The 115,343-nt window shown below is 36.9% G+C and carries 104 protein-coding genes and 2 pseudogenes (2 of these 106 cut by a window edge); 23 read left to right on the top strand and 83 right to left on the bottom strand.

From position 1 onward, the window contains the following. From HZF24_RS06630 to HZF24_RS06605, 6 genes are all read right to left on the bottom strand, one after another. Window positions 1–799: the 5' portion of a hypothetical protein gene (locus HZF24_RS06630; protein ID WP_179237503.1), read on the bottom strand. The gene continues 1,067 nt to the left of window position 1, outside the view; 799 of the gene's 1,866 nt are visible here — the first part of the coding sequence; its start codon is at window positions 797–799; its stop codon lies beyond the left edge, outside the window. A gap of 1 nt (window position 800) precedes the next feature. Then, on the bottom strand, window positions 801–2,864 hold the full coding sequence (locus HZF24_RS06625; protein WP_179237502.1) for a glycosyltransferase family 2 protein: 2,064 nt from the start codon (window positions 2,862–2,864) through the stop codon (window positions 801–803). Next, window positions 2,861–3,955 (bottom strand): bifunctional glycosyltransferase family 2/GtrA family protein, encoded by a 1,095-nt coding sequence (locus HZF24_RS06620; RefSeq protein ID WP_179237501.1) that lies wholly within the window; start codon window positions 3,953–3,955, stop codon window positions 2,861–2,863. The genes HZF24_RS06625 and HZF24_RS06620 overlap by 4 nt, the downstream gene beginning before the upstream one ends. Before the next feature lie 223 nt (window positions 3,956–4,178). Next, on the bottom strand, window positions 4,179–5,318 hold the full coding sequence (locus tag HZF24_RS06615) for a collagen-like protein (protein WP_179237500.1): 1,140 nt from the start codon (window positions 5,316–5,318) through the stop codon (window positions 4,179–4,181). 157 nt (window positions 5,319–5,475) lie between these two features. Beyond that, on the bottom strand, window positions 5,476–6,978 hold the full coding sequence (locus HZF24_RS06610; protein WP_179237499.1) for a histidine kinase N-terminal 7TM domain-containing diguanylate cyclase: 1,503 nt from the start codon (window positions 6,976–6,978) through the stop codon (window positions 5,476–5,478). Window positions 6,979–7,105: 127 nt separating this feature from the next. Further along, window positions 7,106–9,091, bottom strand: a complete 1,986-nt coding sequence (locus HZF24_RS06605) for a sensor domain-containing diguanylate cyclase (protein WP_179237498.1) — start codon at window positions 9,089–9,091, stop codon at window positions 7,106–7,108. Between the two features lie 182 nt (window positions 9,092–9,273). On the opposite strand from HZF24_RS06605, the gene HZF24_RS06600 reads away from it, so the two are divergent. Beyond that, window positions 9,274–10,632, top strand: coding sequence for a catalase (locus HZF24_RS06600; protein ID WP_179237497.1), 1,359 nt, complete (start codon window positions 9,274–9,276; stop codon window positions 10,630–10,632). Window positions 10,633–10,968: 336 nt separating this feature from the next. Here HZF24_RS06600 and HZF24_RS06595 read toward each other — a convergent pair whose 3' ends face one another. From HZF24_RS06595 to HZF24_RS06530, 14 genes and pseudogenes are all read right to left on the bottom strand, one after another. Then, window positions 10,969–11,385, bottom strand: a complete 417-nt coding sequence (locus HZF24_RS06595; protein ID WP_179237496.1) for a hypothetical protein — start codon at window positions 11,383–11,385, stop codon at window positions 10,969–10,971. Beyond that, window positions 11,382–12,905: a Y-family DNA polymerase gene (locus HZF24_RS06590; RefSeq protein ID WP_179237495.1), complete on the bottom strand. Its 1,524-nt coding sequence runs from the start codon at window positions 12,903–12,905 to the stop codon at window positions 11,382–11,384. The genes HZF24_RS06595 and HZF24_RS06590 overlap by 4 nt, the downstream gene beginning before the upstream one ends. Before the next feature lie 224 nt (window positions 12,906–13,129). Continuing rightward, window positions 13,130–14,080 carry an NAD(P)-dependent oxidoreductase gene (locus HZF24_RS06585; protein ID WP_179237494.1) on the bottom strand — a complete coding sequence of 317 codons (951 nt, stop codon included), beginning with the start codon at window positions 14,078–14,080 and terminating at the stop codon, window positions 13,130–13,132. A gap of 72 nt (window positions 14,081–14,152) precedes the next feature. Continuing rightward, on the bottom strand, window positions 14,153–14,461 hold the full coding sequence (locus HZF24_RS06580) for an MGMT family protein (RefSeq protein WP_179237493.1): 309 nt from the start codon (window positions 14,459–14,461) through the stop codon (window positions 14,153–14,155). Window positions 14,462–15,427: 966 nt separating this feature from the next. Continuing rightward, window positions 15,428–15,841, bottom strand: a complete 414-nt coding sequence (locus HZF24_RS06570; protein WP_179237492.1) for a RidA family protein — start codon at window positions 15,839–15,841, stop codon at window positions 15,428–15,430. Between the two features lie 133 nt (window positions 15,842–15,974). Then, a complete protein-coding gene (locus tag HZF24_RS18815; RefSeq protein WP_407695749.1) occupies window positions 15,975–16,151 on the bottom strand; it encodes a helix-turn-helix domain-containing protein in 177 nt (58 codons plus the stop codon). 16 nt (window positions 16,152–16,167) lie between these two features. Then, window positions 16,168–16,617 (bottom strand): chemotaxis protein CheX, encoded by a 450-nt coding sequence (locus HZF24_RS06560; protein ID WP_179237491.1) that lies wholly within the window; start codon window positions 16,615–16,617, stop codon window positions 16,168–16,170. After that, entirely contained in the window at window positions 16,617–17,033 is a 417-nt protein-coding gene (locus HZF24_RS06555) for a bacteriohemerythrin (protein ID WP_179237529.1), read from the bottom strand. The genes HZF24_RS06560 and HZF24_RS06555 overlap by 1 nt, the downstream gene beginning before the upstream one ends. Before the next feature lie 177 nt (window positions 17,034–17,210). After that, the gene (locus tag HZF24_RS19215) at window positions 17,211–17,855 is read right to left on the bottom strand and encodes a serine hydrolase (protein ID WP_281372260.1); all 645 of its coding nucleotides are present in this window, start codon (window positions 17,853–17,855) and stop codon (window positions 17,211–17,213) included. Between the two features lie 2 nt (window positions 17,856–17,857). After that, window positions 17,858–18,289 (bottom strand): serine hydrolase, encoded by a 432-nt coding sequence (locus tag HZF24_RS19210; RefSeq protein ID WP_281372259.1) that lies wholly within the window; start codon window positions 18,287–18,289, stop codon window positions 17,858–17,860. A 218-nt stretch (window positions 18,290–18,507) separates the two neighbouring features. After that, window positions 18,508–20,848 (bottom strand): annotated as a pseudogene (locus tag HZF24_RS06545) (AAA domain-containing protein). A 466-nt stretch (window positions 20,849–21,314) separates the two neighbouring features. Then, complete coding sequence (locus HZF24_RS06540; RefSeq protein WP_179237490.1) at window positions 21,315–22,211, bottom strand: Fic family protein; 897 nt, start codon at window positions 22,209–22,211, stop codon at window positions 21,315–21,317. Window positions 22,212–22,440: 229 nt separating this feature from the next. Next, on the bottom strand, window positions 22,441–23,001 hold the full coding sequence (locus HZF24_RS06535; protein WP_179237489.1) for a YdeI/OmpD-associated family protein: 561 nt from the start codon (window positions 22,999–23,001) through the stop codon (window positions 22,441–22,443). 166 nt (window positions 23,002–23,167) lie between these two features. Beyond that, a complete protein-coding gene (locus tag HZF24_RS06530) occupies window positions 23,168–23,359 on the bottom strand; it encodes an NUDIX hydrolase (protein ID WP_179237488.1) in 192 nt (63 codons plus the stop codon). A gap of 387 nt (window positions 23,360–23,746) precedes the next feature. On the opposite strand from HZF24_RS06530, the gene HZF24_RS06525 reads away from it, so the two are divergent. Continuing rightward, complete coding sequence (locus HZF24_RS06525) at window positions 23,747–25,486, top strand: ABC-F family ATP-binding cassette domain-containing protein (RefSeq protein WP_179237487.1); 1,740 nt, start codon at window positions 23,747–23,749, stop codon at window positions 25,484–25,486. 162 nt (window positions 25,487–25,648) lie between these two features. Here HZF24_RS06525 and HZF24_RS06520 read toward each other — a convergent pair whose 3' ends face one another. The 3 genes from HZF24_RS06520 to ytaF all read right to left on the bottom strand — a co-directional run bounded on the left by HZF24_RS06520 (window position 25,649) and on the right by ytaF (window position 30,207). Beyond that, complete coding sequence (locus HZF24_RS06520; protein WP_179237486.1) at window positions 25,649–26,500, bottom strand: DegV family protein; 852 nt, start codon at window positions 26,498–26,500, stop codon at window positions 25,649–25,651. Window positions 26,501–26,606: 106 nt separating this feature from the next. Continuing rightward, window positions 26,607–28,850, bottom strand: a complete 2,244-nt coding sequence (locus tag HZF24_RS06515) for a U32 family peptidase (protein WP_179237485.1) — start codon at window positions 28,848–28,850, stop codon at window positions 26,607–26,609. A 625-nt stretch (window positions 28,851–29,475) separates the two neighbouring features. Beyond that, the gene (gene ytaF / locus HZF24_RS06510) at window positions 29,476–30,207 is read right to left on the bottom strand and encodes a sporulation membrane protein YtaF (RefSeq protein ID WP_246345974.1); all 732 of its coding nucleotides are present in this window, start codon (window positions 30,205–30,207) and stop codon (window positions 29,476–29,478) included. Window positions 30,208–30,284: 77 nt separating this feature from the next. Between ytaF and HZF24_RS06505 the strand changes: the two genes are divergently transcribed. Beyond that, window positions 30,285–30,965, top strand: coding sequence for a DUF1232 domain-containing protein (locus HZF24_RS06505; protein ID WP_179237484.1), 681 nt, complete (start codon window positions 30,285–30,287; stop codon window positions 30,963–30,965). Between the two features lie 372 nt (window positions 30,966–31,337). Here the strand turns inward: HZF24_RS06505 and HZF24_RS06500 are convergent, their stop codons facing one another. The 3 genes from HZF24_RS06500 to HZF24_RS06490 form a co-directional block, all read right to left on the bottom strand. After that, window positions 31,338–31,811: an NUDIX hydrolase gene (locus HZF24_RS06500; RefSeq protein ID WP_246345973.1), complete on the bottom strand. Its 474-nt coding sequence runs from the start codon at window positions 31,809–31,811 to the stop codon at window positions 31,338–31,340. Between the two features lie 220 nt (window positions 31,812–32,031). Beyond that, window positions 32,032–33,117 (bottom strand): virulence RhuM family protein, encoded by a 1,086-nt coding sequence (locus HZF24_RS06495; RefSeq protein WP_179237483.1) that lies wholly within the window; start codon window positions 33,115–33,117, stop codon window positions 32,032–32,034. A 606-nt stretch (window positions 33,118–33,723) separates the two neighbouring features. After that, the gene (locus HZF24_RS06490; RefSeq protein WP_179237482.1) at window positions 33,724–33,882 is read right to left on the bottom strand and encodes a hypothetical protein; all 159 of its coding nucleotides are present in this window, start codon (window positions 33,880–33,882) and stop codon (window positions 33,724–33,726) included. A 245-nt stretch (window positions 33,883–34,127) separates the two neighbouring features. Between HZF24_RS06490 and HZF24_RS06485 the strand changes: the two genes are divergently transcribed. Continuing rightward, window positions 34,128–34,472, top strand: a complete 345-nt coding sequence (locus HZF24_RS06485; RefSeq protein ID WP_179237481.1) for a hypothetical protein — start codon at window positions 34,128–34,130, stop codon at window positions 34,470–34,472. A gap of 488 nt (window positions 34,473–34,960) precedes the next feature. Here the strand turns inward: HZF24_RS06485 and HZF24_RS06480 are convergent, their stop codons facing one another. Then, a complete protein-coding gene (locus tag HZF24_RS06480; RefSeq protein WP_179237480.1) occupies window positions 34,961–35,953 on the bottom strand; it encodes an NAD(P)H-dependent flavin oxidoreductase in 993 nt (330 codons plus the stop codon). A gap of 40 nt (window positions 35,954–35,993) precedes the next feature. Beyond that, a complete protein-coding gene (locus HZF24_RS06475; protein WP_179237479.1) occupies window positions 35,994–36,662 on the bottom strand; it encodes an NIPSNAP family protein in 669 nt (222 codons plus the stop codon). Window positions 36,663–36,851: 189 nt separating this feature from the next. Between HZF24_RS06475 and HZF24_RS06470 the strand changes: the two genes are divergently transcribed. Continuing rightward, window positions 36,852–38,336 carry a PucR family transcriptional regulator gene (locus HZF24_RS06470; RefSeq protein WP_179237478.1) on the top strand — a complete coding sequence of 495 codons (1,485 nt, stop codon included), beginning with the start codon at window positions 36,852–36,854 and terminating at the stop codon, window positions 38,334–38,336. A gap of 370 nt (window positions 38,337–38,706) precedes the next feature. On the opposite strand, the gene HZF24_RS06465 is transcribed toward HZF24_RS06470, so the two are convergent. After that, the gene (locus tag HZF24_RS06465; protein ID WP_246345972.1) at window positions 38,707–39,621 is read right to left on the bottom strand and encodes an AraC family transcriptional regulator; all 915 of its coding nucleotides are present in this window, start codon (window positions 39,619–39,621) and stop codon (window positions 38,707–38,709) included. A 171-nt stretch (window positions 39,622–39,792) separates the two neighbouring features. Here HZF24_RS06465 and HZF24_RS06460 point away from each other — a divergent pair, with 171 nt between their 5' ends. Further along, entirely contained in the window at window positions 39,793–40,428 is a 636-nt protein-coding gene (locus HZF24_RS06460) for an NAD(P)-dependent oxidoreductase (RefSeq protein ID WP_179237477.1), read from the top strand. Further along, window positions 40,421–41,641, top strand: coding sequence for an aldo/keto reductase (locus HZF24_RS06455; RefSeq protein ID WP_322790726.1), 1,221 nt, complete (start codon window positions 40,421–40,423; stop codon window positions 41,639–41,641). The genes HZF24_RS06460 and HZF24_RS06455 overlap by 8 nt, the downstream gene beginning before the upstream one ends. 97 nt (window positions 41,642–41,738) lie before the next feature. Here HZF24_RS06455 and HZF24_RS06450 read toward each other — a convergent pair whose 3' ends face one another. From HZF24_RS06450 to HZF24_RS06385, 14 genes and pseudogenes are all read right to left on the bottom strand, one after another. Then, window positions 41,739–41,885: a hypothetical protein gene (locus tag HZF24_RS06450; RefSeq protein WP_179237476.1), complete on the bottom strand. Its 147-nt coding sequence runs from the start codon at window positions 41,883–41,885 to the stop codon at window positions 41,739–41,741. 7 nt (window positions 41,886–41,892) lie between these two features. Next, a pseudogene (locus tag HZF24_RS06445) lies at window positions 41,893–42,696 on the bottom strand (PDDEXK nuclease domain-containing protein); the annotation flags it as partial. A 93-nt stretch (window positions 42,697–42,789) separates the two neighbouring features. Next, complete coding sequence (locus HZF24_RS06440; protein ID WP_179237474.1) at window positions 42,790–44,475, bottom strand: recombinase family protein; 1,686 nt, start codon at window positions 44,473–44,475, stop codon at window positions 42,790–42,792. Between the two features lie 123 nt (window positions 44,476–44,598). Then, entirely contained in the window at window positions 44,599–44,742 is a 144-nt protein-coding gene (locus HZF24_RS06435) for a hypothetical protein (protein WP_179237354.1), read from the bottom strand. 216 nt (window positions 44,743–44,958) lie between these two features. Then, complete coding sequence (locus HZF24_RS06430) at window positions 44,959–45,540, bottom strand: tyrosine-type recombinase/integrase (RefSeq protein ID WP_179237473.1); 582 nt, start codon at window positions 45,538–45,540, stop codon at window positions 44,959–44,961. 134 nt (window positions 45,541–45,674) lie between these two features. Continuing rightward, complete coding sequence (locus tag HZF24_RS06425) at window positions 45,675–46,139, bottom strand: hypothetical protein (RefSeq protein WP_179237472.1); 465 nt, start codon at window positions 46,137–46,139, stop codon at window positions 45,675–45,677. 26 nt (window positions 46,140–46,165) lie between these two features. Then, window positions 46,166–46,702: a helix-turn-helix domain-containing protein gene (locus HZF24_RS06420; RefSeq protein WP_179237471.1), complete on the bottom strand. Its 537-nt coding sequence runs from the start codon at window positions 46,700–46,702 to the stop codon at window positions 46,166–46,168. A 360-nt stretch (window positions 46,703–47,062) separates the two neighbouring features. Beyond that, window positions 47,063–47,383 carry a hypothetical protein gene (locus HZF24_RS06415; protein ID WP_179237470.1) on the bottom strand — a complete coding sequence of 107 codons (321 nt, stop codon included), beginning with the start codon at window positions 47,381–47,383 and terminating at the stop codon, window positions 47,063–47,065. A gap of 14 nt (window positions 47,384–47,397) precedes the next feature. Further along, window positions 47,398–47,691, bottom strand: coding sequence for a hypothetical protein (locus HZF24_RS06410; RefSeq protein ID WP_179237469.1), 294 nt, complete (start codon window positions 47,689–47,691; stop codon window positions 47,398–47,400). Window positions 47,692–47,998: 307 nt separating this feature from the next. After that, window positions 47,999–48,280: a hypothetical protein gene (locus HZF24_RS06405; protein ID WP_179237468.1), complete on the bottom strand. Its 282-nt coding sequence runs from the start codon at window positions 48,278–48,280 to the stop codon at window positions 47,999–48,001. A gap of 117 nt (window positions 48,281–48,397) precedes the next feature. Continuing rightward, window positions 48,398–48,871 carry a hypothetical protein gene (locus tag HZF24_RS06400; RefSeq protein ID WP_179237467.1) on the bottom strand — a complete coding sequence of 158 codons (474 nt, stop codon included), beginning with the start codon at window positions 48,869–48,871 and terminating at the stop codon, window positions 48,398–48,400. A 619-nt stretch (window positions 48,872–49,490) separates the two neighbouring features. Then, window positions 49,491–51,899, bottom strand: coding sequence for a Dam family site-specific DNA-(adenine-N6)-methyltransferase (locus tag HZF24_RS06395; RefSeq protein WP_179237466.1), 2,409 nt, complete (start codon window positions 51,897–51,899; stop codon window positions 49,491–49,493). 321 nt (window positions 51,900–52,220) lie between these two features. Beyond that, window positions 52,221–52,856 (bottom strand): SprT-like domain-containing protein, encoded by a 636-nt coding sequence (locus HZF24_RS06390; RefSeq protein ID WP_179237465.1) that lies wholly within the window; start codon window positions 52,854–52,856, stop codon window positions 52,221–52,223. 130 nt (window positions 52,857–52,986) lie between these two features. Further along, the gene (locus tag HZF24_RS06385; protein ID WP_179237464.1) at window positions 52,987–54,708 is read right to left on the bottom strand and encodes a leucine-rich repeat protein; all 1,722 of its coding nucleotides are present in this window, start codon (window positions 54,706–54,708) and stop codon (window positions 52,987–52,989) included. A gap of 138 nt (window positions 54,709–54,846) precedes the next feature. Here HZF24_RS06385 and HZF24_RS06380 point away from each other — a divergent pair, with 138 nt between their 5' ends. Then, window positions 54,847–55,095, top strand: coding sequence for a helix-turn-helix domain-containing protein (locus HZF24_RS06380; protein WP_179237463.1), 249 nt, complete (start codon window positions 54,847–54,849; stop codon window positions 55,093–55,095). 77 nt (window positions 55,096–55,172) lie between these two features. Here HZF24_RS06380 and HZF24_RS06375 read toward each other — a convergent pair whose 3' ends face one another. From HZF24_RS06375 to HZF24_RS06320, 12 genes are all read right to left on the bottom strand, one after another. Then, window positions 55,173–55,439 carry a DUF6809 family protein gene (locus HZF24_RS06375; protein ID WP_179237462.1) on the bottom strand — a complete coding sequence of 89 codons (267 nt, stop codon included), beginning with the start codon at window positions 55,437–55,439 and terminating at the stop codon, window positions 55,173–55,175. 361 nt (window positions 55,440–55,800) lie between these two features. Beyond that, the gene (rlmD, locus tag HZF24_RS06370; RefSeq protein ID WP_179237461.1) at window positions 55,801–57,432 is read right to left on the bottom strand and encodes a 23S rRNA (uracil(1939)-C(5))-methyltransferase RlmD; all 1,632 of its coding nucleotides are present in this window, start codon (window positions 57,430–57,432) and stop codon (window positions 55,801–55,803) included. Between the two features lie 174 nt (window positions 57,433–57,606). Then, a complete protein-coding gene (gene larE, locus HZF24_RS06365; RefSeq protein WP_179237460.1) occupies window positions 57,607–58,437 on the bottom strand; it encodes an ATP-dependent sacrificial sulfur transferase LarE in 831 nt (276 codons plus the stop codon). Next, window positions 58,422–59,714, bottom strand: coding sequence for a nickel pincer cofactor biosynthesis protein LarC (gene larC / locus HZF24_RS06360; RefSeq protein ID WP_179237459.1), 1,293 nt, complete (start codon window positions 59,712–59,714; stop codon window positions 58,422–58,424). The genes larE and larC overlap by 16 nt, the downstream gene beginning before the upstream one ends. A gap of 1 nt (window position 59,715) precedes the next feature. Next, window positions 59,716–60,459, bottom strand: coding sequence for a nickel pincer cofactor biosynthesis protein LarB (larB, locus tag HZF24_RS06355; RefSeq protein ID WP_179237458.1), 744 nt, complete (start codon window positions 60,457–60,459; stop codon window positions 59,716–59,718). Beyond that, on the bottom strand, window positions 60,456–61,076 hold the full coding sequence (locus tag HZF24_RS06350; RefSeq protein WP_179237457.1) for an ABC transporter ATP-binding protein: 621 nt from the start codon (window positions 61,074–61,076) through the stop codon (window positions 60,456–60,458). The genes larB and HZF24_RS06350 overlap by 4 nt, the downstream gene beginning before the upstream one ends. Then, window positions 61,073–62,017 carry an ABC transporter ATP-binding protein gene (locus tag HZF24_RS06345; protein WP_179237456.1) on the bottom strand — a complete coding sequence of 315 codons (945 nt, stop codon included), beginning with the start codon at window positions 62,015–62,017 and terminating at the stop codon, window positions 61,073–61,075. The genes HZF24_RS06350 and HZF24_RS06345 overlap by 4 nt, the downstream gene beginning before the upstream one ends. A 43-nt stretch (window positions 62,018–62,060) precedes the next feature. Beyond that, the gene (locus tag HZF24_RS06340; protein WP_179237455.1) at window positions 62,061–62,885 is read right to left on the bottom strand and encodes an ABC transporter permease; all 825 of its coding nucleotides are present in this window, start codon (window positions 62,883–62,885) and stop codon (window positions 62,061–62,063) included. Further along, on the bottom strand, window positions 62,882–63,874 hold the full coding sequence (locus HZF24_RS06335) for an ABC transporter permease (protein ID WP_407695748.1): 993 nt from the start codon (window positions 63,872–63,874) through the stop codon (window positions 62,882–62,884). Before HZF24_RS06335 ends, HZF24_RS06340 begins: the two co-directional genes overlap by 4 nt. Continuing rightward, window positions 63,871–65,478 carry an ABC transporter substrate-binding protein gene (locus HZF24_RS06330; protein WP_179237453.1) on the bottom strand — a complete coding sequence of 536 codons (1,608 nt, stop codon included), beginning with the start codon at window positions 65,476–65,478 and terminating at the stop codon, window positions 63,871–63,873. The genes HZF24_RS06335 and HZF24_RS06330 overlap by 4 nt, the downstream gene beginning before the upstream one ends. 360 nt (window positions 65,479–65,838) lie before the next feature. After that, the gene (locus tag HZF24_RS06325; protein WP_179237452.1) at window positions 65,839–67,041 is read right to left on the bottom strand and encodes an EAL and HDOD domain-containing protein; all 1,203 of its coding nucleotides are present in this window, start codon (window positions 67,039–67,041) and stop codon (window positions 65,839–65,841) included. 71 nt (window positions 67,042–67,112) lie between these two features. After that, on the bottom strand, window positions 67,113–69,275 hold the full coding sequence (locus HZF24_RS06320) for a helix-turn-helix domain-containing protein (RefSeq protein ID WP_179237451.1): 2,163 nt from the start codon (window positions 69,273–69,275) through the stop codon (window positions 67,113–67,115). A gap of 207 nt (window positions 69,276–69,482) precedes the next feature. Here HZF24_RS06320 and HZF24_RS06315 point away from each other — a divergent pair, with 207 nt between their 5' ends. Next, window positions 69,483–71,192, top strand: a complete 1,710-nt coding sequence (locus tag HZF24_RS06315) for a methyl-accepting chemotaxis protein (RefSeq protein WP_179237450.1) — start codon at window positions 69,483–69,485, stop codon at window positions 71,190–71,192. A 55-nt stretch (window positions 71,193–71,247) separates the two neighbouring features. Here HZF24_RS06315 and HZF24_RS06310 read toward each other — a convergent pair whose 3' ends face one another. Continuing rightward, window positions 71,248–72,252 carry an NADH:flavin oxidoreductase gene (locus tag HZF24_RS06310; protein WP_179237449.1) on the bottom strand — a complete coding sequence of 335 codons (1,005 nt, stop codon included), beginning with the start codon at window positions 72,250–72,252 and terminating at the stop codon, window positions 71,248–71,250. Between the two features lie 72 nt (window positions 72,253–72,324). Next, complete coding sequence (locus HZF24_RS06305; protein ID WP_179237448.1) at window positions 72,325–73,212, bottom strand: LysR family transcriptional regulator; 888 nt, start codon at window positions 73,210–73,212, stop codon at window positions 72,325–72,327. A gap of 121 nt (window positions 73,213–73,333) precedes the next feature. Between HZF24_RS06305 and HZF24_RS06300 the strand changes: the two genes are divergently transcribed. Then, the gene (locus HZF24_RS06300; protein ID WP_179237447.1) at window positions 73,334–73,912 is read left to right on the top strand and encodes a chromate transporter; all 579 of its coding nucleotides are present in this window, start codon (window positions 73,334–73,336) and stop codon (window positions 73,910–73,912) included. Then, window positions 73,905–74,465 (top strand): chromate transporter, encoded by a 561-nt coding sequence (locus HZF24_RS06295; RefSeq protein WP_179237446.1) that lies wholly within the window; start codon window positions 73,905–73,907, stop codon window positions 74,463–74,465. Before HZF24_RS06300 ends, HZF24_RS06295 begins: the two co-directional genes overlap by 8 nt. A 98-nt stretch (window positions 74,466–74,563) precedes the next feature. Here the strand turns inward: HZF24_RS06295 and HZF24_RS06290 are convergent, their stop codons facing one another. The 7 genes from HZF24_RS06290 to HZF24_RS06260 all read right to left on the bottom strand — a co-directional run bounded on the left by HZF24_RS06290 (window position 74,564) and on the right by HZF24_RS06260 (window position 82,461). Beyond that, a complete protein-coding gene (locus HZF24_RS06290) occupies window positions 74,564–74,929 on the bottom strand; it encodes a RidA family protein (RefSeq protein WP_179237445.1) in 366 nt (121 codons plus the stop codon). Window positions 74,930–75,035: 106 nt separating this feature from the next. Continuing rightward, window positions 75,036–76,136: an ABC transporter ATP-binding protein gene (locus tag HZF24_RS06285; RefSeq protein ID WP_179237444.1), complete on the bottom strand. Its 1,101-nt coding sequence runs from the start codon at window positions 76,134–76,136 to the stop codon at window positions 75,036–75,038. Beyond that, the gene (locus tag HZF24_RS06280) at window positions 76,124–77,338 is read right to left on the bottom strand and encodes a hypothetical protein (RefSeq protein WP_179237443.1); all 1,215 of its coding nucleotides are present in this window, start codon (window positions 77,336–77,338) and stop codon (window positions 76,124–76,126) included. The genes HZF24_RS06285 and HZF24_RS06280 overlap by 13 nt, the downstream gene beginning before the upstream one ends. Further along, window positions 77,335–78,561: an efflux RND transporter periplasmic adaptor subunit gene (locus tag HZF24_RS06275; RefSeq protein ID WP_179237442.1), complete on the bottom strand. Its 1,227-nt coding sequence runs from the start codon at window positions 78,559–78,561 to the stop codon at window positions 77,335–77,337. The genes HZF24_RS06280 and HZF24_RS06275 overlap by 4 nt, the downstream gene beginning before the upstream one ends. An 8-nt stretch (window positions 78,562–78,569) precedes the next feature. After that, the gene (locus HZF24_RS06270; RefSeq protein ID WP_179237441.1) at window positions 78,570–79,421 is read right to left on the bottom strand and encodes a carbohydrate ABC transporter permease; all 852 of its coding nucleotides are present in this window, start codon (window positions 79,419–79,421) and stop codon (window positions 78,570–78,572) included. Beyond that, window positions 79,422–80,309, bottom strand: coding sequence for a carbohydrate ABC transporter permease (locus tag HZF24_RS06265; RefSeq protein WP_179237440.1), 888 nt, complete (start codon window positions 80,307–80,309; stop codon window positions 79,422–79,424). Further along, window positions 80,260–82,461: an ABC transporter substrate-binding protein gene (locus HZF24_RS06260; protein WP_179237439.1), complete on the bottom strand. Its 2,202-nt coding sequence runs from the start codon at window positions 82,459–82,461 to the stop codon at window positions 80,260–80,262. Before HZF24_RS06260 ends, HZF24_RS06265 begins: the two co-directional genes overlap by 50 nt. A 145-nt stretch (window positions 82,462–82,606) precedes the next feature. Between HZF24_RS06260 and HZF24_RS06255 the strand changes: the two genes are divergently transcribed. From HZF24_RS06255 to HZF24_RS06240, 4 genes are all read left to right on the top strand, one after another. Then, entirely contained in the window at window positions 82,607–83,284 is a 678-nt protein-coding gene (locus tag HZF24_RS06255; protein WP_179237438.1) for a response regulator transcription factor, read from the top strand. Further along, window positions 83,281–84,582: a sensor histidine kinase gene (locus tag HZF24_RS06250; RefSeq protein WP_179237437.1), complete on the top strand. Its 1,302-nt coding sequence runs from the start codon at window positions 83,281–83,283 to the stop codon at window positions 84,580–84,582. Before HZF24_RS06255 ends, HZF24_RS06250 begins: the two co-directional genes overlap by 4 nt. A gap of 150 nt (window positions 84,583–84,732) precedes the next feature. After that, a complete protein-coding gene (locus HZF24_RS06245; RefSeq protein ID WP_179237436.1) occupies window positions 84,733–84,993 on the top strand; it encodes a hypothetical protein in 261 nt (86 codons plus the stop codon). Beyond that, entirely contained in the window at window positions 84,962–85,147 is a 186-nt protein-coding gene (locus HZF24_RS06240; RefSeq protein WP_179237435.1) for a hypothetical protein, read from the top strand. Before HZF24_RS06245 ends, HZF24_RS06240 begins: the two co-directional genes overlap by 32 nt. A gap of 42 nt (window positions 85,148–85,189) precedes the next feature. Here the strand turns inward: HZF24_RS06240 and HZF24_RS06235 are convergent, their stop codons facing one another. The 4 genes from HZF24_RS06235 to HZF24_RS06220 are packed head-to-tail and all read right to left on the bottom strand — an operon-like array spanning window position 85,190 to window position 88,416. Then, a complete protein-coding gene (locus HZF24_RS06235; protein ID WP_179237434.1) occupies window positions 85,190–86,392 on the bottom strand; it encodes an ABC transporter permease family protein in 1,203 nt (400 codons plus the stop codon). Beyond that, entirely contained in the window at window positions 86,376–87,254 is an 879-nt protein-coding gene (locus HZF24_RS06230; RefSeq protein ID WP_179237433.1) for an ABC transporter ATP-binding protein, read from the bottom strand. The genes HZF24_RS06235 and HZF24_RS06230 overlap by 17 nt, the downstream gene beginning before the upstream one ends. Further along, the gene (locus HZF24_RS06225) at window positions 87,230–87,961 is read right to left on the bottom strand and encodes a hypothetical protein (protein WP_179237432.1); all 732 of its coding nucleotides are present in this window, start codon (window positions 87,959–87,961) and stop codon (window positions 87,230–87,232) included. Before HZF24_RS06225 ends, HZF24_RS06230 begins: the two co-directional genes overlap by 25 nt. Window positions 87,962–87,963: 2 nt before the next feature. Continuing rightward, complete coding sequence (locus tag HZF24_RS06220; protein ID WP_179237431.1) at window positions 87,964–88,416, bottom strand: RNA polymerase sigma factor; 453 nt, start codon at window positions 88,414–88,416, stop codon at window positions 87,964–87,966. Window positions 88,417–88,634: 218 nt separating this feature from the next. Between HZF24_RS06220 and HZF24_RS06215 the strand changes: the two genes are divergently transcribed. Further along, window positions 88,635–89,924, top strand: coding sequence for an ATP-binding protein (locus tag HZF24_RS06215; RefSeq protein ID WP_179237430.1), 1,290 nt, complete (start codon window positions 88,635–88,637; stop codon window positions 89,922–89,924). A 66-nt stretch (window positions 89,925–89,990) separates the two neighbouring features. Here the strand turns inward: HZF24_RS06215 and HZF24_RS06210 are convergent, their stop codons facing one another. The 3 genes from HZF24_RS06210 to HZF24_RS18930 form a co-directional block, all read right to left on the bottom strand. Continuing rightward, on the bottom strand, window positions 89,991–92,129 hold the full coding sequence (locus tag HZF24_RS06210; RefSeq protein WP_179237429.1) for a M56 family metallopeptidase: 2,139 nt from the start codon (window positions 92,127–92,129) through the stop codon (window positions 89,991–89,993). 2 nt (window positions 92,130–92,131) lie between these two features. Beyond that, complete coding sequence (locus HZF24_RS06205) at window positions 92,132–92,488, bottom strand: BlaI/MecI/CopY family transcriptional regulator (RefSeq protein WP_179237428.1); 357 nt, start codon at window positions 92,486–92,488, stop codon at window positions 92,132–92,134. A 202-nt stretch (window positions 92,489–92,690) separates the two neighbouring features. Beyond that, complete coding sequence (locus HZF24_RS18930) at window positions 92,691–93,857, bottom strand: GNAT family N-acetyltransferase (protein ID WP_246345971.1); 1,167 nt, start codon at window positions 93,855–93,857, stop codon at window positions 92,691–92,693. 200 nt (window positions 93,858–94,057) lie between these two features. Here HZF24_RS18930 and HZF24_RS06190 point away from each other — a divergent pair, with 200 nt between their 5' ends. From HZF24_RS06190 to HZF24_RS06180, 3 genes are read left to right on the top strand one after another with little or no spacing between them, the layout of a single operon-like run. Next, the gene (locus tag HZF24_RS06190; RefSeq protein ID WP_179237427.1) at window positions 94,058–94,435 is read left to right on the top strand and encodes a GntR family transcriptional regulator; all 378 of its coding nucleotides are present in this window, start codon (window positions 94,058–94,060) and stop codon (window positions 94,433–94,435) included. After that, window positions 94,432–95,319 carry an ATP-binding cassette domain-containing protein gene (locus tag HZF24_RS06185; protein ID WP_179237426.1) on the top strand — a complete coding sequence of 296 codons (888 nt, stop codon included), beginning with the start codon at window positions 94,432–94,434 and terminating at the stop codon, window positions 95,317–95,319. The genes HZF24_RS06190 and HZF24_RS06185 overlap by 4 nt, the downstream gene beginning before the upstream one ends. Beyond that, entirely contained in the window at window positions 95,306–96,007 is a 702-nt protein-coding gene (locus tag HZF24_RS06180; RefSeq protein WP_179237425.1) for a hypothetical protein, read from the top strand. Before HZF24_RS06185 ends, HZF24_RS06180 begins: the two co-directional genes overlap by 14 nt. 252 nt (window positions 96,008–96,259) lie before the next feature. On the opposite strand, the gene HZF24_RS06175 is transcribed toward HZF24_RS06180, so the two are convergent. Both HZF24_RS06175 and HZF24_RS06170 read right to left on the bottom strand, forming a co-directional pair. Further along, complete coding sequence (locus HZF24_RS06175) at window positions 96,260–97,222, bottom strand: hypothetical protein (protein WP_179237424.1); 963 nt, start codon at window positions 97,220–97,222, stop codon at window positions 96,260–96,262. A 75-nt stretch (window positions 97,223–97,297) separates the two neighbouring features. Further along, window positions 97,298–97,657, bottom strand: coding sequence for a BlaI/MecI/CopY family transcriptional regulator (locus HZF24_RS06170; protein WP_179237423.1), 360 nt, complete (start codon window positions 97,655–97,657; stop codon window positions 97,298–97,300). A gap of 238 nt (window positions 97,658–97,895) precedes the next feature. Here HZF24_RS06170 and HZF24_RS06165 point away from each other — a divergent pair, with 238 nt between their 5' ends. Together HZF24_RS06165 and HZF24_RS06160 are read left to right on the top strand one after the other, a co-directional pair. Then, on the top strand, window positions 97,896–98,279 hold the full coding sequence (locus HZF24_RS06165) for a DUF2089 domain-containing protein (RefSeq protein WP_179237422.1): 384 nt from the start codon (window positions 97,896–97,898) through the stop codon (window positions 98,277–98,279). Window positions 98,280–98,297: 18 nt separating this feature from the next. Then, window positions 98,298–98,744 (top strand): SHOCT-like domain-containing protein, encoded by a 447-nt coding sequence (locus HZF24_RS06160; RefSeq protein WP_179237421.1) that lies wholly within the window; start codon window positions 98,298–98,300, stop codon window positions 98,742–98,744. Window positions 98,745–98,764: 20 nt separating this feature from the next. On the opposite strand, the gene HZF24_RS06155 is transcribed toward HZF24_RS06160, so the two are convergent. Genes HZF24_RS06155 through HZF24_RS06145 form a run of 3 tightly spaced genes read right to left on the bottom strand, consistent with a single transcriptional unit; the run spans window position 98,765 to window position 103,457 of the window. Then, window positions 98,765–99,478 carry a LytR/AlgR family response regulator transcription factor gene (locus HZF24_RS06155; RefSeq protein WP_179237420.1) on the bottom strand — a complete coding sequence of 238 codons (714 nt, stop codon included), beginning with the start codon at window positions 99,476–99,478 and terminating at the stop codon, window positions 98,765–98,767. Continuing rightward, window positions 99,475–101,361, bottom strand: a complete 1,887-nt coding sequence (locus HZF24_RS06150) for a GHKL domain-containing protein (protein WP_179237419.1) — start codon at window positions 101,359–101,361, stop codon at window positions 99,475–99,477. Before HZF24_RS06150 ends, HZF24_RS06155 begins: the two co-directional genes overlap by 4 nt. After that, window positions 101,358–103,457, bottom strand: a complete 2,100-nt coding sequence (locus HZF24_RS06145) for a hypothetical protein (protein ID WP_179237418.1) — start codon at window positions 103,455–103,457, stop codon at window positions 101,358–101,360. The genes HZF24_RS06150 and HZF24_RS06145 overlap by 4 nt, the downstream gene beginning before the upstream one ends. A gap of 165 nt (window positions 103,458–103,622) precedes the next feature. Between HZF24_RS06145 and HZF24_RS06140 the strand changes: the two genes are divergently transcribed. Continuing rightward, a complete protein-coding gene (locus HZF24_RS06140) occupies window positions 103,623–107,696 on the top strand; it encodes an S-layer homology domain-containing protein (RefSeq protein WP_179237417.1) in 4,074 nt (1,357 codons plus the stop codon). A 119-nt stretch (window positions 107,697–107,815) separates the two neighbouring features. On the opposite strand, the gene HZF24_RS06135 is transcribed toward HZF24_RS06140, so the two are convergent. The 6 genes from HZF24_RS06135 to HZF24_RS06110 all read right to left on the bottom strand — a co-directional run bounded on the left by HZF24_RS06135 (window position 107,816) and on the right by HZF24_RS06110 (window position 114,063). Continuing rightward, complete coding sequence (locus HZF24_RS06135) at window positions 107,816–108,610, bottom strand: M55 family metallopeptidase (protein WP_179237416.1); 795 nt, start codon at window positions 108,608–108,610, stop codon at window positions 107,816–107,818. A 17-nt stretch (window positions 108,611–108,627) separates the two neighbouring features. Next, window positions 108,628–109,809 (bottom strand): M20 metallopeptidase family protein, encoded by a 1,182-nt coding sequence (locus tag HZF24_RS06130; RefSeq protein WP_179237415.1) that lies wholly within the window; start codon window positions 109,807–109,809, stop codon window positions 108,628–108,630. A 6-nt stretch (window positions 109,810–109,815) separates the two neighbouring features. Then, window positions 109,816–110,964, bottom strand: coding sequence for an alanine racemase (alr, locus tag HZF24_RS06125; RefSeq protein ID WP_179237414.1), 1,149 nt, complete (start codon window positions 110,962–110,964; stop codon window positions 109,816–109,818). A gap of 52 nt (window positions 110,965–111,016) precedes the next feature. Beyond that, window positions 111,017–111,976, bottom strand: coding sequence for a S66 peptidase family protein (locus HZF24_RS06120; RefSeq protein WP_179237413.1), 960 nt, complete (start codon window positions 111,974–111,976; stop codon window positions 111,017–111,019). 79 nt (window positions 111,977–112,055) lie between these two features. After that, window positions 112,056–113,075 carry an LCP family protein gene (locus tag HZF24_RS06115; RefSeq protein WP_179237412.1) on the bottom strand — a complete coding sequence of 340 codons (1,020 nt, stop codon included), beginning with the start codon at window positions 113,073–113,075 and terminating at the stop codon, window positions 112,056–112,058. Window positions 113,076–113,094: 19 nt separating this feature from the next. Beyond that, window positions 113,095–114,063, bottom strand: coding sequence for an LCP family protein (locus HZF24_RS06110; RefSeq protein ID WP_179237411.1), 969 nt, complete (start codon window positions 114,061–114,063; stop codon window positions 113,095–113,097). A 430-nt stretch (window positions 114,064–114,493) separates the two neighbouring features. On the opposite strand from HZF24_RS06110, the gene HZF24_RS06105 reads away from it, so the two are divergent. Beyond that, window positions 114,494–114,694 carry a cold-shock protein gene (locus HZF24_RS06105; RefSeq protein ID WP_179237410.1) on the top strand — a complete coding sequence of 67 codons (201 nt, stop codon included), beginning with the start codon at window positions 114,494–114,496 and terminating at the stop codon, window positions 114,692–114,694. Window positions 114,695–114,842: 148 nt separating this feature from the next. On the opposite strand, the gene rbsK is transcribed toward HZF24_RS06105, so the two are convergent. Beyond that, window positions 114,843–115,343 carry the 3' portion of a ribokinase gene (gene rbsK / locus HZF24_RS06100; protein WP_179237409.1) on the bottom strand. It continues 369 nt past the right edge of the window, so only the last 501 of its 870 coding nucleotides appear in the window; its start codon lies off the right edge, out of view; its stop codon occupies window positions 114,843–114,845.

Raw genomic sequence — 115,343 nt, 5'->3', positions numbered from 1 at the left:
AGATTATTCCTGTACTCTTTGTAATTGCCAACAGAGCCGCTATGGGTAAAGCACCGGTAAAAGCACGCTTATGGTCTCCGCTATACCGATATGCCACTGCAAAAATTGCTAATGTGTAAATTGGCAGCAAAAAATCCACTAATAAATTATTGATGCGAATTGTAATATTGAAAAAGGAAAGTGAAGAACAACCCAATCCTAAAAATGCATACAGCAAAAATCTTTTTTTCTCGGTTATAATACCAAATATGGCATAAAAACAAGAAAAAATCAATATCCCCTGGGCTAAAATCATAACCTGCTGATAATTACCGGCAAAACGGCAGACGTAATATATGAAGGACGAAATGCCGAGAGGGTAATTTTTAAAGTCGATAAGATTGGAGCTTGAGGCAGGAAAAGCGTCAGTACTAAGCATCTGCTTTACTACAATTGCCCAATGAGAAAAATTATCGTAATGAGTCAATTCACTTCTAAGCAGGAGTGAAAAGAAAAACAAATTTCCTGCTAACCAAAAAAATCCGAATAAAGAAAGCTGAATCCTGAAATGTGACTCATTACGCAATCTCTTTGCCAAAAGAATGCCAAATGCAATCAGCCCTCCCACCATAACTGTAACGGAACCTGCAAAGAGTATTCCTGCTAAACCACAGAAATATACAATACACGCAACGGATGAAAAGACAAACACAGGCACAAACTCCTGTCTTATCCCGGTTATTTTTTGAGTCAGAAGCATATAGCCAAGGAAAGAGCATATTAACAGAATTGTTGAAAAAAATGCAAGTATAGCCGTCATTTCAATTCCCTCCTGTCACTTTTCTCGTATGATTTACAGGTTTATTTCGTACTAAACGCACCCTGTTTTCTATATTGCGAAATATATCATCATAGACAGTTACCCAAGGGTCAATTTGCTTTGGCAGAGAATGGAGACGGTCATATATAATCTGCATGTATTGGCGTTTATCCGTTTCATCTACAGGTTTAACAACGGCAGAATAACGCCAACCATCACCTTCTTTTCTTATATATACTACAGAGCCTTCAAGCCGTGCTTCATATCGGCAGGTTTGAATAGTCAGATTAATACCTGATTTCTCCGGCAAATCTATTGGAGACGGAACGTAGAACGATAGTCCGTGATCAGATACATCTATTGTCACTGCTTTATATTCTTTGTCCTTATACTTAACATATACTGTCTCCGATGCCTGAATGCGTTCAGATGCACGGTAAGAACGGCGACCGAGCATAAAGAACAGGGCATAGAACAGCGCTACAATATTATATGCAAGCCAAAAAATAATAATGCTGCCATAAAAAAGTGCCCAGCCGTATTTACCATACGCAAAGCGGATAATAGCCATAATAGAGAGCACTAATAAAAAAATATGCGGAATAGCATACCAGAAATTATAAAATTTGTCCTTTGATGATAGTTTACTTTTATTTGTGACTTTAAACTTCCTCTCATGTATATGGAGCGTTTCAAGCAGCACCGGAATAATCAGATAAGGCATAAAAATTGTATCCACGACCTGACTCCACCGCTGTGTCCTGATGTTACCGGAAAGATAGCGCATTGCCGTGCTGTAAAAGAAATAAGACGGCAGCCAAAAAATAACTATATCCCAAAATCCTGTATTTACAATTTGAAAATCAAATAGCGCAAATAAAATGGGCGACAAAATAAAAATCATCCGGTTAAAAAAAGACCACCAATACAGAAAACTGTTTAAATATGTAATTCTTGCAGGTAGAGAAAGCTTTTTGGAAAAGATGGCACGGGTATTCTGCAAGCTTTGCAAAACGCCTCTTGCCCACCTGACTCTTTGCTTAATCATGCCTGAAACAGTTGTGGTAGTAAGACCGGCTGCCTGAACTTCATCTGTTGCATACGTAATATATCCTGCCTGTTGCATACGTATACTCGTCTCAAAATCTTCAGTGATGGTTCTCAAAGGAAAACCGTTAATATCCTCCATTGCTTTTCGAGAAATCACTGTGTTGCTGCCGGTGTAAGCCACTGCGTTGGATGTGTTACGAAGAATGTTAATTTCTCTTGAAAAGAAATCCTGCTCGTTAGGTATACTTCGTTCCGCAAAAAGATTAAACTGAAACAGGTCCGGATTATAAAAACTCTGAGGAGTCTGCACCAACCCCAGTTTCCAACCGTCATCTTTCTCATTCTTTCTGCGAAGCAGCCATACATCATCCTCCTTCTGACGTGGACATTCCTCCTTACCACAAAGACTTTCTGTGAAAAGGAGGTGTGTCCCCCTTCCTTTAAATTCTGAAAGCAGGAAGTAAGGAACAGTCTTCATCAAAAATGTATGCTGAGGAATCATATCTGCATCAAAGGTAGCAATCAGAGGGGATGACGTTTTAGACAAAGCATTGTTTAAGTTGCCGGATTTGGCATGTTTGTTATCAGCAAGACCCAGGTATCCTATTCCAAACTGTTTTGCAAGCTCTGCCACTTCGGGACGGCTGCTGTCGTCACAGAGATAAATATGTACCTTTTGCTTATCCGGATAATCCATGAAGGTACAAGCATTAACTGTTTTGTATAATAAGTCAACCGACTCATTGTGAGTGGCAATAAAAACATCCACATCAGGATAATATTCTGATGGAATAACCGGACATTCCAAATATCCTCTTTTCTTTTTTATTTTTTGAATAAAAAGCTCAAATGTTGTCAATACAGTCACCGTTTCAGCCACAATCAGCAGGATTCCAAAAATCATGTTCAAAACACCCTGACCGAAAGGCAATGTAAAAAAGAGTCTCCACAAAAGGTATACAGTCATAAGAATTATGGTAAGTATTAAGAAAACACTTCTTTGCTTTTCGTTCATTGCGGTTCATCTCCCATATATTTGAAAACCCATCTTTGCTGTACTTGATAGCTTAGGAAATACAATAAAGTATCACAGATAACTTTTCCGATTTTTTCATTGATTCCAAAGCCTTTGTAAAGCACGTAGACACCTGTCGTTGAAAATATAATAATCACAGCACACAACATCAAGTAACGAATCAAGCTTCGTCCGCCTGCACTCTTCTCTCTGAACACAAAGTTTCGATTCAACAGGTAATTTACCCCTGTCGAAATAACTCTCGCAACAAATGTTGCCATTAAAATTTTCAGATATTCCGATTTAAAATATACGTGAAGAAAATCCAAAAGAAGCCACGCAATTCCAAGATCAACTGCTGCACTAACAATAGATGAAACAGAAAACCGGAGAAAATCAGAGAGAATTGTTCCGACAACTCTAATGCTGTCAAGAATAGGTTTAAAGTGAGTCCTTTCATTAGAATCTATATAAATTACCTGAATCGGAATCATCGTAATAGAAATTCCGGCTTGCACACAGGCAATAAGCATTTTCATCTCATATTCAAACCTTTCTCCTTTTACATCAATCATAAATTCAAGCAGCGGTATACCGAATGCCCTGAGCCCTGTTTGAGTATCGGAAATATACCTCCCGTATAATAAGGCGAACACAAAGGAAACAAACCTGTTTCCCAGCAAGGACTTGACAGGTATTCCGGGCATACTAAAATCGCGAACACCCAAGCTTAATGTGTCAGGATTCTTTTTTGATGTTTCCAAAATTCTCAAAACATCCTTAACTGCATGTTGTCCGTCCGAATCTGCCGTTACAACACAGCTAAACCAATCATAATTTTCTTGTATATACTTAAATCCGGTCTTTAGTGCACAACCCTTTCCATAATTCTCCGAATGGTGCAATACTACACAGCCAATAGTAATAAGCTCGCAAAAAATAGGTTGATAATCTTCTCCGGAACCATCATCAATAATAATAACATCCGTAAGACCATGTTCCTTTAACTCATTCACATATGCTAAAAGTTTTCTGTCGGGCTCAAGGGATGGAATAAGAATAATGGCTTTTTCATTGTTATGATTCTTCATATTATTCTCGCTTTATCTTCAGTTATTATTTTTTATTTTCAAAATAATATATTCATTAAAAAATATGATAACCATTTTATATGTTATTATTTAAGGAAGGATTTATCTCCAATAAAAAAAGCATATTTTCATAGACTAACCATAGTCCGGAATCTACGCTTTTTTATTACTTTAACAATTTATTTTATTTTCTACTCATTAATACATTAATTTTGATAATAGTTTAATTGCTTAACTGAATAATGGTTAAAGAGCGATTCATATAACCCAAAATAGGAAAAGCCGTACTGATACTTGTTCCTACTTCATCTCCCGCCGTTAAAGAGGCTTGAACAACAAACGTCGAACTGCTTCGGTTAGATATCTTAAAGAAAGTAGTAGTATCGCCAAAAATCGGTGTACCATTGACAGTAATAATAGCATTTAGATACGGTTGATCGGGATCAGGATCAGTAGTAGCTTCAGCATTAATGGATATCGTTATTTGATAAATTCCGCTTTCTCCCACCACTAATTCATTGCCTGACATACTGACTGTAATATTACTTGACAAAGGACCTACCACATTAAATGGTACAGGTACAAATGTTTCTCCAGGTACTTCTACAGTACTTCCTCTTAAAGATCCATAAGCCAACACGACTTCTCCGGTTGGACCCTGCGGGCCTTCCGGACCTGTTTCTCCCTGAGGACCTGCCGGGCCTGCTGCTCCTTGTGGGCCTTGTGGACCTGCCGGACCTGCTTCTCCCTGAGGACCTGCCGGACCTGCTTCTCCCTGTGGGCCTTCCGGACCTGCTTCTCCCTGTGGACCTTGTGGCCCTGCCGGGCCTGCCGGGCCTTGCGGACCTGCCGGACCTGCCACTCCCTGAGGGCCTGCCGGGCCTGCTGCTCCTTGTGGACCTTGTGGACCTGCCGGACCTGCTTCTCCCTGAGGACCTGCCGGACCTGCTGCTCCCTGAGGACCTGCCGGACCTGCTGCTCCCTGAGGACCTGTCGAACCTGTTTCTCCCTGTGGGCCTTGTGGACCTACTGCTCCCTGCGCACCTACCGGACCTGTTGCTCCTTGCGGACCCGCCGGACCTGTTGCTCCTTGCGGACCTGCCGGACCTGTTGCTCCTTGAGGTCCTTGTGGGCCTGCCACACCTTGTGGCCCTTGTGGACCTGCCGCTCCCTGTGGACCTGCCGGGCCTGTTGCTCCCTGCGGACCTGGAGGTCCGGGAGGACACAATGAGCAAGGCGGTATACACGGATTACAGCCCCAATTCCATGCATTATTAAAATTATCTTCTGTCGTCTTAATTTTATTGAAATCGTCATTATTAATAAATGAAACTAAATCAGAAAAGTTTTCATTCTTATTCATACAAAAAACCCCTTTTTATTAAACAGGATTTTTATAATCCATACTTTATATTTATGACATTATTTCAATTTTGTGCATCAAAAAAGGTTGTTTTATGTATTATTTTAGCATTATTTGTCAAATAATGCGGCACATACCTCAAACAACTCGCAAATATTTATTCTGCAACAGTACGGTTACGTCCGCTGTTTTTAGCTTCGTACATTGCAGCATCTGCCCTGTCCAGCATATTCTCAAACGAATGACCCTCTCCGGCCGGAGAGTGAGCGACACCGATGCTGATAGTAATGTTAATTGTATGATTTTGATAAGAAATAGGTGTGTTCTCAATAATTTTTCTCAATTCTTCAGCAATACGAAAAGTCTGTTCTACTGAAATGTTTTCCAGTAAAACAACAATTTCTTCACCTCCATAACGACCAATGATATCATCCTTGCGAAAAGTCTTCTTTATAATAGAAACGACAGTTTTTAGTACAAGGTCTCCTGCGAAATGTCCGTAAGTATCGTTGACAATCTTAAAAAAATCAAGGTCTATCATCAGCAGTGCATAGGAAAGCTGTTTAGCTTTTTCGGAATTCAGCATCAGCTTTGCAGCTTCAAATAAAGTCCCCCTGTTGTAGATGTTCATCAAAGGATCAAAAGAGGCCTGTATGCGCAGCTTTTTAAGCAGTTTTTCATTTTCAGTGACATCGTGAAGCACAATACAAATACCTTTAACCATTCTATCCTGCAGGATACAGGTTTGAGTCGACTTATAAAATCGTGTTTCATTTCCTCTTTGAATGCTCAGTTCAGTTGTATCCTTGAAACGCTCCACCCCTTCTATAGCATCCCCCGGTATTAAATTTTTAAGTTCAGGAAACAATTGCTTTGCTGCTTCATTTGCGTCCAGAAAATTAAAATCCTTATCGCAGACAATAAAAGCGTCATCCATTGATTCAATTACCTGTGCTCTTGCTAATGGTACTACATTGATCAGATTGTGGTAGCGTATTGCATAAAGCAGCAGTATCATAGAGATGGCATTTGCAATCGGAGTCGGATCGTATCGCAGCTTGGCTGTGGACAGAACATATGGTATGCTGCAAAGCGTAGGAATCAGACATGCTACCAAAAGAATCAGGCTTTGCTGCTTTTTCAGTTTGCTGCTCCCCTTTAGTTTGATAATAATCAAACGAATAATCAATAAAAAAATGAGATAGCTAAAACCGGTATACAGGTGGTAAAATGGTCCGGGATACACTCGGCAGTTGGCTATGTACCCGTTGGAGATATATTCAATATTTGAATAGAAAATTTTCATAAGCGGATATAACTGCATAGTGATTACGGTAAGAACAGGAACTGAAAACAGAAAAAACAGCTTTAGTTTGCTTAGATGCTTTTCACCGTAAATATCCCTCACAAACAGATAGCTGATGGGCAGAATGAAAGGCAAACCCGTGTACTGCATACGAACTGTGCAAAAAGCTGTTTCTAATGTAGATGAGGTTATTTCTAAAAGATAGCCAAAAGTATATAAATAAGTAGCGGCAGAAAGAAAAATTAAAAAATATGATTTATCGACATTGCGATGCTTAATAGTATACAGTATAAGAATAACCGAGCAAATAGTTGCCATAAATACAAGTATTACAAATATATTAAAATACTGCACGTTTTTCCCTCCTTTGCAGCACCTCTTATTAATAGTATATTATACCATTTTTTATAAGAAATCAATAATTATCGGAAAAGAATAAAGCTACTTACCATAACATTATCCGGAAAACTCCCTTAGATTTTTATAAAAATCTAACCTGATTTCTACCTGCATTTTTTGCTTGATATAAAGCCTTGTCAGCCATATTGAACAAATCCTGATAGGAAGAATTCAAATTCGGAATCATAGAAGTACATCCTATACTTACAGTTACATAATCACTCACAGGTGATTTTTCATGGAGAATCGCAAGATCCTCAATTTTCTGCCTCAACATGTTGGCAGTCTTTATTGACTCTTCTTTACCTGCACCGGCTAACAACACGATAAACTCTTCTCCACCGTAACGTGCTAAGATGTCGGTTGAGCGCGATAAAGATTTCTTGAGGGCATGTCCGACTTTAATAAGACACTTATCTCCTTCCATATGTCCATAAAAATCATTAAATCTTTTAAAATGATCAATATCCAGGAGCAATAAAGCTATGGGTTTTTGCTCTCTTAAACATCGGCGCCATTCACTTTTTATCATTTGAGCATATTTTCGTCTGTTCCACACACCTGTCAAAGGATCTTTAAAAGAAAATCTCTGCAAAACTTGATTTTTTCTTTCTAATTCAATGTTCTGATATTCTATTTTTTGATTGGACTCTTCCAGGTCTTTGGTTCGTTGAAATACCAATTCATCTAAATGTGCATTCATTTCAGTCAGCTTTGCAGTCATCAATTCTTCTTGTTCCAAGGCATCAGAAAATCTCTTTGCTATCAGCAAAGAATTTGTACAGGCAAAAATGAACAGTCCCAGAGGAGTAATATTTCCGGTTCTAACCAAAGCCCTTAGAAATACGAGCTCATTGTCATGCATCCATGGAGTGAAAAAAATGATATCATTTATACTACTCATCAATAGGGCTGTCGCACCTAATCCGATCAGCAAGCTATCTTTTTCTCTGTGGATGAATATTTTGATAAACACACTTATGATATAGAAAATTACACCAAAACTCCATATCTGGTATACAATGTTAGTAACTGTAAAAATCTTCGCAGGAGTAAAAAGAACAATTAATACAAAAACACCCCCCATCATTTGAGCTGCTTTGATCATTCGTATATTGAAATATTCCGGAAAAATTGCTATAAAAAACATCAGTGCAATGGGCACCCCTAAATAGTAGGTCAATGTCAGTATTTTATGGGCGATTTCCCAGCTGAATTCAGGAAATAAATAGAAAAGAAAGCATTCTCCGCTCAGCATAATTCTTATTCCGATTAAAATACAAAACAACCCAAAATACATTGGAGAGCTATCTTTTTTTCTTCTGAAAAAAAACAGAGTAAGGTGATAGGTTCCGATACACATCAAGCTTCCAAACAAAATAAATTCCATAGCCATACTTTTTAGTTTCAGCTCAAATATCTGATCTTCACTACCAAGCTTTAAACTCTCCAATATGCCGCCACTGCGATGATAAAAATTAGAAACCTGAATTAAAATCTCATTTTCTCCTTGTTGTGCCTCAAAAAAAGAAATTTGAGGCAGATATTGAGGTTTCATGGCCTCTCTGGCTTTACCCACTGTTCCGGCAGAGGCAATCAATTCTCCATTGACCCAAAGCTTGTATGCCGTACGCAGTCTTGGAATCTTTAAAGCTAATCTCTGCTCCTCCTCAGTTATGAAAATCAATCTGTAGGTTGCATAACCGTCTCCGTAATAAGTACTCTTATTGGACACATATTTGTTCCATGAACTTGGAATATCAACATACTCAATTACTATGTCGGTTTTTAATTCACCGGGATTCAGGAGCCGGTTCCAAAAAAATTCCCACTGTCCATCTAAAGAGACCACATCATTTTCAAATTCCAGTTGTGTTAAGTCCATGATTCCTGTCTCCGCCTTCGGATAAGGCTCGAAATTCCGTCCGGTTCCTAACCAAAAAATGGTGAGCATGCCTACGATTATCACTGCGATTAACTGTTTTAAATGCCGCTGCAGGCTCCCTGTTTTTGTTCCTTCTTCTTTTCTTATGATTCCACTGTTTCCTTTTGCCTTCTTGAGAATCATTTCACGTCTCCTTTCAAAACACACTGCTGCTCATGTCACTCATTATAATAAGCTTCAGACATCTGACGTGCCGTATGCGTAAAGTTGAAGCATACAGACACAAAATGGTATAATTTATGAAAACCTAGAATACACTTTATTATATTATTTTCGTGTTTTTAACACGGTTGGAGGGATTATAAATGTACAATAATCACAATCAATCTCAATCGCCTTTATCAAATGCATCTCATTCCCAAACGGTGGGTGTTCGCGGTCCCGTCCTTGTGCAGGATACCGTTCTGCATGAAACCTTGGAAGACTTTGTATTCTCCACCACACTGCCAAGACGTATCCATACAAAAGGGTATGGTGCTTTTGGATATTTTTACACCACTCACTCAATGAAGCAGTATACAAAAGCCGGGTTTTTGCAAACCCCTAATAAACAGGTGCCGGTAGCGGTGCGTTTCTCTCTGGCTTCAAGCAATAAGGGAACACCGGACACCTTAAGAAATGTGAGGGGCTTCAGCACCAGATTTTATACCGAGGAAGGAATTTTTGATTTACTCTGTAATCATCTCCCTGTCTTTTTTGTGCGGGACGCCATTCGTGTACCGGATATAATCAGCCACCTTTCGCCCTCACCGGTGAATAATCTTCCTGACCCCGAGAGACTTTGGAGCATGTTTGCCGAGTATCCCGAGTCAACGAATATGCTGATATGGTTTTTCTCGGATTTAGGAACGGTAAAGAGTCTTCGCCATATCAAGGGATATAGTGTAAGCACTTATGTCTGGCGAAATGCACAGGGTGTTCGCAACTATGTAAAATATCACTGGTTCCCTATGGCAGGTGTGCAATACATTGACCAGCAGGAGGCTCAACGACTGGCATGCGAAGACCCTGATATTGCCGGACGTGACCTGTATGACAGTATAGCAAAAGGAAATGCCGTGGAATACGAGATGCGTGTACAGCTGATGAATCCTGAAGATGCAAAGCTTCTTCCCTTTGACCCTTTGGATGATACTAAGGTATGGGATGAAGCCGTATATCCTCTCTTGCCTGTCGGACGGATGGTTTTGAACTGCAATCCTGAAAATTATGCCGATCAAGTAGACAAATTAGCATTTAATCCGGCGAATTTGCTTCCCGGTCTGGAATTTTCAGATGACAAGGTGCTGCAAGGACGTACCTTTATTTATTCGGATGCACAGCGTCACAGACTGGGTCCTGATTATCGTAATATACCCGTCAACAAACAGCTAAACTGGTCTCCTGCATCTATGGTATCCAGCGGAAACGGCAGATATGTCGCAGGTGAAATCATGCGTGCCGAAATCCCTAATCCTGACGATTTTACACAAGCAAGCCAGAGATATGAGTCCTTTTCTGCAACAGAGAAAAAGAACCTTGCAAATAATATTGCGTCGGGACTTGTGGATGCCCAGCCTAATACACAACGAACCGTCTTACGGCACTTGGAGCGGGTTTCTCCTGCACTTGCAGATATGGTCAGAAATCAAATGCTTTTGTATTCAGGTACAGTGAGAAAATAAATCCTATTGCTTCAATAGCAGATTTGATTTTCTATGATAATGGAACAAGAAATGAAGCATAATCCATGCGAAAACATAAAAAGAATCATGCTGACAAGCACGAGTCCTTTTATGTTTTCGTACTCGCTATTTGATTAACCCATTTTCAAATAACCGAACTCTCTTCCAATTCTGAATCCGTAAAAATCTTTAATCCCTTTTATTTGCTATTCCTATTGATCTCCTATAACTCTCTTATATATGCATAGGAGTAATTATTCATAATATTCTTATTACTATAATTATCCTTAAGTTTATATCAATATTATATCCGATATTGATATCTGGGACAAGTGTTTATAAATCGTATATCTGCCCATCTATTCTAATTATTTCACCTATGGGGATTACTGTTCCATCCGTCATAACTACAATACGTTCATATGCGTCTATCTTTTTAACTGTGCAGGCAGCAGTAACGTAAGCACCGCCATCCTTCTCAGCATCCGGCTGAAAGTAGGTGATTGCAATTTCAGGATGCTCTTTAAGGCGTTCTGATACGATCTGTAGCTTGTCGCTCAAGGCGCCTTTCGTATATTCGTCCAATTCTACTCTCTCATCAGTCAACCTTGCGGTTTCTTTGATGGCAGCATTATATCCGGTCAGTGCGGCAAAGGGAGAAAATTGAGCCGCCCGGTCAATAGCTGCCATATGAGGATGTGTAGTAGAAACATGGTGCGGTAGATGGATGATATCGTCATATGTCTTTGTCATGCCTTATGCCCTCCAATCTGCTTGTTCCGATCTAATGTAGTAGCACCTTCCTCCAGATTCATACCCTTTAGAACAGCGTTCTTTCCGTATTTCTTTTTTATCTCCACCATTGCTTTCTGCATCTTTTTTTCTTTTTCAAGCTCGGCTTCTTCTTTCTCTTTTTTCGACCGTTCAGCCACATAATCTGTGAAAAGGTCAAGCTGGTCAAAACTGTCCGTCTTTTGAACGGTTCCCTCGTCAACAACATGATTCGCTGTGATGTTGACTCTCCTGATCAGGAGATTTTCGTCAACAATGCGCTCAAACAACTTTGTGACGGCATCCATAATCAGTTTTGCGGAGGAGGTTTGTCTGCCAAGATTTGTCGTACCATGGGCTGATTTCGGAACGGCACGTCCGTAGTGATCAATGGTAATCGCCCCGTGATATGATTTCTTTATCTTTGGATTTATCAGATTTTCAATATCATATCCAATCGTCAAAACAAGCTGGTCGGTCACAAGCCTTTTATCCACCAGATCAAGTACCAGCAAATCGGTCATTTCACGAACAATCAGCTTCGCTTTATCAAAGGTATAGGCACATTGCAGTACCTGACCCGATCCAATACTGTTTGTGCTTGGCTTATATGCTTTGATATCGGCAATCGTACATGGCTCCCAGCCCCATGCATGGTCTATCAATAACTCCGCATTTATGCCGAACAACCTGTATAGCAATTCCTCGTTGTAGTAATCGTTGGGCTTACCGAGAGAGCACCTTGCAATATCTCCCATGGTAAAGATACCTTGTTCCTCCAGCTTCTTGGCATATCCTTTGCCAATGCGCCAAAAATCTGTCAGAGGACGGTGTGACCACAGCAAGCGACGGTAGCTCATTTCATCCAATTCAGCAATCTGTACGCCATTCTGATCCGTCGGAACATGCTTTGCCTGAATATCCATAGCGATTTTGCAAAGATACAAGTTTGTGCCGATTCCAGCCGATGCTGTAATGCCGGTCGTTTTAAGTACATCAAGAACCATTTTCGTAACAAGCTCACGGGCCGAAATGTTGTAGGTGTGCAGATAATCGGTAGCATCAACGAATACCTCATCGATGGAATAGACATGGATATCCTCCGGCGCGATGTATTTCAAGTAAATATTGTAAATACGTGTGCTGTACTCTATATAATGTGCCATTCTCGGCGGAGCAATAATATAGTCCAACGAAATACCCGGTGAAGCTTTCAATTCAGTATCGCTGAAGGAAACACCTGAAAAAGTACGCTCCGGTGCTTTGCGCAGACGTTCTGCATTTAATTCCCTGACCTTTTGCACGACCTCAAACAGCCTCGCTCTCCCGGAAATACCGTATGCTTTGAGGGAGGGGGAGACGGCGAGACAAATGGTTTTTTCGGTACGGCTTGCATCAGCGACAACAAGATTAGTGGTCATCGGGTCGAGCCCTCGTTCCACGCACTCAACCGAAGCGTAGAATGATTTTAAATCGATTGCAAAATAGGTTCTGTTCTTCATGTTTATTCTCCGGTCGCCTCCTTAAAAATTCATCTGTTTAAGATTATTTCTTTATTATTATAGTATATACAACCTCAGCTAATGACAATTGGTCTTTATGCCCTCCGTCGTAATATAGTATATTCTCGAATGTACGTTCTGGTTTCATTGTACTATAATTTCTAAACTTATGCAAGGAAAGTTAAAAAAGCAAGATAAGAAATATAATCTTATCTTGCCCTATTTTAGTCTACTCTGTTAATCGGCTGTCCTTTAGAAAAAGCTTTGATATTATCTTGGATTAATGAAACTAAGCGTTGTCTTGTTTCTAATCCCCGCCATCCCATGTGCGGAGTAATGATAACATTATCCATTGTATACAATGGACTTGCATCATCTAACGGCTCTACTTCCTGCACATCTAATCCCGCACCGGCAATTACATTATTTTGCAATGCATCAATCAATGCTTTTTCATCAACCAATCCTCCTCGCGCAGTATTGATTAAATATGCTGTCGGTTTCATCATTGCTAAAGTATCTTTATTGATCATATGCCTTGTTGATTCATTTAAAGGACAATTAAGAGAAATGAAATCACTTTGCATGAAAACTTCTTCCTTTGTTGTAAAGCTAATTTGTCCTACATTTTCTCTTGGAGTTCTGACCGATACCAAAACTTTCATTCCCAACGCTTGCGCTACTTTGATTATTTCTTTTGCAATATTTCCATAACCGATAACCCCCAATGTTTTGCCATTTAATTCAACATGGTCTACCATTAAGTGCTTATGGAAATTATCATGATTACCTTCTGAAAGCATACGAATCTGTTTTTGCATTGAGCTTGCCAGATTTAAAATCAAAAGAATTGCTGTATGCGCCACTCGTTCGCTGCTATACGCAGGGATGTTGCATAATATGATTCCTTTTTCGCGTACAGCATCCAAATCTATATTGTTATATCCGGTTCCGGCTTCACAAATCATCTTTACGCTATCAGGGAATTTTCTGATAATGTCCCCTCTGACTTTCATTTCTTTTGTTACAACGACTGCGAAACCGTCAACTCGTTCCAAAATTTTATCTTCGGGCGTTTCATCATAGATTACCACTTCAGATGCAATTTGTGAGTAATCAACATTCCCATCATAATTTACCACGCCGGCATTTAGTACCACAGTTTTATCATTCATAATTTTGTCTCCTTTATAATTATTCAAGTGCATTCAGAAAACCAGCAGCAATAACTCTCTGTAAGTTTACTGTCAGCATTCCCATTGATACTTCTTTAAATCAACATGTGTTTCGTCTTTCAGCGTAATGCCCTCATTGCGAAGCAAGTCACCTTGTTCAATCCATCCCGGTGCCAGTCTGCCGGCGTGATTAACTACTCTATGGCAGGGATATTCTCCATAATACTCTGCCTTGCTGAGGACTTTTCCAACAAGTCTTGCGTTTTTATCTCTGCCGATTAACTTTGCAATTTGTCCATATGTAGAGACACAACCCTCCGGAATTTCCTCTACAACAGAAAGAATTTCATAAATTAAATCTTCTTCTAAAACTCGCTTCATAGAACCTTTATATATTCCTTTCTTTTTACAAATTAGCTGTATTAATTATAGCATGACAACTTTTATTTTTCGACACCTAATTTTATAAAGATAAAAGATAAAGCTAAAATCCTCAGCGTACTGAAGGTTAGCTTTATCTGCTTTTCAAATTGCAATTACATTATCACTTTTGAAAATCATGCGCTTGGCGATTTTTCCCTTGGGCTCATGAAAATAATCATTGAAAACAAACTTGTTCATAGATAAATCCTCCTTTAACTTAAGTTAAACTTTAATATACCCCAATTTGGGCATATAATAACTAATTTATTTTCTGCAAAATATTCAAAAAATACCGCCTGAAGCTGGTGAGTGCTAGGTTTGATATTCTTTCTTTAGCCTTTGCTTTTCTTCATACATCATTTTATCTGCCTTTTCAATTAATGTGCCCTAAATCTATATCCATGCCGGTGCAGAAATAAAATAATCCGTGGCTTGCCATAATATTATAAGGAAACTCTTCTTGTATATTACTGTTGATAGAAGAAGCTGCCCCAAAAAGAATGTACAAAAATACATATAGCTGAAACGACTACACTAACCGTATGCATACTAACAAGTGTTACACTGTATATGTGATCTGCACCATTATTTATAATTGTCCAATCCATATACACCCAAAAAATTGACAAAAAAATATTAGCTAAAGAGATTAAACGGATTCTGCCTAGAACAAGCATATTGTTATACTTCTCAAACTCATTTTGTTCTATGTCTGAGCGACTTATTAATAATTTTAATCCTTCCTTCATGCATTCCATAGGTTTGTTCCTTTTATTGTTAACATAACTTCTTCTCAAGATGTAATAAACAGCATTACAAACCTACAGAAATGCTGTTAAAGCAAAATATATTATAACAAATAACAGTCGAGAAACAAGATATTTTGCTTAGGACGCATCGAATTAGTTCAACTTTATACTTCAATCATTTTGTATTATTATCTACTGCTGCTACTGCTTCAATTTCCACCAATTGATTTGTATATCCTAATACTGTAACTCCGGACAAGGTACTTGGAACATCATGATTACCAAACTCTTTTCTTATTGTTTCCCATGCAGTTACCAAATCTGACTGATCGTGAGATGCCACAAGAACTCTGGTATATACTACGTCTTCCAAGGCAGCCCCACAGTCCTTCAGTGCTTCCTTCAAATTCTCTACACAAAGTTTTGCCTGAAGCTCATAATCACTCAAACTGGGTACTTCTCCGCTTTTATCAATGGGACATGCCCCCGCCAAAAATAATAAGTCCATTCCGGAGGGTATACGTCCGGCATAAGCATAGTCTACCGTAGCTAAATTTTTAGAATGAATTAATGATATTTTTTTCTTCACTTTGATTCTCTCCTTTTTTTGTTATAATATCTTTTACCCCCGTACCTCTTTTACCTCCGTTAAGTCATTGATTGCCGCAACAATTCTACGCAGACCTTCTTCCAACATTATTGTACTCTGATTCTGTACATTCTCAACAATTAGTTCTGGATATAACTATATCCCTATATGCACCCGGCGAAATACCAATAAAGGCAGTAAAGAAGTTAGTGAAATGACTCTGGTCGGAGAAACCAGTTCTAAATGCAGCATAGCACGTAGTGTTTTGGGCGTATATAATTAAAAAACGATCCTTATTAAGAACCGTCACATTAATTTGTTGTTATTTACTTGCTTTTATCCAGCTTTATACTTAAACAAACATTTCCTACAGATGTAACTATACAAATATCCTTATCTACGTGGTATTCTTTGTCATCCTCAGCAGTTGCCACATATGGAGGAAGTATGTCACAAATAATATTAGTTTCTGCCAGCATGCTAAAAACATTTCCGCTTATTATATTTGCAATTTCTGAAATAGCCGATGTAACAAAATCATCTATACTGTCTATTTCCATTCCACTGATAATATTCACCACGTTGAGAGATGTTTTGTCATCAAACTTATATACAACCTTACCTGTTAAGTCACCGGTTACTCCTATGCAAATATTTAAACACTTATTATGGTCGAAATTTTCTGCCGATGTTTCTGAAACATCCTGAAGATCCAGCATAAGGTTAAATACATTTTTTGTTGCTTCGAAAAAAGGATTTTGGATATTTTCTATCATTATATTCCCTCCCTCTTAGCAGCATAGTCTGCAATTTTTTGATCTTCTGCAGCTACATGGTTAATAAGCCATGTTAATAGTCTTCCTGCAAATTTTTGTATTAAAGCATCGTTATAGCCGCTTTTTTCGTATTCCTCCGAAACCTCCAATACAAAGCTTACCATATTGTCATGGATTTGTTTGTGCTTTTCATAATCAGGATAGCCTATTTTCAGCTGATATTCTTCTTCATCCCTAAAATGCTCTACCACATATGCCTTCATAAATTCCAATGTTTCATTAACCTTTTGAGCCTTTTTCTCTCCTAATGTAGTAGAACGAATAACTTTCAGAAAATCTTCCACACGATTGAATAACTCTTTGTGTTGATTATCTATTAATTCCACTCCTACTTCATACTTGTCCTTCCAAAACATAAAAATCCCGCCTTTCTCTTTCATATAATAAAATTAAAATATCATTGATTATATATCGTCATTAACATTAAAAAATAAACCTTTAATTCTTCAATAACCGCTTTAACAGGTATATTTCCTTTTTACCACAAGTATCCCAAACATTGAAGGGTCCTTACTGTTTTGAGTGAAACAGTATTAGCAATATGTCGACATCGAATTTTTTATAATTGGAGTACTATACCCATAATTACTGAAAATAAATTTTATTTCTTCTTCATCTACACAGCATTTTGGTCCAATGATAATTTCTTTAATTACAGATTTATTTTTAAGTTCTCCAAAATTCAGATCAACAAAAGGAATTAGTGTAGATCTCGTACTTCTATATTTAAAAAGACTGATAACTCCATTTAAAGGGATTTGCATATATCCTCCTCCATAATAAATCGGTCCCATAGAAATCTGCAGTTTATTATAGGTTGATAAGCTATTAAATATATTTTTATTAAATAATTTTCCTCCAAAGAACGCTTTTATAAATATCATTAATTCATGAGCATTAGTAATACATCCCCCACTTGCACCACAGCTAATCACAAGCTTAGGACGGTAAATGATTTGATTCATATAATAGATTTGAGGTATCAGATCATTTTCATTTTCCGGAAGATATGTATGGGATAGCTCAAGGGGGTCAAAAATATATTTTTTATATGCTTCGGATAGTTTGAAGCTACTTACATTTTCTATTAATTTACCTAGTAAATCAAAATTAATATCTGCATAATAAGCTTTTCTTTCCTTTCTTGGTGCAAATCGAGGTTTTAAATTCTTAACCATATCTAGCATATCAATAAAAGTGATATAAAATCCTCTAAAATAACTCGATTCCTCACACTGTCTTTTCCTTCTAAATACACATCTGGCAGTCCGCTTGTCTGAAACAGTAAGTCAGATATTGTTAATTCCAAAGAATAATCCTTACCATTATAAATATGAATTCCTTTTATAATATTTTCATCAAAATACTCAGATATTTTATCATTTAAGGATAATTTCCTCTGTTCCAATAATATTAAAATACAAGTAGTAGTAAATAGCTTCGTGATACTTGCCATAAGAAATGGTGAATTTAATCCCTTGCCACCATATCCTTTGGAAAGTGAGAACTCTCCATTTTTGCTTTCTATCAGTAAAATCCCTTCATTGATTTTCTTTGAGTTTGTAAATTTATTGAAAACTTTTTCAAATTTCTCGCTTCCAATATCCACCATAGCTACTTCCCCCTTATATTTAATAAAAACTCCTGCTTTCCAATCAAACCTATCTTTCGATTCAATTCTTTAAGCGGATGGCTGTGATTCTGATGACCATTGGACCTGATACCCCTTGGCGGCATGGTATCTTTACTTATTTTCCAAGTCTCAACCTTTTTTAATAAATAGCTATACTAATTATTGTTGAATCTAATATCCTCTTCCTATTGATTTCCCTACACCAATTCTTCTAACTTCAACTCTATTATTTCTTTCTCGCCGCTTCTGTTAGTACTAAATCTCAAAATCGGGATATTATATAAATTTAATATACGGTCTTTTAATTGATCTCTTTCAGCCTGAACCGTTCCTTCCTTATGAAAATCATACCCATCTACTTCTACAGCCAGGACAGGTCGCTTGCTCAATCTGTTATAAATAAGAAAATCTAAATGAGTTGCCGGATTCATAGCATATTCACATTCTCTGTCATTTAATAAATCGGGATTACGTATTAGCATATTTAAAGGGAAATGACACACTACATCCAAGCTTGCATAATTATTTGCACTTAAAATATCAGAAATAAGTGCATACATCAGATTTTCAGAATCATATTCTGAAATCTGCTTATGTGTACTTAAATACTTTTGTCTCGCTGCCGTATATTGTTTATATAAATAATCAAATATAGAATATATTTTGCTATCGCGCACCTCAAAATTATTATATTTGATATAGGCAATTAAATCACTAATGTTTTTTTCCGGAGATTGCTCATTCCCAGACACAACCACAACCAATTTTTTCTTAGCTCTTGAAACGGCTACGTTCAATAGATACGGATCATCAGCAAAATCTGAAATTTCATCATCAACCGTTGAAATAATAATAACATCCTTTTCTCTGCCTTGAAATTTATGGACAGTTGCAGCATCTATTTCTCCCAACTGCTTGTCTATAGCTTTCACCTGATTTCTATATGGCGCAATTATACTAATTTTACTCATTTCTGTTTGTAAGCTTGGTAAAATTTCTTTCACTATTACATCAATCTGCCTCTGACTATAGTGGTCTCTCTCATGATTACCCTTTACTGTCTTCATTGCAGCAAGCACATTTTCCTCACCATTATCATCTGTCATAATAATAAGCTCGCCCCTGTAAAACTTTTGATTACAGAAATTAATTATTTTAGGATGACACCGATAATGTTCCCGTAATAACACTTGTCTTACATCAGGCATAATATCTAAAACAGACTGCAGAAAACTATTGGTAAATTGATACCCTTTATTAATATTAAAATCCTTAAATATCGCTTCTGACTGCTTCTTCATTTCTTCTTCAACCACATTAGGTAATTGCTTGATATCTCCAACTATAACTGAGTTTTTTGCAGATGAAAGAGATAATGCACCTGTTGCAATATCAACCTGTGATGCTTCATCCATAATTAAATAGTCATACACCACATCACTATTCAGGCTCGCTCTCGACGAAAATGTAGTGCTTAATATTACCGGATACTCCGCTAATACTCTTTGAGGATCTTTCCATAAAATTTGTCTCATTTAAGTATTCATCAAAGTATTTTTGTTCCAGTTCCAACTGTGCCAGTTCCTGTTTAAGACATGCTAATCTTTCCTGTCTATCAAAAACAACACTTAATTGTCCTGATTTTCTTTTCACCTCGTCCAGAGAATTTAACGTTGTATCCTGAACCATCCAATCTGAAAACTGTGGATATGTTCTTTCCTGACTTCTTATAAATTCTTTTTTATTCTCCACATTACCCAGAGATGCTACTATAAAACCTAAATTGTATTTTGATGACGAGAGCTTTTCATATACATTTTCAATTGCAGCATTATTATTTGAAACTACTTGTACAGTTTTTCTCTGAAGCAAAATATTGGAAATAATATTTAAAATCGTTTGTGTTTTTCCGGTTCCCGGAGGTCCCTGAATAACACTTACTTGATTCTCCAATGCATTTTTTACAGCTTTGTACTGACTCTTGTTGCACCCAAAGGGAAATATAGGGATTGTCTCTTTTTCCATTATACTATCTTTCTTTGCAGGATTTAAGTATTTAGCCAAAGATGTTTTTTCAACATGCAGTATTTTTTCATATCGCTTTTCTAATATTTTTTCATCTGTGTCCTTATTCCTTAAATTATTTAACCGGGAAATCTGTTTTAAGTATTCAAATACATTTTTTGACTTATCATCTATGAGACATGACTTGCTGATGTTTAGTTCATCTCTCCTGTAATCTCTTTCACTGCCGTTACCAAAACAAATATGCCAGTATTCCGTTCCTTTTCCACGAAAAACGCAAATTGCCTGCACATCAAAAAATTCTTTTCCCTCTCTGCTTATGCGATATGAATTCGGATTTAATACTTCAGGATCTTTTAACCATTCTACACTTAAGTAGGCATAGCTGAACACTTTCCCGGAGCCAATGAAAATTACATCCCATTTTTTAGAGTTTGGGTTATATCTGCAAGAGGATATGTTTTTAGTTTTTATTTCGCCTTTAATAATAATCATATGTTTTTTTGTATTCATTTGCTATATCTCACTAGCAGTATGTGCAAAAATTGCACATACTGAATCTTCCTCTAATTCATCATCCAAAAATACCCTTTTTAATTGTTTATTTCTTTTGCAAGCATGACAATTCTTGATCAAACCATATTTTAATGTCATCTCATATATCTAAAACAGAATCATCTAACGATATGGGAAGTCCACGGCAACCGCCATCACAATGACCTATTTCTCTTTTTCTGCCACATCCATATCCCTTTTCAGTTCCTGCAAAATTGGATGAAATGTTTTGATAGTGTCAGTGCACTCCTTTTCGTAATAGTATAAAAATAAATGCTTATTCCATTTGATAAACTTGAAAACAAACTGACCGGCTGAATTACGGTGTAATATATAAACTCAAAATGTGTTTTTTACTTTCAATTTCAAAACTAAATATCTCATCGTAGCATCCCATTGCTCTGGGAGTTATTTCGTCTGTAAACTAATCTTCATAGGGGATTTTAAAATAATCCAGATACTTTTTAAATTTATCCTGTGCACTAAGGCAGGTATCAAGAAGATATCCTCTTTCATTTTTCCATTCTCTCAGACCTCGATAATAGAACATTTTGAGATTATCATCAATAATAAAGGGAACGATATTGTTTTTTAAGCACTCTTTAAATGCAATAAGCCTGCCCACACGACCATTACCGTCTTGAAAGGGGTGAATAGATTCAAAGTGGTAATGAAAATCAATAATCTCCTCCAAGGTTTTTTCTTTTTTTGTGTTGTACTTGCTTAAGAGTTCTTTTATACTTATCGAAACTCCCTCCGGTAATGTAGTTTCCTGTCCTCCCACTTCATTTGGAAGCTTTTTATAATCACCTACCACGAACCAATCTTTTCGACTGTCGGATGTGCCGCTTTTCAAAACAGCGTGTAACTGTTTTATAAATGTTTCGTTCAAAACATGCCCTGCACTATCAATCACCATATCAATGCACTTAAAATGATTTACTGTTTCTACGATATCATCCACATTCACGGCACCTTCATCAAAACCGATAGTATTTGTTTCAAAAATATACCGTGTCTGATCATGCGTTAATTTACTTCCCTCAATGCGGTTAGAATTATAAGTGAATTCAATTTGAACTTTATGATAAATTCCTCCCGGTATTTTAGAAGCTTTTTCTGCTCTTAAAAATTCACACAATGTGGCAGGCACATTTGAGCGTTTATTTACTCTCTCCGGTTTTTTAGCAGTTTCAGGAATATTCCATGTCTTTCCTGATAAGAATGCACCGGGGATTTTTCCATCGGCACAATAACCACGTACACTGCGCTGTGACACTCCCCAACGATTCGCTGCCTCAGAAACTGAAATATATCTCATTGGCTTTCCTCCCCTTGGTATATGAATATAGTATACCAAATTATCGGCAAAATATCAACTTAAATAAAAGTAATTTTTCTTGTTTTTTTGCCGATAATGATTTTATCTGATTCCTCCCGGGATAGTGGAACAGGGAAGAAATCCAAATTGTCATGGCTCGCAGAGAGTGCTTGGACTTCGTAGTAAAAACTTGCACCAAAACTCATTGTCAAATAAAAATATAAAGGCGCTACATTGGCTTTAAATTTTTATTGAGTCTTTCTACCATCCAGGAAAAGCGCTTGGCACGCCCTGCGTCTGTCTTCGCATCAAAATATGCCCGTGTATAAGTTTTCTGGACAGATGGAGACATCGACATAAAATTGGAGTAGGCAGCGTCAAAGTCTTTTAACATGAATGTTATCAACGCAATCTGTTCTTCCGTAATTTCAGCTGGTTTTACAATGTTCCACTGTCCATTTTTCTTGGCTTCTTCAATTTTTTGCCTGCCGTTATCCGTCATGATTCCTTGCTGATCCAACAGCTTTACCAATCCCTTGTTTTTCTCTGACCACTTACTGTTATTTCTGCGTAAAGAAAAATATTTTTTATAAGTCTTGTTGTCAATGCTTTTCATTTGTCCGTCAATCCATCCGAAGCAAAGTGCTTCTTCAAGCGCTTCGCTTGCGGTTATTGTTTCCGGGCCGCCTGCCTTGCCAAATAGCAGCCAAATACCGTCGCTGGATAGGCAATTCGCTGACAGCCACTTTCTAAATTCTTCCCGATTGGGAAATTGCAAGATTGTACTCACAGGGTTTCCTCCTTTAAACAAATTCCTATTTACCTACATATTGCATAAATCATTAATAGGGATCATATCTACTAAATCTTATTTCATTTCCAAATTTCTTCTATTCCCGCTCATGGTGAAGAGACAGAATAAATGGTAACACTCAAGTGCATAAAATACTTGTTCGTTACTCCAACCATGTGTTAACTCTGTTTATGAGTTTTGAATAGAGATATACATCTCGGTCTGTAAATAATTCTTCATTTATTTTTTCAATCAGAAACCACTTAACACCGCTATTTTCATCAGGATTTACGACTAAAGAGTCTTCTTCGTTTGCCGTAAACAGATATGCTATTAATTCCCATAATCTTACCATAAATATAACGAAAAGGATAGAAAAATTACTAAGTATATTGAACGTTTTCTATTCTTTAAATTCACTTGTTTTCTATTTTCAAAGGTTCTACTATAAATTTCTTTTAGGCATTTTGTCCTAAAAACACAATATATTGTGGTCAATCTCTAACTTTTCTCATCAAAACCACAATTCTGCATCAGAGTCACGCACTCAACGTTCCTTGTGGCTTTGATGTCAGGGTACATTTCTAAAAATTTTTAATATGAAATGATTGAATTTTGTCATAAAAAATGTTATGCTACCCGAGGTAAACAAAAATGAATTACATAATTACAATTGGAAAGATTATATATTGAAGAACTTAGTTTTATAAGCTCTTTTTAAGTGATAAAGAAAGGTAATAATATGATAAAAGTTGAAAACTTGTCCTACTCATTTCCACAAAAAAATCTATATAATAAGATTTCATTTACATTAGAAGATGGTCAGCATTGCGCTTTTATAGGCACAAGTGGAAGTGGAAAAAGCACACTGATAGATATAATTATGGATCCAGAGAAATATATGTTTGATGGTAAATTAGAGATAGACCCAAATTGTAGGATTGGGTATGTAAGTCAGTTCTCACAACTGGACAAACCAAAAGAAACTACTGTTTTTGAATATATAGGCGAAAGGTATATTAAGCTGCAAAATGAAATAACATCCATTTGTGCCGAAATGGAAACATCTTCGGATATAGATACCTTGCTGGAAAAGTACCAGCAAGCACAAGACGCGTTTGATGCAATTAACGGAGATGAATTTGAAAGCAACATTAATAAAAAACTCAATCTTGCAGACTTAAGTAATCATAAGGATTTAATGATATCTGAGCTTAGCGGCGGCGAATTTAAACTTGTTCAGGTTATTAAGGAAATGCTTAATCGTCCTGACTTAATAATTATGGATGAACCGGATGTGTTTTTAGACTTTGAAAATATCAATTCTCTTAAAAATCTGATTAATTCTCATAAAGAAACAATTTTAGTTATTACTCACAACAGATATCTGTTGAATCATTGCTTTAATAAAATTTTACACCTTGAAAACATGGAACTCCAGGAATTTGACGGAACATATATTGATTATAACTTTTCATTACTGCAGGCTAAAATTGAGTTACAGGAGCTTGCTGCTGCCGATGATGAAGAAATAAAGAGAAACCATATTTTAATCAATAAATTAAGATTTCTTGCAACTGAAGTTTCTGATGCATCTAAAGGAAGAGCCTTGAAAGCCAGGGTTAAAATTCAGCAAAGATTAATGGAACGCAGGATTAAGACACCATTCGTAGATATTAAACAGCCGGATATCAGTCTAGCTACTGATAATAAAATCGAAGAAACCATTGCTTTAAAAGTTAATGATTATAGTGTTGCCTTTGATGAAATACTTTTAGAGAATGTTAATTTTGAGATTAAATCTACTGATAAAGTAGCTCTTATCGGTCCAAACGGTACAGGAAAAACAACTTTATTGAAGGATATCTATAAAAATGAGCATGCTTCCATTGAAATAAACGGTGATGTTAAAGTTGCTTATTTATCTCAAAATCAAGGAGAAATACTAAACGAAAGCAATACAATACTTGAAGAGTTTGCAGATGTTGGATTTGAAACTTATCAGGAAATTAAATCATATCTTTCGAGTTATTGTTTTAATGAAAAACTCGTTAATCAAAAGATAGGCTCTTTATCTGGTGGAGAAAAAAACATACTGCAATTGGCTAAAGTTTCAGCTACTAACGCCAGCATGTTGCTGCTCGATGAACCTACAAGCCATTTGGACACCTATTCACAAATAGCACTTGAAAAGGCCATAGAAAACTATAACGGTGCAATTTTAATGATTTCTCATGATTATTATTTTATAGTAAATTGTATGGATTATGTTTTAATCATTGAAGATAAGACAATCAGAAAAATGAGTATGCGAAAATTCAGACAGATGATTTATGCCAAACATTTTGACAAAGACTATTTAGAAATTGAACAAAAGAAAAAATTCGTTGAAACAGAAATAGCATTAGCCTTAAAAAATACTGATTTTGAGCTTGCGAAAACCTTATCTAAAAAATTAGAGGACCTGATTAAGTTACTTTAAAACTTGTATTGATGTAATTTATAAGAAAATTACAGTTTTTTAAATGACAAGTAAATATTCAAATTATATACTGTGAGCACAGTAAAATATTTTAATTTGAAATAAAAAAGAGGCAAAGTCTATCGATCATAAGTTGACCGCAGACTTTGCCTTTTTAATCATCTATTTTTCAATCCCTGTAATTCCAATTGCCCCTGGTCCGCCATGACTGGAAATCACAGAACCCGCATTCATCCATCCAGATGTTTGAATGCCGTTTTCTCTTAGCAGATTATTAATCATCTCTTTCTGATTGTCTTCAACACCCGGAGCACCTACTACCATAACGGTTTCAGGGTTAATATTATAACTTTCAAAAAAATTATTAACCATCTTTTTTAGACAGCTATCAAAAGGACCACGATATTTTTTCCCGGAGACTAAGTATCCATTTTCTAATATAATAGTCGGATGAATTTTCAACAGATTTGCCCCATAAAAAGCTAAATTTGAAACTCGGCCGCCAGCTTTTAGATAAAGGAGTGTTTTAGGCAGAAAAACCATATGTGTGCGCTCTCTGATATCTTCCACAAAAGCAATAATTTCTTCAGGACTTGTATCAGGATTATCTTCAATAAATTGCGCTGTTGCTTTAACAACAGCAGCTGCTCCAATAGAAACATGCTTGGAATCTACAAGGTAAACATTTTTAAAATCTTGAGCTGCAATATTTGCCGCATTGAATGAAACAGTTGTTACTGCAGAATATCCAATATGAATTATATATGCATCTGGATGTTTGTCAAAAATCTGCTTAAAAACCTCGGCATTATCTTGAAGTGTGGAACCGGATGTTTTAGGTAGATTTCCTGTTTCTTCATAATAATCAAAAACTCTCTGAACATCAAAACTACCATCATCATACGTTTGATTTTCCATTGTTACATGCATCGGAACGACTTGTATATTATAGCGATCTATTATTTCCTTAGATAGATCCGAACCACTTTCAGTTGTAATAATATATTTTTTCACACATACCTCCATTATTTGGGCAGATTATAATTCTATATGATTAGTATCTTATCATAAAAGCGATTAGAAAAATACAAGTTTTAAGTATTTATTTTAATGAATTTTCCTACAAAATCTCTTTATTAAAATGTCCTCTTGTGTCTGTTTGCTGATCAAAGGCAGCTTTATCCACTCCGCCATTTAGTTTGCTTAAGGCCTTATTAATGATTTTCACAACCTGCTCTTTTGATTCAATTGTGAAGTTTAATCTGAATGCCTCGATTCCTTTTATGCTTTGCAGCTCATCTAAAAGATTAAGCGTCTTCCCATTAAGGATAGTCGTTGTACAATCATCATGAGAAATGACAGGGAACGTTCCTTGCTCATCCTTTAACTCATAGCTCGACCTTTTGCAAACACTGCATTGATTCATTTTTTTCATCGGACAATATTTTGTAAACATCAAAGGAGCCCTGCCATATACAATCATTTCCAACGCGGGATAACCGTCATTTTCTTCATAATAGGCATTGATTAAATCTTCAATTTGTTTCTTATTCAATTCATAAGATAAAGTTACCCGTTTCGCACCTAATCTATATAATTCATAGCAGCTAACAGAATTAACAACATTAAGAGAATAGTCCGCAACAAAAGGATTGGTTTTTCTGTAATGATAAATTCCCCCATATCCTCCGATTAACAGCTGCCCTTCTTTTTTCTTGTAATCATTCTGGTTTCTTCTAATAATGTTTTCAAAATAGATTTCCTTAATTCCACAGCTCACGCAAGCATCATACTGTTCCTTAGTCGTTACAGAGGCCGTAAGATATGGTTTTTCAGGAGCAAAGCTTATTTTTTCTTTTGCTGTCAATGTCTTGGTTCTTTTCTTTTGGCTGTTAAGCTTTAAGTCATATAAGCCCTGTACAATATCTCTTCTTGCTGCATTTAACAGTTTAGCCGGAATAAATGCATTGCTTTCCTCAAAATCTACATTGCCAAGTTCGAATATAGTATCATTTAATCTTGAAAACTGCTTTATTACCTGCTCTTTTGTTGTTGGATTATTAATTGCCTCACCCAGTATTTCCTCGCTTTCATATAAATAATTAAAGCCTAATCCCTCTGCATCTATGATAAGCTTTGAATCCGGAAATGCATACACTTTAAGATTCAGGTTGAAACGCTTAAATTCTTTTTCCAGTGATGAATCTAATTCTTTGTAATATAAATAATCCTTCGTTATATATACTAAATCACCCTTGGACAACTTTTCTTTGATTTTGATATAACATACATCATCTGCTTTGTTGATTAAATTGCCGTCTTTATCGTACAGCTTTACAACAGTTAAATTAACATCTTCATTGTTATGACTTATTCTGATTATATCGTTTTGATTTAAAGTACGTGTAAGTGTTATTTCATACATGTCCTTAACAATCCTGCTGATTCTTCCGATTTCATAACCAAAGTTATTAGGTCTTAAGATGTTTGTAATATCTTTCTTATCCTCATGAAACATATATCCTTTAGTAAATGTTCTGTTGAATGTTTTGTTCAGATTTTCCTTATCTTCTTTGTTTACTTTATTATCTAAGGCCATGCGGTATTTTGATACAGTATTGGCAACATACGCAGGCTCTTTCATTCGACCTTCTATTTTTAAAGAATCAATTTCTTTTAAATCATTGATATAATCGATTGTGTTTAAGTCCTTAGTAGATAGAATATAGCTTTTACCTAAAGACGTATCTGTTGTCTTATCAATCAGTTCATACTCCTTACGACATGACCCGACACATCTGCCGCGATTTCCGCTTCGATAGCCGATTAACCCGGACATCAGACAGTTTCCGGAATATGATACACATAAAGCACCGTGAACAAAAATTTCTAAAGGCATTTTAGATATTCTTCTTATCTCTTTTACTTTTTCAATCTCAACCTCACGTGACAGAACAACTCTTTTTGCACCAAGTTCTTTAAATAATAAAGTCCCGTCTAAATCGTCTATTCCCATTTGAGTTGAGCAATGTGCTTCCATATCAATAAAGTTTTTAACTAAATAATCAAAAGCAGCCAAGTCCTGGACGATAATTCCGTCAACACAGATTTCATTTAATTCGTCCATCTGTTCTTTCATCTCTTCAACTTCGTTTTCGAAAACGATAGTATTCATTGTTACATAGATTTTAACATTCCTCAGGTGCGCATACGTAACAGCCTCTTTTAACGATTCTAAATCAAAATTAGATGAGTATGCACGTGCACCAAATTTTTGCATTCCTAAGTATATTGCATCACAACCATTAGAAATTGCAGCTTTTAAAGCTTCAATATTTCCTGACGGTGCTAATAATTCAGTCATTTTTTCCTCCATACTACCGCTATTCTGCGCTAAGCGCTTCTAACCGGTTGTAAAATTTTCTATAGTTAACAGCTGTTTTTGGGATTAAAAAGCGCACATAAAAATGCTGTGCTAATTATATCATGGTAATTCTCATTTTGCGATATATAATTCTGCAAAAGGAGCTGTAACAACTGATATGTTTAAGACGCATTTAATATAAAGGGCGGGCTGAGAGCAAAATTCTCCGCCGAAATTATAACTATTACGAAGAAAATCTTAATTTAAAATAACTTTAAAGTTCACAGTGAGCGGACAATCCCCCTGTGAACTTATTTTGATTATGGACACATTCATCTATGTATGTCATCACAAAATTGGCTGAATAAATTGAATCAAAGCTGCAACTGCTGCAGAAAATTCTACCGTTCCTTTTATAGTTTTTAGTCCTGATATTGCTGTTTTGAGGAAGTTCCTCCTTGGAGTCGGGGAACTAACCTCTTCTCTAATAACATCCAAACTACTGGCTATAATAAAGATTAATTATGTTTTCAGATAAACCCTTTGTTCACTTTTCATTTATTATACCTGTTTCAACAAAACATTTCCATTATATTACCTTTTAGCTGGTTCTTGTAAAGAATTTCTATAGTTTTAAAAATGCAAGTATAATTAATACAATACCACTTAACCATGATAGGTTGAAGTATAGTTTCCTTGCAATTTTGTTTCCCAAATACACCCCTAATACAACTGCAACCATATCAGTAATTAAAGAGCTTAAAAATACTGCTAATCCATTTATATTTCCAAGGGCAGCACCAAATCCAACTGTGAAACCATCCAGGGATAGTGCAATTGCTAAAGAAGCAGCTTCCATTGGTGAAATTGTTCTTGAGGCATCAATATCTGCATCTTCTGGGTTAGCGTAAAGATTTAAAATAAATTTAAGATTAAACATGGAGAAACTTATCTCCTTATTAAAGTTATTATACTTTTTAATAAAAGATTTTATAATACTATCTAATAATTTTGTAACACCTAGTACAAATAAAATAGTAAAACAAATTGCTATAGTTAGCCAATCAGGAATATACTGTTTTATTAATGTTCCTGCTACAATAGATATTCCCAAAATACAACTGCATACAAGATTAATTATTTGAATGGATAACATAGGCACCTTTATTTTATTACTTCCATAAGCAAAACTTGCTATAAAGGCATCTATGGATAATGCTGAGGCAAGAGAAGCTGCCTCTAAAAGAGTAATCAATGAAAGTTTCAAATGCATACACCTCTTTAATAATGTTTTTATTTTATTATATTCCCTCCCATAGTATTCGTTACAAGAAAGGCACAGCATTGCTTTTATCAAAACAACTGATGCTATTTAAGCAACAATTGTAGTTTGGATGCATATATTATAGGAAATAAGTTTATTGGGGTGATATTATGCAAAACGATAAAGAGTATAAGGAATGGTATCCTAAAGACGCAAATGATTTAGGCTTATATCAGTTAGGTGATATAATTAAATCCTCAATGTTTGAACAATCAATAACCATGAGAAAGTTAAGTAAACTTACTGGAATATGTACCTCAAGTATATCTAGAATTGTCAATGGTAAACAACTACCTGCTATAAATCACCTACAAAAATTTTCTAGGCATCTAAATATACCTATTGAGGAATTACTGTTATCTATAGGGATTGGTAGCAAGGAAAGATTTAATAAAGACTCTTATTTTATGCTAAATATGATACAAGATATACTTCAACTCCATAATATGGATATATCTAACGTTATTTGTGATATAAAAAAAGAGTTAACTAAATATGAGGCTTATTCTAAAACAGAAGAAGGTCAAAAAATAATACTAGATGAATATATTTCCAAGGTTGCAAAAATAAATGGCTCAGGTATAATCATAGAACAATTGAATTCACTTTATGATTTATTTTACTCTGAAGATATTGAGCCTAATGAAAAAACAATTATAGGTGGTGCCTTACTTTATTTCATTCTCTCTGCCGATATAATTCCAGACTATGTCTTTCCCATTGGCTATTTAGATGATGCAATTGCTATAAATATAGTTGTACAACAACTACCTAAATATTTTAATTTTTAATTTCATAAATAAAATAGGATATATAAAGTATACATGGAGTTTTATTTATCCATTTAACCTTTACTATTCTATTTTGATGATTTTTTAAAAATTCTGTAATCTCTTCATATGTTTTTTGATCCATCGTTTAACAACTTCTGGAGAAGTCATACATATGTGACTAACCCTATAAATATAAGTGTTGTTATCATAAAGTTAACTCTTGACATCTGTGTTTATATGAAAAAATAACTACATGATATAATGTGAAAATTAGTGTACAGGGTGAGTTGACATGATAGAAGCCAATTTCCAGCCCGATAAAATGCTTATACTGTGTGCAATCCATCAATCCATATTAATTTTCTCAAACAATTCGTCAATGTATGTATATTATTCCCATGTTGTGAATGTTCCCTCGTCAATCATACGGTTAATTTCATCACGGCTTGCCCACATTGCATTGCAGGTTTCATCAGGAGCAAGAATTACGGTTGATATGTCTACATTTTGCCGAAATAACCAAACATCAGCCAAACCGTGACATTCAATGTCGCTACACGGTAAGAGATGTTTAATCATTCGTCCGTTCTGCGGCTCAAGAATAATGCCTAATTCTTCTTTTGTTTCTTTCAATGCCGTAGTCAAGCTATCATCACCCACAACCGCATTTCCGCCTGTACATTCCCACATATTGGGGCGCGTCTTGTTCGGCGTTCTTTGCGATATAAGGTATTCTCCGTTGTCGTTCTCAATCCAAACGTAAACCTCAAGGTGATATTCGCCTTTGTTCATGGGCTTGCCACGCTTGTGAACACGTCCTGTTACATTACCGTTTTTATCTAATATATCCCAAAGTTCAACCAAGTTTATTCCTCCATTCGTGTACTTTATACGTACAGAATATAAATCTTCTTCATTGTAACTTACTTATTCCTTGACATCAAACAGACACTCTCCACATGCCCTGTTGCTGTGATTCTGATGACTGTTTAGTCTGATACCCCCTTGGTGTCAGTGTATATTTTCAGCCTTATACCAAATGTAATTATCTTAAATTTCCTCAAAGCATACTTTCTAAGCAGATTTACTCATCGTAACTTTCCAAAAACAGATCAAAATCACTCTTGAACAATTGGTCTTGCATAATGCGATATTTTTCAAATTGTGTTTCAGCATGGAGTTTTGCCTGTTCTGCTGATATTTTCCCTGCATCCATCAATAAATCTCTTCCGTTGAACTCTATAAAACCATCCACGCGATTTGCCCAATCTTCCATTGTCATCGGAATGTTGTTCTCTGCTTGTACTTCTGCATAATCCAGATACATTGATACTAAGCGATTTAAAAAATCAATTTCTTTTTCCGTCAGATAGTTTTTTGCAATAGAAACATCAAATTTTTGAATTTTTCCTCCCGGTGCGGCTTTCCAAGTGGTCAATCCCATATTCTTTAGATCTGAATCTGCTCTATCCATAATTATTTCTGCTGCGGTGTGTCGATGAACGGCATAATGTAGTTTGTTCTGCACTTTTTTAAAAAAATCCTTTGTCGTCTTGGATGATTTGTCATAATCGATGGCTGTTGAATAAATATCTGTAACTTTTTGATAGAACATACGCTCAGATTCACGAATTTCACGAATTCTTACAAGCTGTTCTTCAAAATATTGATTCGTTAATTTGTGACCGAGTTTAAACCGTTCATCATCCATGACAAAACCTTTTATTGTGTAATCTTTTGCAATTGTGATAATCCATTTGCGAAATTGTACGGCTCTTTGATTATCAATCTTGAATCCAACAGCAATGACTGCCTGTAATGCATAGAATTTCACTTTATATGTTTTTCCGTCACTCGCAGTTGTTTCCAAAATGGAAACAACTGAATTCTCCTCCAATTCGTCATCTTCAAATACTTTTTTGAGATGTTTTGATATCGCTGCTTTTCCGATCCCGTATAACTCTGCCATCATTTTTTGTGTCAACCATATATTTTCATCTTGGTAGCGGACTTCAACAAAACTTTCACCACTTCCTGCAATAAATGTCAAATATTCTGCAGCTGCGGAAACAGGCAGATTACTTTCCTTATAGTCTGTCAAACTTTTAATCGCTTTATTTCTTTGCTCTTCCAGTTTTTTTATTTTTGATTCTCTATCATCAGATTTCATAATTAATTGTCTCCAATTCTTGACATTTATGCTTTTATTATAAATTCATCAAACATAAATGTCATTTTTCTTATATTGTATTAGTATGACTCTACTTTCCGAAAAATCTAATCATCCTGTTTCTCATCGGTTATATCCTTGAACCCTCAACCGAAAAAACCGGCCGTTGGATTCTATAAAATTAATGAATATATCATAAGACTGGTTGCACAATATAACGGGATGAATCTCGACAACTCCGTTAATCTCCACCCACCGAAAGTCAGGATTTGTTTCAGCATGAGGTAAAACATCTGAAATTCGGTCAGCATCCAGTTTATATTTATCGTATTCTTAAATTTAAGCCATACACCCTTCTTTCAATAGCCTTATATGCATACCAACCCCAGCTCTCAAAATCATTCAACTTACCCATCAACGTATGGTTTGTTCGCCATGGAATTTGTTCAACAATCTGTTACACAAATTTATTCTCTTTAAATATTTTTACTTTGTAATTTCCTCTGAATTAGACTTCCATATCAATCGAATGTATGTTCTTGTATTATTGTACTACAATTTGTAAACTTTTGCAAGAAAAATAAAGGATATAAAAGTCTTTAACTCTCATATCCTCAATTTCAGTATATTTATAAAATAATTGACCGCGAAGTCGAGGAATACTAAAAACACCACAATAACCCAAATAGTAAATCCTTTTTCTATACTTGGGTTAGCAACCATGTCTATCGGTGGAGTCGCACCATTACTCTTAAATTGTATCATACTAAATCCTCCTTTTTTATTGAATACAACAATTTATTTATACTACATATTTATAATTATATTCGTTCGCCAAACTAAATCAATGGTCAAAATATGATTCATATGTCCCAAAGGTATCGTTTATCGGTAAAAATGATTGCATTAAGTTATTAAATGAATCAGATGGGATGGAAAGTAGTGGATAATACAGCAAAAAATCCAGCCAAGCTTGATAAAAGAGTAAGAAAAACAAAAAAACTATTAGAATGACTTTTATGACTTTGGCGGCTAAAAAAAATTCAAATGAAATAACGGTAACTGAAATCTCTGATATTGCGGATATTAACAGAAAAACTTTTTATGTGTATTATAAAGGTGCCAATGGCATTATTAATGAAATCGAAGACGATATTATTAAAGAGTTTGTTTGTATCATAAATAAACAAGATATTATAAAAATAATTTTGGAACCGAATTTAATGTTTAATATCTTTACGGAGATTATCAATAAAGATATTAATTTTTTTACTCTTCTTATCAACTCCTCATTGATTGATACTATGTTCGAGAAAATTAAAAATGTAATCAGAGAAGTGCTCTCATCACTTTAGAAAGTAAAACCACAGTCAGCCCTGAAATGCTTAAATATATTCTTGAATATGTGGCAGGAGGACTGATTACAGCGTATAAGGAGTGGTTCAAAACGGATTAGAAAATTTTACTAGAGGATTTATCTAAGCATATTGCCATGATCGTATCAGCAGGAATTAAGACAATAATAAAATAGTTTAATAAAGCCTTCATTAAATAGCAAATTGCTTGCCGCCTAACTCATGACTAAAGTCACGAGTTAGGCGGCAATTTGTTCAAAGGCCGTTACGCGGAATATTTGTAGTCCCGGCCCATGATTGTGACCCTGTCGCCGTCGTGGAACCGGTGCCCATCCTGCTTTAACGTGAAACTTTTATAATTCTTTCGTTTGCAGAACTGGAGCGGAGACTTCCGCCCACGACATTTTGCCTTGACATGGGCATCGTCCAGTGAGATAGCGTTCCACAAGCCGCCGTGGAACGCCTTGCACGGCGATTGCTGCCTACAATTAATATCCCATACCTTTGGCGATGTCGTCCAAAATCGCCTTGGTAGATCTTATCTCCTTGATGGCTCCGCAGGCTCCGCTTAAGGTAACACAGCCATGCTCAACATCACCTTGCATCATAGCCTTGATGAAGTGATCGCCTGTATAATGCTGAGCAATTTCATAAGGCGAAGCGCCACCTGCCGCAAGGGCTGAGCACACTCTGCCCAAGTAATTGTTTGTGGTATTCATACGGGCAGTGGATGCTCTCCATGTGACGATATCCTCACCCTGAGCATCTATGATTGCTTGCTTGAAATTCGGGTGCATACGCGCTTCTTCCGCCACCATGATTGCTGTGCCGATATACACACCATCTGCGCCCATGGCTACCGCAGCTCTTGCAGACTTTTCGCCTACGATGCCGCCTGCGGCTATGATGGGAACATCTGTCAACACGTCTGTTACCTGAGGCAGTATGCAGGCAAGGCTCATATTGTATTTGCTGTTGTGTCCGCCCGCTTCACAGCCTGTGACTATAATGGCATCAGCCCCCGCTTTTACCGCATCTACACAGGTCTGCACCGTGCAGCACGCCTCACGGTAAACAACTGTCACACCTGCGTTTTTGAAGTCCTCGATTTCAGGCGCTATCATGCCGTCGTTAAAATCGCCGACTATGACGACTACGGGCACCTTTTCCTCAATGATGAGCTGCTTAAAGGGTCCCGAATAATTGCTTTTCGGATCTGTGCCCTTCATGGGAGGAATGTAATTTACTGCAAATGGCTTGTCCGTCATGCTGCGGAGCTTGCGAATCTCACCCCGCATATTCTCTGCATTTTTTATGGGATCGTATTCGTTTTTGTCCACTATTGTGCAGTTCATGCCCAGCAGACCGAGGCCGCCGGCATCGCAGAAGGCCTTTGCCAATTTCGCGTCGCAGGCGTATGCCATTGCTCCTTCAAGTATTGGTCTTTCAATCTTAAAAAGTTCTGTTACTCTGTTACCCATGTGTTTTACCTCTCTTTATTTTAATTTTAACCGCTGTGCGTTATTTCAATGGAGAATACGGAAGGGGATACATGTAGAGAATCTTCTCGTCGTATGTTACGGCCCGCAGCTGATTGCGCATATAGTCGTGACCTTCAACGGGATATGGAGCGTATCCATCTCTTTCTCTGCCAAGGTGACCGTACCACAGGTCGAGCATCACATTACGCTTTCCGGTCAGACGTGTGGCAGTGAAGGTTATTCTGCTGTTGTTAATCTCCACAGCAGATGATTCCAAAGCCATATCCACTACTGTCTGCAGCTTCCCGGCGTGTGCATCAAGAAAAGCCATGGAATAGACACCATGGGGTTCGGTGGAATATGCGATGGAGTTGTCAAGAGCGACCTTTAAAATGTGCTCCTGCTTTTCAGGGGCAAGCTCCTCAACTCTTGTTTCAAATGCCGCAAAGTCGGCGTCCTCCTTGCGGAGCTTCTCGAAGCGGGCAATGTCCTCAAGGGATTCAAAACCAAGTATCTGGTAGATGCTTGAAAGGCGGGAGGAGTCATATTCCCATGCGCCTATGACTCTGAAGCCAAGCCTCTCCTGAGCAGGCAGAAGGTACTTGTTTGCAAGCTCCACATATTCATCTGTTGACATTGGCATTGGAGGGGAAAAGTCAATGAATTGCTCAATTGCATAGTTAACTGTTTTTACCGTTTTTTTTACCATTTTTTTCATCCTTTCATTTCATTCTTCGATTATTACGCACTTTCTTCACTCTTTTTGATTGCTTGTTTATATTTTAACGAAAAATCTTCAGTATGAAAATGGGACACAAATACATTTTTATGATATACTATATGTGATGGCATCACATGTGCAAAAACAAAGTAATTTTGACGCAAGAAAGGAGACAATATGAAAAGTTCAGAAATAGCGCAATACTTGAAAAGCAATTACAAATACACAGGCTCATTTGACAGCAAATCTTTTTTGAGAATAGAAATGGCTTTGCCGCTGTCTTCGCATATGTGTCACAGCACTCTTTTTATATGCGAAAACAGAGAGGATTTATCCTGCGATGGCGCAGTTGTTCTTTGTAATGATGCATCTGCTGTTGTGCCGAAGAAAAACAGTATTTACATAGAAACGGAGCTTTCGCTCCGTGAGGTTTTTGACAAGCTGTTCGATTGGTGGGATGACAAGCAGCGCGCCGAGGATACCTGTCTTGCCATGTACGGATTGATAAGCGAAAACGAAAGTACCGAGACTCTCATGGATATTGCCTATGGGCATTTGGGAAACCCTATTCTGTTTGCGGACTACAAGCAGAACTTAATAGCGGTGAGGGAACCGAAGGGTATATCTATGCCGCAGTGGAGAGAGCTTGTTGACACCGGAGAATATAGCATAGACAATTATAACGAATCGTTTTATGAAGTACACTCAACAATAACAAACAGAAAAGATATTCTGAAGCTACCAGTGGATGGCTATAACTTCTGTTTTTGCTCAATATTTTGCAACTGTGTTTATATGGGAGTTTTTCAGGTCATGGAATACGAGCGAGCCGTAAGTGAAGGGGATTTGGATGTAATACGAACCATGGCAAAGCTATTATCAGTTCAAATTGAAAAATTTCCGGTGTATCCGCCGGGAACTAAAGCTATGTTTGACCAGATAATTTGCGATTTGTTGGATGGGCGTATTGAAACTCGGAATGAATTGGAAATGCGGATGCGCAAGCACAGATGGGAAGCGGCAGATAATCTACAAATCATGCTGATAGAGGTACCTAAACCAGGGCATCAAGGTTTAGAACAAAAGTTAAAGAATGGTTTTGCAAGATGCCTATCAAATACAAAATGCATTGTTTACGCAAAATATATTGTCGCCCTGTCGGAAGGGGCGGCTCATGAAAAGGCGCGGGTAGAGCTTGAAAAATTTTGTATACAATTCGGCACATACATAGGCATGAGCCGTATGTTTTCAGATATGTTTGATTTACAGCATTATTACAACCAAGCAAAAAATGCGCTGCTATACGGAAAGAAATGCAATTCTAGTTTTCGTGTTTTTGATTACCAGAGATTTGCGATGGATGACATTGTAAACTCGTTGTGCAGACTTCCATCCTGCCGGTTTTTATATCATCCTGTTGTGCTTGAGCTTGCGGAATATGACCGAATAAACGCTACAGATTTCAGCAGCACTCTCTATGCTTATATTAAACACAATAGAAGCATAGCAAAAGCGAGTGTAGAACTGTTTTTGCACAAGAATACCATTAACTATCGAATTCAACGCATAAGAGAACTGTATAATGTAAATTACGATGATTTCCAAGAGCTGGCGCACATTTTTTTGACCTACGCCATGATGAAAGAAGATGCAGGACGATAGCAGGTTTTTTTTGCTTTGTTTCTTTTTTTTATTTTTGTTTCGCAATTACTTATACTTGAATTTTATGAATAAGCCAATCAGATGATAGAAAGGCTCCTTTTTCATTCGAATAAAATCCCTCTTGCAATAAAGAATATAAAGCTATTAAAGCCGGAGAATATATGATATAAATCCACCATATTTCTCCGGCTTTATTTCTCTCTAATTTGTGATTTATAAAATATTATCTATCCTACTAAAAAGCCATCTTTTGCATCACTTTTAGTGCGAAAAAAACAAGGAAATGGAGCGGTAGCGAGCGACATGACGCAGCATGAGGCGTAACGCCGTTTAGCAGAAAGGGAGAATTTTAATCCTATACCCCATGTGGTTAGGCGTTATTACGAAGTGCCTTTATATCTTGAAGCGGCGGCAGACCAAACAAACGCCGATATTCCCGGCTAAATTGTGAGGGGCTTTCGTATCCCACTTTTAGCGCCGCCGTTGTTGCGTCAAACGAATTATTCAGCATGAGACGTCGAGCCTCTTGAAGTCGAAGCTGTTTTTGATATTTGAGCGGCCCCATTGTCGTAACCGTCTTAAAGCCATGTTGTAGGGCAGATACACTCATCCCGTTGGCTTTGGCGAGGCTTTCAATCGTAAAGGAAGTACTAAGATTTTCCTTAATCCAAACAATAGCGTTTCCAATGCCATTGGCCTGTTGGTCTATCATAATGTACTTGAAAAATAAGTGTCCGTATTCGCCCGAAAGTAGCTCATATATTAATTCTTGCTTGTAAAGTGTCGATAAAAACGCCGCTTGTTTGGGGCGGCTATTCAACTTCAAAAGACGGATAAATATTTTTAAAATTGCTATGTCGGACTTGCCAACAAAAGCACCAACCACAAGCGGCTTTCTATCCGTTTGTAACCCCGACTTTGATTCTATGGCAATCGACACAATTTCATCAATTGTAAAATCAATATTCAGCCCGATATATGGAGATGCCTCTGTTGCGCTGGCAACTTGACCGGATACTGGAATATCTATCATGGAAACTAAAAAATCACCGGGCGTATAGTCAAAAATATCCGTACCCATGTGTAGCCTTTTTGCACCATTCACTACAAGGCAGAGTGATGGTGTGATGATGCCGCAAGTCAAAGGATTTTCTATGCTGCGCCGATACACGGACAGAAACGGTGCGGCGGTTTCATTGCGACCTTCACTTACTGCAATACTCTTTGTCATTGTAAGCAGCCTTTTTAGCAATTCCTGTTTTTCTACTAAAATATCTTCACTCAAATTATCCCACCTGCTTTCAGTAACAAGTATATTATAAATAATTATTAAAATCAATGGTGTTATGCAGGAATAGGCAAAAATATTGCAGTTTTATGGCTTGTTTAGTTTTGGTTATGCAATATAATACAAGTGTAAAGAAAAAATTGGAATAATTAATAAGGAGTGTTAAGCATGAGAATAGCTATCATTGGCGCAACGGGAAAATCCGGCAGTATGATTTTAAATGAAGCCCTGCGCCGTAACTTGGATTGCACGGTTATTATTCGCAGACCGGAACGTCTAAATGCAAAAGTACCGTACATACAAAGAGATGTTTTTGGCATTACAGTCGGGGACATTGCGCCCTTTGATGTAATTGTAAGTGCTTTCGGTAACGAAGATTACAACAACCGCAAGCAACATATAGAGGTCATAGAGCATTATCAGACCATTTTGAAAAACAGCGGAAAACGGTTAATTACAGTCGGAGCCGCCGGACATTTATTCACAGATAAAATGCGTCAAATAAAGTTTTATGACAATAATCAGTCCGAAGAAATGCGTGAAGCCTGTATTGTTTTAGAGCAAGCCTATTTGACACTGAAAAATAACAGCATCGGTTTCGATTGGACGTATATGGCACCTGCTATCGTCTATTCGTGGAAAGGCGAAAGAACTGGTAAATATCAAACTGGATTGGATATTGTGCTTAAAAATAGCAAAGGTAAATCGGTTATCAGTTATGCTGATTATGCGGCGGCAATGCTTGATGAAATTGAAAATCCCCAATATGTAAATACAATATTTACAGTGGCGAATTGTGAATAGAGGTGAAGTTATGCAATATCGCATTGATCCAATATCCGAGAATAAACTGTCTATATTAGGTTTTGGCTGTATGCGTTTTCCACGCAGTAGGGGACAAATTGATATAGTAAAAACTGAAGAGCTGATTATAGGTGCCGTAGAGCACGGAATTAACTACTTTGATACGGCATACATTTACGGCGGCTGCGAAGAGGCGTTGGGGGAAATCATACACAAAAATGAAATCCGCGACCAAATTTATCTTGCAACGAAGTTACCACTTGGAAAATGCCAAAGTCCGGAAGATTTTGACACGTTATTTAACGAGCAACTCGACCGTCTGCACACAGATCATTTTGATTATTACCTTATGCACAACCTTTCCGATACAAAGCTATGGAAGAGGCTTTGCGATATGGGTATTGAAAGCTGGCTTAGTACGAAAAAGGACATCGGACAAATCCGGCAGATTGGATTTTCTTTTCATGGTGCGCAAAAGGAATTTATGGCTTTGCTGGATTTATATGATTGGGATTTTTGCCAAATCCAATACAACTACATCAATACCGAATATCAGGCGGGCGCTGCCGGATTGAAACGCGCTGCTGATAAAGGGCTTCCCGTTATCATCATGGAGCCGTTGCTCGGTGGGTCATTGGCAAACAGCCTACCCCAAAAGGCACAAAAAATATTCAGGAACGCCAATCATTCCTGTTCCCCTGCTGAATGGGCATTTCGCTGGCTATGGAATCAGCCCGAAATTACGGTGGTACTTTCGGGTATGAACGCCGCCGCACAGTTGGAAGAAAATCTGAAAATCGCAAGTTGCGCTGTCCCGAATATGCTGACAGAAGCGGAAACGGCGGTTTTCCAATTGGTTGTCGAGGCATTTAACAATTCATATAAAATCCCCTGTACGGGCTGCAACTACTGTATGCCCTGTCCGCACAAAGTCAATATTCCAGGTTGCTTTGCGGCTTATAATATGTCCTATGCGGTTGGACGGTTTAGCGGCTTCAATCAGTACATGACAAGTACGGGTGCAACAGACCCCAGCAAAAACTACGCCGCAAGCCAGTGTAGAAAATGCGGGAAATGCGAAAAGCATTGTCCACAACAAATTCCCATAATTCAATCGCTTCAAAGCGTTAAGAAGCGTATGGAGCCGTTTTGGTATAAGCCTATGGTATCAATGTTTATAAAAATAAGGGAACGGAAATCCAAAAACGCTTGATTTATAATAATTTATAAATTTCTGCAACAAGAAAAATTAAAAAGCAAGGTAAGAAATATTAATCCTTATCTTGCTGTACTTTCAATACCTACTTTATTTATACTGATTTTTTTAAAACTGTCTCCACATGCTTTGTTGCTGCAATTTTGATGATCGCAGAACCTGGTATCCCCTTGGTGGCAGGGTATATTTCTAAGAAAATTTGCATTTTTAATGACATTTTATACTTCACTCCATTTTCCATTTGTTCCTTAGTAATTCCACTTCCTCACAATCTTCTCAACCTCAGCAATTAACTTCTCTTTATTTGGAATATAATATGTATATTTTGAAGCAAATATATTATTTGATAATCCACCTAGTGCATATTCAACAGTCAATGCATCCTTATCAGTACATAAAATAATTCCAATTGGTTTATTATCATCTTCATCATTTACTTCATTTTCATAATAATTCAAATACATGTTCAACTGTCCTGCTGCCTCAGGCATGAGCTTTGTTGTTTTTAGCTCAATTAGTACATATGATCTCAATGGCTTATTATAAAATACCATATCAACATAATAATGCGTATTATTTATAGTTACTCGTTGTTCTGTTCCAACAAACATAAACCCTCTTCCCAACTCAAGCAAAAAATTTTCAATCTGTTCTGTAAGTACTTTTTCTAAATCACTTTCCATAACAGGCTTATTCTCCGGCAATCCCAAAAACTCAAACACATATGAATCTTTAATCATATCAGATGGTTTAGCTAACTCAATTCCCTTAGTCGCTAAATTTAATACCTCCTGTTTATTAATATCACCTTTTGAAAGCAATAACCTTTCGTATAAAGAAGTATTTATTTGTCTTTTCAATTCTCTTACTGACCAGTTTGAGTTCATTGCTTCTTTTTCATAAAAGCTGCGTTTATCTTTGTCTGAAATGCTTAATAGCTCGCAATAATGAGACCAATTCAATTTGCCAGACAGTGTCTGGCAAATTGAATAGTTTAAATAAAATGCCCTCATATTTTGCAGATTTGATCTGGAAAACCCTCTTCCAAACTCTTAAATTCTTCAAGGTGTAGTTATTCTTATTTTATTCTAAACACATATTTTAGACGTTTTTTGTCCTAAAATACAATATATAGTGGTAAAGCTCTAACTTTTCCCCTCTATACCACAACGCTGCATCAGAATCACGCACTCGACTGTACTCTCTGAGTCCCAACTAATTTCGTTAACCTCACTACCATTAAAAAAGACCGGAAACCTAAACTTTATGTTCTTCAAAATACGTCCATCTTCTTGTGTTTCTGGATAAATTTCAATTTTCTCAACAAAACTCTTTATAAACTCTTGTCTCTCAAAATCTGTAAATTTATCATACAGCTGGTCAAATACTCTTAAAATGTTGTAAATGCTATCGGCATTAAGTTTATCTAAGTTAATATTCTGAATTCGTGTTTTAATTTCTTCTATCTCTATTTCAATAGAATCTATCCTTTCATAGAGTTGGTATAGACGGTTTTGCATATCTTCATATTTCCTATCATACAAGGAGTCCGTAATATCTAAGGTATCAATTTGTTGCTCTAATTTAGATTTTGCCATTTCTGCTTGACGATGTGATTTTCTAAGACTTTCTAACTCTAATTCTAACTCCTGTGTATCAATCTTTGAATTGATTTTATCTCTTATTGCTTGCTCAAATTTAGGATTTTTAACTAACCCCATAATAACTTCTGCAACAGCATCATCTATTTTGGCTTGACCCCATTGTTTCTTATAATCACATTGATGCCCATTAATCCTCATCCTATGTTTACAAGCATAGTAAAAGTAATCCCTATAATAAGTGCCATCTTCTTTTTTCTTTCTGTTTACATTCCCATACATAGCAGCACCACAAGAAGGACACTTTAAAATTCCAGATAAAATATTAGCATGGTCCAAACTATATTTCTTTTCATATTTAAATCCTGTTTGCTTTCTCTTCGCCTGTGCTGTGTTCCATATTTCTTCCGATACTATGGCTTTGTGAACTCCATCATAAACAGGATACTCACTTTGTTTTACAATATGAAATCTATTGCGTTCACCTTGTATTTTTTCATTTTTTCTTCTTCCATAAGCAATCTTACCCATATATACAGGATTATCTAAAATTGACTTCACAAAAGAAGCAGAAAAGGCATCAAGAGTACCGTTTTGTCTTTTTTTCTTCTTGTACCCATTATTATTTAAATATGATGCTACTGCATTTATACCCATATTGGTAGTAGTGAATTGCTTATAAATAATTTCAATCACTTTTGCTTCTTCCTCTGCTATGGTCAACTTACCATCTATTAAATCATATCCGTATGGTGCAAACCCCCCATTCCATTCTCCCACCCTTGCTTTCTCTCTACGACCTGCCATTGTCTGAACAAGGATATTTTCCCTCTCAATTTCTGCGACTGCGGACAAAACGGATATCATAAGTTTACCACTATCTTTACTACTATCAATACCGTCTTCCGTACAAACCAAGTTCACCCCATAATCTTGCATAAGTTGTAGGGAACTTAAAACATCAGCAGCATTACGCCCAAACCTTGAAAGTTTAAAAACTAAAACAAAATCAACTTTATCTTTACCTTGTTCTATATCTGTAAGCATCCTCAAAAAATCCGGTCTTCCTGATAAATTTTTTCCTGAACCTGCATCAGAGTATTCACCCATAATAACCATTTCCTGATATTCTGCATACTTTGTTAATTTTTCCTTTTGGGCATCTAAGCTATACCCATCAACCTGCATTTCCGTTGAAACTCTTGTGTATATGTAACACCTCTTTTTCATCTATGTCAACTCCCTTTATATAATCTATTCAAGTGTAATTTATTGTCCCAACCATTATATCGTATTTTAATTAGAAAGTATATATAAAGATAAAAAGAACCCTAAACGAGTTCTTTTCAATAATTAAGAAGCTTTTCTATTATAATTTTCAGTTTCAAATTCTGTAATTTCATGACCATACTTTTCTATCATTCTTGCCATAAAATCCACACAACGTTCAAATGCGGCATTTTCTTTATATTTAGCCGTTTCTATATCTTTACCCAACCACTATCACACCTTACAAAAATACTCGATTTTCTCAAACCTGTACTTCTGTACTGGTAACTGTGTTAATTTATGTAAGGTTTTTTGACTGTTATATGTTGTGTATTTTCCCTGCAACTGTCCTACACTTCGTTTTTTATGTGTATTTCTTTTTTTAATAGACCTCTTGAAAAATAAAAAAGAACAGATAGTGTTCAATTCTATCTGCTCTTTGATTTATGCTGGTAAAACAATATGCTTTTGTAAAGCCTGTTCTACCTGTTTAGTATCTACACTTAGATAATGCTGTGTAACTGCGATACTGCTATGATTTAGCAGTGTCCTTACAATTTCAACATTATAATCCTGCTGATAGATAGAATTAGCAAAAAACTTGCGAAATGAATGCGTAGATACATTTTCTAACCCCAAATAATCAGTAGCAAGTTTCAAATGGCTCTGTACTGCTCTTACAGTCATATCAAATAACCTCTGCCTTGGTTTTATACTGTTTTCTAAAGCGTAACCCTGTAAGTAGGTGTAAATCTCATGTGGAACAGTGAATGTCCTCTTTTTTCTAGTCTTTTCTTCTATGATATCCAAGTGGTATCTGCCACTCTCATAAACAATATCAGATAATTTCAACTTGACTATATCCCCAATGCGTAGCCCCAGATTGGCCTCACAACAAAGAGTAGCAGCTACTCTCACATTGGGTCTAATCCTTTGCCCCGTATTTGTGATAAATCCCTTCTGGATAGTAGATATTATCAATTCAAACTCTTGTTTGTCTATTGCTCTTGTTTTTTTATTGGCCATATTTTTCATCCCCTTCTAAAATCTAAAATTTCCTTAAACTACATACTCACTTTGCGTTTATTGCTGATAGCAGATTTAAAGGTCTGCTACCGGCAACATTTTTCTTATTCTCTATATTTAACGCAGTGATATTTTTACTGCTCCCAAACCTCAAATTTTCCCCAGCTTTCAATGCAGGACATAGGTATCACTTTTTCCCTTAAAAATTTCCCATTGTCAAAAAAATATTTGCACCTGATATTATCTGTTTGAGGTTTCTCATACTCACCCTCCAAGCCAATGGTCAGATACACTTCAATGCACTCTTTCAAGTCCAGACATCTTCTTTCAAAGACCCTTTTCCCTGTGTTATTATCATAAAAAATGTAATGTCCAAAATAGGATGCTGTGTCAGGTTCGTACTCCCCTGTATAAGTGTAATTGCTGAAAACCCCACTATAAATATTTACGTTGTAATCTACCAAATGCAAATAGTCCTGTTCAACGTGAAGTTGATACTCCTTGTTTTCCTGCTCAACCAATATCAATTCTTTTGGAGAAGATAACTCATTTAATAACCCTGAAAGTTTTCTCCTGTAATCCTTAAATAAAAATATCATAATTGATATACCCCCTTAAAATCTGTTTACTTCTCGTTCTTTAAATATCTGTATAGAGTGGACTTGCTTACCCCTGTAAGGCTCTCAATCTGATTGACCTTATATTTTCCACTTTGATACATAGATACTGCTTGTTCTACTTCTTTGCTCTTTGTAGGTCTGCCAACAGTGCCATCCTCAACTGCTTTTTTATAAGACTGCTCCTGTTTTTTCTTCTCAAAATCTACATACAACTGTGTAAAATCAGTCAGCGTGTCCAAATAGTCAGTCCCGCACAAATAATCTTCTTCACAGGAACATAGTGTTATCTGCTTTCCTGTAAGTTTTTGAAATACACTTATTAAATCACTTAGACTATCTGCTAAATCCAAAACAGACCTGATAGCCAATCTATCCTCTGATTGCAAGGCTTGTAACAAACTTTCAAGTTCTGGCCTATCTAAATTGGTATCAAAATATCTGTTATCATCTGGTATCTGTAAATCATTTATGAGTAAAAATATATTCTGATTGCTCCTATTGTCCTCTAAGCCCATATTTTCAAGCACATAAGCCCATATCATATAACCACCTTCAATCTTCCCAAAATCCCCGATTTTGGGAATGTTTTCGTATGCTGTTTTTATCCCACAAAATCAATGCACCTAATTTTGAAATTCAGTGCCCCCAAATCTCAATACACTGAATTTTTTAAAATGACCTTCCCAAAATCCCCCTTTTGGGAAGATTTTTTTCTGACACTTAGGCCACTTTTGACCCTTTTTTTCATGAAAACAGTATTTTTTAATACCCAAAACATAGAAAAAATAGGCGGTCGGAAAATGCAAGGCATTTTTCCGACACTTAAAACCGCCATTTAAAAGTGTGCCAAAATCTATAGGATTTTGGGAAGGTCTGAAACCAGCCCACCTGAGAAAATTGCGTTAAGGTCTTAACTGCTTAACGTGAATGTTATAAAACTGCTCTAATTCCTCTACAAACTCCCTGTACTCTTTTTCATTTTGAGTAAACTGTGTAGGAGAATAAATCATTAAATACCTGTATGCCTTTTTCTCAAAAATCTTTATGGCTTCTTTTTTAATATCCTTTAACCCTCCAAAACTGACAAACCCTTCTACAATCTCAACATTGTAATAGCAGCACTTTGTTGTTATCTGTGCCACTTGATGCACAATAGCATTTTGACCCGCCTTGTCTTTACCTGCCTTAACTGCAATCACAGCAGGAACCAAATTAACTGACATTTGCTACACCCCCTTTAAAATGGTAAATCTTTATTCCACCAACTATCATCCTCAAAATCTAAATCTAAATCTTCCCACTTTACATTTTTCTTAAATAACTCTAAATCACCCTCATCTTCATCTTCTATATCTTCCCAATCCTCATCTTCATCCTCACAATCCTCAACCTCTGGTAGATTGCCTGCCAGTAAGATTTCATTTCCACCCATACAATACAATTTCACATTATTGTCTTGCTCTGCTACCATGTCCAAAATTTTGTATACCATTTCAGGCACTTCAAAAAATATGCTGATACTTGACTTCATAACTTTTTCACCCCCTCTAAGTTAGAATAAATCTAACTGCAGGGAATTTATCTTTATGTCACTCAAATTGTTCGTATCAGCCAAAACTAATTTTATATATGTCCAATCCTATATTTTCTTTAAGCAAGGGATAATTTTTTCATATTTTTACGGATTAAAGAACGATAAATAAGTTTTTATTTTCATATAAATAATTAAGATGAAAAAAGAGAAAAAAATATACTGTGTCAGTTCTGACACAGCAATTTTTGATATGCCTATAGCAAAATCCAAATGAGATTTTATTGTTATCTATTTTTCAAAACTATTATCTTTCCTCTAATGCTCTTTTTGCCATACTCAAAGTTTCATCTTTTTCAAAATAGTTCTCAACTATCTCTTGTAAATCTTCTCTGTCCTCTAATATATAATCTTCTACGATAAACGTATCAAACCAAATCATTTTACCCGTACCTTGATAACCTGTATAAAAGGTTAATTGTACCTCATCATAACTTAAATTTGGTACTGATTCACCAATCACAGCCAAAATAAAAATCTGCTCTTGTGGAAAATCTGTTGCAAAAAATAAACTATTTTCTTTAATCATATAAAAGACTTCCTCCTTTCTCTGTTTATGGAAACCCCGTAGGGTATACAGGATAGGGGAATTGAACCCCTATAAATGAATTTTCCACTTAGCACCCATGCCCCTGCTAAAAGAGGGTTAACCCTCTATCAGTTCTTCTACAATTTCCTCAAAAAACCTAAATTCTATACTTTGAGCGTATTCTTCTCTGTATTTTGCAACTCCCTCTTCCCACTCTTCAACTTCTTCATCTGTGATGCCTACAAGTGGCTCACCTAACCTATCATAAGGATAACCCTCCAAAAATTCAGATTGTACCGTAACTTCACTTTCTAAGAGGTTTATCTTTATGGCATAGTACATTTTTTCAGTCCATCCATTTTTCCATGTGAATGGAAAATCTACATAAGACCAACATTCATCCCCCTCACGAGAGATACAAAGATAGGCTTCAAGTGGCTTATATTCAGTATCAAACTGAACCAGACAGTTCGCTTCTACATAATAAGGAATATCTTCTTCTACAGCCTCTTGATACACCTTGTAAAGGTCTTCAATACTAATCCCTCTAACCTCTGAAACCTCTACTCCATTAATAACAATATTCTCCATTTAATTTCCTCCAATGTATTTTTATTAGTAGCCCATATAGAACCCCTTGCAGCAATGGGAGTTGAACCCATATTTACATACCATCCTGTGCTGCCTATATAATGTAAACTTATTTGTTCTGTTATCTATTCAATATTACGTTAAACAGTGCTAAAATTTCTTTTATGTCCAATTCGCCTTTTGACTTTTATCTGTAAAACTTTCTCATTGACAAATGTTTAATTTTACTTTATAATATATGTCATTTTTCGTTTGTTGTGGTGTAGGACTACTTTATCGCACATTCTTGTATTTGTCTAATACCATATTCAATCTGTAATATAACTGTAATATTTACATCTTATTGCAAATGAATAGTAGGTTATATGATTGGAATACCTGCTTTTCACACATGAATTATAAAAGAGAAGAACAGTGGTTATAAAAAGAAAGACTGTTTTTATAAATCAGACAGAATAGGAGATACCCCTCCAGTTTGATTTCAGATTGCAGCAGTGATAGATTTTTTGAATATACACATCCAGAAAAGCCAACTCCCTATGCCGATATCGGCATAGGGAGTTGGCTATATAACTATGAAATTATTATTTTGGAACAAAAATAGAGCGTTTTTTCAGTATCAGTCTTTATAGTTGGTAACAACTATCTCATCCGTTTTACCCTTGTTTTCTCTCTGATAATTGCTGTTCTTGTAATCTCTGTTCAGGTGGTATATATGGAATTTGTCTTGAACCTTTTCAAGCCATTCAATCAAGATTTCATTCCTCTTTGCATTATTTTCTGTAACATTGGATAGCATCCACCTGATACCCTTTTTGTCGCAATCCTCTAAGAAGGCATACAGTTCTCTTTCATCCTTTTCAGTCCACCCTTTGTTATAGGTGGCCTCACTTGCATAATAGGGAGGGTCTAAATATATAAATGTGTCCTCATACCCATATTCCTCTAAAGGAAGTTCTCTAAAATCCTTGTTGGAAAATTCAAAGTGATTGCTTTCATATAATTTTTTAGCAAAGGGGAAGAACCTCATTTTAGAGATACCCATATCACATTTATTTTCTCCAAATGAAGCATTATATTCACCTTCTAAATTATGCCTTATTGTACCTCTATTAAAACTATGATATATCAAAGCAAGACCCATAGCCCATAGGACAGAACTGGCCTCTCTGCTTGACCTGTTATAATGTTCCTTGCATTGGATATATCCCTGTTCATCTTCGCTTGATAAATTATACCAATCCACCACATTTACAACTTGTTCCCAAGCTTCCTCTGGTGGTATGGTAGATAAGGCTTTATAAATATTTATAAGCAGCAGTTCAAAATCATTTACCAGAATTCTCTTTGCTTTTATATTTACTGATACAGTAGCAGTACCAGCAAAGGCATCTATAAAATTCATATTGGGTAAATCTTTGGGGAACAAAGGCAATAGATATTGTAGCAGTTTTGTTTTATTCCCCGAATAGGAGAACAATGGCATGATTTCTACCCATTTATATTTTCTCTGCTCTTTATCAGGAATACTTACTTTATTATTCTGTCCAAGTGCCTCTATGAGTTTTTTCATAATCCGTTCCAAGATAGGAACGCTGATTGAATTTCCTACCAGATACCCAATTTCAGAATTTGTGAACCCATTTTCACGCAATAATTTACCTTGTTCATAGGTAAACCCTTGAAACCTCATTAACTCCTGACCATCTAAACACCTGATACCCTCATCATCTTTTATAAAGGATTGCCTATCATAACTACGATATCCCCAACCGGTGGTGATACACTTAATATATTCCTTCTGTTTTTCAAAGTCATAGCCTGTCCTTAATAGTTCTGACAATTTAGTGTCTTTGGACATATCCACATAGCACTTATCGTCTACTGTATAGCCCTTGTTTTCCTCTTGATAAAGAAAATAATCTTCAGCTCTGGTTGCAGAAGGGAAGCCTTTGGGGAATTTGAACCTTAGTTCTAAGTCCTCACGCACCAAAATAAAGAAAACCCTTTCTCTGTTTTGGGGAAGGCCAAAATCTCTGGCATTCAACTTTCTATAAAAATAGTTGTACCCACGGTCTTCAAATTCTTCTATGATACGCTTAAAATCTTCTTTATGCTTTTTCCCAAGTAAATCTGCTACATTTTCAGCAATGAGGATTTTAGGTTTTTTCAGATAGGCTACACGCATAGCACTGAAAAAAAGTCCACTTTCTGTAAGCTCCCCATCCCCATCCCTTAACCCCTCACGTTTTCCTGCTCTGCTTATGCTTGTGCAGGGAAAACCAAAAAACATAATATCTGCATTAGGTATGTAGTGTTTATACCATGCAGTATTTATATTTCCTAAGTTCTTGTCGGGTATTGCATTATGTAAAAGGCAGTAGGCCTTTATTGCTTTCTCATTTATTTCACAAAAATTTACAAGTTGATAGTCTATCTTTAAATTGGTCAGAGCCTGTTCAAATGCTCCAATCCCAGTAAACAAGCTCAACACCCTTAATTTATAAGGCTTCGTTACAATACCAGTTCCAAGGGATGCATCAATCATAGGATATGTCAAATTCAAATAACCAAAAAAGATTTTCAGGAGTTTTCTAATGGAAGAAATATAACTCTCTGAATAGCCTTGCAGCGATAACCTCAATAGGAGAATATCTATATCCTGGTCTGTAAGGGTATGGATTTCTCTATGCTCCCACATCATAAGTTGAGCGTTATACAAGGCCTGATACTTTTTTATAGAGTTTTCACTCTCTATAAACCCATCATTTAAAAACTCCTGAAATGCTACTCCAAAGGTTATCTCAACTATATCTTCTTTAGATAATATTACAGAAAAGCCCCTGAGCGATTCAACACTTCTTAACCTTTCTATACGAGCCTGATTAGCCAGCTCTTCATTTTTAAACCCGCTTTCCTGAAAATGTTCAATTGTACCATCTTCAAAGGTCTTTTTAATGCGGTAGTACCAAGTTCCATTCTTTCTCTGGTGTACCCCTTTATATTGTGATTTCTTCTTCTCACTCATAGTCTACCCACTCACTTACTGTTCTTTTCTACCAGTATACAGGATAACCCATGAAATTACAATCTTTTTAGCCTGCACTTCACAAAACCAACTTTTCCAAAATCACCATCCAAAACTTATTTTTTCAGGAAATACCTTCAAAGGCTGCAATCTCAATAAGAACAATAAGTGAGTATTTTTTGAGATAGGGAGTAGGGGAGCAGGCTATACCCTGTATGTGTTCTTCGTAAATGCCCCTGATAGATTTTTTAAGATTTTTGCACATTAAAAAATCTGTTACCACAAAATTATGATAGCAGATTTCTTAGATTGAATTTTTCTTCATTTTTCCACTTGAAACATTTGTGTATTGCAGTCCAGACAGGCTATATGAACCTCTTTTGTTGCTCTAACGCTATTTTGGCATACCCTGCATTGATATTTTCTGGTGGATGATTTAGGCTTTCCATTATCCCCACCAGAATTACCAGCATTATCAGAACCCCCACCAGGCACGCTGTGTCCACCTACACGAGATAAGTCTATCCCTTGCCACCCCTGTCCCTCAATAAAGGCTACAAGGGCATACGAGGGGCTTGTCACGCTAAATCCTATTCTTGGGTTATACTCAATAATCAAATCCCTTTGCTGTGCTTGCTCTTTGAATTTCTTATTATGATAGACCCCACCTCTGCTACAATCCTTAATTCCTTGCTGGTCACAGAAATGGTGAACCATTTCATGTATTAAGGTTGCTATGACACATTGAATAGGTCTATTCAGATTTTCAGCACTTATATTTATTTCCCTATATCCTTGATTGCTCTGCTCCCAAGCATCAAATTTCGTATAGTGTCCATTTGTTTTAGGTGAACTCTGGACTGTAATTATCACCGGCGGCAGTATGCCGCCGAAGTAGTGTTGATTGAGAACATTATAGGCCTGCTCCAAAAAAGCAGTAACTTCACTTACTAACATAAAAAATCCCCCTTTGATTGTTATTAATCAAAAGTAGATTTTTCTGTCCAAGAGGGAATTATATATGCTCAATATTTGTTCTTTTTAGTTGGAAAGGGGAAGGCTGTTTTCAACCTTCCCCGAATGGTTTTTATTCTGTATAGTCATTTGCTGTGTTTATAACAACTGTGTTATTAGCACCATCCCAAGATACCTCAAAATTAAATACTTGTCCTAAGTCTCTCAACTTGAAATAGTTGTTGCCATTGATATTATAAGCTGTCAAAGATACTTCTACGCCATCCTTATAGATAGTTGAGGTACTAAGGGTAGATTGTTTGCTCTGACCATCTCCAAGGGCAAGTTCCCCACCTGTGCTTTCATACGCCTCATTAGAAATAAGGTTGATTGCATTCTTTGTTCCATCCCAAGTCACATTAAACTGCTTATCTGTACCCCTGATAATCTGTGCTACATCCCTCAGCTTAAAGTAGTTATTGTTGTTAATGTTGTACGCATCAAAAGAAACTTGCTTGCCATTCACCATTACCTTTGAATTGGTTGGGTTGGCTGTGGCTTTTGTTGCTGGGGTTGTTGGATTTGTTGGGGTTGTGGTTGAGCCTGAAGGCTTATCTGTTACTACTGTTACATAGTAATAATACTTCTGGTTGTTGTTCTCTACTGTGATTTTAAAGCTATTCTGATTGGTATATTGAGCATTATAATTGAACTGCCAAGTCAAGCCCTTGCTCCAAGTACCATTGGATTTTGTGGTTGCGTATGGCGTTACACCCCTTTGTGATAGTGACCAATGACCTGAACCAAAAGTATTATCTGTTCTACCTACATCCAACTCATTTGTTGTATTCCAAGGCTCTGAATAATGATACTTGAACTCTGTCTTGTCCTTGTCTGCACGCATTGAACCCTTGTCACTAATCTTTACCCATGTTACGTCAATCTTATTGCCATTGGCATCTGAAGGATTGCTCTGCGTATGAGATACATAGTTGGAAAAGGTTACTGGACCAATCTGTTTAGTGTACTCCATTGTTGGGAAATTGGTTGCAGGAGTGGTTGGGTCTGTTGGAGTTGTTGGAGAAGTATTGTCTGTGTAGACATACTTAATGCTGTTGTCCTTACAATACTGCTCTGCATAGCTACCCTTTGTAACCTTATAAGTTGTATTAGGGTTAAGGGCGTTCTTGCCAATTTCATTTACTGTGGAAGGAATTGTTGTTCCTGGAGCGTCCTTCAATGCACCATCATCAATGATTTCAAGACCCTCATTCAAATTCAGGGTTACTCTTGTCTGGTTTGCAAATACGTCAGTACCCAAACGCTTTAGAGTGGAAGGTGCTGTGAAAGTTGTCAGGGTTGCCTGAGTTCCTGCCATAAATGCACCATCGTCAATGTTGATTACTTTTGTCTTTGAAAGGTCTGCTGTGGTAATCTTTGTTCTGTTAAATGCACTGATACCAATATATTTTAGATTGGTAAGTTCATTAAAATTGATAGAGGTTACTGCATCTCTACCATCCAAAGTCTGAATACCCAAAATAACTACACTTGTTGGGAAACTGATTGACTTAACACTTGTATCTACACTTGGACTTTTCTGCCAAATGCCATCACCCTTTGCTCCTGGGATTGTTCCAAATAAACCTGATTCACCATAAATTACTGTTGCACCACTGTCCCAAGCAACACCTTTACCATTGGTTGAAAAGGTACGCATTTTATGATAATCAAGAGGTTTCATAGTAAGATAATCACTATCTGTAAAATCTGATACACTGGTTGCTGCAAATGCTGTGGTGGACAGGGAAAAGACCATTGCAATTGCAAGAATTGTTGAAAGTAGTTTTTTCATGTTTTATTTCTCCTTTTAATATTTATTTAGTGATTGCTATGTTATATATTTTTTATACTGCATAGAAGACAGTAACCCCTGTATTATACCATGTTAATCTTCCATTTTCAACCTGCTACAATAAATAGAGGTGAGAAAATGGGTACTAAGAACAAAAATTCAGATAAATTCAGAGATGAGATTATAGAAATTGGTTTAAAAATAGGCTACCTTAGAAGGCAAAGGGCTATGACCCAAAATCAGTTAGCAGACAAGGCAGATATCTCTGTGGGCTTTCTATCTCAAATTGAGGCTCCCAATATGGCTATGAGTTTTTCCCTAAGCACACTGCTTGCAATAGCACAGGCTTTGGAAGTGCCACCTTCTAAAATCCTTGAATTTGATTAAATCATCTATAAAGCATATCAAATAATTATAGCACTCCCGTAAACAAAACGGGAGTGCTATTTTACACGATTTTCCTACTATTTATTTTGAATATCCATTATCAGCCTTGCACCACTTGTAAAAGCATAAAAGAACATTCTATCAGTTTCAAGACAAGTCTGTCTTGTGTAAAGGTCTGCAAGCAGTTTTAACTTTTCTCTTTGCTTATCATCCAAAATAGAGGATAAGTCTTTTGTCAGGTCTGCTATCTTCTCTGATAGGTCTTTCCACTCAGGAGAAATGTTGAACCCAAAATCTTCTGCATAGGAAGCAGCATTATTATATAATTCCTCTAACTCATTCACGTTATCACCCACCAATCTTAAATTGGTCACAGTGTAACGCGTAGCGGATTGGATATCAATCCTAAATTTTATTTGCACCTCTTAGAGTAGATACCCCTTTTGATATATCCCATATACCCAACTTCACCTATCAGCTTTATCTATTGTCATCTATACGTATTATGTTTGAACGTCATATATGATGTTTACCAATTATTTACATTTATAGTATGGGTTAATTATATACTCATATATGCATAAATTTATGTCCATTTTTTCTTCATCAGTAAAAAGTTTTTATTTATGTTCCTGATATACTATTTTAGTCTACGAACTAACGCACTGTACCCTCATATATTTTTTACTGCCTACTAACATTTTTCTATATCATCCTAAAATGCTTTAATGTTTCTGTTATGGCTTTCTCCTTTTCTGGTGGACATTGTGGCACTCTTGCATCCTCTGATTTTGGAAGGTTATAGTTTGTTCCAACCTCTAATCCCAACTTTCTTTTAACCTGCGAAATATACAAACTTGATACCTTAAAGCCGTGATTCTTTTGAACATAGTCTTTGATTTCCTCATAAGTAGCTTTACTTTCAGAAGCAGTAATATCAAGCTCATCAAGGTTTAAGTCGATTTCTATTCTGTCATCAGGATTTTTTCTGGACAAACAAACAACCGTCTCAACGTGCACCGTCCACGGGAATTGGTCGACAGGCTGAACTTTTTGCAATTTATATCCGCTGCTTTCTAACAGCTTTATATCCCTTGCTAAGGTTGAAGGGTTGCAGGATACGTATACTACTTTTTTGGGTGACATGCTGATGATGGTGTCTATTACTTCTTTTTCGCAGCCCTTTCTGGGGGGGTCGACTATAACTATGTCTGCTTTTATATTTTGTTTGTAGAGTTTTGGGACAATTATTTCTGCTTTGCCGGCGAAAAATTCAGTGTTATTTATATTATTTCTTTTAGCATTTTCTCTTGCATTTATAATTGACTGCTCTACTATTTCCACTCCGTATACCTTTTTTGCTTTTTTTGCTGCCATTAAGGAAATTGTACCTATGCCGCAATATATATCAAAGCAAATATCGTGTTTTCCTATGTCTGCATATTGGATGGCTGTCTGATATAGCTTTTCTGTCTGGACAGGGTTTACTTGAAAAAAAGTTTCAGGTGATATGGTAAAAACTAAATCATCAATCATATCTATGATTGTACCTTCACCATATAGGGTAATATTTTTTCTTCCCATGATTAAATTTGTATTTTTATTGTTAACGTTTTGTACTATGGTCTTTATATTTGGTACAAGTGATACTAATTCGTTGATTAATTCGCCCTTGTTATGAAAATTATCCGTCACAGTAACAATTATCAGCATCAAATCATGTTTACGGTTATTTCTGATTACAATATTTCTTGCAATTCCCCGGTTTAAATTCTTATCGTAGGCTTTGATTTTGTATTTCACCATCAGATTTTTGAAAGCTTTTACGACATCATCCGCTTCCTTGCTTTGAAGCATACAGCCATTAATATCAACAGTATTGTATGTACCCTGCTCGTATGGTCCGATTTGTATTTCATCATTTTTTTCTATAACAGAAAATGCTATTTTATTTCTGTACCTATATGTATCTTCCATACCTATAGTGTCATATACTATTGATTCTTCAAATGATACATTTGATCTTTTAAGTTCATTAATTACTCTGTTCTTTTTATACTTTAACTGCTCGTTATAATCCATATGCATTAACTGACAGCCGCCACATTGCTCGTAATGTTCACAAGGTGACTTTATCCTGAATTCAGAGGGTTTAACAATATTTATTATCTGTCCTACAGCATAGTTTTTCCTTGTCTCTGTTATTTCTATCTCAACTACATCTCCTGTAATTGCTCCGCTTACAAATACAACAAAGTTATCTATTTTAGCGACTCCCTGTCCTGTGTGATTTAAATCTATAATTTCAACCTCAGTTATTAATCCGTTTATAAGCATAATTACTCCTATTTCTTTGTTATTTTAATTATACCTTTAAATTTAATCTTGTCAAATTAAACCGGATTATCACGATTATACAAATAGCTCAATGTAAAAGACTGACTCAGAATCAAAGTTACAAGTCAGCCTCAGCAAATTTTAATAAAACCACTTTACAAAGTAAGTTTAAAGTTACAGGACCGGATCTATTCCAATATCCATGCTGCCGGACCTAAAGCCTTCCAAATCCACGGTAATATAAGAAAATCCCATTTCCTTTAAATCAGAAACAATTCTTTCCCTGTTATTAATCAGCCCTTCCATTGCTTCTGAATCCACTTCAATACGAGCAATATCATTGTGGAGCCTTAAACGAACATTGCCATTTATCATGGTTCGCAGAAACTCTTCTCCCTGCCCGATGCGTTCAAGAATATCATAATTAATTTCAGTATTGTAGGGCAGGCGGGTTGCCATACAAGGAGCTGAAGGTCTTGAAGCAACAGAAATTCCATACTCTGCAGCAAGTTTTTTCACCTGAGCCTTGGTAATGTGAAGCTGGGCCAAAAGACTTACAATTCCAAGTTCTCTTAAAGCTTTGATTCCCGGGCGGTATACGTGCATGTCATCCTCGTTGGTTCCATCCATAACACTTGAAATCCCAACCCCTTTTGCAAATTCCTTAAGCGTCTTAAAAAGCTTGTTCTTGCACAGATAGCAGCGATTTACAGGATTGAAACGTATTTCCTCCTGTTCCAGTTCATCCACAGTAACAACCTTGTGAATTCCACCCAGTTCCTTTGCCACTCCGGCAGCAATCTCCAAATCACAGGATGGGTGCAGGCGGCTGTCAAATGTAACTGCATATACCTTTTTTCCTGTTTTTTTCACGGCGTCAGCAGCAACCTTTAACAAAAGACTAGAGTCCACTCCTCCTGAAAATGCCAGACAAATATCCTCTTTAGCATATTCAGCCATTGCTTCTTCCAATTTTATTTTTATATTTTCTAATTCTTTTTCCATATTCTTTCTGCCTCTTCTCTGATTGTATAGTACACTGTCTGATAGTCCAAATCATTCTTTCTGCATATTTTTCTGATGCTTTCGTATTCAGGATAAAAGAAAGTTCTTTGTCCGCGCCTGCAAATTTTCACTTCTGCCTCACCAAGCTCTGTATTGATGATTCTTTTCTCCCTGCTTAAAATGGTTCTGGACACCGGATACCTTCTCAAACCTATGGTTGTAGTCTGAGTAAACATAATAGATTCCAAGCTGTATATGTCTTCCTCCCTGCATATTAAGGACATCATATAGGCCGGTCTGTTCTTTTTCATATAAATCGGAGTATACCATACATCCGCTGCTCCTGCTTCCAGAAGAAGTTCCATTACAAATCCAAGGGCTTCACCGTTGGAGTCATCAATATTGGCTTCTAAAACCCACATCTGTTCTGCTTGCTCACCCGTATTTTCTTCGCGAGTAGAATCCTCAATTATCATAGCTCTGAGGACATTGGCTTGTTTAAAATCTTTTTTGCCGGCACCAAGACCCGTTCTTAATATGCGGAAGGTAGCCGGTAAGTTTTCTTTGGTCTTAAGCGCTGCTGCTATTGCTGCTCCGGTAGGAGTTACCATTTCCCCCATATTATCTGTAAAACGCAGCTTCAGTCCATGTGCCGATGCAATGTTCGCAGTTGCAGGTACGGGAACCGGTATAACTCCATGCTGGCACCGAACAGTTCCAAAGCCCTCCGCCAAAGGTGAAACCACCACTTCCTCAATCCCTAAATTGTCAATACATATTGCAGTTCCTACGATATCTACGATGGAATCAATTGCTCCGACCTCATGAAAGTGAACCTCATCAACAGGGATACCATGTGCCCTTGATTCCGCTTCCGCCACAATATCAAACATTTTTTTAGCCATGTCTTTTACTCTTTCGCTTGTTTGCAGCTTTTCAATAATAGCGTAGATGTCATGGATATTTCTGTGTGGGTGTTGTTGCTGATGTTCGTGGTGATGTTCATGTTCATGCTTGCAATCGTGCCCATGCTCATGATGGCTGTGGTTATGATGACCGTGATCATGAGCATGCTCCTCTTCCAAACCCACATTGAAATCATAGGCATCCAGCCCGCATTTCACAGTCCTCCCGAAATGAAGATGGTATCCGCTAATTCCCAAGCTATCAAGAGCCTTTACTAAAACCTCTTTGTCAGCCCCTGAGTCCAGCAGAGCCCCTACAGTCATATCTCCGCTGATTCCTGAATTGCATTCAAAATACAATATTTTCCCCATATTATTTCACCGCCAGTCTGTTTATTTGTGTTGCCAAATAACCTGCTCCGTAGCCATTGTCAATATTTACTACTGATATTCCATTGGCACAGGAATTCAGCATGGTAAGAAGAGCCGACAATCCGTGAAAGCTGGCTCCGTAACCTACAGAGGTAGGAACCGCAATAACCGGGCTTTCTGCCAGTCCTGCAATTACCGTTCCCAGGGCTCCTTCCATTCCTGCAACTGCAATGATGCAGTTAGCCTTTGCTATACGTTCTCTCTGAGACAGAAGGCGATGAATACCCGCTACTCCCACATCGTAAATACGGTCCACATAGCATCCGAAGTATTCTGCTGTCTGAGCCGCCTCCTCCGCAACGGGTATATCCGCCGTTCCGCCGGTGCAAACCGCTATACAGCCCTTTTTCTCTTTTCCCGGACGCTCAACCTTCAAAATTCCTGATATGGGATCATACTGCACCTCTGGCACAATGCTCCTTACAAGCTCAAACTGCTCCTTTGAGGCTCTGGTTCCCAAAACCTCTCCGTCTCTGTCATAAAATCTCTTATATATTTCCACTAAGTACGGATCCGGCTTTCCCTGACAGAACACTGTTTCTCCAAAGCCTGAGCGAAGTACCCGGTGATGGTCCAGCTTGGCATATCCCAGATCCTCATAGGGAAGATCCTTTAATAGCTTTTCCGCTTCAATAATCTCCATTTCTCCGGATTTTACCTTATTTAACATATCTATTATATTCATTGCTTCACTCCTAACTGATCCAAATTAATTCTTCTTGTACACACACGTTTCAACAATCCTTCCGAATGGCTTACCACCATTAATCCTATACCCCTGAGAGTTATTTCCTCCATAAGAAAATTCCATATCTGGCTCTGTGTAATCAAATCAAGCATGGTGCTTATTTCATCTGCAAGCAGGAATCGTGTTCCCTGTCCAAGTGCTCTGGCAATACAGAATCTCTGAAGCTCTCCGCCCGAAACCTCTGAAGGATAGCGTTCCAGCCAGTCAGGTTCAATCCCCAGACCTTCTATTACATGCTTTTCTACCCTGTCTCCTTCTTTTAAAACCTCTTTTAGACGAAACCTTGGATTTACGGATAATTCCGGATGCTGCCATACCATCTGAACAGGGCAATAGCCTTTATATGCGAAAAGCTGTTTCCCATCTAAAAGAACTGCACCTGAATCCGGTTTTTCGTATCCTGCCAGAATCTTGCAAAGGGTTGTTTTTCCAAAGCCGCTGGGAGCGGTAATTCCAAGACGCTCATCCTTATCCATATGCATGCTTAAATTGTTTATTATCTTTCTGTTTCCGTTGTCATAACGGAATGAAATATCAATTGCTTCCAACCTCATCTAATTTCACCGCCTGCCATTATACAACGCACCATGCCCCCTTGGAAGTTTCGGTACTCCACTTCCTTAAGGCATTTCTCCTGCACATATTCACACCTTGGAGCATAAGTACATCCATCAGGTCGATTTTCAGCGTATGGCTGGGTGCCCGGCTCCGCAGAAAATCCGTTATCCGGCATAGCGCGATAAAGTGCTCTTGTATAAGGATGACGAAGTCGATTTTCTTCTAAAAAGTCAGAGGCCCTCGCCTCTTCTAAATTGGTTCCTGCATAAAGTACAACTATTCTGTCCGCAACCTCAACAGCCAGCTCCAAATCATGGATAATGAGAAGCACCCCAGCTCCCTCATCCGCAATTTCCCGGAAATGGGACAGTACACGCCTTGCGATATCAATATGCAGACCGGGAGTTGGCTCATCTGCAATCACCAATCTTGGCTGCTCCATAACCGCAGTGGAAATCAAAATCCTTCTTATCATTCCGCCGGACAGCTCAAAGGGATATAGATTTTCAGTGTCCCTTTCAAGTCCGTAACACTTCAGCACCTCCAAGCTTTTCTGCCTGCTGCTCTCATCCTTTTTCCCTTTTCGAATCTGCAGTCCCGTCTTCATCAGGGGATCCAGATAGGAAACACTCTGAGGAACAAGGACTATTTCTTTTCCTCTGAGCTCCCTCATTCTCTTTTCCGTAAGAGTTTCTCCATAGAATGAAATTTCTCCGTTCCTGGTGGCATTGTAGGGCAAAATTCCTAAAACACTGTGAGCTAAAAGACTTTTTCCCGATCCGCTGGAACCCACCACTGCCACCATCTCACCCTCCTTGACATCCAGGCTTAAATCCTTGATTGCAAGGAGATTTTTCCAGCGGAATGCTCCCTCGTACTGAGAAAATGACACAGATAAATTTTTTATTGATAATATTTTTTTTCTTTCTTCTAACATTTTGTCCTCCAAGCTTTCCCTGAAAATTAATCTGTATAGCACTCTATTGATGTATACGTCCCGGATCTATCAACCGCCCCAAGATGTCTCCCACAAGATGAAACAGCACTACCACTATTGTAAGAAGCAATCCCGGAAACAATGCCAGCCACCAGCTTCCCATTGTTAGGTATTTCATACCTTCTGACAGGATTATTCCTACAGCCGGCTGCTCCGGAGGAAGCCCGAAGCCAAGAAACGTAATACCTGCCTCGTGCAAAATCGCATGAGGAAACAGCAGTACAAAACCTACTAGAACCTGTGGCAGCAGATGAGGAGTCATATGCTTAACTGCTGTTTTAAGCTTACCATGTCCAAGCTTTTCTGCTATTTTAATATACTGGCTTTCCTTTAACTGCAAAACCTCTCCGCGAATCAAACGAGCCAGTGAAGTCCAGTGAGTTATAGCTATGCCTGTAACCACTCCTTTAAATCCTTTTCCAAGGGCAAAGGATATGAGAACAAGTAAAAGAATATGAGGAATTCCCATAACCAGATCAATAAGACCCGATACAAAACCATCTGCTGCCTTTCCCATGGATGCCCCGATTATTCCAAGAGAAAAAGCAATAACAGAACTGACTGCAGCAGCTAAAACCCCAAGCATGATGCTCATGGAAATACCGGTCATAGTTCGTGCAAACATGTCACGACCCATCCAATCTGTACCAAAAGGATAGGAAAAGGATGGAGGAAGATTTTTTCGGGAAAAGTCAACGACCATTGCTTTATCGTAAGAGAAATACCCGATAACGGTAACTACAGCCAAAAATATAATTGAAAGAACAAAAAAGCAATACATGGTTTTCCGACTGTTCCATTGTTTCATATATTGTTCCTCGCTTTACGTATCCTTGGATCTACAATTCCATACAAAATATTGGCGGTAAAATTACCCGTAAATACAATTGCCGCACTGATTACAGCAATTCCCAAAAGCAAGGGTACATCGCCGCCAAGCCCTGCCGTTACTGCCGCCTGACCTATACCGGGGTAAGAAAATACCTGTTCCACAAGAACAGAGCCCCCTATAATCTCACTTATGGATGCAAACTGAAGTGTCAGTGCAGGTAAAAGAATGTTACGGATACCGTGTCCTAAAACAATCTGAGTTCCTGTTTCTCCTCTTGCTTTTGCAAAAAGCACATAATCACTTTCCATAACCTCCAGCATTTTCTCCCTTGTATGGAGAATCATAGAAGAGATTCCTGTTATGGAAAGAGTTAAAACCGGCAATATGCCGTGAAGTATCCTGTCCCTGATGGTAACTTCTGCCGCTTCTGTTCCTATAGGAACACTTAAGCCTATGGGAAGTATTTTAAGCCATACACCAAAAAGCATCAAAAATACAAGAGCCAGCCAAAAAGCCGGCGTACTGGCAGTAATAAGCGCATAGGCTGAAATTCCCTTATCCAGTCTTTTTCCTCTGTTTGCCCCCGCAAGGATTCCAAGAGAAAACCCAACAATACCGGAAATCAGCCATGAAATCCCCAGCATTAAAAGTGAATTTGACAGTTTCACTCCTATGACGCGGGAAACAGGCTGTCGGTATAACAGGGAAACACCCATATCTCCCCGTATGAAATCACCTGCCCAGGAAAGATATCTCCTGACAGGGGAAATTGAGGTTCCCCAATATTGTGACAGCTTTTCAATCTGCTCCTGACTCATGGAGCCCAAGGCCGTCTGACCTACATTTACCTTTAAAGGATCTATGGGAGAAACTGATACCAGAAAAAAAGCAACAATGCTGACTAAAAACATGAGAATCGCCATTCGTACAAAATTTTTCAATATAAACAGAAATTCCTTTCTCATTCCCATCCCCATTGATCTACGTTATTGACAATCGACCATCCATGTCCATGAGGATGGATCTTCTGCTCTGCAACATTGAGGTCTTCCCTTGACCAATATAAATGATCAATATTTACCAGCCATACCCATGGGATATCTCCTTCATGAGTGATTCCGGTTTCTCCATCCCACTGTGCCTTTCTCCAGAGCTCATTGGATTTTCCCATATCCTTTTCAGCCAATGCTTCATCCATGTACCGGTCCACACGGACATTGGCATATGGCGAATAAGCCGCAAGTCCGGTATCCTTCATAGTATGATAAATATTATAAAATTCCATGGGAGTATGAGCTCCCCAACCCCAAACAAGTGGGTTGGACTGAGCAGAATCATAAGCTGTATCCCAACCTACTCCTTGTATCTGCCCGTCAATTCCCAGTTTCTTTAACTGATTCACCGTATCTGCCGCGAGAGCCTGGCGTACAGAGTCGCTGGCCGGATAAAGCAACAGAAGCTCTGCCCTTTTTCCGTCTTTTTCTCGTATTCCATCCGCACCTTTCAGCCATCCCGCTTCATCAAGCAGTGCATTTGCACCTGACTGGTTATATTCTGCTTTAGAAGACGGCTCATACCATGGCATTTTGTCACAAACGCTGTATGCGGGACTTCCATATCCGTTCAGTACATTTTCAATCATTTCTTCACGGTTTATTCCCATATTAATTGCTCTTCTGACTTTTACGTCACATGTAAAATCATTTCCAACAGGAACCCCGTCTGCTGAAACGCTTCCCGATGGAATTGCCGGAAGATTAAAACCCCTGTTGTCCACTGTCTGAAAGGATAAAAGCTCATAACCGGGTATGTTCATATTTGCATAAGGGGCTGCCGTATAAGCCAGATCTGCCTGTCCTGCTCTTATGGCAGCCAAAGCACCATCCTCTTCCATAAAAAGTATGGTAACTTTTTTAATATTAGGTGCTTCTCCGTAATAATTTGAGTTGGCTTCCAAAATCACCTGCTGACCTCTGTCCCATTGTTTCAATACATACCTTCCCGAACCCACAGGGTTCTCTCCGTAATTCGGTCCATAACTGTGTTCCGGCACAATTCCAACTGTTGCCATGGTATATGGCCATATGGAATATGGTCTGTTCATATGGAATACTACAGTTGTACCATCCGCTGCCTCTGCTCTGTCCAGCATCGTAAAATCATTAACAGAGCTTGTACTCTTTAAGGTGTTGTAAGTAAATGCTACATCCTCTGCTGTCAGCTTTTCGCCGTCGGTAAATGAAACATCATCACGAACTTTTACAACCCAGTTCAATCCATCATCACTTACCTCCATTGACGTTGCAAGATCGTATCCAATGCTTAAATCCTTACCGGTAACCGTAAGGGTACTCTGAATCAAAGGCTCATGTACGTGCTCACCGGCTCCCCAGCCATACGCAGGGTCAAAGCCTGCCTCAGGCTCTGATGTTACACCCATTACTACCACCACGCTATCTCTTATTTCCGAAGAAAAGTCCGGTGTTTCTGTATTTTCATCTTTGCACCCCGAAATAAGCAATATAATCATAACCATCATCAAAATAATATTAATTCTTTGTTTTGTCATAACCCTCTATATCTCCTCTCTGTCTGTTATGTCAATATAATGTCTTGACTCACTTAATTCATCATTTCAAAAAAAAGAAAACCATAGAAGAGTTTTCGAACTTCTTTCTATAGTTTCCTACTATGATTATACTTATGAAATTTCATTTAGTGATACGTCAACTTACTAATATATGGCTAGACATTTTGTCTATTATTATGTATTTCTTATACATATTATTTCAAAAAGAAGTATATCATCTTACGTTATTTACGTCAATATAAATATTCCTTTAGTTTTCGTAAAACAATCCATAGTATGGTAAAATACAATTTCACTTATCACAAGATTCAAAGAAACACACAAGCTATCCTCTGATAATTAATAATCTAATTTCATTACCCATTTCAGTGCGTCAATGTAAACAAAGGAAAGATTTTCTCGTGTTATAAAATAATCCTTGCTATTATCTAAAGCATTAAATTTTAATAATTCGTAATTGATCACAATGTCTAATAACCTTTTTATTTCATTATCCACACCTAACAAGGCATCTTTAACATCATCAGCCAGACAAAGCTCCTTCACTATTTCATTCATATCCCTATTAAGAAGAACATTAATTGAAGAGAACATTCCCGTCATAAAATATTCAGATTGCCTATCCGTTTTTCCCGTCTCCAATGCTAAAAGCTCCATGAATTTTGCTCTTATAAAACAGTTTCTTATTAATTCTTTATTTTCTATAATCTGTATATCCTTGAGCATCATAAGATAAACCCATTTCTTAATTTCAATTAAACCTAATTGAACTAACGCCTGTTTAATAGACAATATTTGATTCCTCGTTCCAAAGAAGGCAGAATTGGCAAGCTTTAATAATTTATAGGAAAGTCCAATATCAGTTTCTATTATCTGTGAAATTTTTTGATAATCCGGTTCTTTCTTATTTAATTCATTCATAATTCTAATCAAGCTGTTATTCAGGCTTCCTATCTCTTTGCCCTTAACAATTACGGGTTTACTGAAAAAATAACCCTGAAAATAATCGTATCCCATACCTAAAGCTATCATATATTCTTCTCTGGTTTCTACCTTTTCAGCTAAAAACTTGATTTTATTTTTATACTTCTTTATTAATTTTCGTTGTGTTTCGTGGTCAACGGCTGAAAACTCTATTTTAATTATATGAGCAATTTCCATCAGAGGAAGATACGATTCGTTAAAGACAAAATCATCAAGCGCTATTAAATAACCGTTGTCTCTTAACTTTGTGCATGCAGCAATTATATCCTCATTTATTTCCACTCTTTCTAAAACTTCAACAACTGTTGTATCTACGGGTAACAATAATGGAATCTCCATTAAGAGCATGTCCTGAGAAAAATTAATAAAAGCCTTAGTTCCGCTCGTAAGTTCAGCCGAATGCATTGACAAAAAGTAATTGTTGATTAACTCGGCTGTTGCCTTATTATCATCAACTCCTTCAAAAAAATTGTTCATACTCCTTCGATAGAGCAATTCGTATGCAAAAACATTCATATTTCTGTCAAAAATAGGCTGTCGTCCTACATAAATATCCATTATATCTTTTCCTCACCTTTAGTTTCTATATACCTTAAATATAGTTACCCATCATTCAAGCATATAAACATCTATAAAGTATTCTTCATTTTATCATGTAAATTCATTATAGCCATATTTATTAGAGATTCATAATCATGTATATCATCTGAAATAGAAGCAACTGAATAATTTGCTAAAATTCGGACATTATTTTTGTCTTCTTTAAGCAAATTATTTCTGAACTTATTATCAATTATTTCAGCCATATGATTTGCTTTCTCAAAATCAGAATTGTTAAGCACTGTTATGAGAATATTCCCCATATACCGTCCTGTCCAATCATCATGGTTTTCTAAAGAACTGATAATCAATTGAGCATACTCACGCATTATCTCATCATCAATATTGTAACTATATTGATTACTCAGCAAATCATAACTGTAGATTATTGATAGAACTATGGAAAATGGCATTTTTTCATGACTGCTTCTGCGCAAACAAACAGGCAATTTTTCGTCTATAAATTGTCTGCAGTAAAGCCCTGTAAGCTCGTCCCTGAAAAATGTACTATTATCAATAAAATCCTGTATTTTAAAATTATCTGTATTAAATCCGATATCAACATTATTATATGTAACCTTTTTCAAGAATTCTATAACATATATCTTTTTACCTACGATTTTCGGGGTGGCTATCACTGTAAAAAAATTACTATTATTCTGATGATCGATTTTCATAAATGTGTCATTCATTATATAAGCCATGGTAGAAATACAGTTTTTGCATGATTCATTCCTACCCCAGAAATCATAACAAGTTCCTGAAAAAACACTCTCATTATCGTTAGATATAACCCATGACATATGCTTTATTGGATCAACAATTCGCACTATATCATATAATTCGTTACATATTGACTGTTTATCGCTAAGATTTTCGAAAACAACAGGAAGAAACTCATCGGCAGAATCTTTATCGGACTTTGATTCTGTATTCATACAAGCCGTATTTCTGAAATCCGACGGTACAACACCTGTAAACTTTTTGAAAATTGTTGCAAAATGATTCTGATAACTAAAACCTACCCTTAAAGTAATCTCAAGAATGCTTAAATTTGTATTAAGCAGCAGTTTTTTGCTCTGCTCGACTCTTATTTTGTTTATATTGTCCATCAGGTTGAATCCTGTCTCTTTTTTAATCATATTTGAGAGATATGCAGGGCTGAGATCAGTATGTTTTGCAAGCTTGTCTAACGTTATTTTTTCTGTGTAGTGTGCTTCTATATATTCAATTACCTGCCGTATAGGTTTTGTATAAGATATTTTCCGACTGGATGCCACGATTTCAGTAAACCTTACCATTGTACTTTTCATCAATTCATATATATCGTTAATATTGTCAAGGATTTCCATCTGACGAATAATCTTATCCGCAAGATCTAATGTTTTGTAATAAGGAGCATTAGCCTCAATCGCAGCATAGCAGCTCATGGCACAAACCTTAATTAAATTATTCTTAAGTGAACGTATATAGCTTTTATCCTGAAGCTGATCCATAGGTATGCTTCCTGCATTAATTTCATTTACAAGGCTTAGCAACGCTTCAGTATCACCTCTTTGAATACATTCCTTAATTGTTACGTAATTTGAAAATGTACTGTGTCTTGTTACGGCATCTTTGATTATATCGGCACGGTTATTAGGTTTCACAATACTAAATTCGATTTCAGGGTTGACATCATCTTTGCCTTTCAGAACCTGCCTCGGTGTTCCTTCGGAAGAAAAAGCACTTATTAAACTATTAAGTACCATTCCCATAGGCATTATTCTGTCATAAGGCACTACAGGAACTTTCAAAAGCAAGGACCTCATTGTCTTCCTTTTTTCTGTCGAAAGATTCATGGAGTCAAGAAGCTTTTCCACCTCGTATGAATACAGCTTATTAATAAAGACAAATTGTGTAACGAAAGCGCCAACATATCTATTGTCGTTATAAAGAAACCTAACATTGCAAACAAGGTTAGATTCTAAAGAAAATGTATAAAACATATTTTGTTTAATTGATAAAGATGAAAATTCTTTTGTTAAAAATGAAGTTATCCTGTTTAAGCCTAATCCAATAAAATTATTGACAATATTCTTCGAAGGCAAGCACGAAGTAATATTAAGTTCCGTGTCAAAGAATAAAATACCTATTTCGGTAGCTTTATAAAAATTATTTAATATTTCATGTATTTTATCATCATTTAACATAATAAATTCACCTCGAATACGATTATATGTACGCTAGCATTATTTGTCAATTTTACTTTGTAAAAATTATCACAATTTTATATCAATAATCTTAATTTTATATCCATCAGATTGAAATAAAGGCTCAACTAACTTATTTTAAGGTCGATTATTAACGTAGCTAATTTCAATTATTCAATTATGAGGAGATCTTGAGGAGGAGATTGAATGAAAAATTACAAAATACGCAAAAAATTATTAGTAAGCTTAGGCTCTCTTGGGGTATTGCTTTTAATTATGTGTTCCGTAGCATTTTATTGTATTATTATGACAAATGCACGGCTTGAATCAATTTATACCAAAAATTACACAGCATCAAATGCCATAGGCAGAATACGTGAAATATACCAATACGAGCGTACCGTTTCAAGAGATATTGCTACTATGGATGTAATCAGCTCCGCAACTGTGAAACACGACGGAGCGGATGCGGTCAGCTCCGCAACCATAAATTATGTTGAAGAATTAGATGATTTGCAAATAATGATGAAGGAAAACTTTGATGTATATGAAGCCACAATTAAAACTCAAGAAAGTAATGAAATTTTTGAGAAAATAAAATCTTTATATTTTGGTGATTATGCAAATTACAAAGAAACACTAAAGAATTATGCAGAACAAAAGAACTCATCCGCTGCCCTTGAGCATTTACTTTCAGACATAGAGCTTAATGATATTATGTATGGTTATCTGACACAAATTGAGGAGTTGAATAAGGGGTACATAGAAAATGCTATGCTGGAATCCCAAAGGGTAGCAATTATAACATATGCCACAGGCATTCTATTTGTTATTTTTGCAGTATTCTGGCTGCTATATTTAGTAAAAACATTGGACAAAATGATTGCCGGACAAGTAGAAAAATTGGTTAAGGCCACAAATGAAATCGCTGTGGGAAATGTAGATGTTCTGGTTGAAATCGACAGTGAAGATGAAATTGGTCAATTAGCAAAAGATTTTAACAACATGATACATGGAATCCGGGAACAGGTAAAAATCGTAGAAGCTATAGAGGTAGGCAACCTGACCGTTAGTACCATTCCTCGCTCCGATAAAGATGTAATGATGTTATCACTTAATAAAACCATAGGAAATTTAAATAATTTATTGGGGAGCTTTAACAATATAGCTGAGCAGTTAAATGCAGGTGTTAAGGAAGTAGCAAGTGCAAGTCTTAATATTGCTTCCGGTGCCACAGAGCAAGCATCATCAGTTCAGGAATTGAATAATTCTATTGCTGAAGTTCTAAAAGAAGCAAATGAAAATGCATCTCACGTGGAAAAAGCATCAAAATATACAGAGCAAGCAGAAAACGGAATTAAAGAAAGTAACATACATATGTCTGAAATGCTTAAAGCCATGGAAAAAATAGAGGAATTTGCCACAAAAATATCAGGTATTACAAAGATAATTGATGATATTGCCTTCCAGACAAATATTCTTGCTTTAAATGCTTCCATAGAAGCAGCACGTGCAGGTGAGGTGGGGAAAGGTTTTGCGGTAGTGGCAGAAGAAGTAAGAAATCTTGCAGTAAGGTCAGGTGAAGCGGCAAAAGAGACGGCGCAACTAACCTTTGACACCGTGGCAGCTGTTGAAAACGGCACTCATATAGCTTCAGAGACTGCCCAGGTATTACAGGATGTTTCAATTAAGGTATCTTCCGTAGGTGAGATAATGTCTATGATAGAAAACGGATCTTTCAATCAAAAAGAAGCAATAGAACAAATAACATTCAACACAGAACAAATTTCCGGTATTGTGCAAAGCAATGCGGCTTCTTCGGAAGAAGGTTCCGCTTCCGCAGGAGAATTATCTACACTGGCAGCTCTGCTTATGGATGAAATAAACCAGTTCAGGTTAGCAGAAACAGCTTCATAGATAACACAAAGGTGAAGTCAGGTCACAAGACCGGTACTTCACCTTTTTTATACTCTTATTTCAATGAAGATATGGCTCTTCTTGCCCATTCGGAGTCTTTCAGTATAGCTCTTCCAACACCTATTAAATCTGCTTTGTTATTGTTTAACAGGGCTTCCGCCGCTCCTATATCCACAATTCCTCCTGTTAATATAACCGGAATAGTAACATTGTTTTTAATTGCTTCTGTCAGCTCACCGAAGTAACCTTGTTCTTTTACACCGGGGCGTACATATCCACAAAAGCCGCCTGATATATCCAATAAATCTATTCCCGCTCTTTCAAATTCTTTTGCCGCAAAAACACTGTCATTTAATGTACTCCCGCCGTCCATATAATCGCAGGCTCCTAATCTTAAGGCAACCGGATAATCATTGCCAACCACCTTCCGAACAGCATTTATGATCTCCATATGCAGCTTTATTCTTCCATAAATTGAAGTTCCGGCATATTCATCGTCCCTTTTATTTGTCAAAGGTGAGAAAAACTGATTTAACAAATAGCCATGGGCGGAATGAATTTCCACACCGTCAAAGCCGGCTTCTTTTGCTCTGCTTGCTGCACGAGCGAAATCTCCTATAACTTTTTCAATATCTTTACTGTCCATTTCTCTAGGTAATATTTCTGTTGCCGTCGGTCTCGGAATTTTAACGGAACTGGCACTTAGAGGCTCGTGTCCTGTAATTTCTTGTATTGCGGCTCCTCCTGCATGATTAATCTGGGCCATCACTTTTGTATTGTTTTGATGAACTGCTGATACCAATTTTTTTAATCCGGCAATGTCATCATCATCCGATATGGATAGTTGTCCTTTACTTGCCTTTCCTTCCGGACTTATATAACTATGCTCTGTTATAATCAACCCAATATATCCTCCATTGGATTTTTCAGCGTAGTAGTTACATAACTGCTCTGTAACTTTACCGTCGTTTTCTGCTTTGGCAGTTGCCATCGGCGGCATGACTAGGCGGTTACGAAGCTCTGTATTTTTGATACGCATTGGTTTATTTATAATGCTCATATTCTTCCTCCTGATTTATTATTATCACTTCTCACATAAGCCAAACACATCTTACAATAAGTATTTTACCTCTCATGTCTTATCATTTACTTTATTCTCAATTATTTCAATCAACGTTTTAAAGCTCTTTGTTTGAAACTTATCTTTATGAAATACAATATGATTTATATTAACTAACTCAAAATCATTTACCTTTATTTCAAAAATTTCACCATTGTTGATTTCTTCTTCTATCAGAATTTTAGGTAACACACTTATTCCTAAATTTTGTTTTACTGCATGAATAAGAGCTTGTGAATTTATACTTATCCACTCGGGATTTGCTTTTAAATTATCTAACAATAATGCACTGTCAAAGACATCACGGATTGCACTGCCTTTTTCTCTGAGTAATAATCTTTCCTGCACTAACTTATTGATATCTACAGATTCTTCTGAGGCTAATTTATGCCTGGGAGAACATATTATTGCTAATTTGTAGGACGAGAATGGAATTTTTACTAATTCTTCATTATAGATAATTCCTTCAATTAAGCCTATATCAATTTCATTGTTATATAGCATGTCTTCGATTCTTCTGGCGTTTCCGACTATAACCTTTGTCGGAGTATTCTTATAAATTTTTTCAAATTGCACTATTGCTTCAGGCAAAATAAAGTTCGCTATAGTTATACTCGATCCAATTTTAATAGTTGCATTGTCTTCCAGCTCTTTAACATTTCTTTCTAAACCGTCATACAGTTCTAACAGCTTTATTACCTTTGCCAAGAATAATTTGCCTGTTTCATTTAAATAAATCCTTCTTGAAATTCTATCAAATAAATACACACCTAAATGACTTTCTAATTCACCGATTGCGCTGGAAACTGCCGGTTGTGTCATGAACAGCCTTTCTGCCGCCTTTGTAATACTTTCTTCTTCACATACCATTTTAAAAATACGCAGATGTCTTATTTTCATATTTACTCCCGATTCATTACCCTTTAGTTATGTATTGTATAAAATTGTACTATTATACTTATATTGAGTCAAGATATATAATAGACAATGTTGCGATAAATTTATTGGAGGGTTCACTATTATGAGACTAAAAAAATTAAAGCTATATTTTTCGCTTTTTAGAATCACATTTTCTATCAGTGCTTTTACTTTTGGAGGAGGATATGTAGTTATTCCTATGATGCGCAGATATTTCGTTAATGATTTAGCTCTAATCAGTGAGCAGGAACTATTAGATATGGCTGCAATCGCACAATCAACCCCGGGTGCTATTGCAGTTAATATTGCTGTATTAGCAGGCTATCGTATCGCCGGAATTACAGGTGCAATTATTACTTGTATTGGAACAGTATTACCTCCCTTGATAATATTATCAGTTATATCTTTTTTCTATAAATCCTTCAGAGACAACAGAGTCATCTCTGCAATATTAAAGGGAATGGAAGCCGGAGTTGCTGCAACAATTGTTGATATATTAATCGATATGTGGCAAGGAATTATAAGAGAAAAAAATTTGCTGTTAACTTTAATGGCCCCCATCACATTTTTCGCTAATTTTATTTTTAACATCAATGTGCTGGTTATCATTATTTTCTGCTCTATTCTATGCTTTATCCAGGCTTATATAAAAATCAGACAAGGAGGAATCAGAGGTGAATAACATTATTTTTACTTTGCTTACAACCTTTTTACAAATTGGTTTGCTCAGTATTGGTGGCGGATATGCTATTATACCGCTAATACAAGAACAGGTGGTGAATTCTTATAACTGGCTTACATTACAGGAATATACAGATATTATTGCAATTTCTCAGATGACGCCCGGACCTTTGGTAGTTAATACCGCTTCTTTTGTAGGAATACGCATTGCCGGCATACCGGGAGCTATTGTTGCTACTTTAGGAAGTATTCTATCCGGATTTATTGTTTCGATTGTTTTATATAATTTCTTTAAAAAACATAAAGACATTGACAGCATCTCAAACGTATTAAAAGGATTGCGATCCAGCTCTGTCGGTCTTATTGCATCTGCAGCATCCACAATTATCATGATTGCCTTTTTGGGAACCTCATCATTTAATTTTGATAATGCAGATATAAACATTGCTGCAATAATTGTATTTATTATCTCCTTATTATTATTGAGAAAGTATAAACCAAACCCTGTATTAATCATAGTTGTATCAGGTTTTGCAGGATTGATTTTTTATTAACCTCTATATAAGAATTAAATGTCTTACTGTCCTTTTAACTTTTGGAATTTATCCATGAATATGGCTCAGGGCCTGTCAGCCCCTTGCCACCGGGTTCATTATTTCTTATATGCAATTGCATCAATCTGTACGTGTAATCCCTCTGGACCGCCGGCATGTGCAAAATCTGTCTGTATCGTTTTTCTTGCCGGATACTGACCGGTGAAACGCTCCTTAAATACATTTTCCATGATAGGTATATTCCATGCATCTCTTAATAATACATCTATCTTAACTACAGACTCTAAAGTCAGGCCAATCTGTTTCAGATGATTCTCCATATCATCAAGTGCACCGTTCACCTGAGCTTCAATCGACTGTCCCACATTTCCTACACAGAAATTCAAAAACACAAAATCTCCGGCCTCTACCATCTCTGACCACGCACATTCTTCATTAACATGATACCTTTTAATATTAGTCACAACTATTTTCCTCCATATATTTATAATTTATCACCATCGAACTTATGTTCTCTTTCATTGTACTATAATTTATAAATTTCCGCAAGGAAAATAAGAAAGCTTTTTATCAGATTCTATTTCCGTTTTCCGCATCAAAAAAATGCATTTTTTCGGGATTGATCCAGAGCCTATATTCATGATTATTCACAACATCCATTTCAGGTATTGTTCTTACTATTATATCGCTGTTATCCTTTCCTGAATTGAAATGATAATATATCTCATGTCCTAAATTTTCTTTTATATAAAGCTTTGCGCTTAAAAAATTTTCCGCTGAATTATTATCATTATGTATTTTTATATGCTCGGGCCTGACTCCCGCAAGTATCTTTTTATTACTGTATTTTTTTATTCTCTCGGTGTCTGCATTATTTACAGAAACAGCCTCCCCATCCTTCACAATTGAAACTCCGTTTTTACCGCATTGCACATATACTTCAAAGACATTCATCTGAGGAGAGCCTATAAATTTTGCCACAAATATATTATCCGGTTTGTTGTATATGTTGCTAGGCGTATCAAATTGCATTACTAAACCGTCCTTCATAACTGCTATTCTGTCGGCCATTGTCATTGCCTCCGTCTGATCGTGGGTAACATATATGAACGTGGCATCAAGTTTTTTGTGGAGCTCCATAATCTCAAGTCTCATTCTTGCTTTAAGACCTGCATCTAAATTAGACAGAGGCTCATCCAATAAAAAGACCTTGGGCTCTTTAACCATGGCTCTACCCAACGCCACCCTTTGCTTTTCTCCCCCTGACAATTGAGATGGATATCTGTAAAGCAGATTTTTTATATCAAGTATCTCAGTTGTTTTTTCTATCTTATCTTTTATTTCATTTCTTTTTATTTTCTTCATCTTAAGTCCAAAAGCCATGTTGTTATATACATTCATATGAGGATACAAGGCATAGTCCTGAAATACTATGGCTATGTTTCTGTCCTTTGCTTCAACGCTGTTTACTTCCCTTTCATCTATGTACATACTCCCCTCTGTTATTTCTTCAAGACCTGCTATCATTCTCAAAGTTGTAGATTTGCCGCATCCTGACGGTCCGACCAGGACAATGAATTCTTTGTGTTTTATTTCTAAGCTCAAATCCCTCACGGCATAGCTGTCATGGTAATATTGTTTAGATATATTTTTCAGGATTATTGAAGACATTTTATCACATCCTTAAAAGACTTATACTTAATATTAAGATTATTAACAACATAGTTGATTAAAATATATCCGGGAATCCCCATCCAGTAAATATTTGAGGTTTTGGCGGCAATATTATTTATGTAGGATACAAGAAAAGACAACAACGAAATTATAATTATAACAAGCTCTGTTACAATTAATTTGTTTTCCGTTCTGATTTTAAGCATCCTGGCAGAAAACAAAAATATTACTGCGGATAGAACTGAATAAATAAGTATAGAATCAGTCATAGATTTTATATGCAGATCTGGATAATAAGATTTCATCAATGCTACATCCCTCAAATATCCCCTAAAACTGTTTATCTTGCTTGTCCAGAATCCGAAGTTTGACCACTTGTCAGGTATCATACTTTCAGGAATATAAAAATTAAGCTGAAATATTTTTACATTGATAATAATCCAGATTAAGCCTATTGCAGAAAGTATAAAAATGTATGGTATATTTTTTCTGTTTTGTATAATTTCAAATACCAGCTTAGCCAATGCTGCCAAAAAAATACCGTACGCAGGCAGTAAAGAAACAGAGCTCAAAATGCCTGTTATTTCGGTATAGCTTACTATAATATCACTTTCTATGAAATTTTCATATTCAAATACTTCCGGTGACCAAAAATCATCTTCATTGATTTCAACCTCCAATGCAGTAATTTCAGCATCCCTTAATGCTGACTGACCGTTGGCATTTACAATAATGATGTCTGACATGCCGTGAAGCACGGATAAAACCTTGTATTTAACATTGCCTATCCGCACATATTCACCCTCCACGTTATATGAATTCCACAGCTCATATGCCTTGTCTGAAGAAATTGCACAGCTGTATTCAGACGTGACCCCCAATTCATATGGAACATTTCCAAATACATATATAACATCGGAGCTTATGGATATATCTCTGTCATCAGTTATTGTTTCATTATTTATTTGAAACCATCCCGTTATATTCTTTGCACTTGATTTTCCTTCATTCACCTTTTCGTTTATTTGATTAAATTCATTAACTTTTATCGGATTTGATTCCAAGCGGTAGCTTGAACCTGAATAACAGCTTGTTACCTGCTCATTTATAAAAAGTGCATACATCCACATAGTATATGCGATAAATAAAAGCAAAAATATCAGGGCTTCTTTTTTGTATTCTCTGATTATTCTATTCATTTTTCTACTCTGACTCTTTCGCCCTCTGATATGGGCTTATTACTTTTTATTATTATTTCTTCATTACCTACAGAGCTGATTGCCGCAAGGCTGTCGTTTTTATCAGCAACCTCCACATTTACTCTGTAAGATATCTTTTCCTTACCCATAACTGTATTCTTTTCCTCAACAGCCAATACATAGTATTGTCCATTATCGTTTCGCAGTGCCCTTATGGGAATAATCCTGGGATATTCATCCGTACTGTATATGTGTCTGGCAGTTGCACTCATACCAGGAGAAATATTTGAATTTTCAGGAATCACAGCTGTTATTTTTACGGTGCTGTCTTCCGGTTCCGGAATTATTGATTTTATTTCCACATTATCGATGGATATGGTCTTGCCGCTGAGTTTAATACTTATCGTATCTCCCGCTTTCATATATTTTGCCTTTTCAGCATCTGCTTTACCCGTAAAGATATATTCCGCACCTGAATCTATAATTGATATTACTTCACCTCCTGTTGTTTTTTCTCCTTCTTTTACATAAATTTCATCAACTATGCCATCTTCCTCAGCATACACAATATTATCAACCTTATTCAATTCTTCGATATCCTTGTATTCATTCCTTTTCATCTGAAGCTCCAGTTCTAACCGCTTCTTTTCATTCTCATTCTTCCTGAGATCTTCTTCATTTTTAGCATCCTGCTTCTCTTTTTGCTTTACAGCTAAATTCAGGGAGATTTCCGCATCCTCCACAGCTCTCTTATCACTTTCCAGCTCCACTCCGTTTATCTGAATATTTATATCTCTGTCATTCAGTGCCCTGTCCAATGCTATCTGTGCCCTTTTTATTTCCTCCTCATAAATATTTTCATAGGTCTGAAGCTCAATGTTTTGCCTATTAAGCTCTAAAATTTCAATTTCAATCTGCAGCCTGGATAATTGCTTTTCTATTTCTTCCTTGCCGAGGTATAGCAGTTTATCCCCCTTAGCCACTCTTTGACCTCTTTCTGCATATATTGCGTCTATCCTGAACCCCTCTTGTATTTTTATTTTATTTTTTCCTGAGGCTTCAATGCTTCCTTCTATTACAATCTCATGATTTATGCTTCCCCTGCGAGGTGTCTGAACCATTACCACAGCTACGGTAACAGAATCCGCCACACGGGACAAAATTGTAAGAATGAATATTATTATAAAAAATGAAATAAGTGCCTTTATGTATTTTTTTTGCATGTCTCCTCCTATTCCTTTAATCCCGAAGCTTGAATTCCTTTCTCCAGATACTTCTGACCTGTTAAAAATATCAAAAGGGTTGGAATAAGTATTATCACCGAGGATACCAGGTACACACCCGTAAGCTCAGGTGTTATGTCGGGCGTGTAGAGAGATAATGGCCATAGAGTCTTATCCTCCAAAAATGCCAGGGGCTGCTCAATCATACTCCAATATTCCAAAAATCCCAATACCATTGCGGAAGCAATACCCGGTGCACCCATTGGTATCCCAATTGTTACAAATATTTGAAATTCACCTGCTCCATCCATTCGTGCAGCCTCTATGACAGTCTTTGGAATCCCCTTGAAAAACCTGTACATTATGAACACCGATAATGTTGAAAATATTGCGGGAAAAATGATTCCGCTCCGTGTATTTAAAAGCTTCAGATAATTCAGCACGATATAATTTGAAACCATGGTAGACTGAAAGGGCATAAGCATTAATACTATGTACAAAGTAAACAATGTATTTTTCCATTTGAAGTCATATCTTGCAAACCCCCATGCTGCGGGAGTGTTAACAATAAGCTGTCCCAAAAGTATCGGAAAAACTAACTTGCATGAATTCCAGAACATAATGAAAAATTCAGGCGAATCAAACAATATCTCCACATAGGATTTTAAAGTGGGATACATGGGAATTACATACCACCTGGCTTTGCTTTCTGAATTTACGCTTTTAAATACAGGCTCAAGATTTTCTGTCAGTTGACTTTGATTTTCAAAGGATCCGGAAAAAATCATCAGCAGAGGTAAAATGAACAACAAGCAGAATAAAATAAGAATTATATGTACAATTTTATTTTTAAACTTCATTTACTTACCTCCCTGTATGGAGTTTCTAAAAAATATAATCAATGCAGATGTGGCTATGGATATGATTACAGCACCTGCACATAATTTTTCTATATCCAGAGCAACAAACCAATTGTTAAATAAATGCTGCAGCATATACATGCTCGTATGAGGATAATTACCTCCTATGAGGTAGGCTTCTCTGAAAACCTTAAAGGAATTAATTACAGACAGGATAAATATTATAAAAAGCATGCCCCTTAGATTTGGCAATGTTATGTAAAAAAACTGTTTGAACCTTCCTGCCCCGTCTACAGATGCTGCTTCATACAGGCTTGATGGTATGCCGGATAGCCCTGCTATCCATAAAATCATATCATAGCCTGTATTTTTCCATAAATAGCTTATAATCAGCACATATACCGCCAGGTCCGTGTTCATGAAATCTATTGGATTGCCTAAAATGCTCACAGCCAGCATGCTGAAAAATCCGTTCTCGTGAAACAGAAATCTCCACATTAAAACAATTGATGCAACAGGAACAGCAAGAGGAACGAGAAAAGCCGTTTTGTATATACCGGCTTTTCCATTTAAGCTCTTAATTATAACTCCGAACAGCAAAGAAAAAATAAGCAGCAACGGAATGCACAGCAGCATAAATTTAATTGTGTTTGCTGACGCAAGTAAAAATGCCTCATTTTCCAAAACAGTGATGTAATTCCTGAGACCCACAAATCTGACCCCCATACCTTCTGTCACAGACCTTCTTACCACATCGGCAAAGGGAATCAGATAAAATATACTGACTCCCGCCAAGCTTGGAAGTATAAACATCCATCCCGTCAATGATTCTTTTTTGCTATTCCGATAAATATAATTTTGATTTTTCCTTGATTTTTTCAACAGCATCTTCAACCGTTATTGCTCCCTCAAAATATTCCTTTGAATTTTCAATTATTATCTCAATCAACACTTCATCCGGTACAGAAGGAGTTTCAACCTTGTGGCACAGTTCCTTTATAACCTCTAATTTCTCTCGTGAAGGAGGTACTCCTTCTAAAATTTCTTCGCCGGGTCCGCTAACCATATAATACATATTTTCATTGCCTGTTCCTAAGGCTCCGTATTCCAGTGCATCTAAATTTACGGGAAATCCGTCACTTATTGGTGCCTTCTGAACTGCTTCCGACAACATCAGGCTTACAAATTCTTTAGAAATATCTATATTTGAAGAATTATTGTTTACACCTATGCAATTCACGGGAACAAAGCTTTTTTCAACCTGTCCCGGCAGAAACAAAGGAATTCCCCCTTGTCTTTTATCCTGTGCAAGATTTTCTATAACATATGATTGATACCCTTTTAATAAGGAATAGCATCCGTATGTCTTATTAAATGCCCAAGCAAATGCCTTTCCGTCACTTCCGGTAAGGTCACCCCTGTTGTCATACAAAATTTTCATATTCTGAAGAAATTTCGTTAATTCCTGCCGGTTAATTTCTTTTCCTTCGTTTATCCATTCTGGAAAGCATGTATAACTAAATGTCGTTATTAAATCATCCGGCTCAAAATAACCAAGTACAGGCTTATCTTTTTTTTCTTGTACAAACTCAATTAATGTATCTAAATTTTTCATATAATCCTTGTATTCCTCATCTATCCAAATAAGCGGCATATGAAATTTTGTGGGTATAACGGGATATTTCCCGTCATTTGCATATGTATTTATCACAGCGGACAATAGCTTCTCATCCTTCATATATGCATTTACTATATCCGACAAATCAGCCAATACGCCCTTTTGTATATATGATTCAACAGATAATCCGTCTAAAAGTATCAAATCGGGTCCCTTTCCTCCCAATAACTCTCCGTTTAACTGCTTTATGGCGTCGGTCTTTGTTACGGAGGTGTCACCATCCAGACCAACCTTTATATTAACCTTGAAATCAGGATATTTATTTTGCAGCTCTCCTGCCGTTTGTCTCAATGTATTGTTTTCCTCCAGAGTATAGACGGTTAACTCCATGCTTGGCATTGTAGACACATTTTCGTCAAATTCATATTTTGCAACCGATGTATTCTGTTCTCTGTCCGAATATGGAATGTAAAACTCTCCGTTTATGCCCTCCAATATGGCTGAGAAATGCAGTGAAGGTATACCCAATGAGGTTAATTCACCGTCAATTATTTTTTCTAATATTACTCCATCCTCTACCATTTTATATACTCCGCTTCTGTCTGTTATATATATTGATCCATCCTTCCCGGGAGACAGCTTTAAGCCTAATATCATTTCACCCAAAGGAATTTCTCCTGTCATTTCATCCAATGGAATTTCTCTCGTCATTTCATGGGTTTCTATATTGTACACATTGATTTTAAGCTGTCGTGCGTCAAAATTATAAATATAATTATCCGAAACAGTGTATATACCGTCCGAAGAAGAGCCGTATTGACCTAAGTATTTGCCTTCATCTGTATAATGTAAAATACCCCTTAGTGATTGATTTATCATCAATTCATCTTCCGCAGTTACCGTCATATCCGTTATATATACCTTCAAATCCTCTACATCTGTTTCCCTCCACTCCATATCTATTTCATGGATTTCATTGTCAGAAGTTACCTTGAAAATTTTATTAAACAAACTGCTTTCCGCTTCATTTTCAAAGATAAGGACATAAATGTTTCCTTCACTGTCGTAATCTATTTTTGTTATTTGGTAATTTCCCATATTGAGTATTTCTGCATACCATGGCTCTGCATCTTTTCTTTCAAAATTAATACCGTCCGCAGTGCTGTAAACTTTTGTCACGTTTTCTTCGCTGTAATATTTATAAAATTCAATAGTGCCGTCATTCCTGACTGCTGTGTAAGCCACCATACCTCCATCCTCAGAGCTTAATTCCTCTATGTATTTTTCTACATACCTGCCCATTGCAGCTTGTGGCACATTTTCCTTTGTAACATTGCTTTCAGAATCTTTGCAAGACGAAAGCAATACTAAACTAAAACAAATTATGCAGATATAAGCTATTATACTTTTTATTTTTTTCATAAATTACACTCCTCCCGAATTATCACTCGACCATGTTTTATTTAACTATAATATATAAATCTCTAAATATCCTCAAAGGTTTTTAGAGACTATTTAGAGTTAATTGTTGTATAATGATAGATATAATTAATTGTTGAGGTTTGCTATGAGAATATTAATTGTTGAAGATGATAATGATTTATGTGAATTGCTGAAATTTAACCTGTGTCAGGAAGGGTATGTGGTTGATATATGCAACAACGGCTATGACAGCATACACCTTATAAAGCAGGAAGCATACGATATAATTTTATTGGACAGGATGCTGCCGGAGGTTAACGGTATGGATGTACTGTCTAAGGTCAGGGCCTTAGGCATCAGCGTATATATTATTATGATTACAGCTCTTGACGGTATAGGAAACCGAATAGAAGGACTTGATGCAGGTGCCGACGATTACTTAGTCAAGCCCTTTGATGTCAATGAATTAATTGCACGAATAAGAGCCGTAAGCAGAAGATCCCTTCAATTGAAAAGCTCATGCATATTGTCTCTGGCAGACATTTCTCTTGACACCAGGAGATGCTGTTTAAAGGGCACTTATCAGACATGCCTTTTATCTAAAAGGGAATGTGAGCTGTTGGAAATGTTTATTAACAACCCAAATCAGATTCTGCCCAGATCAGTCCTGCTTTCAAGAATATGGGGACCGGATGCCCCCGTAGAGGATGGCAATTTAGATAACTACATCCATTTTTTAAGGAAGCGTCTCAATTCGGTTAAAAGTAATTTAAATATTAAAACCAAAAGAGGAATAGGATACATATTGGAGGTTTCAAAATGATAAAAAAGCTGCGGCTCAAATTTACCTTCATCTGCTCCCTCGGGATGGGAATTATCTTAATATCCATATGTGTGTTTTATTTCAGCCTGTCGGAAACACAATTAAAAAACCAAGGTGAAACTATAGTAAAAAACAACCTGAATTCCATAGTTTACAAAATTCAGGACAATAAAATAATAGATAATGCGTGGCTTTCACAGCTTGAAGCAGGAAATAAAATTATTGTACATATAGAGGATGGAAAATATCCTCTTTCCTTCAGAGGCTCATATAAAACAATTACATCCCGAGATATCTTGATTGCTGACGTACAGGAGAAAGCCCTGTCTGAATATGGATTTAACACTAGGATTAAACCGGAATCAATAATAAATGTAAGCAGCATCTTCTTTGAAATTACCGGGCAGCACAAGGAATTATACAAGGCTGCCTTAGCAGTGGTTCCTATGGATTCAGGCTGGCAAAGTGTTATAGTATTGAGAGATTTAAAGCAGGATTACGACGCAATGGCACATACCCGTCTTGTTTTTTTTATAGCAATATTATTTTTAACAGTGATCATGTTTTATTTTAGCTGGTGGTTCTCAGGCAAGGCAATACAACCAATAGAAAAAAGTCACCGTCAACAAATGGAATTTGTTGCCTCTGCTTCTCACGAACTCAGATCACCTGTAACTGTTATGGGATTAAGCATAGCATCATTAGAGAAATCAAGGAATGAGGAAGACACCAATAAATTTATCAGCTCCTTAAAGCACGAGTGCACACGCATGTCACGTCTTGTAAATGATTTGCTGACCCTTGCCAGCTCCGATATTAATGCTGTGCCCTTGAATTCAGAAAAATTTGATGTTCAGACACTGCTGTTAAGCCTGTATGAACATTATACTCCATTGGCCGTTTCAAATGGTCTAGAGCTTACTATAAGTTTACCCGACTGTCCAATCCCGGTTTTAAACGGAGATTATCAAAGATTGTATCAGGCGTTGGGTGCCATACTTGACAATGCGCTGTTTTATACGCCATTTGGCGGAAATGTAGAACTGGAATATTCTCTGGGCAGGAAAAAGCTTACAATATATGTTTCAGATACAGGAACCGGAATAAATGATGAAAACAAAGACAAGATATTTGACAGATTTTTCAGAGAAGACTCTTCCCGCAGCAAGAAGGAGCACTACGGACTGGGACTTAGCATCGCAAAGGAAATAATAAGCTCCCATTCGGGGAAAATATACGTAAAGGACAGAGAAGGAGGAGGAAGCATATTTGTAATAGAGCTTCCTGCAACCAATTAGGCAGATGTCAAGGTACTTTTTATTATAAATACTTTGCGTACATTGTGCCGGTAAGCTTATATATTTTCTCAAATATAAATTATAAATGGAAAAAAATCTATTATCGTGTTATAATATTAATAAAAGTAATGCTGAAGGAGTTGATGAATTATGCAATTTGTACGGAAAATTGCAAATAGTAATGTGTTAGCCGGATTAATAGATATACCTGAAGAATTAAAAAATAAAGAAGTAGAAATTATTATCCTGCCATATGATAATTCAACTCAAACATATATTGGAAACAAGAAAAATGTACGAGGTGCATTATCAAAATATAGAAATGAAGAATTAAAAGTAAAAGAAAATGAAGCATGGGCGGATGCAACGGTGGAAAAGCATGAAAAATCTTTTGCAATACGAAAACCTTAATGTTTATAATATAGAAGTAGTTAAAGAAGCTTTTGTTCTTTTCAGCAACAGAAAAATTGACTTTGTTGACACATTACTTTATGCGTATCATAAGGTTAATGGATATGAAGTGTGTACTTTTGATAAAAAATTGAATAAATTATTTGAGAAATAATTGATAGTAAAAAATTCATGTGTATCCATGAATTTTTTACTATCAATTATGTTTTTTGAACCCACTGTATGCTAACGGCATTAATATTATGCCTAATGCGACAGAAAAGATAACAGTAACTTCGTAGGGTTGTACAATCAGCCCAAATAAGTCTATAGAAAATTTATCTAAAATCCTGCTGAGATAAAACATATTTACGGGAATAAGATTAAACAAATGATATATCCAAAGTGTATTTTCAGATATATTTATAAACATCGGCGAAACCGTAATTACCGTCATTATCACCATCACCATAAATGGGGATTTTAGCCTTGCGGATAAAAGCATAACAATTGCAGCAGATAACAAATTTCCCATCAATACTATAGTAAAATACAGCAATGCAGCCTGTACTATTGTAAACGGATGTATTGAAAGGGGCAGAAAAATTTGTATCGGAGCTTCTCCTCCTTCCCGACCGAAAAACATCATTACCGTTACATAGGATACTATGGTCAGCATAATAGTTAACAAAACTGAAAAGGATATACCCGTAATCAGCTTTGCATGTATAACTTTGTTTTTACCATATTTAGATGATAGGATAAGACTGTCTGTTTTATCAGTGTATTCACCTGAAAATAACGGAGCAATGCATATGGAGCATATAAAGCAGATTAAAATAGCAGTTGTATACATTTGTGAGAAAAACCGTGTATATCCTCCTGTGTACGAATAAGCAAAAGGGGTTTTTACCTGCCTGCTTAAGCTCACCGACGCTGACTTCTCTGCGGGAGACATGGTTGTTTCCTCTATGCTCCTTTCAACAGCACCTTGACGTACATCATAGAAGCTTTTAACATCTTTCCCGGTAAGTGATTTCACTTCCTTCCAGTCATTCATACCGTATGACTTTCTGATAATATAATTAATTTCACTGTAGGGTCGTGCATACCGCTGATATTCATCTGTATCTGTATACTTGCCGTCCGTAGGCGGAATTAAGGAATAAGCACCGATTGCTTCCGAAAGTATATCGCTGCCTACTTCCCTGTCTGACAAGCTTCTTATATATTCTCTGTCCCTCTTCATACCTTCATAATTACTTTCAAATATTTCACCTTTTATATAATAATTTCCCATCAATGGACCAAGGCTGCTGAACGCCGTTAAGAAAACAGCAATCAGTAGTATAACAATGTTGCTTCGCTTTTTAAAGATTTTTTTATATTCAAACCCTATGAGCCTAAAAAAGCTTTTCATCTGTATTGACCTCCTTAAAATAGTATAAATATAAATCCTCCAGGGTTGCTTTTACGCTGATGGCATTTTCACATGGACTTTTATCGCATATAAGACGGAGAAATGTTTTGTCATTTTCTTGTCTGAAATTAGTAATTGTATGCATTGAAATGAGCTTTCCCGCTTCCCCGGCATCAACGGTACATTCAAAAACCCGTCCGTCAATAGCCTTAATTATTTCGTCCAGCCCGCCCTTATGTACAATCTGACCATCTTTCATTATTAATATCATACCGGCAATATTTTCAATATCGGATACTATATGTGTAGACAACAAAATAATTCTATCCGTACCCAACTGAGAAATAAGATTTCTGAAGCGCACCCTCTCCTTGGGGTCAAGACCTGCGGTAGGCTCATCCAAAATTAAAATTTTAGGATTGTTTAAAATAGCCTGAGCAATTCCCAGGCGCTGCTTCATACCGCCCGAATATGTCTTAATTTTCTTTTTTGCAGAATCTGAAAGAGACACAAGCTCTAAAAGCTCCTTTGCTTTATCCTTGGCACTTTGCTTTGCAAGCCCCTTTAAGCTTGCCATGTACAATAGAAACTCGTATGCTGTAAATTCCGGATAATATCCAAAATCCTGAGGTAAATATCCTAAAGAGTCCCTGTATTCTTCCTGACTTACATCGATTCCATTAAATTTCACCTCTCCGCTTGTGGGTTTTAAAACACCGCACAGCATTCGCATCAATGTAGTTTTTCCGGAGCCGTTGGCACCCAACAGTCCATAAACACCCTTGTTCAAGGTTAAAGAAATACGGTCAACAGCAATCTTATTTTTATATTGTTTGGTTAAACGGTCAATGATAAGCTCCATTTTAATTCCTCCATTTTCTTAATCAGTTTCAAAATCTCTTTATAACTAAATACAGCCAAAATGATAAATGATATAATCCAGAAGGACCAATATTTATCTGTGTAAATATCGTTTATTTGAGTTGTAAACAAAGCATTTAATATGCTGACGGAAGCCGTAACAACACCGCAAACGTAAACTATCTCTCTGTTTTTTAAGCGATTTACAGCAAATATCGAGCCGTAGCAGTTCAGCAGGTACGGCGTCGTCAGATACAGTCCCAATCTGAAAAAGCCAAAATCAGTTTTTCCCGCCAGTAAAATCAAAAGGCTGATCAGGACAGCAAGATTAGCTAATCCCAATATACCAAAGCGAATAAGGCTTATTTCCAGAAAATTATGCTTGCAGCTCATTTCAAGTTCGTCCATATTGTATGTGATACTTCTGAAAATTTCGCCTATGCTTACCAGAGAAATAAAGGGTAAGGCTGATGACAAAATCCAGATAACAGAATCAGACACTTCAAAATAATACATTAAAATTAGCGTACCTATAAATAGTAACAATGATAAAACCCATACCTGTTTTCTTATATATCCGGCCTGCGACTTTATGAAATCAAGACGGCTTGCTTTGGGATAGTCTAATTGATTTAAAAAATCATCCTTTTTTGCCGGCATCGGAGCTTCAAAGACTGATTTTAGTTTTCTCTTTATATTATTGTCCATATTTATTCCTCCCTTAAAATAGCTTTTAGCATGCCAAGTGCTTTATTTAACTTGCGATAAACCGAAAATCTTGAAATTCCCATAATACTTGCTATTTCACCTATACCAAGTTCATTTGAGAAACGAAGCAAAAGAAACTCCTGCAAATCATCGGGCAATACGGATACCGCCTGTTTTATATCATAATTTGTTTCAAACTCAGAAATATCATCACTACGCAATACTGATTCATCAAGCTCCTGATCCCCTTTATTGCTTCTGTAAAAATCAATACACAAATTTTTAGCTATAGTATAAAGATAAGCAAGGGGCTTTCCTCTGTTTATATAGGATGTTTGAGCAAAATATTTCAAGAAAGTTTCTTGCGTCAAATCTTCTGCTATCTCTTTATTATTCACCTTAAAAAAACAATATCTGTATATTTTATCATATTGATCCCGTAAGCTTACAGACATAAGAAACCTCCTTTCACTATGTATAACGTATAATAGCATATAATGTGCGGAATTGGATTATATAAATCAAAGCAAAAATATAAAATATCGGTATATTATAAAATTTGTTGCCCGTGAAGGCAATAAATTTCAGTCAACTCTTGATTTTTCTCAAAATTTTGGTTATAATAATGAATAGTTAAGCCCTTAAGGTCAAAACATTTCACCGGAGGTTGTTCATGGAAATAAAACGAGATAAATATTTAAAGCAGCTGATTGATTATCAATGGGACGGCCAGGTAAAGGTTATAACCGGAATCAGAAGATGCGGAAAGTCTTATCTTCTGCGTACACTTTTTAAGAATTACTTATTGGAGAGCGGTGTCAGAGAAGAACACATCCTATCCTTTGAGCTTGATTTGGCAAAGGATATACGTTTTCGCAATCCTCTTGAGCTTTCTGATCATGTAAGAAATCATGTTGATGGTAAACCTGATAATTACTACCTTTTTATAGATGAGATTCAGATGTCAGATGAGGTAGCCAATCCTTACAACCCCACTGGGAAACCAATTACCTTCTATGATGCTCTGAACGATTTAAAATCACTTTCCAATCTTGATGTGTATGTTACCGGAAGCAACTCAAAAATGCTTTCTAAAGACATTCTCAGCGAATTCCGGGGAAGGAGTGATGAAATCCGCGTTCATCCGTTTAGTTTCGCAGAATTTTATTCGGCTGTCGGTGGCGACAAGAACGAGGCATTTGATACCTATGCTTTCTATGGTGGGATGCCCCTTGTTCTCTCCAGACCAACGGACACGGCCAAAATGAATTACCTGCAATCTCTGTTTTCGGAGGTTTTCATCAAGGACATTGTGGAGCGCAAAAAAATCGAGCGTCAGGATATTTTGGAACAGATTATTGATCTTTTATGCTCATCCATAGGCTCACTTACCAACCCGGGGAAAATAACCAATACAATGAAATCTAAAAACCAGATGAGTATGTCTCCTAATACTGTCAAGGCATACATTGACCATTTAAAAGATGCCTTCTTGTTTGCTGAGAGCAAACGATATGATGTAAGGGGAAAATCATATTTTGATTTTCCAAACAAGTATTACTGTGAAGATATAGGACTGCGCAATGCACGAATCGGTTTCCGACAGCAGGAAATGACGCATATTATGGAAAATATCCTTTATAATGAATTGATTATACGAGGTTATGCCGTTGATGTAGGCATTGTCTTTTCAAGAGAGCAAAATAAAAACGGAAACTCTGTGCGGGTATCAAGAGAGATTGATTTTATCGCAACTTTAGGTAACAGGAAGGTTTATATTCAATCGGCTTATGCCATGCCAACCGAAGAAAAGCTGGCAAGCGAAATAATACCTTTTTCTCTGACCGGTGATTCTTTCCCGAAAATTGTAGTCAGAAAAGACATAAGTAAACGGTGGTATGATGATAATGGTATTCTAAATATCGGGCTAATTGACTTTTTGCTTGACGAGTCAGTAATATGAATAATATATTAAAATGGAGCACAAGAAAGTAAAATTTCTTGTGCTCTACTTAAAAAATCAATATTACTATCTGATAATATAATCCGACATTTCTGTCTCCTGCCAGTCGACACCGTTAGGAGAAAAATTGTGATACAAGGTTATATTGTCATTTTCGTCAATTACAGCTTTGAGATAAAAATTCATATCCTTAGGCTGTAAGTACTCATTATACAACTGTTGATAGCTGCCGTCACCTTTTTCCTTGGCTTCTTTGATGTATTCAACGGTATCCGGATCTCGGTCATAATTTTTGTGTACTATGGTATAATTAAAAACTGCTTCAATATTTCCGTCTTTGTTTTCTTCTGCATAGTTATAGATTATAAAATCTAACAACTCATAATATGGAGAAAAAACAGCTTTAGACTCTTCCTCTAAATATGCACTTATTTTATCACGGCTTGTTTTATCGACTATTTCCATAACTTCAATATTCGTTATTATTAAATTCTCATCATATTCAACTACGGCAATAAAAGGAAACGCCGCCGGCGACATTTGCCCGGGAACTTTTACAACAATTCTGTCGTTTACAATTTCATAATTTATAATAGAACCAAACGAAACCTTGTCAAGCCAAACGCCTGCGTATGATTTGTCATAGCTTTTCTCAATTGAATTTCCGTTCCATTTTATTTCTACACTGACTATATCCCCATTAATTGTGATTGATGAAGATACAGTTTTATTTATGGCTTCCAAAGGATCTTCTATATTAATTTCAGACAAATCTTCTGAATTTAATATATGTATATCCTGAACCTGTACACCTGTGCCATAGCCGGTAGTCAACAATATTATAATTTCATCCTTGGTATCATTATCCACATCGGCGATATATTTAACCGGAGCATATGTGGGATTAGTCACATTTTTCCATGAAAAGGTCTTTTCAATTTCTCCGGATTTTACAGTAACCTTTTCATACATTCCGGTAGATTTATTTTCTTTGCTCAAATGAATTGATACATCTTCTGTTACATCCTTTTCAAAAACATACCACTCATTATCTATAAGAACAACTATGTTATCTTCAAAATGTGCGTATTTAGCACCTGTAAATCCAAAGTTGGCCTGACCCTCTTCTGAAGGTTTTTCAGATGGGCTGACAGAGGATTTCACTTCTCCTATGATTGCACTTTCATCAATTTCAGCAGGAACACTCCTTCCCGTATCCAAGTATAACTCACCGTTAACCATTATCATGGGACGCAAGGCATCGAGTCTTGCTTCTGTTTTCGGATTGGATATGAGAGCTGCAATAATTATAATAACAGCTATAACCGCAGCTGCCAGAACCCATACTGCCGGCTTTTTATATTTTAAAATATTTTTAATCCTGCTCTTAGTATTATTTTCGCCGAAAGCAAGAGGACATCCACTCACTATTTTCCTGCCTGTGGACATGAAAAGAAGAGAGGATGAATATTCCTTCTTAATATTGTTTCCTAATTGCTTTACTACATTTTCATCACAGGACAACTCCAGGTCCTCACCCATAAGACAGAACGCAATCCATGCAAGAGGATTAAACCAATGAATACATGTAACTAAAAAGAAAATAGGTTTTACAATATGATCGAGACGTTTTATGTGGGTCTGCTCATGCAGCAGCACATATATTTTTTCATTTTTCGAAAGCTGATTTGGAAGATATATCTTTGGATTAATTATACCAAAAACAAAAGGCGTTTTAAGTCCGTCCAGAATGTATATATTATCTTCTGTATGAACTGCCCCGTTTATATTTCTATATAATTTTACGGTAGTAAAGATACTGTAAAAAAGTAGTATGACCATCCCTGTGATCCATATTATTTCTCCGACAGCAAGCCATGCCTGCATGGGATTAATACTTGCCGCCTGATCAACAGGCGCAGGCAACAGATTGTTTACCACACTGTCAACTGAGGATATACCGCTGCTTATTTCAGGATTGGGTGAATAAGCAATATCCTGAGGTATGCGCACATCCTTGGGAATCAGGCTCAGTACACTTTCAAATGAAAATGGAATCACCAATCTGAACAATACTGCAAACCACAATACATAAGAAAATACCTTAGGAAGCCTTTTTAAAAACAATCTCAGCACTATTACAAAAGCAATTGCATAGCTTGCGGTAACGCTCATGTTAATTATATACAAAAATAATCCATCCATGGCTAATCCTCTTTATGCTCTTCGATAAGTCTCTGAAGCTCAGAGATTTCTTTACTGCTTAGCTTTTTATGCCTTGTAAAAGCTGCTAAGAATCTCGGGAAGGAACCGTTAAATCCTTCATCTACTATTTGCTTGCTTTGCTCTGCATAAAATTCCTCCTTAGTAAGTAAGGATTCAACTATTCCTTTATTGTTTATAAAAATCTCTTTAATTTCAAGCTTTTTCAACATCGTATACGTGGTTGATTTTTTCCAGTTCAGTTCTTCTTTGCATATCTGAACCAATTTAGGCGATGTCACCGGTTCATTAGCCCAAATTATTTCCGCAAGCTTCTGCTCTGCATCAGTAAATCTTTTCATAACAGCCTCCTATAGTCTATATTTTTTAGACTATGTTTAGTTTATGATTCGTAGACTGATTTGTCAAGACTTTTTTATTTTCATTTGTGTTATCTGCTACTGTATTGCGAATGTTTGAGCAACACTTTGATAAAAGTGTACATAAATTTAGTAGTGTTATATTCAATTAACCTCCAAAATAAAGCCTCCGATTTTTTCTGTGTCAATCCCATTGTCCCGGGAATTTTAATTTTTGCAGCTTGGGAAATCTTTTATTGAATTCTTCTACTTCTTCCTTCGGAAGATTATCAAAAACCTCTGAATAGTGAAATTTTCCTTTTATTCCTTTCAAACTGCCTTCCGCTAATTCAATTGCCATAAATGCATCGAAGTTCCTGCCGTCAGAGGTTGTAATATTAAAATTATCACATGTTTTAAATCCTATTCCGGGATAGTAATCAGGTTCTCCGAATATTACTATACCTTTATACCCTTTGTTTGCGGCTAAGCTCATTGTTTCTCTCAATAGCATCTCTCCCACTCCGTATCCCTGCCATTTCGGCTCTACGCAAAGAGGTCCGAAGGTTATAATTCCATGTGTATCTTCTCCGTCAACAATTCTTGACTTCGTATACATTATGCATCCTACCACCTGCCCATTCTTTACTGCTATTCTGCTTAATTCGGGAAGGTAATCTTCATGATGACGTATTTTATGTACAAGGTAATGCTCATCACAACCAAGATGATGTTTATTCCAGAATGCGCGCTGTGTCATTAATTCTGCATCATACCAATCATCTTCAGTTTCCATTCTTATTTCTATATCTTTATCATTTAATTTTTTCTTTTCTTCTTGAAGCCATCCGAATTCTAATCTTACCTCTTTTCTTTCCAAGTCGTTATTCTTGTAGCAGCAAGTGTCCATACCGATTAAGATAAAGCCCTCATGCAAATAAAAATCTATTGCATTTGCGTTGCAGGATTGTGTTTCCAATATAACAGCTCTCCGTCTTTCTCTCCTTGCCTGCTCTTTGGCAATTTCTATTAAGGTGTGGCCGATTCCGTGCTTCTGATATCTTTCTGATACCCAAAGTTCTGTAATCCTTATACGATTTGACCATAATTCCTGATCTGTTTCCATTGCGGCAATTAATTCATCGTTTGCTATTACTCCCCAGGCATATGCATTCTCCCAATGATCTTCATATAACTTACCTGAAATATCACGAGATAAGAGCTCCGTAAATTTTTTCTTTTCCATCTCAACAGAGAAACCGTTATATGTTTTATTTACACTAACATCATAATACTTATCTGTTGTATATTTTATGGGTATTACAGTTCCTTTCCATTTTTCTTTTGGCAAATGTATAATTTCGTAATCCATATCTTTTATCCCCGCTCTCAATTAATTTATGATATTATATCCATCTTTTGCCTATATTCTACCATATGACTTTTTCTATGGCTACGAAAAAAAAAGCTGCTTGTCCGCAAATCTTTTTATTGACTCGGAAACACTTTTGTGATATGGTTATATACATAAGTGTATAACCATATAACTGCTCTTAAAAAGGAGTGATCACTATGAACAACAGCTTTAATAATGACAAACCTATTTTTATTCAGATACGTGAAATAATTGAAGACCAGATAGTTAACGGGCTTCTTTCAGAGGAAGAACAGGCACCATCGACTAACCAATTAGTAAGTTTCTATAAAATAAATCACGCAACTGTTGCAAAAGGTATAAATCAGCTTGTTGATGAAGGAATATTGTATAAAAAACGCGGTATAGGAATGTTTGTATCAAAAGGCGCAAAGGATAAGCTTAGGGATAAACGAAGAAAGGCTTTTTCGGATGAATATGTTGTACCTCTGGTTCAGGAAGCATCTAAGCTGGGTATATCGTCAAACGAAATAATTAATTTGATCAATCAGGTGAAAGGAAGTGGTAATCAATGACCTACAATATTGAAGTAAATAATCTGTCTTTAAAATATAAAAATTTTGAAGCATTAAAGGATGTATCATTTAAGCTTGAAGATGGGAAAATATATGGTTTGTTAGGGAGAAACGGCGCAGGCAAGACATCTCTTTTATCAATTCTTGCTTCATACAGACAGCAGACTGCCGGAAGTGTAAAAATTGCGGGAGCAGCTCCTTATGAAAACGCAGAAATAAATCAGAATATATCTTTTCATTTTCAGACAAATTATGAAGAAGAAACAGAAAAAGTAAAAAATATGCTGTCCATGGTTGAAGAGTACAGACCTAATTACGATGCAGAATATGCAAAATATTTGGTAGAGCTTTTTAAGCTGCCAATGAATAAAAATGTCAATAAGCTTTCAAAAGGAATGCAATCCGCCTTGGAGGTAATTATGGGATTAGCAAGCCGTTCTCCGATTACAATCTTTGACGAGTCATATCTGAGTATGGACGCACCCACAAGGGTAAAATTTTATAACGAGCTGTTAAAAGATCAGGAAAATCATCCGCGTATTTTTATATTATCAACTCACTTAGTATCCGAAATGGATTATTTATTTGATGAGGTTTTAATACTTGACAACGGCAAATTACTGCTGCATGAAGATTATGAAACCTTGATTTCAAGAGGTATGTCTATAACGGGTAATGCAACGGATGTTGATGAGTTTGTTAAAGGAAGAAGAATACTTAGCTCGCAACAGCTTGGAAAAACAAAATCTGTTATGATTTATGAAGAAAGGACAGAAAAAATTGAAAATGCGGCTGATAGCTTAGGATTAGAAATAGGTCCAATTTCACTTCAGGATTTATTTATTCATTTGACAGAAACGGAGGATTCACATGAAAGCAAATAGTGTTATGAAAGTTGCAAGGGATATTTACATCGAGCAGATGAAGTGGTCTCTTTGGTTTATAGGTATAATGATGGCTGTATATGTCGGATTGAGCATAGCCCATTCTTATATTGATTTTAGTTCTGCAAATAATCTGTTTCTGTTTTCTGCCGGATCATCCATGATATACATGTTTGTTATAGGTATTATTGCCGGAGCCACATTTCTGCCACAGCTTATTAAGCTTGGAATAACCAGAAAAACATGCGTTTACAGCATGGCCGTTGCTGCACTATATTTATCCGTCTCATTACCGTTAATATTCAGCTTGCTTGCTTTGATTGAAGCCTTATTTTCAGGGTTGTTTCAATTTAGTATTGCGTCCTTTGCGCTGTACGTTTTTAGTATATTTGTGATGTATCTCCTTGGATGGATAATAAATATCGGATTTTATAAATTCAACTGGATGATAGGTTTGGTTTTTATCGCTTTTGCTATTTTTATAGACTATATTTATGCGTTAATCTGGAGCGGAAGCATTGTTGCTCTTTATAATTTGGATATGCTCTTCACAGAAACATTTGAAACTGTTGTACGATATTCAAATTCATCATTCTTAATCTCATCCGTACAGACATTATTATTAATAGCAATTATGCTGATAATAATCAGGTTGTTAACCAAAAATATGCCTGTAAAAATAAAGTAAGAATTTATTGCAATTTATTTTAAAAACGCATGTAATTTCAATTACATGCGTTCAGATTGATGACAAAGTCATCAAGATGATAGGCTGTTGAAAAAGTTCATCCTGCAAGGCGATGGAAGACGGGCAACCGGAGCGTATTTAGACATACGTGAGGATTGACCGGCTGAACATCAACGAAGCAGGGGGACTTTTTCAGCAGCCTCAACGCATGTAATTTCAATTACATGCATTCCTGTATTATTAAGAGCTTATCTATTCAGCTGGCAATATACTGAAACGAACAACATATACCGGCTCACCGTTATTGTAAAACATTACTATATTGTGTTCCCGTTCTGCATTTAATTCATCCTTGCTAAGCGAAGTCATTTCTACAAATACATCCACACTGCCTGTAGCATCAAATAATACAGCGCTTAAATATTTATCCTTGTTGGGTATAAAATAGCTTGAAATAGGATTAATTAATTCTTCGGGGACGCTTTTATTTTCTTTAATGTTTTTTAAATATCCCTTTATAGCGAAATGCTTCGTAAAATAATCTAATTCGTTCTCATTAAGAATGTCTTCTTTTGCTGTCTCCTCCATTTCAGCTACAGTGTTGTTACATATTTTAATATTTTCAATTTCAGCAGTATTTTTCCATGCTTCATTTGTTGAGCTTAAAAAGTCTTCATATATTTCATCCGGCATAATCATCATGTATATGGTTGTTGCTACCTGCTGAACACTTTTGCTTACTCTCAGATGATCATTACCTATCCTTTTGCTCCAATATGCTCCCTTATTGTAATTCTCTTCTTTGAAATAATATTCAAGCAATTTGCCCAATTCTTTATCTAATCCTTTTTTATTACCGTAGAATATCCCAGCCAGCTCAAATTGCTTTGACAATTCATTATGAAAAAAGTCGTGAACTTCATCAGATGTCAATCTACTCGGCAAATACCATGACATATTTAAAACCTTGTATCCGTCTCTTACCTGAGCATCAATACCAAACGTAATATTTCTGTCATTGGTTAAGGTCACCATATTCCTTGTATCATCAATTGTACTAAAGTCACTGATATACATATTAATTCCCTGCTCTTCCAACACGCTTTCTATATCTTCACTTGTCAAAGGGAATTGATATTGTTGAAGGCTCACGGGATTTGTGCTCAACAGAACAGTTATACCAACTACAATAATTACCGATGCCGCTAAAATCATTTGTGACGGTTTCTTGTAGCTTAAGATGTTTTTTATTCTTGTCTTAACATTTTAATACAGTCAAAAACAAACTACTCATTTAGAAGCCTCCTCAATCATTTTTTTGATTTCTTCGGCCTCTTTTTTAGAAATTTTTTTATCCTTTAAAAATGCAGCGATAAATGTGGGGAGAGAATTATCAAATGACTTTTCTAACAATATTTCGCTTTCGTATTTTTGAACATGTTCCTTTTTTATCAGTGCTGTTACTATAGCATTCTCGTTTTTTAAAATACCTCTTACGGCTAATTTACGAATCATGGTATACGTAGTAGATTTTTTCCATCCAAGCTTTTTAAAACATATTTTAGTCAATTCAGTTGAATTAACAGGTTCCGATTCCCAAATGATATCTAAAAATTTATATTCCGCGTCAAACAGTTTAAATTCTTCCATTTTATTCACCTCCAAGGTCTATTGGAATAAATCTTTATTATTAAGTTTATCATGATAGACCTGTCTTGTCAAGTGTAGAACCTCAAGATGACAATAAACAGTCAAGGTTTTTATAAAACAATATTAATAATTTTAATTTACGAATTAATAATATTAATATTAATATTAATTATTTTAATTTTATTGTTGACATTTTATAAAAATAAGTATATATTGTTTATAAAAGGATGGTGAGGAAATGAAGTATAAAGCACCAAGCAGATGTCCCGTATGCGGTAATAAACTTTCAGTTACAAAATTATGCTGTCACAAATGTTCTACTTCGATTGAGGGAGATTTCCAGCCATGCGAGTTTTGCAGCCTGCCGGAAGAAGATCTTGACTTTGTCAAAGTATTCATCAAATGCCGCGGAAGTATTAAAGATGTGGAAAGAGAGTTAGGTATTTCATACCCGACGGTTCGAAGCAAACTGGATGCCGTAATAAAAAGCTTGGGATTCGAAGTCAAGGAACCAATTAAAGAAAACGAAAATAAGAAAGCAGAAAAAACTGCTATACTTGACCAGTTATCAAAAGGAGAATTATCCCCCAAAGAAGCAACCGAAAGAATAAAAAATCTATAATTAATCGGAGGTCCAAAAATGGATGAACAAAAAAGAATATTGGAAATGATTGAAAAAGGTCAAATTACTGCCGCAGAAGGAATGGAACTGTTAAGTGCACTAAACTCGTCAGGTGAACCAGAACAGGAAAAAAATGATTTAATACCATATGATTCTGTAAAACGCACTTATAAATTCCTTAAAATACGGATTACATCAGATAATAATTCAGTAAATGTCAAGGTTAATATTCCTATACGTTTATTGACTGTTCTTGGCGGAATAGCCGGTAAAATGACTAACATGGTACCTAAGGATGCTCGCGAAGAATTGGAAAACCAAGGTATAGACATAACAAGTATTGACTTTGCCAAAATTATTGAAGAATTGATGAGCGGAACACTAGATGACCCAAGCATAGTAGATATTGAGGCATGGGATGAAGAACACAATACAACGGTAAAAGTAAAAATATATGCCGAATAACAGTCATAGTGTCTATTCTGTTATCCCATCATTTTTGCACGAAAAAATTCCTTAAAAGCTTTTTTTGCGGCAGCATGACAGCTTTTGCTTATGGGAACCTTCGCACCGCTTTCCATCACAAAATCCTGATTCAGCATATCCGCAACATGAAGTAAATTTACAATAAAGCTGCGGTGACAACGCACAAAAGGGAAGCCGTTCAATTGTCCGGCAATTTTATCCATGGAAGAGTTAGTCTTAATTTCTTCAGTCGCAGTTTGAAAAACACAGGCTCTCTTTTGGGACTCCACATAAAAAATATCCCGTAGTCTAAGACGGACCGATTGACGGTTTTCCATTATTTCAATGACTTTAGCATACTGATTAACATGTTCATGGCAACGTGCCATCCCCTGCGTAAGATTAGTCTGCTCGACCGGCTTTACAATATAATACGCTGCGTTTACCTTGTAGCTGGCTATACCATGCTCGAGGCTTGCAGTGGTCAGAATAATTGCCACATCCTTGTCCGTTTCCCGAATCTGTTCAGCAACCTCCATACCGGTCATTCCGTTCATATATATATCCTGAAAAATAATCTGATATTTACCCGGCTCAAATGCCGAAAGGAGCGCTTCACCACTTTCAAAGGTGTCAATATCCGCATCAAGGGAATTGGTATAAAGGTATTCCTTCAGCAATTCGTGCAGATGTACAACATCGCCTTTAATATCGTCACAAATTGCAATCCTCATGATGTTTCCTCCCTCACCGATAAAATGATTTCACTGTGAAATACATTATTTTCATCTGCATAAAACTCTGCACTGCCGTCATAGTGCCTGCAAATCGCACGCACAGAATTAATTCCAATTCCTTCGCCACCCTTTAGCTTCCTTGAAAAGAAGCGGTCGTATTTTACCTTTAAAATGCCATCAAACGAATTTTCTACAAATATACCAATACGTGAAAGCACCAGCCGGATACGTACAGCAATATGACGTTTTTCCGCCGGAAGCTTTGAAGTTGCCTCAAGGGAATTTTCAAGCAGATTGCTGAGAATTACACAAAAATCCACATCATTTATCATAATTGTTTCCGGTATGGACACTTTTATATCCATGGGTGTACTATGCTGCTGTGCAAGAGCCGCATACTTTCTCAAAATCATATCCGCTACGTAATGATTACAGTAAGAAATATTGTTTTGCTGTAAATACTTGGTTTCATATTTGTTTAAATATTCCGTTAATTTATTGGTATCACTTTGTGCAAGCTCACGAAGCATGAGCATATGATGCCGCAGGTCGTGACGGGCAGCTCTCGCTTCCTCTTCTTTTTGCAGAAGAACAGGATAATAAGCTCGCTGCGTTTCCAACAGGTGATTCACACTTTCAACCCGCTCCTCTAATGCAAGGCGCATATGAAACTCCCTTGCTATTTCCTTTGCCATCACAACACCTGTAAGCGCCACCATTACTCCGCCTGCAAGCTCAGTAAACCAGCCGAAACGGATCGGCTCAAACACAGGAAATATTCTGTCCATAACAAGAGCACATCCAAATATAACCTCCCCTGTCAAAATCGTTTTACTGTGAACGGCACCTTGGTAAACACCGTATGCGGCTGATAAAATCAAAAACGTTCCGGAAATCCATGTGTATATATTTATAAGCACAGAATAAGCAAGCATCAGCTTGAGACTGCCCCCTAAAAAATATGGCATAAGCAGTGACCAGCAGCAGGTAAAAACTCCAAAAGAGACAAGCCCCGAATAGAACAACCTATATTTTTCGGGCAGGTTGATGATACGCTCCTGAATCAGCATAAACAGCAAAAGCATCATGCAGTAAGCGGTAATTTCCACAGTATAAAAATTCATACCCCCATAGAACAATGTTTTTACCACCGGATGGCAGATATAAATTGCAAAACAAGCGCACAGCGCCGCATATAGCAAGGGAATATTTCTCTGACTTTTTTTAGTCAGCACCCAAATACCTAAGTATAGTCCGCCTATACACAAAGCTATAGCAACTGCCATTGCCCGCAAACCAAAACGCATATTTATAAGGCTGATTACGGCGGCTGACTCACCGAAGGCGGGCGGATATACCACACCGCTGTAAAAGTGGCTGTAGTCTGAAACAGCAATGATAATTTCAATTTTATCCGATCCGTGAACCGTCACAAAGCTGTTTCCTGTCTGCGGCTCATAGTTTTCGGGATCGGGATTTCCCATTTGTGCCATCAGCAACCCGTTAATATACAATTTATATGCTGAATAAATCTCCGGCAGCTCAAGTGTATAGCTTTTTTCTCCGGGAGGCAGAGCAAGGTTTATACGGTATGTGGCGCTTCCGTGTGGATTTCTGTCCACTTCACCGCCAATATGACCCTCAAAGCCGCCATATTGACCGATAAAAACAATCTCATCCGGTCGGTGATTCCCAATATCTGACGGAACAAGCAGCTTGCCACGGTATATTTCCCAGCCATGTATCAGATAAATGAAATCCGGCTTTTCTCTTGCCGTATACTTATTATCAAACCTATAGCATAACAGAAAAATACCCGCTGAAATCAAAATGACAACTGATAAAAAAGCCGTGATACTTGATATTTTTCGTATTTTCATTGCCTCTTCACCTGTTTTTGCCTGAAAACAAAATATGCTGCAGCTGCCGCAAGGCTAATGCCGCCAACAATGACAAGGGGCATATTACTGTCTGAATATGGAGGTATGTCGGCAGCCTCATCCGGAGATTTCATATGCGTATTCTCATCCTTAGCTGCGGATTCAGCTTCATTTATCACAATGTGATATTCTTCTGCAGCAATGGCCGGAGCTTCGTCAAGCGATACATCGGGTAATGTCTGAATCATATCCGGTGTGTCGGAAAAAGAACTGACGGGTGCTGCGTCCTTGTATGTGTCATCTGTGTCATCATTATCTGTATGCATAGTATTCGTATCATGTGCATCCTTGTAGGATTCCTCCTCCGTTTGCAAAATTATGGGAAGTAATATCGTATTATCATGCAGCTCCGCCGCTGCCTCCGTTATTAGCTTTACGCTTTGCATAAGCTTTGGCAGGATGATTATAATATCGCCGCCCTTCTTTGGCTCTGATGCTGTGTCTGAAGCTTGTTTGGGAGTTGTTTCAGGTCTATGTGAAGGTTTTTTAGGTGCTGCCGGAGGCTTGACCTCACCGCGGTCACCACCGTTGCGGTCGCCTCCTTCCATAGGTTCCAACAATACTTCACCGTCCCATGTAAGGCGCAGTATTTCTGATTCTCCAACCCCTGTCACTTCCCAAACCAGCCAGACAGGCTGTTCTGACGGTTCGTAAAAGGTTATTCTTATAGCATCCGAAAATAATTTGAAGGGTGTTTCATCCGTGCAGTCATACCAACTCTCTCCTTCGTCATCCGAGCGCCACAATTTCAAGCTGTTTTCAGCACTGCCGGGCACGTACAGGTAATCTACAAAGTAGGCATTAAAGGCAAATACTGCGCTGTCAAACACAGGTATGCTCATATTCCTTACTTCCGCGGTAAAGAGAGGGACACTCTCATCAATCAGACCAAACGAGCTTAAATATCCATTAAGCTCAATGGGGATGTAATATATTCCTTCAGTGCTTGTATCAATTTGCGAGGACAGAAGGTTGTAGTCAAGCAAGACTTCTATGTCTTCATATCCGTCAGCACTTAAAACAGCGTGGCTCATCCACCCTTCCCGCAAATATTCAGATTCTTCAGCACCTATATTAAGCCTAATATTATTGTTGTCCATTTTCATCACACTGCGCCGTATTTCGGTTATATTTTCTCTTCCCGTTTCCGGTAAAATACAGGTATCGGCAATAACTTCGGGTGCATCAGCTGCTATTTGTGCTTCAATAATACATAACAGCAAGGAAACATCGCAGCCGGACACTATGCCCGTCTCTGCTCTGATAATCCACCGCTCCGCTTCAATCGGAATTTCAGACTCAACCGCCGTACCATCCATGGCGGTAATTTCAAGATGAGAACTTGACTGAGAATATCTGCTTCCTTCACGAAAAACAAGTGCACACCCGTTTTCTCCCGTCGCTGTGATTTTGGACAAGACATCATAGGAAATGTTTATCAGCTCAAATTTACCTCCGCTTTTTACCTCAATGACCGGCTGTGATATACCGGTACCTGATATGTTAACATGGTATGACAGCGTTAAATTTCCTTCAATAATAATGCCGTAATCACCGGTATGTATGCAGACAGTATCACCAAAACCCCTTAAATGGATCTCCTCGCCCTTCGGCACAATGATATCCGCACCAAGGGTTACTTCGCCGGAGCTATTCTCACGAAACCAGTCCTTTAATTCCTCAAAGCTGTATATATAACCCTCCTGTTTCTCAATGTCTTCAATATCTTCAACGTCTTCAATACTTTCCGTATCTTTCTCTTTTAGGACAGGGGGTTCTTTTTTTTCCGTATCGTTTTCATATGATTCATCTGCAGCACCGGATTTCGGATCCTCATCTTCGTCAAAGATATCTCCATTTTCCACTTCATACTCGACGGACTCAATATCTTTGGTCTCCTGTTCCGAAGCGTAAGCAATATCCATAGGGAGGAATAGATAAAATATCATGCATAGCAAAAGCAGGATTGAATAAATTCTGTTTAGCACGGTATCACCTCTTTCCAGCATTTTATCATTAATTGCAGCTTTTTTCAATATGCTTGTTCATTGTTTTTCAAAATCACTTATTGCACCTTTTGTTACATTTCACGCCGACTTATTACACTTCTATTGATTTGCATGAAAAGTTTATGTAAAATTGAAGTGTCCGATCTCGCAGGAAAACGAGGTCGGACGATTTTGTTAAGGAGTGATATATTTATGAAAATTTTTACGAAAAATTTATGTAAGGCAAGCGCATGGAAAAAATTTTTAAGCGGCCTGTTGGCGGTTTGCATTATTGTAACCGGATTCCCCATTACAGCATCAGCAGCAATTACTCATGAAAATGATTGGATGTTGTACGGAAAAAATGATGTTCTTCCGACAACACAGTCAATATTACTGAACAAGTTAGTTAGAAATGGTACTTTTACCGCAAGGTGGGATGAGCTTATCAAAGCTCTAATCCGGCACCAGCAGAATGATTCCATTCAATTTAATAGTTGGTGGAACGACTACATGGATATTACAATTCCCAGATTTGGGGGACAAGAACATAATTACTATATCGGTGAAAGTGCAAGAGATGCATTTGACCTTGCCAGCGCTCCCGTGCTCTCATATGTAAGAGATAACGTCGGCAGCTATAGCCAAAGAAACAATTGGCTGAATAATATCGATAATTTTGCTAATTTTCTCCCTGCAACCACCGGACCGGTGCTTGCACAGTATGAAAATACTTCTTGGAGATGGAGCAAACTTTTATCAAATAGCTATGTAGTATATGCCGGATTCACTGTGCAGCTTTTCTATGATTTCAAAATTGAACCGCTGCAGGAAGAGTTTGAGACACCTTCTTTTAATGTCGGGGATACTCTTGAATCCCTGAACAGCAAGGGTATTAATGTTGTGGAAGGAGTAGGAACCGACTCTTATGTAGTCACCGCTGAAAACAAAAATGATTTTTCAAACACAGTGAGCAAGACATATCAGTATTCCAAAAGTACGGAAACCTCTACAGAGCTTGTTTCAGAATACACAGAGGGTTGGCAGAAGGAAACAACGCTGAGTGTGGGAATGAATATTCCTCTTGTTTCAAAAATATCGATTGAACCAAAGGTTGAGCAGAAAACGACATTTAACTACTCCCTTTCCAAGGTATCAACAAGCACAGAAAAAGAGGCTGTAAGCCAATCTGTTGAAGATAAAATACAGGTTGACCTGCCGGCGCATACCGCAATTGATATAGCTGTAAATACATCCGATACAACCACCGAAATTCCTTATACAGGCGTAGGACGTATTTCTTATAAAACAATGATTCTCTACGGAGTTATTGTCGCTCCCGAAACCACCGGGCAATCAGGTCTTAATCCGGACGAGGGTCATTTCAGATATGGCAGAATCACATTCGGAAATGATGACCACGACGCTATGGGGCATTTGGATGTAAAAATAGAGAACGGAAAATCAGGCTTTACTACCGGAGCAGATCAGGTAGATAATGTTGATTATGCGGCTTTTGTAGCAAATAACGCTTACCTTAATCCTGCAAATATTCTGCTTTCCGGTCAGCCCAAGACACCGTATAAAGGTAATTTTTACTATACTACCAAGAATACCGTATTGAACCCTTCTAAGGTAGTTCCTATATATGCAGCAAAAACCTTTGAATTGAGTACAGATAAAATCACATTGTACAAGGGACAGTCTGCATCGGCAAACACTGTTTCGGTCACTGCAAAGAATGAGTACGGTGTTCCTTATTATGGGTTTAACCAGCGTCTCGACGGAAAATGGAAAATTATTGATGAATCAGGGAATGAGAATTCTAACTATGCCGAAATTCAAAGGGACTATAACCAGAATCCTGTCATAGTTGCAAAAAATGCCACAACCGGAACCGCTATATTTCTTCAGTACCAGCCTGATACCGATAAATTCGAAAAGATTGATGAGCATTATGTGTCGCAAAGGATATTGCTCGATATTAAAGAGCACGAAACAGCCAATGTGCAAATCGGAGGTGAATTTACACCTTTAATTTTGAATGACGGAGCAAACACGACAAATACAGCTTCCTTAGATGTGAAAATCAAAACAGAGGACAGCCAATCATGGATTGATGTCCCGAGCTCCAAAAATATCGCATGGTATACCGATGATGCTTTTGGCATTAACGTATCAGAAAACGGCAGCATCAATTTTTCCCGTGCAGGCACATATCAGATATATGCAACGGTAGACGGAAAAGAGTCAAACCGCATAGCGCTGACTGTATTGCCGGCACGAGCACTGCAATCTCTTTCATTAACGGGAAGCATCGGCGCCATGTATCAGAACGGTACACCTGACAGCTTTGACCTGTCACATCTTACCATAAAGGGATACGACGGCTATGACAATATCAGCTTTAACTCGTCAGACGTTGATTGGTATATAACTAATGACTCTATAGCATCAGTGCATGGTAATACACTGACCGCAACAGATGCCGGAAATGCTCACATATATGCAAAAATAGGAAACATCTACAGCAACTACCTTCTGTTTGAGGTAAAGGATGAGCCTGTGCTTTCATCAATATCCATCGAAGGAAATATACCTGTAATGCACTACGATGATACATTGGGTAATATTTACGATTTAGGGGTGTTGAATATAACAGCGTCAGACCAGCATGGAAACAGCTGGACCGATCTCAGCGGACTGGCGTGGAAATGTGATAACAGCAATGTACGGATTAACGGAACCATGATAGAAATAAATGCTCCGGGTGAATATATGATATATGCTAAGATAGGAGATGTAGTTTCCAATACGCTTAAATGCATTGTTGAGCCTCATTATTTTAATGGAAGTATTGAAGTTACAGGTAGCCTTACAGCTTATGCAGACTCATCGCTAATTGATTTAGACAACCATGATACCTTACAGGCAATTGCCTTCGATGAAACAGGAAAGGAAGTATCTCTGTCGTTTACCTGGGAGGCAAGGGAGCTGCCCGTCAGAGGTATAAATATTACAAACAATCTTCTATCGTTTGCAAAAGAGGGTACTTTTCATATCCGTGCCCGTAGTGGAAATACTTACTCAGAATGGATTGAAATACATGCAATTCCTGCTCCTGTATTAAATAAATTAACAATCACAGATAATACAAGACCTTCTATATTGCTGAATGACTTTTCAGAAGATCCGATTGAAATGAATTTAGGCATGTTGACTGTTTCGGGTGTTGATCAATATAATAATAGCTGGATTGACTTAGGCGGATTAGAATGGAAATGTGATGACAGCAATGTGCAAATCAACGGAAGAATTCTGAAAATTTTAAAGCCCGGCAATTATAAGATATATGCCCGGATAGGAAGTGTTGTTTCAAATAAGCTATCCTGCATTTTAAAAGAAAAAACTAATACTTCAGGTGGAGGAGGATCTGCTTCACCCGGAGGTGGTAGTGGTGGCTTCATCAGCGCTGACATATATACTGTCAAATTTGATACAAACGGTGGAATAAGCATAGACAGCCAGACAGTAACAGCCGGCGAAAGTGCAGGCAAACCTGCGCCTCCCACAAAGGAAGGCTTTACATTTATCGGCTGGTATATAGACAGGGATTTGACAAAACCATACAACTTCAGTTCTGCTGTCACTGAAAATATTACTCTTTACGCAAATTGGAAGAAAAATGACACTTCTGATATTGAGGTCTTATGGCAGAATCCATTTACTGATATAAGCGAGAATGATTGGTTCATCAATGATGTGAAATATGTGTATGTCAAAGGCCTGTTCAATGGCACCGGCGATACTGAGTTCAGCCCTGACAGCTCCATAACCAGAGCTATGCTTGTAACTGCTCTATGGCGCGAAGCAGGAAATCTCAAAGCAAATAAAAACACAGAGTTTGCCGATGTAGATGAAAATGCATATTATCATAATGCAGTCGGTTGGGCTTATGAAAACGGTATAATTTCAGGAATCGGCAACAATATGTTTTCTCCGTCCGGCAACATGAGCCGTGAGCAAATGGCGACGATTTTATGGCGGTACGCAAAACATATAGGCATTGATGTATCAGAAGGTGAAAATACAAGTATTTTATTCTTCAATGACGCAGATAATATTTCAGAATACGCGCTACATGCTATGCAATGGGCTTATGGAGAGGGTATAGTGAACGGCAGACCGAACGGACTTTTAGACCCGCATGGCAGCGCGACGAGAGCTGAGGTTGCAGCAATGCTCCATCGTTTCTTAGAAAGTTTGAATCAAATAAAAAGCATGTAATTTCAAAGCTCATGCTATGTTAAAATCGTCCGTTCACGCATAAACGAGAACGGACGATTTTTTACTGTATTTTCAGTACTACTACTGCATATCGACAGGAAAACCTGTCCCTTAATGAGTTACATTATAAACATTCTTGTTGTTGCTAATTCTTTTACGCTGTTTGCGGTAAATTTTACTGTGTGTGCATCAATTTGTGTTACTCCGGGATAATAGGATGCATGTTTTGCATTTTTATGTTCCTTGTAGTTTATTTCCACCTCAAATTTTTCAGGAATTTGAAGTTTACAAGCGGATATATGCTTCAAGCCGTTTTTAACTCCCTCTTTTATAAGCTCACACGAAAGTTCCGGATTAATACTTATTGTAGCTCCACCAACACCTTCTTTAACTGCAACCGTTTCAATCCCTTTGTTGAATTCCTTCACCTTTTCGCATAGCATTTTGTCGCCGCTCAAGAACACTACCGGTACTCCGTAATCTGCCGCTAAATAAGAATTTAAAACAAATTCCGAAGCATAATCTCCGTTAACCTTTATATAATTGATATTTGTATTCATGGTGTGAGCCAATGGGTTTCCGTCAGTCCCTGAGGCAGTGTGATACCCTATGAATATTGCAGCGTCAAAGTCTTCGTCTATGCCTGCAACCATAGAATCAGGGCAGTTAGTCCACCCACGGCTCAGTTTGGCGCATTTCGGAAGTTTTGTTATATCGATATTTCTTGCAGAATCATGTGCGTCCTTAATAAATATTTCCTTTGCTCCCATAGCAATTGCACCTTCACATGCCGCAACTGTTTCCTTTGTCATTTGATCTGCAAATTGTTTATAATCATGGTTACCTAATGTTGTTTCACTCCATGATGTCACTCCTGTTATACCCTCAATATCTACGCTTATAAATATTTTCATTTTTCCCTCCTTATTTTTCAGCGACCAAATAATGATAATATATTTTCTACTTGCAACAATACTCCTGTTTTTAAGCATTCTTCATCTATGTCAAATGTATCTGTGTGTATTAACGAAGTAATACCCTTTTCTTTGTTACCGCATCCCAAGTGGAAAAATGCTCCCTTAGCTTCATCAGAAAAATATGAGAAATCCTCTGCTCCCAAGCTCGGAAATTCCTTAAATACTATATTATCCTTACCGAGAAGCTTTTCAGCATTTTCTTTTACTACGTCAACAACCTCATCATTATTTATCAATGCCTGATATCCGTCATAGAAATCCACCGTGCTATGACCACCATATGCATTTGCTGTATTTGTAACTATTTCTTTGATTCTCTGTTTAACGTAGTTTCTTGTATCATCATCTAGAGCTCTTAAAGTACCTGTAATTTTAACTTCATCAGCTATAACATTGTCTTTTACACCGCCTGATATTCTTCCCAACGATATTACCACAGAATTAAGAGGTGAAATATTTCTGCTTACAACAGTCTGCAATGAAGTTATAACACTTCCTGCCATGGCAATAGCATCTATGCCTTTGTCGGGATAAGCTCCGTGCGCTGACGCTCCATTTAATGTAATTTTAATTGAATCCGTTGATGCATTGAGCTTGCCGTATTTCAGTTCAACCATTCCCGCCTCGATATATGGCATTACATGTAATCCTAAAACATAGTCAACGGTGGGATTTAACATGCAGCCTTCCTCAACCATCCTTTTAGCTCCGCCTATGGTTTCTTCAGCAGGTTGAAAAAATAGCTTTACATTACCGTTTATTGAATCTTCTGAATCAGCCATTTCTTTCATTATTCTAGCTATCCCGAGGAGTATGGTTGTGTGTGCGTCGTGACCGCAGGCGTGCATAGCTCCGACCCTTAATGAACAGTAAGAATGGTTGTTCTCTTCATTTATAGGTAAAGCATCTATGTCGGCTCTGATACCGACTGTCTTTCCCGAACCTTTCCCATTTATCAGACCTACCACACCCGTTTCTGCGCACACATAATTTTCAATTCCCCATTCATTTAAATAGTCCTGTATTTTTTTCTGAGTTCTGAATTCCTGCTGACTAAGCTCGGGGTTCATGTGAAAATCCCTTCTGATATGTACCAATTCATCGAATATTTCCGTAACTCTTTTATTTATATCCATAGATAGCTACTCCTGTAATAAATAATTTAATACTTTTACAACCTTGCCGCCCTTTATGTAAACTCTCGGCGTCCTTCTTGAAAGCCTGCAAAGTATTTCATTTTTATTTGTATTTAATAAATCCGCCATACCCTGAATGTCTATTGTATTGTCAGTTCCATCACCGTAGATTATTACTTCATCTCCAACTTTCGCTTCAGGTATGTCTGTTAAATCCACCATACATTGATCCATATTTATTACGCCTATAATCTGAGCTTTTTTGCCGTGAATTGTAACGAAGCTGTCTCTTATACGAGGATAACCGTCGGCATAGCCCATAGGCAGAGTTCCTACCGATGTTTTTTTAGTTGCCTTCCACCTGTAGCCATAGCTGACACCTTCGCCCGGTTGAAGCTCCTTAATCTGGTATATTTTTGTTTTAAATTTTAAAGCAGTCTTCATAATCACCGAATCGTCTTCATATGATTTCATACCATAAATAATTGCACCCGGTCTTATCATAGTCAATCTGTATTCGGGATAATCTATTGCTGAAATACTGTCGCAAATATGTTTGTATTTGAAGGTCTTCTCTTTTTCCTCTATTTTACCTACAGCATTTAAAAATCTTTCGTATTGCTTATCATCTTCTTCTCTGTTTGTTAATGCAAGATGTGAGAAAATGCCCTCAACATCTATGTTTTTCAAGTTGAAAATTTTAACTATTTCATCTATGCTTTCCTGACTATCCTTATATCCGATACGATTCATACCTGTGTCGTATTTAATATGAACTTTAGAAATTGTATTGTATTTAATGCTTAAATCATTGATTAGGACAGCTTGTCTTAAGGAAAATATCGTCTGAGTTATATTGTTTTTTACCACATATTCCAAATATTCATCAGGAGTGTATCCCATGATGAATATTTTATAATCGCTGTAATAGTTTCTTAACTCTAATGCTTCTGTTAATGTAGCAACTGCCAGCATGTCCGCGCCGTTTTCCATAATAGTGGGAGCTATGGCTACAGCCCCATGACCATACGCATTTGCCTTTACCACTGCTGCTATGGATACATCCTTTCCTACTATTTCTTTTAGCTTCCTGACATTATAGCCAATGTTGTCCAAGTTTATTTCTGCGTATGTGTCGCGCAATAACGGTTCCATTTGTTACCTCCATTATATGAGATTAATTGTAAGTCCCGGAACAAAAAGGGAACTAACATGTTCCGCTTTCCATAAATATTATTTTATTATTATAAGCGTCTAACTTGACGTGAGTGCCAAGCGGAATTGTTGGCTGGGGGAAATTGTGTCCGGCCCTGAAGTTACCTATAATAGGTTTATTGAAAGGTACTACCGTATTATTAATTACCTCTTCTAAGGTTAAATCCAGACCGCCTTCATACGCTTTTTCTTCTCTGTTGCAGTTAGTAAATGTCCCGAATATAACGGCTTCGCAATCTTTAAACTTTCCTGCCAAGCTTAAGGATGTAAGCATTCTGTCTATTTTATATATGGGCTCTCCGATTTCTTCTATAAAAATAATTTTACCTCTTGCATCAAGCTCATATTCCGAGCCCAAGGTTGATACTAAAAGCGTCAAGTTTCCGCCTGTGATCAGCCCTTCAGCCGTACCGTCATTGTAACTGATGAGTTCTTCCCCGGGAGGATTTATATAAAGTCCTACAGGTTCATTGGTAAAAATATTTTTTGACAAGCTGTTGTATGTATACGATTCAAAGCTTACATTGTCGTTTTTAATCTTAGCAAAATTGGATGTAGCCATGGGTCCGTGAAATGTAACCATGTCGCACATCTGATTAAAGGCAACGTGCAGTGATGTTATATCACTGAATCCCATAAACACCTTGGGGTTTTTCTTAATCATTTCATAATCAAGCATATTTAATATGCGAGGTGTTCCGTATCCTCCGCGAAGACATATTATACCTTTTATACTGTCATCCCTGAAGCTGTCGTTTATATCCTTTGCCCTCTCTTCATCTTTTGCGGACAAATGACCGTAATTAGTATAGCATGTCGGAAACATAACGGGGTTTAGCCCCAAGCTTCTTAGCTTCAGTTCCCCGCTTTCTACCGATTTTAAATCTGTTGCCGAAGAGGGTGCCACTACAGCAACCTTATCTCCGAAATTTAATTTTTTTGGTTTATTCATAATTTCCCCCTTAATAGGTATGGGGACACACCTTCCCTTTATGGTTACCCTTTGCGGGTTGAAGGAATGTCCCCGTTTATTATTCGTTGGCATGTGCCACACTATCATCTTCATTACTTGCATCCTCTGAATTTGCAGTCAAATTCACATTATACATATCATAAACCAGTTCTGTTATTTTCTCACCGTCAGCTAAATAAAAGGAATATTTGCCAAGCATCCTGTCAGTACCGGGAAGTGTGATGGTTTCTAAATTTTCTGTTGAAAATCCTATTACATCCTTGGTCAAACCCAGCATATCACTTAAAGTCAAGTCTGTCTTAACATGGGGATACACTGCACTTATTACACTCGGAAGTTTTAAGCTCAATGATTTTTTTACGGCAGCCTTTATGAACTGCTGCTGTGTCTGAACTCTGCCAAGGTCACCGTTGGGATAGCTCCTGTATCCATCAATATTTGATTTTCTGAATCTTAACAGTTCCAATGCTTTATCACCCTTAATAAGCTGTTTGCCGGCAGGAACATTAATAACAAATCCATGTGGAGGGTTATCGTATGGGTCAATATATCTCATATGAAACGGAACTTCAAACTCAACTCCTCCTACTGCGTTCACGGCAGCCTTAAGTCCATCATATTCAATTGTGACATAATTGTCGATAGGAATTCCCGTCAATTCCTCAACTGCTTTCATCAAAGCATGAATTCCTTCCTTTTCCATACCGTATACAGCGTTAATTTTCTGCACGTCTGAATATTTTTCATATCCCTCTCTGTAGTAATATGTATCTCTCGGAATCGATATGACGTTTGCTTCCTTCGTTTTTCTGTCATAGCTTGCCAGCATTATTGTATCTGATCTCGGACCTTCCAGTCCAACCAACAGAACATTTATTCTTTTACTGTCCTTCATTGCTTTTTCTAAAGGAGTTTGAGCCGAATCATCATCCTCATCTTCTGAATTATCTTCTTCACCGATTATGATGTCATCGGGATCTATGGGTGATAAATATTTAGTATAAGTATATATTCCTGTTGTTGCCACTAAGGAAAATATTATAAATGAAAATATAAATATTTTAAAAAACTGTTTCATTTTTAGTTTCCGCCTTTAATCAATTGTTTTGTGGTTTGTTTTCTGTCGTACTGTACATATTTAATACCATTTCGGCTATATCTTCATTATCCGGTAAATAAAATGACAAACCTTCTAATGGTGCTTCTTTTCCGGGCAGGGTATGCATACTTATATTATCTGTTGAAAATCCTATTAAGCTGCCGGCTAAGCTGACTAAATCAGTTACATTTAAATTAGTATCTATATACGAATATGCTTCTCTTATAAGAGATGGGAGCTCAAATCCCAGAGCTTTCTTGGCTGCTGATTTTATAAACTGCTGCTGTGCCTCAATTCTGCCCAAGTCTTGATTGCTGTATCCTTTCCTGTATCTTAAGAATTTTAAAGACTGCTCGCCATCAAGCAGCTGCCTGCCTTCAGGTATATCTATATATAGCGGTGGCTTATCATATGGGTCTGAATATACCATATGGAACGGAACATCCACCTCAACACCGCCTAATTTATCTACGCATGAAATTACTGCTTCATAATCTATAATTACATATTTGTCGATAGGTATTCCAAGCAATTTCTGAACAGATGCGGTCAAGCTTTCTATTCCTTCCTGAGAATAAACAGCATTAATCTTTTTAAATTCTGCTTCATCATCTGTATTTCTCGGATAATATGTATCTCTCGGTACAGATATTAAATCCGCATCTTTACTTTCCGTATCATAGCTTGCAACCATTATAGTATCTGTTCTCATATGTTCAAGTCCAACTACGAGAACATTAAATCGTTTACTGTTTTTAGCAAGCTTGCCAACGGTCGTGCTGTAATCAAACGTACTTGACTCATATATACTTGACGTGCTTATTGTTTTATTTGTTTCTCTTATTTGAATTTTTCCAATAACCATGTCCTTATCGACAAAAACAATATATCCTAAAGCAGTCACACTCAATACAACCGTAAGAAAAATAACCGATGCAAAAAATATCTTAAAAAAATGCTTTATCATATGTTCCCCTAAATATTAATTTTGCCATATTAATGTTTCAATTATACTCAGTTCATTATATCATATCTGAGCCGAGTGCAGCGCAAGCTCGCTTGCATTGCCGAGGCGATGGTATGATATATGTATTATATCAAAGCATTAAATTAATTTCAAATATTTATTAATACTAATTCAAACTAAATATATTCCCGGAAGATAATCGGCATTAGTGATAAATTGCGCATATCATGTCAAAACACTAATATTTATGCACATAATTTTCTGCAGAAAAACATTTTCTTTTTTTCTTATTGTCTAAACTATGCTTTAAATTCTAAGCATATCTTAATTATGAAAATTATTTATCATTTTTTTAATAAATATGTATTGCATTTTTAATGGAAAACTGTTACAATACAGATATCTTTTTTAATATCGGAGGATTTTTTTAATGAAAACAGGCACAGTTAAATGGTTTGATTCAAAAAAAGGTTTTGGTTTTATATCTTGCGATGATGGCAAAGATGTATTCGTACATTTCTCTGCAATAACTTCAGATGGATTCAAAACTCTTGAAGAAGGCCAAAAAGTAAACTTTGATATAGTTGATGGTCAAAAAGGACCTCAAGCTAACAATGTTACTTTAGCATAATATTTGTTTACGAAATAATATTTAATATAGATATTGCAATAATTATATTAAGATATTTCAAAAGACATGAAAAAGAACTATTCGCATAGTTCTTTTTCATTTTATATGTACTTTTTTATTTTTAATACTTCTTTTTAGTTTTTCCTTCCTAACCCAATTGTTCCAAGGTAGGCATTCCGCTTTGCGCACCCAATTTAGTTATTGAGAGACCGGCTGCCTTGTTTGCAAATCTGATTGCTTCTTCTAAGCTTTCACCTCTTACAAGAGCTGACCCGAGGCTTCCGCAAAATGTGTCTCCTGCCCCTGTCGTATCAACAACTTCAACCTCATAAGAAGGTATAAGTTTGATTTCTTGTCCATCAAAATATTTTACTCCCTTCGAACCCATTGTAACTATAAGCTTATTGGGATACTGCTCCAATATTTCATCTGTACTATTTTCACCAAACAACAGCTTAAGCTCGTGTTCATTCGGAGTTATATAAGTTGCTTTACTGATAATATTGCCGTTTAGTTTTGCAGCAGGTGCCGGATTCAAAAGAACCTTGACATTATTTTCACTGCACAGACTTAATGTATATTCAACGGTGCTTAAAGGTACCTCAAGCTGCATTAAAACCATATCTGCTGATTTTATTACATCCTTGTA

It is taken from the genome of Sedimentibacter hydroxybenzoicus DSM 7310, assembly GCF_013403245.1.
GTDB lineage: Bacteria > Bacillota > Clostridia > Tissierellales > Sedimentibacteraceae > Sedimentibacter > Sedimentibacter hydroxybenzoicus.
The sequence above is the reverse complement of the archived record's forward strand: the minus strand, read 5'-3'. Positions and strand labels throughout refer to the sequence as shown.

Coding starts and splice junctions, on each gene's coding strand:
- HZF24_RS06160 (WP_179237421.1), top strand. CDS start 98,298: ATGGATGAACAAAAAAGAATATTGGAAATGATTGAAAAAGGTCAAATT.
- HZF24_RS06110 (WP_179237411.1), bottom strand. CDS start 114,063: ATGATAAAGCATTTTTTTAAGATATTTTTTGCATCGGTTATTTTTCTT.
- larB (WP_179237458.1), bottom strand. CDS start 60,459: ATGAATATAATAGATATGTTAAATAAGGTAAAATCCGGAGAAATGGAG.
- HZF24_RS06340 (WP_179237455.1), bottom strand. CDS start 62,885: ATGAAACAATGGAACAGTCGGAAAACCATGTATTGCTTTTTTGTTCTT.
- HZF24_RS06330 (WP_179237453.1), bottom strand. CDS start 65,478: ATGACAAAACAAAGAATTAATATTATTTTGATGATGGTTATGATTATA.
- HZF24_RS06505 (WP_179237484.1), top strand. CDS start 30,285: ATGCAAAACGATAAAGAGTATAAGGAATGGTATCCTAAAGACGCAAAT.
- HZF24_RS06140 (WP_179237417.1), top strand. CDS start 103,623: ATGAAAATTTTTACGAAAAATTTATGTAAGGCAAGCGCATGGAAAAAA.
- HZF24_RS06220 (WP_179237431.1), bottom strand. CDS start 88,416: ATGTCTGTAAGCTTACGGGATCAATATGATAAAATATACAGATATTGT.
- HZF24_RS06425 (WP_179237472.1), bottom strand. CDS start 46,139: ATGATATTTTTATTTAAGGATTACAGGAGAAAACTTTCAGGGTTATTA.
- HZF24_RS06275 (WP_179237442.1), bottom strand. CDS start 78,561: ATGCAAAAAAAATACATAAAGGCACTTATTTCATTTTTTATAATAATA.
- HZF24_RS06235 (WP_179237434.1), bottom strand. CDS start 86,392: ATGAAAAGCTTTTTTAGGCTCATAGGGTTTGAATATAAAAAAATCTTT.
- HZF24_RS06420 (WP_179237471.1), bottom strand. CDS start 46,702: ATGATATGGGCTTATGTGCTTGAAAATATGGGCTTAGAGGACAATAGG.
- HZF24_RS06450 (WP_179237476.1), bottom strand. CDS start 41,885: ATGGAAAATGGAGTGAAGTATAAAATGTCATTAAAAATGCAAATTTTC.
- HZF24_RS06250 (WP_179237437.1), top strand. CDS start 83,281: ATGATAAAAAAGCTGCGGCTCAAATTTACCTTCATCTGCTCCCTCGGG.
- HZF24_RS06105 (WP_179237410.1), top strand. CDS start 114,494: ATGAAAACAGGCACAGTTAAATGGTTTGATTCAAAAAAAGGTTTTGGT.
- HZF24_RS18930 (WP_246345971.1), bottom strand. CDS start 93,857: ATGGATTACGAAATTATACATTTGCCAAAAGAAAAATGGAAAGGAACT.
- HZF24_RS06245 (WP_179237436.1), top strand. CDS start 84,733: ATGCAATTTGTACGGAAAATTGCAAATAGTAATGTGTTAGCCGGATTA.
- HZF24_RS06385 (WP_179237464.1), bottom strand. CDS start 54,708: ATGAAAAAACTACTTTCAACAATTCTTGCAATTGCAATGGTCTTTTCC.
- HZF24_RS06300 (WP_179237447.1), top strand. CDS start 73,334: ATGAGACTAAAAAAATTAAAGCTATATTTTTCGCTTTTTAGAATCACA.
- HZF24_RS06315 (WP_179237450.1), top strand. CDS start 69,483: ATGAAAAATTACAAAATACGCAAAAAATTATTAGTAAGCTTAGGCTCT.
- HZF24_RS06615 (WP_179237500.1), bottom strand. CDS start 5,318: ATGAATAAGAATGAAAACTTTTCTGATTTAGTTTCATTTATTAATAAT.
- HZF24_RS06595 (WP_179237496.1), bottom strand. CDS start 11,385: ATGACAAAGACATATGACGATATCATCCATCTACCGCACCATGTTTCT.
- HZF24_RS06620 (WP_179237501.1), bottom strand. CDS start 3,955: ATGAAGAATCATAACAATGAAAAAGCCATTATTCTTATTCCATCCCTT.
- HZF24_RS06130 (WP_179237415.1), bottom strand. CDS start 109,809: ATGGATATAAATAAAAGAGTTACGGAAATATTCGATGAATTGGTACAT.
- HZF24_RS06350 (WP_179237457.1), bottom strand. CDS start 61,076: ATGAGGTTGGAAGCAATTGATATTTCATTCCGTTATGACAACGGAAAC.
- HZF24_RS06475 (WP_179237479.1), bottom strand. CDS start 36,662: ATGGTAAAAAAAACGGTAAAAACAGTTAACTATGCAATTGAGCAATTC.
- HZF24_RS06485 (WP_179237481.1), top strand. CDS start 34,128: ATGACTTTTATGACTTTGGCGGCTAAAAAAAATTCAAATGAAATAACG.
- HZF24_RS06255 (WP_179237438.1), top strand. CDS start 82,607: ATGAGAATATTAATTGTTGAAGATGATAATGATTTATGTGAATTGCTG.
- HZF24_RS06480 (WP_179237480.1), bottom strand. CDS start 35,953: ATGGGTAACAGAGTAACAGAACTTTTTAAGATTGAAAGACCAATACTT.
- HZF24_RS06210 (WP_179237429.1), bottom strand. CDS start 92,129: ATGGATGGATTATTTTTGTATATAATTAACATGAGCGTTACCGCAAGC.
- HZF24_RS06405 (WP_179237468.1), bottom strand. CDS start 48,280: ATGATTAAAGAAAATAGTTTATTTTTTGCAACAGATTTTCCACAAGAG.
- HZF24_RS06215 (WP_179237430.1), top strand. CDS start 88,635: ATGGAAATAAAACGAGATAAATATTTAAAGCAGCTGATTGATTATCAA.
- HZF24_RS06585 (WP_179237494.1), bottom strand. CDS start 14,080: ATGAATGATAAAACTGTGGTACTAAATGCCGGCGTGGTAAATTATGAT.
- HZF24_RS06490 (WP_179237482.1), bottom strand. CDS start 33,882: ATGATACAATTTAAGAGTAATGGTGCGACTCCACCGATAGACATGGTT.
- HZF24_RS06230 (WP_179237433.1), bottom strand. CDS start 87,254: ATGGAGCTTATCATTGACCGTTTAACCAAACAATATAAAAATAAGATT.
- HZF24_RS06280 (WP_179237443.1), bottom strand. CDS start 77,338: ATGAATAGAATAATCAGAGAATACAAAAAAGAAGCCCTGATATTTTTG.
- HZF24_RS06335 (WP_407695748.1), bottom strand. CDS start 63,874: ATGAGAAAGGAATTTCTGTTTATATTGAAAAATTTTGTACGAATGGCG.
- HZF24_RS06185 (WP_179237426.1), top strand. CDS start 94,432: ATGACCTACAATATTGAAGTAAATAATCTGTCTTTAAAATATAAAAAT.
- HZF24_RS06515 (WP_179237485.1), bottom strand. CDS start 28,850: ATGACTGAATTATTAGCACCGTCAGGAAATATTGAAGCTTTAAAAGCT.
- HZF24_RS06325 (WP_179237452.1), bottom strand. CDS start 67,041: ATGGATATTTATGTAGGACGACAGCCTATTTTTGACAGAAATATGAAT.
- HZF24_RS06440 (WP_179237474.1), bottom strand. CDS start 44,475: ATGAAAAAGAGGTGTTACATATACACAAGAGTTTCAACGGAAATGCAG.
- HZF24_RS06530 (WP_179237488.1), bottom strand. CDS start 23,359: ATGGTAAGATTATGGGAATTAATAGCATATCTGTTTACGGCAAACGAA.
- HZF24_RS06170 (WP_179237423.1), bottom strand. CDS start 97,657: ATGGAAGAATTTAAACTGTTTGACGCGGAATATAAATTTTTAGATATC.
- HZF24_RS06165 (WP_179237422.1), top strand. CDS start 97,896: ATGAAGTATAAAGCACCAAGCAGATGTCCCGTATGCGGTAATAAACTT.
- HZF24_RS06540 (WP_179237490.1), bottom strand. CDS start 22,211: ATGAGATATATTTCAGTTTCTGAGGCAGCGAATCGTTGGGGAGTGTCA.
- HZF24_RS06225 (WP_179237432.1), bottom strand. CDS start 87,961: ATGGACAATAATATAAAGAGAAAACTAAAATCAGTCTTTGAAGCTCCG.
- HZF24_RS06135 (WP_179237416.1), bottom strand. CDS start 108,610: ATGAAAATATTTATAAGCGTAGATATTGAGGGTATAACAGGAGTGACA.
- HZF24_RS06380 (WP_179237463.1), top strand. CDS start 54,847: ATGGGTACTAAGAACAAAAATTCAGATAAATTCAGAGATGAGATTATA.
- HZF24_RS06260 (WP_179237439.1), bottom strand. CDS start 82,461: ATGAAAAAAATAAAAAGTATAATAGCTTATATCTGCATAATTTGTTTT.
- HZF24_RS06460 (WP_179237477.1), top strand. CDS start 39,793: ATGAGAATAGCTATCATTGGCGCAACGGGAAAATCCGGCAGTATGATT.
- HZF24_RS06180 (WP_179237425.1), top strand. CDS start 95,306: ATGAAAGCAAATAGTGTTATGAAAGTTGCAAGGGATATTTACATCGAG.
- HZF24_RS06600 (WP_179237497.1), top strand. CDS start 9,274: ATGTACAATAATCACAATCAATCTCAATCGCCTTTATCAAATGCATCT.
- HZF24_RS06625 (WP_179237502.1), bottom strand. CDS start 2,864: ATGAACGAAAAGCAAAGAAGTGTTTTCTTAATACTTACCATAATTCTT.
- HZF24_RS06390 (WP_179237465.1), bottom strand. CDS start 52,856: ATGTTAGTAAGTGAAGTTACTGCTTTTTTGGAGCAGGCCTATAATGTT.
- HZF24_RS06430 (WP_179237473.1), bottom strand. CDS start 45,540: ATGGCCAATAAAAAAACAAGAGCAATAGACAAACAAGAGTTTGAATTG.
- HZF24_RS06560 (WP_179237491.1), bottom strand. CDS start 16,617: ATGATAGAAAATATCCAAAATCCTTTTTTCGAAGCAACAAAAAATGTA.
- HZF24_RS06470 (WP_179237478.1), top strand. CDS start 36,852: ATGAAAAGTTCAGAAATAGCGCAATACTTGAAAAGCAATTACAAATAC.
- HZF24_RS06590 (WP_179237495.1), bottom strand. CDS start 12,905: ATGAAGAACAGAACCTATTTTGCAATCGATTTAAAATCATTCTACGCT.
- HZF24_RS06150 (WP_179237419.1), bottom strand. CDS start 101,361: ATGAAAATACGAAAAATATCAAGTATCACGGCTTTTTTATCAGTTGTC.
- HZF24_RS06395 (WP_179237466.1), bottom strand. CDS start 51,899: ATGAGTGAGAAGAAGAAATCACAATATAAAGGGGTACACCAGAGAAAG.
- HZF24_RS06265 (WP_179237440.1), bottom strand. CDS start 80,309: ATGCTGTTGAAAAAATCAAGGAAAAATCAAAATTATATTTATCGGAAT.
- HZF24_RS06305 (WP_179237448.1), bottom strand. CDS start 73,212: ATGAAAATAAGACATCTGCGTATTTTTAAAATGGTATGTGAAGAAGAA.
- rlmD (WP_179237461.1), bottom strand. CDS start 57,432: ATGCTTATAAACGGATTAATAACTGAGGTTGAAATTATAGATTTAAAT.
- HZF24_RS06415 (WP_179237470.1), bottom strand. CDS start 47,383: ATGTCAGTTAATTTGGTTCCTGCTGTGATTGCAGTTAAGGCAGGTAAA.
- alr (WP_179237414.1), bottom strand. CDS start 110,964: ATGGAACCGTTATTGCGCGACACATACGCAGAAATAAACTTGGACAAC.
- HZF24_RS06240 (WP_179237435.1), top strand. CDS start 84,962: ATGAAAAATCTTTTGCAATACGAAAACCTTAATGTTTATAATATAGAA.
- HZF24_RS19210 (WP_281372259.1), bottom strand. CDS start 18,289: ATGGTGGATATTGGAAGCGAGAAATTTGAAAAAGTTTTCAATAAATTT.
- HZF24_RS06310 (WP_179237449.1), bottom strand. CDS start 72,252: ATGAGCATTATAAATAAACCAATGCGTATCAAAAATACAGAGCTTCGT.
- HZF24_RS06155 (WP_179237420.1), bottom strand. CDS start 99,478: ATGAGGATTGCAATTTGTGACGATATTAAAGGCGATGTTGTACATCTG.
- HZF24_RS19215 (WP_281372260.1), bottom strand. CDS start 17,855: ATGGTTAAGAATTTAAAACCTCGATTTGCACCAAGAAAGGAAAGAAAA.
- larE (WP_179237460.1), bottom strand. CDS start 58,437: ATGGAAAAAGAATTAGAAAATATAAAAATAAAATTGGAAGAAGCAATG.
- HZF24_RS06175 (WP_179237424.1), bottom strand. CDS start 97,222: ATGATTTTAGCGGCATCGGTAATTATTGTAGTTGGTATAACTGTTCTG.
- HZF24_RS06580 (WP_179237493.1), bottom strand. CDS start 14,461: ATGAAGCGAGTTTTAGAAGAAGATTTAATTTATGAAATTCTTTCTGTT.
- HZF24_RS06190 (WP_179237427.1), top strand. CDS start 94,058: ATGAACAACAGCTTTAATAATGACAAACCTATTTTTATTCAGATACGT.
- HZF24_RS06400 (WP_179237467.1), bottom strand. CDS start 48,871: ATGGAGAATATTGTTATTAATGGAGTAGAGGTTTCAGAGGTTAGAGGG.
- HZF24_RS06345 (WP_179237456.1), bottom strand. CDS start 62,017: ATGTTAGAAGAAAGAAAAAAAATATTATCAATAAAAAATTTATCTGTG.
- HZF24_RS06120 (WP_179237413.1), bottom strand. CDS start 111,976: ATGAATAAACCAAAAAAATTAAATTTCGGAGATAAGGTTGCTGTAGTG.
- HZF24_RS06525 (WP_179237487.1), top strand. CDS start 23,747: ATGATAAAAGTTGAAAACTTGTCCTACTCATTTCCACAAAAAAATCTA.
- HZF24_RS06495 (WP_179237483.1), bottom strand. CDS start 33,117: ATGAAATCTGATGATAGAGAATCAAAAATAAAAAAACTGGAAGAGCAA.
- HZF24_RS06285 (WP_179237444.1), bottom strand. CDS start 76,136: ATGTCTTCAATAATCCTGAAAAATATATCTAAACAATATTACCATGAC.
- HZF24_RS06115 (WP_179237412.1), bottom strand. CDS start 113,075: ATGAAACAGTTTTTTAAAATATTTATATTTTCATTTATAATATTTTCC.
- HZF24_RS06605 (WP_179237498.1), bottom strand. CDS start 9,091: ATGATTCTCAAGAAGGCAAAAGGAAACAGTGGAATCATAAGAAAAGAA.
- HZF24_RS06410 (WP_179237469.1), bottom strand. CDS start 47,691: ATGAAGTCAAGTATCAGCATATTTTTTGAAGTGCCTGAAATGGTATAC.
- HZF24_RS06205 (WP_179237428.1), bottom strand. CDS start 92,488: ATGAAAAGATTTACTGATGCAGAGCAGAAGCTTGCGGAAATAATTTGG.
- HZF24_RS06270 (WP_179237441.1), bottom strand. CDS start 79,421: ATGAAGTTTAAAAATAAAATTGTACATATAATTCTTATTTTATTCTGC.
- larC (WP_179237459.1), bottom strand. CDS start 59,714: ATGGGGAAAATATTGTATTTTGAATGCAATTCAGGAATCAGCGGAGAT.
- HZF24_RS06555 (WP_179237529.1), bottom strand. CDS start 17,033: ATGTTTTGGAAGGACAAGTATGAAGTAGGAGTGGAATTAATAGATAAT.
- HZF24_RS06320 (WP_179237451.1), bottom strand. CDS start 69,275: ATGTTAAATGATGATAAAATACATGAAATATTAAATAATTTTTATAAA.